This window comes from Ktedonobacter sp. SOSP1-85, from assembly GCF_016587415.1.
GTDB lineage: Bacteria > Chloroflexota > Ktedonobacteria > Ktedonobacterales > Ktedonobacteraceae > Ktedonobacter.
In genome coordinates this window covers 171,007-285,389 of the sequence record NZ_BNJI01000003.1, presented here as the reverse complement: position 1 = coordinate 285,389, position 114,383 = coordinate 171,007, and the positions used below count along the sequence as shown (strand labels likewise).

Sequence of the window (114,383 nt, the reverse complement as noted above, 5' to 3'; positions counted from 1 at the left end):
CTGTGATAGGCGACTCCATAGGGATCAAAGTCTCGTTCCGTTACCTCCGAACGCGGCGAGCGATAGTGCAGGTGTACCCGTCGCCCTTCCTGAATCGCCGAACTGAGGATCATTACCGCCAGGCCCGAGGGTGCCTCCGATGTGGACCCGCTCTCGAAAGCTACCGTCTGCGCGACTGCCTGGATGCGTGAGCGGGTCTCGCTCGGCAGGACGCGCTCAACCTTGGCCAGCACCCCCTCAAAAGAGGGAACACTCCTTGATAGCCCCGATTGACGAGCCACCAGCAGCGAGAGCGTCAACGCCAGGGCCTCATCCTCTGTAAAGATCAGCGGTGGGAGCTTGTAGCCAGCGCGCAGGCGGTAGGCTCCATAGCGACCCCGTTCAGCCTCTACGGGAATGCCCAGGTCAACCAGGGTTTCGATATAGTTGCGAACCGTGCGGACATCCACCTCCAGTCGACGCGCCAGCTCCGCGCCGGTCATGCGTCCATGCGCCTGGAGAAGTTCTAAGACCGTCAGCACGCGGGCCGTTGGGCGATAGACCAATTTCCTGCTCCTATCTCAAAGTGCTTTTAATTAGGAACGATTCTATCAGCTTATCAGGCTACAATCAAGCACGTAGAGGATAAATGCTGTATCAGAAAGGAACAGGAAGATATATATGTATGCTGTGATGCGAAAAATCAAGGTCCAGCCACATTTGATAGATATGCTGACGCAAAAGACAAAGGATGTCTTTGTGCCAGTTCTCAAGAATGAGCCAGGGTTTATCGAGTTTATTGTGGTGCAGATTGCAGAAGGTGAGGCGGTGAGTATCAGCATCTTTGAGACACAGGAGGCAGCCGAAGAAGGCAATAGAAAGGCCTTCGCATGGGCCGGGGAGCATCTCTTCCCCCTGGCTGAGGGACCAGCTGAGATTGTAGGTCTGGGCAAGCTTCTACTCTATCAGCAAAAAGAAGTTGCAGGAGAAAAGAGTATCTCATGAAAAGCTATCATATAAACATGGGGGCAGGCCTTGAGGGGCTTGTAGTGAGGGAACAAGATGTACCAGTACCTGGCTCGCGCGAAGTACTGGTGAGAGTGCGAGCCTGCTCGCTTAATTCACGAGAACTGCTGATCCTACTCCTTGGCTACTATCCCTTGCCTGTGCGACCGGACGTGATCCCGGTCTCCGATGGCGCTGGAGAGGTCGTAGCCATCGGTGAGGGTGTGAAGAGGGTCAAGGTGGGTGACCGCGTGGCTGGTGTTGTCTTCCCTCGCTGGATTGACGGTCCCTTTCAGGCGGAGGTCGCCGACCAGCTTGGTGGTTCGCTGGATGGCATGCTGACGGAATATGCCCTTTTGTCAGAGGATGGCGTCGTTCCCATCCCTGATCATCTCTCTTTTGAGGAAGCGGCGGCCCTTCCCTGCGCTGCGCTCACCGCCTGGAATGCCCTCACTGGCGGGATGGGACTTCAGGTTGGCGACAGCGTGCTCACCCTGGGATCAGGAGGAGTCTCGCTCTTTGCCCTCCAGCTCGCCAAAATCGCTGGCGCACGGGTCATCGCGACCACTTCGCGTGCTGAGAAGGCCGAGCGGCTCAAGGCGCTCGGGGCGGATCACGTAATCAACTACCACACGACGCCTGATTGGCATCTCGCGGTGCGCGAATTAACGGGTGGGCGAGGCGTCGATCACGTGGTCGAGGTAGGCGGACCTGGTACAATTGTCAAGTCGATCAACGCGACCAGGATCTCGGGAGAGATTGCCGTGATCGGATCGGTGGCGCGCGACAACACGGACGATAGAGGAATTCACCGCGCCGTCTTCATGGGGACCGCTACACTGCGAGGCATCTCCCTTGGCAGCCGTGCGCAGTTTCTCGCCATGAACCGCGCCATCGCCGCCAATGGCATGAGGCCAGTCATCGACCGCATGTTTCCCTTCGCGGAGGCGAAAGCCGCCTATCAGTATTACAGCGAAGTCCAGCCCTTCGGCAAAGTAATTATCAGCCTGGGTTAAGGCTTGAGCTGTGCTGGCGTACCTACCAGGGTAGGTACGCCAATACCTGATTATGTGAGAGACCAGAAAGAGGAGGTAAAGCCAAGCTCGTTCCAGAGTTCGTCTATTTCTTCACTGGTCTTGCGCCGCCACTCAAATTCCAGGCGGTCTTCATACCAGGCCTAGGCCAGTCGCCACATTGTTTAATAAGACTGCAATCTTTTTAATACGTAAAAACACAAAATATTGTTGAACTTATACATGGCAATATGTCATCATGTTGATGAGTTTATGCTCGCTAAGCCGCTATATGTTTTTTAACAGCAAATGTACTATCTGTATCTTCTCATTGTGTTCTTTATAAATTAGCAGGAAGGACCTTTTCACTAGAGCGTGAAGAAATTGAAGCGGCTTAGGCTCTTTCTTTGTTTTAGTGACAAATTTAAACGCTTAAGATCCAGAAAGGATGGGATCATTCTACATGAGTAAAGACCTTGTCTACCGAGTGCCTCTCAAGGTTTCTTGTTATTTTGCTACTGCATTGCTTCTTTTATTTATTTTTTCAACGTTGTCACCTGCTACTGCATTAGCTCATACTCATAGTATCGACGAATCACAACCTGTATGCTTGCAAGCGCCAAACAGTCTTGATCCATCAACGCTTTCTAATAGCCAACTGCAAATGTATGGCTTGCCATTGCGTCCATCAAATGCTCAATCACAAGAAAAATGGCTAAAAAATGCGAATCGGATTAAGCACGACAAGCATGTCTGCGATCCTCAAAAAGTGGTTGGTACTTTAGCTCATCACGCATCTTATAAGTACTCCAAGGCTATTACTCCTTATGTGACACAACATAGTACAGCAGCATTTGCTGGCAACTATGCCATCGGATCACGAGGCTACTATACAACCTCGAATGCCAACTGGAATTTACCTTGCATGAATACCAGTGTGCGAGATTCACGTGCAAGTATTTGGGTAGGATTGGGAGGTTTTGTTTCACCTAATCCTCTTGTTCAAGCGGGAACGGACGTTCTTGTAGACGGTAATGGTAGTGTAACTTATTACGCCTGGATCGAAGATACGGGGAGTGGATTTGATTTTGGCGAGACATTTCCATTATCTAATGGTTGTGGTACGACCATGTACGTTGAAGTTGATTCTAATTACCAAGGGTCAGATAATAATTATTACATCATTGACACAAACGGCTTAAATATTTCCAGAACTGAAAGATGGCCGCTTAGTGCAGGAGATGCAGGTGAATGTATAGTTGAACGTTCCCATGATGGAACTGGAGCTTTGATTACATTAGCTAATTTCAATTACGTTGCCTTTTCCAATTGTTATATGAACGATTCAGGCATTGGAAATTGGAATCATGACTATGATATTATGACCAATGGTGCTGGTCAGGTTATGGCAGATGTTGGACCTATTAGTAATGGTATCAACTACCACATTAATTGGCATAGACCTAATTAGAGAAAAAACTGTAAGTAGTAGCAAAAGAAGAGCTAGCTCTTCTTTTGCTGGAAAGGCTAGGCACGGTCGTGAATCTATTCTTAGGTGAGTATATCTTTGGAGATTTACGTAACTGGTCTATTTTAACGGGCATCAGTGCTGGTGTGCTTTGTGTTTGTGCAGTTATCTTTCTGTTTGTCAACCTGATACTTAAAAGATATGCTCAGTGGCAGAATATTGGCTTCTTACTTGGAGTGGCTATCAGTGCCTGGTCGCTGTTTGTTGCATATGGCGCGTATCAGCAATGGGGCGCGATGGTCCAACAAACCCCTCCACATGCCTACGCCGTTACGTCCGTCGCTTTCGCGGATGCCTATCGAGCTGGTATCGCAAGGTGCCAGATACAATGCGCTGTAAATCTTATAGCCACTATACTGATTCTGCTCGTTGCTTGCTGGTCTGCATGGTCCTCTCGCAGGCCTAGAACTGTTTCACAGTCAGCTTGATACAAAAGATAAGGTACTGATGTACGCGTCTATGCCGCCCAGGCAGCATAGACGCGTACATCAGTAGCGCATCTCCTCACTCTCTGAGTAGCTAACCAGTTTGTGGGCATGCTGGCGCAATACCTCGCATAACTCAGTTGGGCGCTGGATGGTGAAGGACATGTCCAGGCTCGCCAGTAAGCGGGCCATCCAGGGCAGATCCTCGACCTCGACGCGCAAGAGAACTCCGCCTGCTACCTCCGTAAAGAAGGCTTTTGGGATGTGTGTCTGCCGTTGGGCCTCATCTAGGGTTGCCTCCAGTCTTACCTCGATCTGCCATACCCTCGGCACTGAGGCAAGTGCCTGTTGCACCGCTTCTAGAGCGAGAAAGTTGATCCGTGGGGGAAAGGTTTCAGTAGTCATCTCGATATGCTCGATCCGGTCCAGGCGGAAGAGGCGCTCTCCCTCGCGCAAGTGGCAGTAGCCGATGGTGTACCAGAAGCCTCTGTGATAGGCGACTCCATAGGGATCAAAGTCTCGTTCCGTTACTTCCGAACGCGGCGAGCGATAGTGCAGGTGTACCCGTCGCCCTTCCTGGATCGCTGAACTGAGGACCATTACCGCCAGGCCCGAGGGTGCCTCCGATGTGGTCCCGCTCTCGAAGGCCACCGTCTGCGCGACTGCCTGGATGCGTGAGCGGGTCTCGCTCGGCAGGACGCGCTCAATCTTGGCCAGCACCCCCTCAAAAGAGGGAATACTTTTCGATAGCCCCGATTGGCGAGCCACCAGCAGCGAGAGCGTCAATGCCAGGGCTTCATCCTCAGTAAATATCAATGGGGGAAGCTTATAGCCAGCGCGCAGGCGGTAGGCTCCATAGCGACCCCGTTCAGCCTCCACAGGAATGCCCAGGTCAACCAGGGTCTCGATATAGTTGCGAACCGTGCGGATATCCACCTCCAGCCGACGCGCCAGCTCCGCGCCAGTCATGCGTCTATGCGCCTGGAGAAGTTCTAAGACCGTCAGCACGCGGGCTGTTGGGCGATAGACCAATTTCCTGCTCCTATCTCAACGCACCTTTAATTAGGAACGATTCTATCAGCTTATCAGGCTACAATCAAGCATGTAAAGGATAAATGCTATATCAGAAAGGAACAGGAAGATATATATGTATGCTGTGATGCGAAAAATCAAAGTCCAGCCACATTTGATAGACACACTGACGCAAAAGACAAAGGATATCTTTGTGCCAGTTCTCAAGAATGAGCCAGGGTTTATTGAGTTTATTGTGGTTCAGGTTGGAGAGGGTGAGGCGGTGAGTATCAGCATCTTTGAGACACAGGAGGCAGCCGAAGAAGGCAATAGAAAGGCCTTCGCATGGGCCGGGAAGCATCTCTTCCCCCTGGCTGAGGGACCAGCCGAGATAGTAGGTCTGGGCAAGCTTCTACTCTATCAGCAAAAAGAAGTTGCAGGAGAAAAGAGTGTCTCATGAAAAGCTATCATCTTGATATATGAGGATGCGGGTTGGTCGCTCTAGAGCGACCAACCCGCATCCTCATATATCAAGATGATAGCATCATTGTCCTGCTTCTGCTCATTGTTGGCTGGTCTGCATGGACTTCCCGAGCCTCAACAATGCTCAAACAAGTGCGGCGATAAACTCCTCCTCACGCTCCGCCAGGCGTTCCAGCAATTCAGGCAAGGCAGCTCGTTTGTTGGCTACGGATGCGTGCTGGAGCTGGCCATAGATCTGGCACTCTTCCCAACGGATGGCTGCGGCTGTGGGAAGCTTTTCACGAAGGAAGAAGGCGCTATCCAGGCAGCGCTGTGCCGATACTTGCCAGCTAAAGTATGGCAATGGCCCCAGGCCAATCTCTGGCCACGCCTGGAGATCGCCTGCCAGGGTACGCATAGCGGTAGGACCATAGAAGGCCGTGGGTCCACCGGGAAACAGTTCTCCTGCCTCCCACGCAACGTTCTCGCGGGCGTGGGCCAGCGTCTTTTCCCAGATCTCTTCCTCAGTTGGCGGCTTCCCCTGTGCTCCGATCTGCCATAAACCGTAGGGTTTGCCCGTGTAGATATCGCGCTGCCAGGCAGCCAGAAAGTCGCTCAACGGGAGAGGTGTAGCCACATAGCCTGCTGGATCGTGGACAATCACCGCGTCGGGCTGCAAAGCCAGCACCACAATGGCATGGTCGCTGCCATAGAGTTGGGTATGATTAGGTATGTACGTGAGATATCCCATATCGAGCATGCCAGCCACGACCGGGCCCAACTTCAGCGCGTCCTCCAGGCTGGCCAGCGCGGCAGCGTCATTCTGGGAACTCGTATAGGTGTAGCTATAATTCAAAGTACGCAGCAGGTGTTCGCCTGCGCGATGATATACATAGCCATCGACGGCAAAAAAGCTCTGCTTATCGCGAATATACACAAAACCGAATGGTTCGCCACTCACACATTCCAACCACTCAACAGGATACGTATGCCCCTGATGGGCCAGAACCATCTGTAAACTTTTTATCAGACAATAGCTCATTCGTCCCTCAAAGGGAACCAGTGGAAGTGTCATCGTAATCTCTCCTGTTTCTGGAATACGTTAGCTCACATCGCAAGCGGGCAGCAGAGGATACTGGATTTCGGTAATGTAGGACGCCGGATCGTCTGTGTGCGTTGGATTGAGGTGATAAATCTCGCGGCATGGTCCCGCTATGCGATAGCTGCTTGTCGAGAGCCAGCGATCCAGCGCGCTATAAGCGCTGCTGATGTTTCTATAATCACCGCGATAAATGACGCACGCGACCTGCTCCCCGCCCACAAGCCTTTCACAGCGGAGATCGGCCAGGGAAGGAGGCAAAGCAGTGACTGGCATGCCCACAAAAAGATCAAATCCTTCATCCAGTTGACTCTCATCATAATAGAGATGGATCAGAGGGCCACTTGAGGCTACCCCGTGTTGCTCGCAATGACGCATGACCATTTGCGCGAAAGGGCCGATCTCCGCTGTTGTCGCGACGCACTGGCGGAGACCAACCAGCGTAAGTGGCTCGGTCTGTTTGAGCGCGACATCGTACAGAGGAACACGGTCAGCGTCGGCCAGTTGCTGTGTGCGTGCAATCATGCGCTGGAGACGCGCCTGCTCATCCGCAACAAGTTGCTCCTGAGCCGCTATCCGCTGGTGCAGTAGTGCCTCAACCGTCTTCGTGTCGTAGGTTCGCAGCAACCGTGCGATCTCTTCCAGCGTAAAGCCGCAGTCTTTGAGCGCCAGAATACGCACCATATCGACCAGTTGTCCGATTTCATACAAGCGGTAGCCGCTCTCTGGATAGATCCGCGCTGGCCGCAGCACGTTCAGTGCGTCATAGTGTCGCAACGTTTTTATCGATACCTGGCTGAGACGCGCAAATTCTCCAATCTTGAGCATAATCTTCTCTTCCTCCGCTTCTAAAGAGAGCTTACATCCTCCCCTTAGGGGAGAGTCAAGGGAAAAGCGAGCCATCTTTGCGTCTTTCAGACGCGAACTGATATCTTCCTAGAAGTCATTTGTGCTCATAATATCCTATTACGCAATTTTTTGTTCATTTTATTGCTTGCTAATTTGCTCAACTAATGAAAAATCACATATGATGTGGTTAGAGAAATTACTTCAGAGTATATAGCGGGAAAGATTGATGTATGGGGACATTGTACCTGGTGTGTGGCCGCTCCCTTTTCGGGGAAGACCACCCTGGCTAAACACATTGCTGAACGCACACATAGCCACTATATTAGCCTCGATGACCTTATGAGAGAGCGCGGGCTTGATTTGTCTCAATTACAACCAGTTGAGGAATGGGAGAAGACCCATCATCAGTGTATCCAGTTGCTTCACGAGTTTATGAAGCAAGGGATAAATGTGGTGTTGGATGACACGCTTTTTCTCAAGTGGCTCCGGGATCGATATAGAAACGCGGCTCTTGAGCATCAGTATCAGGTGGAGACGGTCTATCTTGCGATTCCTCTTGCTGAACTAGAAAAGAGGAGACAACAGGTGCTGGCTACGCGGGAGAGAAATTATCTTGTTGATGAAAGTTTTTATCCAGTGATTGAGCAATTTGAGGTTCCTGATAGCGCCGAAAATACCGTTGTCTTTGATTTGAACTGTGAACTCTCAAACTGGCTGAACATGCACTTTTCTTAACCCATTATTTGCCTTTATAGGTTCACGCAAATATCTCTATGGTACGCGGCTATCTCCCCTGGAGAAGTAGCCGCGTACGCTAGTAGCGGGTTTATTTAGCGATAAACTCCTGCGCGAAGCGGTGAAGCGTTGTCAGGTCGGTCGCGCTGGGGAAATCGATAATGATTTCGTGAATGCCCAGCTCCTCCAGGGCCGCGATGCGCTGGCGAATGGTCTCGGGGCTACCCACGAGGGAGGTATCTCTGAGATTGCCCCTGGACTTTTCGGGGACCAGGGCCAGGGCCTCCTCGTCAGTATCGGCGATGGAGCAGAATGAGCCAGTCGTGTTATAGATGCTGCTATAATCGCGTCCCACCGTCTCGCAGTGCTGCTTGAGCACTCCAAGCTTGTGCTTGATGGTTGGCAGTTCGCCACTAACGTTGCAGGCGTCTCCATACTGGGCCACCAGCTTGAGCGTAACCTTCTCGCCGCCACCACCGACGAGGATGGGAGGATGTGGCTTCTGCACGCCTTTGGGTTGGTTGATCGCGCCACGCACCTGGTAAAACTTACCTTCGAAATGGGCCTCTTCCTGCTCCCACATGGCGTGAATAACCTGGAGAGCCTCACGTAGCATACGCAGGCGCTCAGGCGCGTCGGGATAGGGATAGCCATATGCCTTATACTCATGCTCATACCAGCCCGCGCCAATGCCGAAGTTCAAGCGGCCATGGCTCAGGACATCCAGCGTGCTCGCCATCTTGGCCAGCAGGGCGGGATTGCGGTAGCTATTGCAGGTCACGATCTGCCCAATGCGCACGCGCTTGGTATCGCGTGCGATAGCTGCCAGCGACATCCAACTCTCAAAGGTGACCTCCTGTGTTGGCGTAGGAACTGTGTGGAAGTGATCCACCATCCATACCGCCTCAAAGCCTGTCTCATCTGCGGCCTTCGCCACATTGGTCATTGTCTCATACGCCTCAACGGGATCTTTAATCCCTACCAGGCTCATGGTCCAACCATTGGGAAGCGAGATACCGTATTTCATGTATAGCCTCTTTCCATCGCAAAATATAGAAGTAAATCAATATAGCGGGGAGCTTCTACCTCACGTTCACCATGCCCCTCCCTCTCTGAAGCCAGCACATAACTGGCCCCTTTGATTATAGCCCAACATCAGGCCAGGGTTCAATGTCAGCAGTTATATACACAGTTTGCTTCGCTCAGCTACTTGCGTTGTCGCGAAGAGGGTGGAGGGGGCCGCGCCTCCTGTTGCGCCGTTTGCGTTGTGGGGCCAGGGATTGTGTCCTGTTACTTGTTTACGTCAGAAGAAATACAAAGTTAAAAAAGGTGTGGTGGCGGTCTGGCCCTGCCAGACCGCCACCACACCTTTTTCAGCGAGCCACGCAGTGGCGAGAATTTGCTTCCTATAGTCTAACTAAGGGCGACATCATCGACGTAGACGCTGCCCTGGGCGTACCAGCCGTGAACGTAGATGGTAGCGCTGCTCTGCGAAGCGCCGGTGGTGAAGGTCACGCTCAGGAGCGTATAGCTGCTACTGCTGGTCCAGTTGCTGGCGCCATTTTGTACCCCCAGGTAGGCATACGGCCCATCCACATAGGCACTCAGAGTGTAGGTGTGGTTGGGCTGGACGCTGATGGTCTGGTCACACTCACCTGTGGTCGAACTGCTCGGGACCATAGCCAGGGCATGTGAGCCACTGTGGACCGGGCTGCTCACCACGCTATCACCCGCCTGGCAGGTCCAGCTGGAGAGGCTGCCCGTCTCAAAGCCAGCGTTACTGACCAGGTTGCCGCCAGTTGGAGGCGTGGGAGTGGGAGTAGGCGTCTGGGTCTGGGTAGGCGTTGGCGTGGGCGTCTTTGTCTGGGTGGGAGTAGGTGTAGGTGTGCTACCGCCACCACTGCTACCGCTGGTGAAGGGCTTCCAGAGATTGGTGAAGGCGTAGGCGCTCTGTGAGATACCGCTACAGGTATCGGAGGCAGTCGTCGAACCGGCGCAGTTGCCGTTATCGCGTGGAACCTCCCAGAAGGCCAGCTCGCCAATCTTATTTGTCTGGGCGAATGAGAGCACCTGCGAGGCATTGCTCAGGCTAAAGACCTCGCCCCCAGAATCGTTCTGCCCGATCATGGGTGTGATGCCGACCATGGCCCAGAGCTGGCTGGAGCTCTTTGAGGGGAAGATGCTCTGTAGTTCGGAGTGGAGACCATTGGCCGCGTTAATGGATTCCTGCCCCATCTGACTATCGGGCGAGCCGTAGTCCATTGTCATAAGGTTGACAATGTTGAAGTTGACGCCATGCGAGACCGCGTTATTCAGCAAGCCCAGGCTATCGCTGAGCAGGCCAGTAGTCGCGGATGGGAGTGTGAACGAGATGGTCAGGCCAGGATTGGCGGCCTGTAATGCTGCCAGGGCCGTGTTGCGACGTGTATAGGTCGTTGAGTCGCCCTGCTCGCCGCCCTCGATATCGAAATCGAGATGCGTTGCATGATACTGGTTGATGACGGCCTGGTACTGTGCCTGCAAGGAACTGACCGTGCTACAGGTCTGCGCCAGTTCCTGCCCGGCCTCGCCGCCAAACGAGATGATGATATCGCCGCCCTGAGCGCGCAGGTAGCTGATATCGCTATCCAGGTTGGGCAAGTAGATACTGGTCTGATTCAGCGGGATCGTACCGGCCCAGTCAGCGTTGCAGCCATTGCCGGTAATAAAGGCCAGAGTGTAATACTTTTGTCCGGTTGCCTGGGCAACCGACTGTAGTGAGGCACCAATGGTGACATCCTGATAGGGAGCGAAATACGAAGTGGGAAAAGACGTGGCGGCATGGGCCTGACCGGCGTTGCCGGTCTGCATCAGCCCGGCTGTCACCGCGCTGGTGAGCAGTAAAAAGCCTGCCGCGAGCACAAAAAGCATCCTGCGTGAACGATTCATGCAGCTTTCCTCCTTGAAAACTTGGCAACAGCGAATGAAACAAAAGAAGGCGTTTCACGTGTTGCCCCTACAAAGGGGTTGGTGTACCAGGCGCCTGGAAGAGATCCTTTCTTCACAAAGCTGATACATACTTATAACTGTACTGTTGAAACGCGTTCTTGTCAAGACGTCTAGACCACTAGTTGTATTTTATGCCACTGGTTGGGGTAAGGATGGGAGGGCTTTCTTGGGATTAAACATCTTCCTGGGAAGAGAGCCAGAATTGCAGGCGGTCTTTCAGGCGTTGGACGTCGGCGGGGGTTAGACCGGCGCGTTGGCAGCGCTGGGCGAAGAGCTGATCATAGTCCTGGTGGGCTGCGAGAACCTGCTGGAAGGAGTCGAGCAGCACCTCTTCGTTCTGGGCGAAGGTCGCGTAGTAGCCCGCGTTGCCGCCAAGGTTGACCGCGAAACGGCGACATGCGGCCAGGATGCGCACACAGCGCTTCTCATCCTCGCGCAGGGCTGTGAGTTCTTTCATATCATCCGTATGCTCAGCCATGTTTGCTCCTCGTATTTGTGGTTTTTTATGTATTGTAACCTATGCCCGCTACTGGCGTAGCGAGCCAACTTGTATTCTTGCACTTCTAAAGGTAGAATACGAGAAATTGCTTAGTAGGGTTAAGGGGAAAATTCGGTTCTATGGCTACAAGCTACATTCAGATAGATCAATATGAAGAGGTGGCAAGAAAGACTGTTGATCCGGCCGCCTGGTGTTATGTAGAGAGTGGTAGCGGGCAGGAGCAGACGCTTCGAGGCAATCAGGTCGCGTTTGAGCATATCTGGTTGCGTCCTCGCATGCTCGTACCTATGCAGGCCCCCGATTTGAACACCACTGTGCTGGGAACTCCCATCAGTATGCCGATTGCGGCGGCTCCAGTTGGCTTTCAAAAGTTGCTGCATCCTGAAGGCGAGGCGACCTCGGCGAAGGGAGTCGGGGACGCCAGAACGCTCTATGTCGCCAGCTCCAGTGCGACCACCAGCCTGGAGGATATCGCGGTTGCTGCCAGTGGACCGCTCTGGTTTCAGCTCTACCTCTTTGAACCGCGCTCCCTCTCGGAAGAGCTTGTACGGCGCGCTGAGCAGGCAAGCTACCAGGCAATTGTAGTAACCGTCGATACGCCCTTCTATGGGAGGAAAGAGCGCTTCTGGCGCCAGGGCTATAGCATGCCAGGGCATATCCGGAAGGCCAACTTTGAGCCAGGAGTGGACCCGATGGTCAGTAGTACCTTCGATTGGGGCCTCTTCGATTGGCTTCGCTCGCTGACAGATCTCCCTCTGGTGGTCAAAGGGATACTCACAGCAGAGGACGCGCGCAGGGCTGTTGATTGTGGCGTTGCGGGCATCGTCGTCTCGAATCATGGAGGACGCCAGCTAGACGGCGCCCTCCCCAGCGTCATGGCGCTCCCAGAGGTGGTGGAGGCCGTTGCGGGTCGAGCCGAGGTCTACCTGGACGGTGGCATTCGCAGCGGAACAGATGCCTTTAAAGCCCTCGCTCTGGGAGCCAGAGCTGTCTTTGTGGGCCGCCCGATGCTGTGGGGCCTGGCCGTCGATGGTGCGCAGGGCGTGACGCAAGTCTTCGATATCCTACGCGAGGAGCTGGAGTATGCCATGGTCCTCTCCGGATGCCCAACGGTAGAACATATCGACACGTCGTTCGTAGAGTCCGCTACCGGCATACGCGGCTACTGAACCCACTAGCAGTAGCCGCGTATGCCGGTAGCGGACTCTTTTAGCGGAGGCCATAGAGGAGGTAGCCTACTCCCATTGCCAGAAGCAGGGTCAGGAACGACCCGATGCGGCGGTTCATACAGAGAGCGCAGGCTGCCAGACAAATCAGGACGCTTCCAATATCGATGGTCCGTCCATCCAGAATAGACCATGCTGCGCTCAGCAGGATGCCAATCGAGACCAGTGAGAGGCTGCGGATAACCGCCTGCGCCCAGGCCTGGTGTTCAATGCGGTGGTATGCCGCTTCCAATGGAAGAATGAGTAGCGGGGGAAGTAGCAGTGAGAGTAGCGCCAGACATGCTCCAGGGAGGCCATATGTCAGGTAGCCCAGGCTGACCGTCCAGAGACCATTGGAGCCGGGACTAAATTGTCCAATTGCCAGCGCCTCACCAAAGTCGGCTTCTCTCGCCCACCCCTTACTCAGCAGATCGCGATGCAAACTGGCAAGGTTGCCCACCGAGCCGAAAGAGAAGAGCGATGCTTTGAGGAAAAGCAGAAAATAAATGATAGGATTCATCTCTATTGCCTCCTTTGGGCTGCTGCTTGTCTTGGAGCAAGCCAGGCGCGCAGGGGAAGAAAAAATCCGACACTCAACAGGGCCGCGCCCAGCATAACCAGTACGACGTCTATATGCCAGAAGATCAATGCGCTGGTGCTGCTTAGAATGATGACCAGGCATTCAATGAGGCTCAAGCCATCGGTCTTATAGCTCTTCTTTACCAGTGGTTGGGCAAACTTAATCGATAAGGTAAGCATAATTCCAGCCGTAGCTGGAATAACCCCCTGAAGCATGGCCTGCACTGCTGGCAGGTTCTGTACAGACTTAAAACCGGCAGAAAAGAGCAGTGTAATGAGCGCGCTGGGTATAAGTAGCCCGGCGAATGCAGCGATGACATTCTTCCATCCGCCGATCTTGCGAAACATTAGAATCATTGTCGCGAACATGACGATACCCGGTGAAATCTGACTTAAGCTCCAGTAGCGACTATACTCCTCTTCCGTGGCCCATTTCATCTGCTCTACGCATTTGCGCTGAATCAATAACAACGTCGCCGATCCCCCACCAAACGACATGACACCAATTTTGAACCAGGTAGTGAATACAACCCAGAAGGATGGTTTATTAAGGGACTGCTTCAGAGTCGTCTGCTGCTCGCTTTCTAGAGCGCGTATAGATGCCTTCTCTTCTGTATCAGACATTTGTGGATGCATAAGACAATCTCCTATCACGTAGCTTGCCAGGTATAAAGAGCTGAATAGGAAAAACTTGCACGTATTTCATTTGTTCATGAGTATAGCTTGTGCCAGATGATATGTCTAATACTTATTTATTTAAATTTTGATAACAAAAAAGCATCACTACCGGAGAAAAAAGCTGGATAGCTGATGCCTTTAGATTATCAAGTTTTTACAAAATAAGTATTAGACATATCACTTGCTGATGGTTATACTGCTTGTAAAGGCTGACTTGCCTGTGTTACAGAATTCAGTAACACATATGTCTTGTCATCATGTTGTGAAAGGGACAGTTTCTATGCCACAAGCAACGAGAACACAAACGATGTTTGAGAAGATCTGGCAATCTCACGTGGTACGCGAAATTGAGGGTCAGGGATCGCTTCTGTATATTGATCGCCATCTTATCCACGAGGTTACATCACCACAGCCGTTCGCGGCTTTGAAAGTGGCGGGGCGTAGTGTGCGCCGACCCGATCTGACCTTTGGTATGATTGACCATAGTATTCCCACGACTCCTGTTCGCGCCTATGGTCGTCGTAGCCAGGTCCCCATTCTGGATAAGCAGGCGGCAGTCCAGGTCGAGATGATGGATCGTAACGCGCGCGCTGCTGGTGTGCAGTTCTTCTCGGTCGACGATCCGCGCAATGGTATTGTTCACGTGGCCGCACCAGAGCAGGGAGTGATACTACCAGGAACGACCGTTGTATGTGGCGATAGCCATACCGCGACGCTGGGAGCCTTCGGCCTGCTCGCCTTTGGTGTTGGAACGAGCGAGGTTGAACATGTACTGGTGAGCCAGTGCCTCTGGCAGGTCAAGCCAAAGACGATGGAGGTTCGCATCGAGGGAAGCCTGCCGTCTGGCTGCTCGGCGAAGGACCTGGCGCTCTTCATCATTGGCTCAATCGGCGCCAATGGTGGTACCGGGCATTGCATCGAATTTACTGGTTCGGTCATCCGCTCGCTCTCAATGGAGGGACGCATGACGTTGTGCAATATGGCGATTGAAGCTGGAGCCAGGACCGCCATAATCGCGCCAGATGAGACGACCTTTGCCTATCTGAACGGGCGCCCCTTTGCTCCCCCAGGGTGAGGCATGGGACCGGGCTGTGGCATCCTGGGAAGCACTGGCGACAGATGAGGGCGCGCATTTTGATCGCGTTGTGATTCTGCAAGCGGATGCGATCTCGCCGCAGGTGACATGGGGAACCTCGCCCATGATGGTCGCCCCTGTCACGGGTCAGGTTCCCGCGCCTGAAAACTTCGCTGACGAGCCTGCCGCGCGCCGCGCTCTAGCCTATATGGGACTGGAATCCGGAACGCCGATGAGTGAAATTCGCCTGGATCGTGTCTTCATCGGCAGTTGTACCAATAGCCGTATCGAGGATTTACGCCTGGCTGCCTCTTTCGTAAGAGGCAAGCATGTCGCGGCAGGCGTCAAAGCCATAGTTGTGCCAGGCAGCGGATTGATCAAACAGCAGGCGGAAGCAGAGGGCCTGGACCATATCTTTGTAGAATCCGGCTTCGATTGGCGTGAGCCGGGATGCAGCATGTGTGTGGGTATGAATGGTGATCGCCTTGCCGAGGGCGAGCGCTGTGCCAGCACCTCGAACCGCAACTTCGAGGGGCGGCAGGGAATGGGAGGCCGCACGCATCTCGTTAGTCCAGCGATGGCTGCCGCTGCCGCTATCGCCGGCCACTTTGTAGATATTCGTACCTGGGAGTAGAAAAGGAGTATCTGTATGGAGGCTTTTACACAGCATCAAGGTATTGTAATGCCGCTGGATCGGGAGAATGTGGATACCGATGGCATCATTCCGGCGAGCTATCTGAAAATGGTTACCCGGACAGGTTATGCTGAGGGGCTCTTTACCAACTGGCGCTATTTGGGCAAGACGAGGGAGCCTGATCCTACCTTTGTGTTAAATATGCCGCGTTACCGAGAGGCAACCGTTATTCTGTCGCGCACCAACTTTGGTTGTGGCTCGTCGCGTGAGCATGCGCCCTAGGCCTTGTATGAGTATGGTTTTCGGGCGATCATTGCTGTTGGTTTTGCTGATATCTTCTATAACAACTGCTTTAATGTTGGTATTTTGCCCGTAATTCTGCCAGAGAACGTGATTCAGTCGCTTTTTGACGCGGTTGAGGCTACGCCGGGCTATGCCCTGACCATTGATCTGCCTTTACAGCGTGTTGTCACACCAGATGAGCAGGTATACTCCTTCGACATCAATCCCTTTAGAAAAGATGTGCTCATGCAAGGGTTGGACGCTGTTGCGCGCACATTACGTTTTCAGGAAGACATCGCAGCCTTTGAGGCGAGTCGCAAAGAGAGCACGCCCTGGTACGAGACCACTATCGCAAGCATAGGGAGATAGCTCATGCATAAAAACACTATTACGTGGTTGGGACACGCAACGTTCCAGTTTATAACGGTGCGTTGAAGTCATCGAGATAGCACCCGGTCAAAACCATCACCATCAATGGCTGATGAGGCGACATTGGCCCGCTACAGGCGTACGCGGCTACTGACCTAGAGTAGCCGCATACGCCTGTAGCGGGCTTGTTATGCGAGCGAAGCTATATGTCTCGCCAAAACGCGCCAGAGGATAATCATCGCCAGAGTCAGAAGGATGATAAAGGGCATGAGCGTCCAGATACCCACAGCCTGGGCCAGCAGGCCAGCTAGCCAGGGGAAGACGCCCAGGCCGATAATGCTGACGCTAATCAGGAGGCTGATCGCGCTTGCCGCCAGATGGGCGGGAACCAACTTGGGCATGATGGCAACCGTGAGAGGATAGAGCGGTGCCACACCCAGCCCCATAAGGCAGAAGGCCAGAGCCGCGCTAATGCCCGAGGGCACAAGCCAGGCCAGGAGCGCGCTGAGCACGATACAGATCAGGCAGATATAAACAAGAACGGTTGAGCTAATCCCCATGCGTTCGGCCTGGCGCTGTAAGAAGAAGCGTCCTAGCGTCAAACCCAGCCAGTAGCCACTCACGATCCAGCCCGCGATAAGCGGACTCTGAGCGCGCTCATTGAGCAGGAAGGTGTAGCCCCAGCTGCCCGCGCAGGTCTCCACACCGACATAGACGAGCAGGAAGAGTGTCGCGATCCAGACCACAGGGAGTTTGAGCGTCGCGCCAAAAATGCCCTCTTTCCTGGCTGGCTCGTCTCTCTGAGTATCCTGAATGTTCGCAGGCACGCTAAAGAGTGGACCCAGGCCGAGCGCGAGGGGCAGGCAGAGTACGACGAGGAAGAGATACGCGATATTCCAGTCCCAGAGGAGCGTCAGGAGCGCGCTGACGAGCAGGGGACCAAGTAGTGATCCCACGCCAAAAAAAGCGTGCAGGTTGTTCAGGAGCGTCTCCTGCCTGGGCTGTGTACTGATATAGATATTAAAGCCTGTTTCGATGATGCCCGCGCCCAGGCCAATGCAGAGGCGAGCCGCGAAGAGCCAGAGAAAGGGCAGGCGCAGGCCAAAGCCTGCGAAACCGAGGATAAAGATGGCTGTCCCCATGAGCAAGAGCCAGCGCAGCCCAAACTTCTCAATGAGCAGGCCACTACTTAAGGACGAGAGGAAATAGGCGAATGGCGAGACGAGCAAGAGCAGGCCAATCGTGGCGTCTCCCACATGATAGTACGCGCCCAGGCTGGGCAGGATGGGACCGCTTACACCGCTACTGATGCCCACAAGCATAAAACCAAAGAAAGATAACCAGATCGAGAAGCGCCGAGAGGAGGGTACGGATACAGCGTTTTGCATGCTAAAGCTTTCTTTTGATTGCAATAAGAAATACCCTGGCTATGCGTTGGGCTGGAAGGAGTCGAGCACCGTATCGAAGAGGCCATCATACCCGCCTGAGCCCTCGCATACCACAAGTTTATAGAGGCTGGCCTGGTCCTGCCCATAGGCGATATCGTAGTAGAGTACCTTGCCATCCCTGGAGACCTGAACGCGCGTCGTCCACCAGGAGATGTTATTGAACGTCTGCTGCTTGATGGCGCCAGGGCTGGCCGCCTGTTTAACCAGTGTATCCTCTTGCAGACTATTTTTCAATGAGTCGCTGATGGGCATTCCCGCAAGCTTCTCCGCGTCAATCGTCGTTTCCTGGTTGTTGGTGGCCGTGAGCAGCACAGTGGCGTCGCTCTCCTGTGTTTTGTTCCAGTTGGCGGGATAATTGAAGGCGAAATAGCTGTTGTGATAATTCTGTGTACCACCATCGGCCAGCGCCTTACCCTGAGGCGTTGGGGTCGGCGTGGGCGCGCTGTTAGTGGTTGGTGTAGGGGTTAGGCTGATTGTAGCACTTGTGGGGACCAGTGTTGGTGTTGGTGTGGCCGTGGCTGAGATACTATTGTTCTCTCCACAGGCGACCAGCAGCAGGATAAGCAGGGAGAGAGCGAGACCGAATAGAAGATGCAAAGGCAAAGCTTTTTTCATAGTGATCATACTCCGAAATTAGCTGATTCAGGATTTTGTATTGTTTGGTAGTAAGAGATGCCAGCTAAATAGAGTAACGCACGTGAATGCGACAAAAGCACGCTTAGATCGGCCATATACTAAGAGATTTCAAAAAGAGCACAGCTCGACGCTGCTGAAGCACGCGTCTACATATAAAGGTCCTTTATATGTAGACGCGTGCTTCAGCAGCGTCGGGCCAACAGCCAGGAAGCGACAGTTTTACCCGCGCAGGCTTTCGTCTGATCCGGTGTTAGCGGCGGGACGGCGACGCAGCGCGACGACCGCTGTTCCCAATCCAATGATTCCTATCAGAGCGCCCAGTGAGCCAACGAGGACGCCAGTATTCTTCGCGCCCTGAATCTGAGCTTGCAGATCGTTATTGCCTTGCTGGGATGTTGTGTCCTGGCTGGCGGGATAGGAAGCGATATGCTCCACCTCGCTGAAAGTATTGGGGCCGCTGGTGAACTTCTCATCGATCTTCTGTCCATTGAGGGTCCCGGTGAAATGGAAAGTGTAATCGCCGGTCTTGGTCGGAATGAAATCGGCGGTATACTTGCCGGGCGCGCCATCGACCGGTGTCAGGGTAAGGGCCAGGGGGGCGGAGCCACCTGTACTTACCTCGGCCTTCAAGCTCTTATCCGCATCATTAAGCGGATTGGAGACGGGGCCGTCATCGCCGCCACCCGCGATTTGGCAAGTCTTGCCATTACAGAGGGTTAGCGAGATTGCGTTCTGGGTATTCGCATAGGCTGGCTCGTTGAGAAAGCCCACGATGAAGGTGTAGTTGCCCACATGGCGTACCTCGTGTGCCGAGGCCGAAGACAGGGGAATAAGTGCCAGCAGGAGCGCTGCCAGCACACCCAGACTGCTTATAATCAAGCGCTTGCGCATAAAATGTAGCTGCCTTTCACCGATCTACTCTTGCTATCTTGCCAACTGAATGGAAAGTATTATGCATCATCGGCGTAGAAAAAACATGCCGAATGCACCATATAGTGTAGAAGAGCCGCTCGCTCCTGTCTATTAGGAGAAATCCCTATTTTTTAGTCAGATGACCTTACATAATTTATTGGGTGGCTTGACGCAGGTAATGTATTGAAAACGTTCGCTCGATTAATAGACAGCTATAGACAAACAATGTCATGTATGCTAAAATAGCAGTATGAAATTGATCGAGTACGCGAGGCGCCAGGGCATCAGCTATCGTACCGCTTGGAGATGGTACAAAGCAGGCAAAATCCAGGGCCAACAAATGGATACCGGTACTATTCTGGTGACAGAAGCATTGCCAGAGAGAGAGAGAGAGACCTGCCTCTTCTAACGTCGCGGTGTACACGCGGGTGTCTTCCTCAGAAAACAAAACGAACCTGGACAGCCAGGCAGAGCGGCTGGTCGCCTACTGTACGATCCGTGGCTATCATGTCAGCAAGGTGGTCAAAGAAATTGGCTCCGGTGTCAATGATCATCGACCAAAGTTTCTGGCGCTCCTGGCTGATCCATCCATAGGCCGCATTGTCGTTGAACACAAAGATCGAGCCACACGCTTTGGCTTTCGCTACATCGAGACGTTGCTGCGTACCTACGGGCGAGAGATCGAGGTGGTCAATCAGGCAGAGAACACCACCGAAGACGTGCTTGCTGATCTGACTAGCATCGTCTACTCCTTCTGTGCCAGATTGTACGGTCAACGTCGAGCGAAACAGAAAACCGAGAAAATTGTTCAGGTATTGGAACAGGGAAGCCATGAAGAGGCGCAAGAAGCGAGCAAAACAAGGTGAGCCGCAGCGCGTCACCAAAGCGGTCACGCATATCCCCTTGCAAGCCACCAATGCGAGCAAGCTCAGCGCGCTCGACCACCTTGGGCAGGTCTATCTTGCGCTGTGTCAGCAGTATGTCACGCTCTTCTGTACGAACGAGTTTCCCGATAGCTTTCGCGCTCCTTGCTTCCCGACCCAGCTCTCTGAACGGTGGCAACGTGTTGCCATGCAACAAGCAGCAGGCATCGCCAAATCGTGGCGCAGCAATCGAGCCAATGCCTATCACGATTACCTTGATGCGCTGGCAGAATACCAGGAGCAGGAAGCTGAGGGCACCCTTCAAGCAGAAGCGAAGGAACCTCACTGGCGTGAGTGGAATGTCCCGATCCTTGAGCAAACCTGCATTCAAGCCAATGCGAATGTGGTCAAGCTCGAAGTCGCGCAGGACTCAACGTTTGATTATTGGCTTACGATAAGCACGCTTGCATTTCGGAAGCCACTGTTGGTTCCCGTCAAGTTGGCTGACTACCACCTTGAGACCCTCACCGATCCAAAAACAGGCAAGTGCCGCCCAATCAACGGGAGTGTGGTGCTCAATAAACGAGATGGAACCTGGTGGCTCACCCTCTCGTATGATGAGATGGTCATGATTTAGACGCCTCCCGATGGGCCCGTGGTTGGCATTGATGTAGGCATTGCGAACTTTCTTACGACCTCTGATGGCCGGCACTATGGCACCTTCAATGGCAAATTGCGCGAACGGCACAAGCGAGATCGAGAGAAACGCCGCCGCAAAGCCAAACTCAGAAAATGCCTGGAAAAGAAGGGGGTGCCAAAGGAGAAACTGCCTTCGACGTCAAGCGCGACGGGTCAACGCCTGATTCGTCATGTGCGACAAGAGATCAATCGAGCAGTGAATCTCTGCTTTGTGGAACACGAAGGCTGCCGGTTTGCCTATGAGCAGCTTTCTGTTGCTTCCATGCGTCACAAAGCACGCGCCATGAACGCCTACATGCGGGCATCCAACTTAGGCCATGTTCCCCATCAGATTGCCTGGAATGCCACCAAACGAGGCGTTGCCGCAACCAAGGTCAAGAGCGCGTACTCTTCACAGGAATGTTCTGTGTGCCACTTCGTGGACCGCAAAAATAGGCCCAATCAGCAGACGTTCTGCTGTCGGGTGTGTGGTCACACAGCACATGCTGATATAAATGCCTCTAGGAACCTTGCCTCGCGTCTGAATGACAAGGAATTACGTGCCTGCCAGAACCGGCAGGAAGTCAAAGCATTGCTCATGAGAAGACACGAGCAGTGGAAGCAGAAATGTAGGTTCCTCGTAGTGGAACCTCCCGTCCAGTTGGGTCTTTGGGCACGCTCAGAGACGTCAACGGACGTAGGTTAAAGCGAGTTTTGTAGGCATTGCAATACATGTCCATAAAATGAGCAACTATATATGAGTTAACTGTTCTCTGGACAAGCTTGTTGGATCTCTTGGGAAGGAATGAGACGGTAGAATGGCACAACCTATACAGTATATCGTCGATGGCGATCTATTTCGGGCGAGAGAGCAGGTCATTGTCAATCCCGTCAACTGCGGGGGTATCATGGGGGCGGGGCTGGCGTTGCTTTTCAAGCAGCGCTACTCTAAGATGTTCCGGGCTTATCAGCAGCAATGCGAGAGTGGAGAGCTGAAGATTGGCCAGCCGCGACTCTACACTGAGAGCCAGCCCTGGATCTTGAACTTTCCCACCAAGGATCACTATCGCCAGCCCTCGCGCCTCATCTATATCCAGCAAGGTCTCGATTATCTTATAGCCAATTATCAACATCAGGGTATTGAGAGCATTGCCTTCCCTAAACTTGGCTGCGGCAAGGGTGGTCTTTCCTGGGAGGAGGTTGGTCCCGTGATGGCGCAATCACTGGGTAGTTTGTCTATCCCCACTACGATCTACATTGATAAGGGAGATCAGGAGTATTAACAGTAGCCGCGTACGCCAGTAGCGGGCCCGCTACTGGCGTACGCGGCTACTACGCCCCCACCCCCTCGCAGAAAGAGTGGCACGTCCTGGCGTTTATGTCCGCCCAACGTTGAGCTTCGCTGCTTTATACATAGCTTTTGCGGTGTGTCAGACCGAGGTCACGGAAGCCGTAGCGGCGGTAGAAGCTGGCGGAGTGCTCGGTGGAGGAGACCTCCAGGCGCGCGCGTGGGTAGAGGGCGTGGCACGCGTCCAGCAGGCTGCTTCCCACACCGCGACCACGCCACTGCTCCGCGATGAGGAGTTCGAAAATATAGGTTGAGATGTGCTTATCGCTCCAGGCGCGCACGAAGCCGATTACCTCGCCGTCCGTTTCGGCGACGAGCGTGGGCCAGGAGTTGTGCCAGCCTGCCAGCGCGTCCTCTGGTCGCCGGTTTGGTGTTGGCCATCCCTCGGTCTCAGAGAGGCGTTGAATGTCCGCAAAATCCTGCTCCTGCCAGGCCCGAATCGCTATACCTTCTGGGAGGTTTAGCTGTTCGAGGGCGTGTTCCAGTTCGTTTATATGGTGCGATGTCATTATCTTTCCTCTTGAGGCATCTTTTGCATAGAAGTGTTTTTAATATAACATAGTCCGTGCTGTATGAGCGAGGCTTGCTTCTGGCAAGCCTCGCTCATACAGCCTACCCCTGACGTTTGCCGCCCAGGGGAAAGCGGTCCCAGGGATTCTGGTTAGCTGTAATGCGGTAACCATCGGGATCGGCGAAGACGAAGGTGCGCCCAAAGGGACCATCGAAGGGCGGCTTGATAATGGTGGTGCCCTCCGCGTGTAGCCTGCCCCAAAGCTCATCAACGTTGTCGCAGTCAATCCAGAGAGCAATTCCCAGTCCGGGCTGAGGCGTTTCGTCCAGGTTTGCCGTTGCCTGGCTTATGGCGAAGGGGATAGTGCTGGATTCGAAGAGGACCACACCAGGTGCGGTGAAGTTCGTATCTTCGGTTAGGCCCAGGAGCTCAAGATAGAATGTGCGTGAGATTGCGAGGTCGCGAACCTGTAAGTTGAGAAAGTCTGGTCCGAGTAGTTTGCCCATGAGTATACCTTTCCTTCAAAGCTATATGCGATGTATTAGCCAACATCTGCGATTTCTCTTCTTACAAGGAGTATAACCAATGAGCGTGACAACGGTATGTCAGCAGCAAAATAATTTTTTGCTAATGGCCAACGGGTTGTATAAACAGGGACGAAACAGGGACGACATCGCGTCTTCCCACTCTCTATCAGGCTTCGGTACTACTACTGCCCGTAGATCACGATGCCCAGTCCCTGCTGAGGTACATAGATCTTGCCTGTCGTAGGACTGGCGGTCACGGTATGCGATTTATCTGTGAGCGCGATCTGCTGTATCAACTGCCCATCCGCTTTGGTAATGGCCAGCGTGGCCGAGTCTGTGCTTAACTCATTGCTATTGGCGAAGAAGAAATGTTCATGGGTGTAGGCGACGAAATCACCGCTATCAGTATTGGGAACCAGGACGGTCTTCCCGGTCTTTAGATCCAGGATCTGAGAGTTGCCTGTGCTACAAGCCAGCCCAAGCTGCGCATGAGCGCCCATCGCCAGGCCATTGGGATTACAGACATAGGGAAGTGAATACTCGCGTCGACGCGTGGTCTTCTTCGTTGACGTATCATGTTGTAGCACGTAGACTGCGCCATAGGGATGCGTCGAAGCTCCCGTGACTGAGAGAAAGAAGCGCCCATCCGCGAACTCGATATCATCCAGGCCGCGTGTATCATCTGTGGTTGCGGCCTCAGGAAAGGTCAGGCGTGTCATGGGAAACTCCTTCTGGCTCACCTTACTGGTATCGATGAAGGAGACCACGGGAATCTCGTCATTGCCATTGACCACCGCCAGCAGGTGATCGTCCTCGTCGAAAGCCATCGCATCCGCGCGTAGCTCACCCAATTTGGGTGTAATACCCACGACCTGCTTCGTCTGTGTGCTGAGGAAAACCACTGTGCCATCACCATTGGAGGCCGCCAACAGGTCTGGAGCCACGCGAAGCACATGGTTGGGGCCATTCTTATTATGCTCCTCGCCTGTGAAGGGACCCGGAATACTGTAGAGAAAGGTATTCGTCTTTAGATCGAGCACATCGATGCTCTTATTGTCGCGGTCGGCGAGATAATAGCGCGACTCGGCCTCGTCGAGATAGGCCCCATCAAAGACCAGCGAAGATGCATTGGGGAGCGCAATTGAGCTTATCTGCTTGTAATTGCCTGCCCTATGCGCGACGACTTTGGGAAGGGTCGGCTGAACCGTGCTAATGGCCCGTGAGAGGATAAAGAAGTGCGAGAGACAGAGTAGAGCGAGTAGCCCAAGAATGGACAGGAATATAACCACGGTAAGGACCTTGCTGCCCTTTAAATACTGTGCTTGCATTAGTTGAAAGCTCTCTTTACTAAAGTAAAAGATATCTTGCTTTCAGCATAATGAGCCAGGCAATAAAGCGACATCAATAAGCTTTTGTAAGATTGTAGGGTCCATGCAAGCATGGACTGAGCGCGCTGGAGATACGATTGATCTGCGAGCATGAGTCCATGCTTGCATGGACCCTACAAAATATGATTAAGAGTGAGCAGATGTTGTCCAGCTGTTGTCGGCGGCGGCGTGGGGCGAGTCTGGGGCGATCTGCATGAGCTCGATGCGGTTGCCATCGGGATCGGTCAGCCAGTACTGCCAGTTATTGTCCATGCCACGGGTCGGCTCGCCGCTGATGGGAAGGCCGCGAGCCTCCAGCTCTTTGAGTGTTGTTGCCATATCCTCAACAAGGAGGCAGAAATGGTTGTAACCAACCTGGGAGGACTTGTTCTCGCCAGTCGCACCCGGAAAGAGTTCAATAAAGTGCCCAGGGGCGATCTGGAGGTAGACGATCCAGGGCGAGGGTGTCCCCTCGCGGTCCAGGCGGAAGGCCTCGCGTAGGCCCAGCTTATGGCAATAGAAGTCCAGTGAGCGTTCCAGGTTACTAATATTGAAGGCAATATGGCCTATTCCTTTAATCATGACACTCCTCATTTCTTTTCTGTATTGATTATCTTTAAAGTATGGCTTTGTGTGCTAAAGAATGTCAAGTAAATATAGGCGAAAATATGACCCGCCACAACCCCTTCTCTTCCTCACCCAATCCCGAGGGCGTGGCAGACGAAGCGGGCGGTCTCCTCGATGTAGTGCTCAGTGGGGATGGGCACGTTGTAGATGTAGCATTGCACAGCAGCATAGTAGACCGTGCCTACAATGAGGGTGGCCGTGATTGTGGGATCAATGCCTGAATTGATGGTGCCCTGGGACTGCTCGTAGCGTAGCAGGTCCGAGATCAGGCGATGATAGGGCGAGAAGACAAACTCGTGTTCCGAGGCGGACTCCACGAGGCGCGCCAGGGCAAGGACATCGCGATAGACACTTAGGATGTTGAAGGTGTCTGTAATGCTTTTCTCGATCTTCTGTTTCAATAGTCCAGGCTCGGCGAAGGCGCTGGTCAGCGCGGTCTGGACCTCGCTCTGCATCTCGATTGTGAGGGTCTTGACAATCGAGGCCTTGGATGGGAAATACCAGTAAAAGGTTCCCTGAGCCACGCCCGCCCTCGCCACGATCTCCGAGATTTTTGTCGCTTCATAGCCCTTCTCCGCCATGATCTCGCGCGAGACTTTAAGTAGTTCTGCGCGGCGGTCCACCCTGGTGTTTTTCGCGTTCTGGTGCATATCTTCTTAATCCCCTGGCTGCATAGAAATCTTGATGAGCGCTTTTTTAGCATAGCACACCATAGGCTTAAAAGTACATTATTTTTCTTTGTTAAATTTGAATAAAATTCAGAATTGAATTTAGTTCAAACTTATGTTATGCTCGTGACGAAGAAAGCTCTGCCTGATACCTGGATGCCCAGGAACAGAACTCCACTCTCTGGCCCGATTTCTCCTTCGTGTTCCATCTCAAGACACGCAAATTCGATCAGAGAGATTACAAATGCGTGTAAAAGAAGGGGATTGAGAAAAGAACATGAAGGGAATCAGCCTGGTGCCAAAGAGAGTTCCACGACGTCAGCGTCTGATTGAGATTGGGCTAGACCTATTTGGACATCGATCATATGAAGAGATCTCCATCGATGATATCGCGGCCGCCGCTGATATCTCGAAGGGGCTGCTCTACTACTACTTTCCTACCAAGCATGACTTTTACGTAGCGGTCGTAGAGCACGCGGCGCAGGGGATGCTGCAAGAGACGGAGCCTGATCTTGATCTGGAGCCAGCGCAGCGCCTACGTAGCAGCCTACACGCCTACTTTAGCTATGTTGATCGGCACGCCAAGGCCTATGTGGCCCTGCTCAGAGGTGGCGTTGGCGTCGACGTCAAGGTCGCAGCCATTACCGATAGTGTGCGCCAGTCCTACATCCAGCGCATTATGGAGAATATTATTAGCGAACGCCCGCTGACACCCAGGCAGCGCATCGCCATCAATGGTTGGGTCGGCTTTGTCGAGGCCACCAGCATCTCCTGGCTCAACCAGCGCGATATCGACCTGGACGAACTCTGCGACCTGGCCGTTGCCGCCTTCGCCACCATCTTTCAATGATTATTTGTATAAATCAATAGGGTAAGGAGGTATGAGACATTGAAGCTTGCAAGACATGTTATGACGCTCGATGAAGAGCGGATGCACTACTCAGTGGTGGGCCAGGGCGAGCCGCTGGTCCTGGTGCATGGCCTCTCTGGCTCGTGGCGCTGGTGGCTGCGCAATGTGCCTACTCTGGCGCAGCATTATCGTGTCTACCTCGTGGATCTCCCAGGCTTTGGGAGTATGCGGCATTTATCGAAGAAGTTTGATTTGTTGCGGTGTGCCGCGTGGCTGGATATGTGGATGAAGGAGCTTGGACTGGAGGAGGTGCGCCTGGTTGGGCATTCCATGGGCGGCTATATCTGCATGGAACTGGCGGCCCTGCGCCCGGAGAAGGTCAAGCACCTGGTGCTGGTTGACTCTATTGGCATCCCCTTTGGACCAATGGTAAGCCAGTTGGAGGCGATGGCCATGCGCTCTATTTACCGGACCACCCCGGCTTTCTGGCCCTATATGGCCTACGACTATTTACGCGCCGGGCGCGCCATGGTGCAGCGCGCGGCTGAGCAGATTATCTCCCTGGATGCCGCCTCCGTTATCTCTTCTGTCGCAGCCCCAACGCTCCTGGTCTGGGGCGACCAAGATGACTTGGTCCCGCTCTCGCTAGGTCAGCAGCTCCATGCTAACCTTACTGGCTCGCGCCTGTTGATCCTTGAAGGCTCCAATCACTTTAGCATGTTCGACCAACCACGGGTTTTTAATAGCGCGTTGCTGGCCTTCTTCCAAGGGGAGGAGATCGGAGACTTCTATCAAGGGCAGAGTGGGGACATCTCTCTATTATAGGCGCGCGATAAATCGGGTGCCTATGTGATTGAAGATAGAAAGGAGTAACAGCCATGGCACAAGACGTTATTAAAGCGCCTACAGAGCGCACAGTCCCGCGCTTGACGAGGCGCGAAGGTTTCTCTCTGATCATCAATAGCGATCCTCTCGGCATTCCATTGCGCCTGGCGCGCAAGTATGGGGATGTATTTTTTATGGAGGCGGGAGGCCAGAAGGTCTTTTTCCTCAATCATCCCGACGATGTCCGCGAACTCCTGGTTGTGCAGCACGAGAAGTTTTACAAGGGCGATGGCGTGATGCAGCTTGCGCGTATGCTTGGCCAGGGCCTGGTGACCAGCGAGGACCCTCTACACAAGCGACAGCGGCGCCTGGTGCAACCCGCGTTCCACCGCAAGCGCATCGCTGGCTATACCCAGGCTATGGTTGAGGCCGCGCAGGAGCAGGCGCGGAACTGGCGGGATGGCGCGACCGTGGATATGGTGGAAGAAATGATGGAGTTGACCCTCATCATTGTGGGTAAGACCCTATTTAATACCGACGTGGCGCGTGAGGCCGATACCGTACAGCAGGCCCTGGTGACCTCGATGGAGGCCTTTCGTAAACTGAGCATGTCGCCCCTTGGGGCGCTGGTGGAGCGCCTGCCACTTCCCATCAACGCTCGCTTGCGGCAGGCTCGCGAGCAGCTTGATGCGGTGGTCTATCGTATTATTGACGAGCATCGTAAGCAGGGGAACGACCAGGGAGACCTGCTCTCCATGCTGCTCCTGGCACAGGACGAAGATGGCTCGGTCATGACAGATCAGCAGTTGCGCGACGAGGTCATGACGCTCTTCCTGGCAGGCCACGAGACGACCTCCAACGCCCTGGCCTGGACCTGGTACCTCCTGGCGCAGCATCCCGAGTTTCTCGCCAGACTCCAGCAAGAAGTGGATAGCGTGCTGGCGGATCGGGCCGCAAGCATAGATGACCTTCCTCGCCTGCCTTATACAGAACAGGTCTTGATGGAATCGATGCGTATCTGCCCCCCCATCTGGGCCATCGACCGCAACGCCATCGAGGACGTCAACCTGCGCGGCATCTACATCCCCAAGGGCTCCAAGGTTGTGCTTAGCCAGTATGTTGTGCAGCATGACCCGCGCTTCTATCCCGAGCCAGAGCGATTTGATCCCGAGCGCTGGACGCCCGAGGCCAGGGCTGAGCGGCCCAAGTTTGCCTACTTCCCCTTTGGCGGAGGACCGCGCCTCTGCATCGGCGAATCCTTCGCCTGGACTGAGGGCATCCTGCTCCTCGCGACCCTGGCTCAGCGTTGGGAGGCCAGGCTCGCACCCGGCGCACACGTCGCCTTCCAGCCCGCCGTCACTCTGCGCCCCAAATACGGTCTTAAGATGACCCTCCATCGGCGGGCAGTATAACTATTACACAATAGAGAGATATCGCGATATTTCTCTTTAGGCGCTGATCTGTGTGATGACCCGCTGGAGCACGCGTAAGCCAAAGGTGACGTTTGCGACTGAGATACGCTCGTCATGTCCATGCGCCATCTGCTGTGGCGAGGGCCAGCCGGGCTCCGCCATCATTGGATCAAAGCCATAGGCGATGATCCCTCGTGGTACCAGGAAGCGTGAGTCCGTCATGGCTGGCAGCAGGTACGGTGAGACCAGAGCCTCTGGATCATGCATGCCGAGCGCATCACGAATAGCTGTGAACAGCTCCGTGTCTTGCTCGCATTCATGCCCATTGAAGGTGACGCCCTCAACCTCAACCGCGACATTGGGGTCGGCGATCCTCCGCCGTAGCTCTGCCACAAACATCTCTGGCGTCTGTCCCGGGAGTAAGCGCCCATCGAGGGTCGCCGTGGCCTCACCTGGAATAACATTAGAGGCATAGCCGGCCTGTAAGAGAGTTGGTGAAGCCGTATTATGCAACATGGCGCGTAGGGCATCGGCTATGTAGGTATCTAGTGTTCCTAGCAGTGACTCAGAGAGCAGCGGATTGAGTACCAGGGGGAGAAGGGATTGCTGTGGCTGTTTCTGCGTTTGGGCCAGGGTGGCGATTAAGGCGCGTGCCGTTGCGGTCACATGCAGTGGCAACGGAGCCAGCGAGACGCGGCGGACCGCGTTCGCCAGGCGCGAAATCGCGTTTCGCTGATGGGGAACAGAACCATGGCCAGGGTCGCCAGTAGCTCGCAAGTTAATAAGAGCACTGCCTTTTTCAGCGGTTGAGCAGACATAGATGCGCTTGCCACCAACCTCGACGGCAAAGCCACCTCCTTCATTGAGGGCATACTCGACATCTATAAGCTCGGGCGCATTTTTGACAATCCAGCCCATGCCGTATGTGCCGCCCTGCTCCTCATCTGCTACGGCCAGGAAAATCAGGTCGCGGCTGAGTGTCATCTCACCAGCCTTGGCCTGGCGGGTGGCGTGCAAAAAGAGCGTTAATTCCTTGGCCGTCAGGCTCTTCGTGTCCACGGTCCCGCGCCCGTAAATATACCCATTCTGGATGATACCCCCAAAGGGATCCACAGACCAGTGCTCGCGCTCAACAGGGACCACATCCACATGCGAGAGCAGCAGCAACGGGCGCTTTGTGCCATTTCCACGTATCCGCGCCCAGATATTTACCCGGCCAGGCGCGGCCTCGAGCACGTGGTACTCGACTCCTTCTGCTTCAAACTGGGAACGAATATATTCGATAGCCGTGCTCTCATTGCCGGGCGGATTCACCGTCTCGCAACGTAGCAATGCCTGTAGGTGTTTTACGGCTTCTGCAGCCAGCTTCTCTGTGCTATCAACAATATGTATGTCTCGCATATATACGCCCTTTCACTGTCAGCGGAGTCTCTAATAATACCAGCATGATCGCAAGCTAGCAGGCTCTTTAAAGGTGTTGGAGTTAGCAGTGTATCACAAAAGGATGACCTTTTCCTTTTTGGTCTCAGGGCAGGATGGCGACTTGTGCATTCTGCATACAGTAAACAGGCGAATACAGGCGAGCATCTTTTGTAGATGCTCGCCTGTATTCGCCTGTTGAAATGCTTTCGGTGATTTTATTTTATGCTTTCCTGGCTCGATTGTGGTAATCCAATGCCATGCGCCAGAGGATCTCCCTCAACGTCGTCGTAGTCGGTCGAGGTAATGAGGCGCTCCCAGCGCTCTGTCTCAGCGAGTTTAGCCTGGTCGACCAGGCGCGCTGTCTTAAAGGCGTCTCTTCCCAGGGGCAAACGAAGTGGTGGGTTAGCTTCATTCACAGTGGTAATGAGTGCCTGGGCAGCTTTGTCCGGGTCACCAGGCTCTTTGCCAGCGATTCCCGCCCTATAGGCCACCATTGGATCAAGGATACTCTTATAATCCTCGCTCGTCTCTATGAAGGTCATGGAAGCACCACCCCAATCTGTACGAAAACTGCCGGGCTCGACCAGGGTGACCTTAATCCCAAGGTGTTTGACCTCGCGCGAGAGGACTTCGGAGAAGCCTTCGACCGCCCATTTCGCGGTCTGGTAGGGACCCAGGCCTGCTGCGGTCGTGCGTCCTCCAATTGAGGAGACCTGGAGAAAGTGACCAGAGCGCTGCTGGCGCAGGACCGGGAGTGCGGCTCGCGTCACATTGATTACGCCCCACAAATTGGCTTCAAGTTGGGCGCGCCACTCTTCTTCGGAGGCATCCTCAATTGTTGTCACGTTAGCATATCCGGCATTGTTGACCACGACATCGAGCCGCCCAAAGGCTTCAATGGCGGTCGCGACCGCTGCGCGAGCCTGCTTGGGATTGGTGACGTCGAGAGCGATGGTACGCACCTGCTTACCATATTTTACTGCCAGGTTGCTGAGCTGCTCAGGCTTACGTGCGGTGGCAACCAGCTGGTCCCCGTGTTCCAACACAGCCTCAGCGAGGCTGCGGCCCAGGCCGCGTGAGCTCCCCGTAATCAACCAGACTTTTGACATATATAGTTCCTTTCTTGAAGAATCCGTGGAAGAAGCGAATGACCAATATCCCTTTGGATACTAAGCATTGTAGAGCCGAGGAATGATTGGAACCAGGAGCGTAGTTATCATATGTGTGAAAGTAACATGATATATTGTCTCTAGTACCAGCATCGTTTCTTAAAGAGTAAGGTGATGTGGTGTATAGCTGGGCTGGCAGAGCCAGCCCAGCTATACACCACATCACTAATCATGCGAGCCACGCAGTGGCGAGAAGTCACGAATAAGAGGGGTGAACCATATGAGAGACAATACAAAGAGGCGGGCCGAACTCGGCGATTTTCTACGCACACGGCGTGCGCGCTTGCAACCAGAGCATCTTGGACTACCGACGTTTGGCAGGCGCAGAACTCCGGGACTCAGGCGCGATGAAGTGGCCCAAATCGCTGGAGTTGGAGTCTCCTGGTATACCTGGCTGGAGCAAGGGCGAGATATCACCGTCTCTGAGCAGGTTGTTGAGCGACTCGCTGAAACGCTGCAACTTGAGAGTGAAGAGCGCCGGCATCTCTTTGTCCTCGCGCGTGGCATGGTTCCCGTCGTGGTCGAGCGGGCTGAAATTGTCCCCCCGCCACCCGGCACTCAAGCCGTACTTGATGCCCTGGGCATAACCCCCGCCATTCTGGTTGACCATCGTTTTAACCTGGTGGCCTGGAATGAAGGCGCCTGTCGCGTCTTTGGCGACTTCTCTGTGCTTGGGGAGAGAGAGCGAAATAGAATCTGGAACATGTTCACCAATCCCGCGACGCGCCAACTTTTTGTCGATTGGGAAGAGGCGGCTCAGCATGCCGTTATGCATTTGCGTTCTGCCTATGACCAGTACATTGGCGATGCCTGGTTTGAACAATTGTTGGCAGACTTACAGCGGGAAAGCCCTGAGTTCCGCACACTGTGGTCAAAGCATAATGTGCAAGCCTCTTGTGATCTTTATCACGAGAAGATTTTGAACCATCCGCAAGTTGGCCATCTCCACTTCTCAAGCAGCGTGTTTATAGTGCCGATTACTCCCCCACTCCACATGGTAACCTATACGCCATCCTCGCCAGAGACAGCAAGCAAGCTTGCGATAATGGGCGAAACCGGGCATGTTCACACGTTGGTGCGCTGAGTCGCATATGTACTTGCTTGATACAGGTAACGCCTGAGCCATCTGCATTTTTGGACGTTTGCTTTAGAGGCACCTTTACGCCAATTTTGTATCAGGCGCCAGATGAGCTATACCTTCCATTATGATTAGCAATACATCATCGGCTACTTTTTCCGCTGAGAGGCTGTTTTCCTCCTGATACCAGTGAACCGCCACTCCCAAAATCGTCCAGCTTACGACTCTGGCAATTGTCTCAGCTGGAACATGCCAGCGCGCCCCGGCATTCTTCTCTTGCTTTAACCATGTTAAGAGAAGGCTTGCTAATGCATCTTTGGTAGCACGTTCAATGAGTGGGTCAACAACCTCGGCTGGATCGCACTGACCATACTCGTCCTCGAAGTGTTCTAGCACGACTTTAACAAGGAGATGCAGTGTCTGTTTGTTCCAGTGCGGTTCTGGTGGAAGGCTATGCTGCAACAGCGCTTGAAACTGGTCATGGATAAGCTCTTCCAGTAAGGCATACTTGTCGGGGTAGTGAGCGTAAAAGGTTCCTCGGTTGACATTGGCCTGGTCAGCGATATTCTGAATGGTCATCGCCATAAAGCCCTTTTCCTTCATGATAGTAATGGCCGCCTGTCGTAATAGCTGATGTGTGCGCTGCACACGTCGTTCCATGCTCTTTGGTGGGGTAGCCATAGTCTATCCTCCTTTATCTGGGCGCATATGTAACTCAACAAGTCTCTCTGTTTGTTCCCTACCCGACAAAAACGCGAAATTGCTGATTGATTGTCGAGCTTTCAGGCTCTAGTATTATAGACAACTGTTACTCAGTAAACAACCGGTGATTAATGTTCAAAAGGGTAGAAAAAGGAGATAATGCAATGCAATACACGACTTTGGGGAGGACCGGGTTGGTCGTATCCAGGCTCACGTTAGGGACTATGACCTTTGGCGAAGGAGTTTCTCATGGCTTTGAGCATTCAGTGAATCAAGAGCGCGCAAACAGGATGGTCTCTCAGGCCATCGAAGCTGGTATTAACCTCTTCGATACCGCGAACAATTATGGCGGGGGGCGCGCCGAAGAGTTTCTTGGTCGTGCGCTTGGATCGCGGCGGAGCGACGTTATCATCGCTACGAAACTCGGGGCGCGTACCGGTCCAGCACTTACAGATGCAGGTCTGTCATATCGTCATGTTATCGCCTCGACAGAGGCCAGCCTCAAACGCCTGGGGACAGACTATATCGACCTTTTGCAACTTCACGTTCCTGATCCTCTGACGCCCTTTGAGGAGACAGCTCGTGCGCTAGATCACCTGATACAGCGCGGATTAGTACGCTATGTGGGGTATTCCAATCTCGGTGCTTGGCAGGCCGCGACCTTTCTGGCAACACAGCGCCAGCACGAGTATGCTCCCTTTGTTTCCGCACAGATGTACTACTCGCTTTTAGGGCGTGATATCGAGTATGGAGTGACGCCATTCTTACGCCATGAGGGCCTGGGCTTGTTAGTCTGGAGTCCGCTCGCTGGCGGGTTCCTGAGTGGGAAGTATACGAGAGAGCAGCCCAAAGTCAGCGATGGACGGCTGGCCTCATTTGACTATCTCTCTCTCCTCTCAATTGATCGTGAGAAGGGTTATACTGTTGTCGACAAACTACGTGACATCGCGGATTCTCATGGGGAAGCGACTCCTGCCCAGGTGGCCCTGGCTTGGTTGCTGGCAAAAATCTATGTCTCTTCGGTCATTATCGGCGCCAGCAAGCCAGAGCAATTTGCTGACAATCTGGCGGCGACCAACCTATCCCTTACAACAGAGGAAATAGAGTCTCTTGATAACCTTACCGAACCGAAGCCGCTCTACCCCTACAAATGGCAAGCAAGCGGAGGTGACCATATGGTGCGTCAGGCTTTGGATATGTGATAGGCGATGCTAAAGGATGTGGGGTGTATGTTGCGTGGCCCACATCCTGTACTCAGGGAGGTAGCTGGTAACCAAACACTTGAATAATTAGCCTGGACCATTTATCGAACCGGCCCGTAAAACCCCTGGCTTGAGCCCTGACACTTACACACAAATCATGAAGGATGGAGACGAGCGGCGAGATGAACGCCCTCCAAGACGTCCATGACCCGCATCCATCCTTTCCATAAGGTCTGCCATCCTGGTGGTCCATCACTCTTCCGGTCGAGGTAACCTCCCAGACGGGCAATCGCGCGCCACAAGTGCTCGGCCGTCACAATGTTGCGGTGACGGTGATCCAACAAGATCACGGCCTGGATAGCCTCTTGAGAAACCACATTCCCCGCAGGGATCTCGGTGGCTTGCTGTGCCGCTTGTCGTATCAGCAACAGGCGCAAGGCAATGGGAGTGAGGATGGCTAACAGGTTCCATTGGGCCTGCATGCTTTGCAGATTGTGCTGCTCCATCCGACAGCCAGTTTTGAGTGCCTTGTGGAAGTCCTCCAGTAGCCAACGCCAGCCATACCATTGCACCACCTCCCATGCCTCGCTTGGGCAAGTGATCGGCAGCGTGGTCAACACGATCCATTCTAACGGTTCTTGCCCTTCGGGTGGGGACGGTTCCCAAACCCGGACGACCCAGGCGACAATCTCCGTTTTGCGCAAACAGGCTCCGTTCACAGGTGGCTGGACTCGCACCTTTTGAAAATTCATCTGTAAGAGTGCTTCTCGCTTGGGCTGAGCATGCTGGGCAGGAATGTGCACCAGATGGGCATCTACGCCAGGGAGGGTACGAGCCAGGGCCTTGAGATGCCCTTCGTCGAGCCTTGCTTGCGCATCCCCTTGGGAAATCTCCACGTTACGATCCTGGGCCACTCGCAACACAAAATCATACTCTAGATCCTCACACGTCTGCCAAAACGTGTAGACATCGCTGCCGCTATCGCTTACATAGACCCATTGATGATGCTCAGGCACTCGCCCGATCTGCCGCACGCTCTCTTCCCAGACGTGGGATTCTCGCTCTCTCTTTTTGCGCTCCGCCTTGGTTTCCCCAACGGGAGCAAGCTGACGAATGAAGGGTGAGAGCGTCATACATCCTAAGATCTGCTGGTTGTGCGGATTCATTGCAAGCACGGTGTGTAAACTGAAGCCAATATCTTTTTTGCTGTTGCCCATCGGCCCTCGTCCTTTGAGTGCATGATGGGTCGAAAAGTCAAACTCGGTCGTGTCTGCCAGCAACAGGGTGCGCCAGTGTTGGGTTGCCTCGCCGTAGACCTGGCTCCAGTGGGGAGCCAGGATATCCTGATAGGTGATGGCGTCCAGATTCAGCAGGCGATAGGCCCCCTGCGTTTCGCCCCAGGTCTGCAACGCATGAGGCAAGGAACCCGATGGGGTTGTTGCCAACGCGCTGGAGACCTTGAGCAAACGATCTGTGCGTCGTGGATCCCCCAATTCTGCTGCTCCGAAGGTCTGGGCGGCCCATTCGTCGGCATGCTGCAAAGGTTCTTGTTCCATGAGCCTTCCTCCTTGGCTTTTTCACGCTTTTCTTTTCAGCACGCCAAAACTTGTGTGTAAGTGTCAGGCTTGAGCCATGGGGATACAAGGGCCGTTCCTTTTGGGAGTAGCCTGGGTGGAGGAGAAGCAGAGGAAAATGAAGGCTTGACAACAAAGCGAGGCTTCTGTATACTGCTTCTTGAAATCTTGTTCTATGTCTGTAAACATGTCTCAGCACTGAAATGAGCAGGAATGCCGTAAGAGGAGGGGACACATGGAAGGCGTGAATGACCCACCAAGACCGCACACCGACGAGGCGCCAGTGCGGATCAAAGCCTTTGTCTATCGCTTGTATCCCACTCGCAAACAAGAAAGCACTCTCCTGTGGACGCTTCGTCGCTGCAAAGAACTCTACAACGCCAGCCTCGAAGAACGCACTGCTGCCTACAGAATGGCTGGCGTCTCGGTCTCCTATGGCATGCAGGCCGACCAATTGCCTCAGGTCAAGCAAGAACGCCCCGAATACCAGGAGATTCATTCCCAGGTGCAGCAGGATGTGCTCCGACGCCTCGACAAAGCCATGAAGGCTTTCTTTCGTCGTGTCGCTGAGGATCAGACCCCAGGCTATCCTCGGTACAAATCCAATGCCCGCTATCGTTCCTTCACCTATCCGCAGAGTGGCTATACACTCATTGGTGCCCTCACCCCTCATGACAAAAAGGGCAAGAAAACCTCTCGATTGAAGCTTTCGAAGATTGGGTCTCTCAAGATGCTGATGCATCGATCCATCAAAGGGAGCATCAAAGTCTGCACGATCAAACGCGATGGAGATCGCTGGTATGCCGTCTTCAGCGTGGAGCAGGTCATCAGCAGCGCAACGCTGATGCATCCCTCCAACAAGGCGGTGGGGGTTGATGTGGGCATCACCTCCTATGCCACGCTCTCCACGGGGGAGCAGATCGCCAACCCTCGCATCTACCGTTGCACCGAGCAGCAGATCAAAGAGGCCCATCGTAGGCTCTCTCGGCGCAAGCGAGGCAGTCATCGACGCAGCCGGGCCAAGCGGGAATTGACACGACTCTATCGCAAGGTGCGCCACCGTCGGCAGGACTTCCTGCACCAAGCGTCTCGCCGCCTGGTCAATCAGTATGGGACCCTGGTGTTTGAGGCATTGCAGATCCCCAATATGACGGCAAGACCCAAGCCCAAGAAGGAGGAGGCCCCTGCAACGACAGAGGAAAGCGAAGGTGGCGCGACAGCAGCGACGGTGACGCACTATCTACCTAATGGAGCGGCTGCCAAGAGCGGCCTGAACAAAAGTATCCTTGACGCGGCCTGGGGCCGTTTCATCACGCTGTGTGCCTGCAAAGCGGAAGAGGCTGGCGGCCTGGTAGTGAAGGTGGCGCCCCAGCAGACGAGCCAGAAATGTAGTGGCTGCGGAGTTCTGGTCCCCAAAGATCTCTCGGTGCGATGGCATTCCTGCCCCACGTGTGGGACCGAGCTGGATCGCGATGAAAATGCCGCACGAAACATTCTGCGCCGCTATGAGACGCAAGGAGCCATTCCTGATCGCAAGAAAGGCAAACCCAGCAGGAAGGTGGGTCGGGGCGGGAAGCGTCCCACAGCGACTGGTATCCTCTGAGGAGGACGCTGGCCACTGTCGAAGCCCCCGCCGCAGAGGCGTGGGGTACTTCACACTAAAAAATGTTGTATATTGCTTTAAGTAGATGAAAGGTTTGTGCTCTGATGACCTGGACTTTAGCTTGCTAGTATCTCCACTAGCCCCATAGATTTCTCCATCTTCTCTTGCTCGCTTCCTTCGCGGGACCGGGTGTGTTGGCTGTTAGGCATGACGGTAACATTCCATGTGATCATTTGCGCCTGAACTGGCCAACGAACGAGCGCAGAAGGCTGATCGAGCCTGGAGGAAAGGCAGCTGGTGGTGGATGTTGAGCAAGAGATGCGGTTCAGGTTAGCGCGCATTGTGTCCTCCTTTCCTGTATACAGGCGCTTCCCCCTTTCTCACATCCCCTTACACGAAGTCCCCTTTGTATAATGTTGGATTCTTGCGCCTTTTTTTCCTCTGGGGAAGAGATGTACAGTGAAAAAGGAGATTTTTTATGTCCGATTTACGTCCAGTGGTCCCGACTGCACAGGTGCTCGCTCTTTTGAGCCAGCATTTTAGCGCGCCGATCCTTGATTTGACACCAGTCGAAGGCGGACAGGTGGCGCGTGTGTTCTCCTTCCGTGTGGAGAAGCAAGAGTATATCGTGCGCTTCAATCTGGACAATATGCTGGCCTCGAATTTTCCCAAAGAGGTGTATGTCGCACGCAAGCTGGCCGGGACTTCGCTGCCGATCGCGCCTATTCTGCACGTGGGGCGACTGGGTGATCTGCACTTCGCCATTTCGCGCAAGATGCCAGGGAAGATGCTACAAGAGCATACCCCTCAAGAGGTCCAGGCGCTCCTGCCGCAAATACTTGATCTTCTGGAGGCGGCGCACAGCGTCGACACCAGTGAGACACAAGGGTATGGCGGATTCGATTATAGAGGTAGAGGTTCAGATGCAAACTGGCACGCCAGTCTGTTGAAGGTTGCGGATGAAGAGGATGAGCGTGACTACTTTGGTAAATGGCACAGGCTATTCGACGAAACCTTTTTAGAGCGCGACCTCTTCGAGAAGCTCTACCAGCATATGCAAGAGTTGCTTGTCTTCTGCCCCGAGGAGCGCACTCTGCTTTTGGGAGCGTTCACCACGAGAAACCTGCTAGCGCAGGATGGTAAGATTACCGCCGTGCTGGATCTGCTCGATGCAAGTTATGGCGACAGGGTGTACGATATTGTCTCCCTAGATTTCTGGTGGCCTCCACTAGGAATCCGCGAAGCTTTTCTGGCATACCAGCGGCAGCGTGAGCGCGACTTGCCTTTCTATGCAGAACGCTTGCTTTGCTATGAATGCTATCAGGCCCTGATTGGCTTGCGCTTTTACGCCAAAGGCGGCAACGAAACAGGCTATCAGATGGCACGCGAGATCATTCAGAGAAAGCTTGCCGCGTCTGGCAGGTAACTGAAGGATTATCATGCAAAGCATAAGCTGAGAATCACGAAAGCGCTTGCGGTCTCCAGCAAAAGACGGATGTTGAAAAAGGTTCGATTTTTGCTGGAGACCTGTTTCTTCTGGTGTGGTTACAGAAAACCGGGCGAGAAAGCCCCGGTCATTGATGCCTGACACTTATACACAAATATGCGATCTTGAGAAAGAACACGGAAGCGATGCGCTGCAGGTGCCTCGTTTTTCCCCACACGAGAGGTGACACACTTTCGGTGAAAACGTCGCTTGTCTCGCCAAGCTGAAAGCACATCATTGTGCATCAAGGGGCGTTTTTTTCAACACCTTTCCCTCGCATCATGCTGAGGATCTTCTGCAAACTTTCAGATTTGTGTATAAGTGTCAGTCATTGATGCCGGGGATGAATCGCCCTTCATTTTTGGGAGGCTGGGATGGGAGGGAGCCGCTTATGATGCTCATTCTTCCTCATCGTTTCCCCTCTCCTCTTGACATACCGCTTTTTTGATATAGAATATGCTCATAGCATCAAAGGAAGGTCAATCAGCCCAGATGAAGCGAGCCAAGACGCCGACATTTCTCCTCGAATTGCCCCTCCAGGTTGATTGGAGCAGTGAACGACAGCTGCGTGCGCATCTGGAAGCCGCACGCTGTCTGTATAATGCGCTGCTCTCTGAAGGCAACACACGGCTCCAGCAGATGAGGAATGACCCCGCCTGGGCGCGTGCACGCGCCATCCCTCGCTCTAGGCGAGAGGAACGAGCACAGGCCTTCTCGCAGCTGCGCAAGAAGCATCACTTTTCCGAATACGAGCTGCATGCCTTCGCCAAAACGGCCCGCGTCTGTTGGCTTGCGGACCACATTGATGCCACCATGGCGCAAACCTTGGCCACGCGAGGCTATCAAGCCGTCAATCGCGTCTGTCTCGGCAAAGCCAAACGGGTACGTTTTCGAAGCAAAGGACGTGGCATCGATAGCGTGGAGGGCAAGCGCAACGACGTGGGGTTGCGCTTCGTCCTCCACCCCAACGCTGGGGATGGTGGGTTTCTCATCTGGAATCAGCAGGTCATTCCTGCCATCATCGACTGGTGTGACCCGGTGATCCAGCATGGGTTGCGTCACACGATCAAGTATGTGCGCTTGCTGCGTCGCAAAGCTCCCAGTCCACAGGCTCAGGGAGCCGACGCGTCAGGCAACCGCTATAGCGTGCAACTCATCTTAGAGGGGCACGCCTTCGTCAAGAAAACGCATGAGAAGATGGGCTCGGAGACCATTGGCCTCGATATCGGCCCCCAGACGCTCGCCATCGTCCCGTGTGAGGGGAACGCCCAGTTGGTGACCTTCTGTGAGCAACTCGCTCCCAATGCCCGCAAGAAGCGACGCCTCCAGCGCAAAATGGAGCGGCAACGCCGCGCGAACAATCCCGAGCACTATGATGAGTTGGGACGCATCAAGAAACATGGCAAGAAGCGCTTGCGGTGGAAAGAGAGTCAGCGGTACAAGAACACGCGCAGGCAGCATGCCACTGCGGAGAGAAACCTGGCCGCCCACCGCAAGAGCCTGCATAGCAAGCTTGCCCACGACATCGTCAAGGTGGGGAACACGATCACCCTAGAAAAAACCTCGTTTGCGGCCTGGCAGAAGCAGTATGGGAGAAGCATCGGACTTCGCGCTCCAGGGATGTTTGTAGCGCATCTGGCCCGCATAGTTGCAAAAACTGGCGGCACCCTGAGCGAAGTTTCTGCCTTCAAGACCAAATTGAGTCAATATTGTCATGGCTGTGGAGCCTACGTCAAGAAGCCCAGATCGCAGCGCTGGCACCGCTGCCCTTGCGGTTGTGGACCGGTGCAACGCGATCTGTACTCGGCCTTCTTGCTGGCTCACCTGCAACGCGAACAAACCATCCCCTCTGTCATCCAGTCGGACTGGGAAGGTGCGGAGCCGCGCCTGCAAGCCGTGATGGAGGGTCTGCAACAACGTGCGAATGAAGGGCATGTCTTGCCCGAAGCATGGGCGTGGTGGCTTCTGGCAAAGCTGCCCGTGCCAGAGCGCGTCGGCTCGAAAGTCCTGCCTATCCCCACCAAGAGCCGCTCTCCCTTTCGGGGGAGAACGGAAGCGTTGGGTGAGCAACAGGAACCCCCGCGCATTCATGCCGGGGAGGTCTCAGATTCGAGTGCTGGACAGCGGCGGCAGCGCTGGCGCGCGATACCAAACGCATTCGCATCGGCCAGATGGTAACATGCAATGGCTATCGCAATCCCGCATTGCTGGCCAAGATGGCCAGCACATTGGATGTGCTCTCACATGGGCGCCTAAACTTTGGCATTGGATCTGGCTGGTATGAGCATGAGTATCGCGCCTATGGCTATGAGTATCCCGATGCGCCCGAGCGGCTGCGCTATGTGCGCGAGGCGGTGCAGGTGATTCTTGCCATGTGGACCCAGGAAGAGGCGCATTTCGAAGGCAAATACTACCAGGTGCGTGGGGCCATCAATCAGCCCAAAGGTGTACAAAAGCCGCACATTCCATTGCTGATTGGCGGGGATGGCGAGAAGGTCACGCTGAAGATGGTGGCACAGTATGCAGATGCCTGCAATGTCGGCAACGATCTCGCGACGATTAGGCAGAAATTTGATGTGCTTAAAGCACACTGTGAAGCGGTTGGGCGCGACTATGAGAGTATCCGCCGTACCACTACCACCTTCTGCTCGATTGGCGCGACCGATGAAGAGGCGCTAGAGAAGATTCCACCTGTTGTGCGGGCCAACTTTGGCGACCGCATCGACGTTGCCCTGATCGGTAGCCCTGATACGATTCGCCAGCGTCTGAAGGCGTATGAGGATGCCGGAGTGCAGGAACTGGTGATACGCTTCTTTGATATGCCACAATTGGAGGGCATACGCATGTTTGCCAGGGCATTTATCGACTAATGGGGGATTCGTGTTTGTGCATGAATTCTAGGTGTGGACCGACGCTACTAAAGCACGCGTCGGCCACTTTCTGTATGTTCCTACAGTTCGGCCAAAATGGCTTCTAGGGCCGGGTCTCGGTTGGCGCGATAGTCGTGTGAGGTGAACTCGGCGCGGATATGGGGTGCGATCCACAGGCGCCCATCGAGGGCGAAGGTCCCCTGCCAGAAGCGATTAGAGACGTTCACCTCCAGGCCACTGTACGGAAGGCTGAACGGATTGCCTTCGCCCACGAACTGGGGGCGCGAGCCGCTGCATTCGCCAACAAAGGTGACCTCGGTATGTGTGTCGAGCTGGTTGATAAAGTGTTGGGCTGCGGAGAAGGTATGGCGACCGATAAGCGCGAAGAGGCTCCCCCGCCGGTTAACCTTGCGATTCTGAATGATACCGTGCAGGAGCGGTCGATAGGTGGTCAGGTCGCCACCCCCATTGCGGCGCAGATCGAGCACGAGCGCCCGCACCTCGTAGTCCTCGATAAAGGCGAAGAGGCGCTCGCTAAAGGCTGCCAGCGATTCTTCTTTCATATTCTGGACTCCGTTGTACTGACAGTACACGATCTGCTGATCCTCAAGATACTCAAACCAGTAGAGCTCGCTCTGCTTGAGCCATAATGGCCTGGGTAGCGCTCCATCACACATACTGACCCAATTCTCCGGCTCGACAGATAGCCATACAAACCAGGGCGGTATATCCGCATCCTTATGCAGGCGCACATTGAAAGGCTCTTTCATCTCCTGTTGTAACTGCACATCAAGATATCCTCGACTCTCAGAGATTCCGAGCGCGTGCGCGATGGCGGGACAGGATAGCAAGAGCGGACCCTGGCGTTTGATCTGCATGATGTTGTCATTGAAGACCAGGGGCTTGATACGCTCTAGCGCCTCTTCCGCCGTGACCGAGCCAATACGCAGCACACGCGCTCCCACAGTCTCTTTATATTCCTGCTTCGCCCCGCGTACAAAGAGGCCATCCTCGAACAGGTAAAACATGACTGGTGCATAGTCGAACAGACCCTTCTGCTCCGCCAGATATCCCTGCTCGACGCCAAAGGGAAAGAGATTGGTATGTCCATCACCTGCCAGGGCCACAATCCGCATCAACTCGACCACAATCTCGTGGTCCTCCAGCGTGGGGATACGTTGGTCCAGGTCCGCTATGGCTGCCTGCCATACTTCGCGTGAGAGCGGGGTTTCGCGTCCAAAGAGATCATAGTGACCCTGCTCCATGCGCCTGGCCATGTAGGCTAAATCAGCGCGCCAGCCGGTAATACGGTCAAGGGTAGAAGAAAGCCGGGGAGCGAAAAGCGAGGCAAAGCGCTCATTAGAGCGCAATGGCTCCCACAGGTTATCGCCCTCCAACTCTGGTAGCAAGCGGAATGAGATGCGCAAGGTCTTCTCTAACCAGGACACAGCCTCCTCGCCTCTTCCCTGGCGCATCAAGGTGGACGCGAGATGATACTCTGTGGCCCCCGACCAGCGGTTGCCACACTCAATCGCCTTTTGATACGCAGCTATGGCCTGCTCATACTCCTGAGCCTCTTCAGAGTATCTGCCCAATATATGCCACAGGTCGCCATGGAAGGGATTCTCTTCCATGTAGCTGGCGAGCAGGGCGATGGTTTCAGTCTCTTCTCCCCGCTGGATATGTTGCCTGACCCGTTCCAGTAACTGGGATGGCAACATAGGGCTGTAGATGGTCAGGGTCAAGAGTTGTAGCTCTGGTAACATGGGTTCTCCTTTTACGTGTAATTTTTGATCAAGTGTAGGATCTCGTAGGTATCGGCTGCCAGAATCACATCCAGCCGCGCTCTAGTGCCGAGGTTCTCAAAGCTGGCCACGATCGCTATACGTCCATCTATTTCAATCATGCGTTCAGGCAGCAGGTGAATGCGTTGCTGGGTCTTCCAGAGTTCGCGCGCCTCTGGCAGGCTGAGCGAGAGCGAGGCCACGGTTTCGCGTTGAAAAAAATGGCAAGCTGGGCAGCGCATGTAAAGGTAGTGATCATTGGGTTCGATGACGATAGGTGTCAGGCGCCCACAGCCGACACAGGGCGCGCTTTTTTGCGCCAGGCGCTGCTCATAGTAGCCATTAATAAACTGTAGTAGGCGTGTCATAGAGCGCGCATAGCTCTTGATGCCCTGGGGGAAGGTGTTAAAGATGGCGCTGCTAGGATCGGGATTACAGCGACTGCAAGTGAAGTAGAGCGCGTTCTCCGGGGCCGCCGCTTTCCAGTGCGAGGTACCACAGAAGGGACACCAGAGGCGCAACTCCTGCCAGGTGAATGTATGGGGGGTGACCAGGTAGGTCTCCAGTTCCTGACTCAGATGCGTGGTGAGCACCTGGCGAAAGGCATCTCGACCACGCTGCAAGCGCTTAAAGGCCGCGGGAACAGTGATGCTATGCTGGCCCGCAATCTCACTTATGGGCCGCTCCTCGACATAGTGTGCGACCAACAAGGCGCGTGTCTCGGCGGGGAGCAGGGCCAGTGCCTGGTCTAGAAGGTGGATCAGCTCCTTCTGCTCCAGGTCTTGCTCCAGATTGAAATCATCGGCCAGTTGCTCCTCCAGTTCGGGCTGTTCTTCGTCCTGCTCTGGATTGGCTGAAACCAATATATGCGCTCTATCGCGTTGCTGGGTCCTCAGCCAGCGCAGGCACATATTGCGTGCAATGCCAAAGAGCCACTGGCGCGCCCGGTTCTGATCACGTAGCTGCTGTTGTGAGCGCCACGCCTCCAAATAGGTCATCTGCGCCAGATCTTCAGCGGCATCTGGGCTGCCAGTGGTTCTGGCGCAGAAGCGCACAAGGCTCTCGCGCTCCTTATAAAGCAATGTGTAAACATCGGCTGCCATACTTTGCTCCCTTCAGTGTATCCTTCTACTAGTATGTCGCATATTGGCGAGCAAAGTGGACGCAAAAGTATGGGAACATGATGAGGAAACTTTACATCACTCGGAAGAACATGGAAATAGTTCTGATATTCCTCCTCCTTAGGGGAAGTGGCTCTTGTAAATTTGCAAAGAATGGCACTTTTGGAATAGTCATCCTTTGGCTATAGTATAGGGAGGCGGGATACGCAATATGCATAAATGGTAACGAAAGCGTTGTTATCTCTATTGTTGGTAAGTCGCATAATGTCTAATTTTATTAAGGATGTGGTTTGATAGCGCAACTAATGAGAAAGGACGCAGAATGAAAAACACATTCATCATCCTTTGGGGGCCTGGTCCTGCCTGGGTTCCGGGCAAGACCGTACGTGAACAGCCTTATTGGGACCAACATGCCGCCTTTATGGACCCGCTCTTTGGAAACGGAATGGTGGTACTGGGTGGTCCCTTCGCCGATGCAACGGGATCATTGGTGGTTGTTGAAGCAGAGAATGAGCACGAAGTGACTGCTTTGTTTGCGCAAGACCCATTTCTAGTGGGTCACCCGACAATTGAGTAGCCATGAACGACAGCTGCCCCAGAGCCGCCGAGTCGGCGCAGTCGTGCACGCTCACGTCGGCGACGGCGCTTGCCATTCCACACAAAGGGAGTTGGATGTTTATTCCAGCCAGCTACGGTTTGCTCCAACCAGTCAATGATGTGCTGGGCCGTCTGGGGATGCTGCCCAGCGAGAGCGCGGCGCACAATGATGCGTTGCAGCGACTCGGCCATGTTGAGCCAGGAACCACCAATGGGCGTGTAAAGGGGCAGAATACCGTGTTGTAGCAGCCAACGCACCATGTCATAGCTCAGATGCCCCTTGAGATTGTCCCAGATCAAGATGAGACGCAAGGCCGGAGCAGGTTTGGGACGTTCGTAGGACCACCACCAATGCTGCCAGGTCCGCATCAGCGGATGATCATCGGGCAAAGGATGACGCACCACAGGCGGATTCGTCTCTAGGTGCTCAAGCAGCGGTTGCAGGTGTTCTTTGAGCCAGGGATGCAGTACGGCATTGGGAGATGAGAGGACACCTGTGGCCTGCACCTCGCCGGTGCGAGGGCGAAAGAGGGTGAGCAGTTTGGCCGTGCCTCCGCGCACGTATTCGTGGGGCTGCAAGAGTGGCTTGCCCTCTGGATGCCAGTTCTCCCCTGGCTGGGGAATCGCTTGATACGGTCCTGCTTCATCCTGGCACCACAGGGGCAAGCCGGCAGCCTCCGCGTGCTCGTAGGCCAATTCGATCAAGGTTTTTTTTCTTGCGCCTTGGGGTCCTCGACCTTCACCGTTCCCGCTTTGCGTACCCGCAACGCCGTCCCCGTCGGACACCATGTGCGCGTCTTGCCAAAGGCATAGCCTGACTCATGGAGCACTTCCCCAATGGTGGTGGCACCGATTTGTGGCAGGGCGTCTTTGCGCAAGGCCCGCTCTAAGGTTTCCAAAGACCAGGTCGCCGTTCCGTCTTTCTCCCGATCAGGCTTTCGTTGGACCTCGGCCATGATGCGTGCGCGTTGTTCACTGGTATACGTCTGTTTGCGGCCTCGCCCCGGCGCAATCAGCAGGGCAGCCAACCCCTGCTGATTGAAACGCTTGACCAATTGGCTGATGCTATCTCCACTCTTGAATCCGACCTCCTGGGCTGCCTTGGTATACGGCCTGCCTGCTCTGACTGCCAGTAATGCTTTGGCCCGCTTTACCACATCCACCCGTTCACTCGTGGCTTTCGCGGTTCGCTGCAAGACTCGTCCCTCTTCTGCAGTGAAGGCTCGCAGTGGATCTACTCGTCTCATGCTCAGTTCCCCCTTGATCTTGAGTGTACCCCCTTTCCTTCTTGATGGCAAGCTAATTGCCGGGTGACCCACTAGTGGGTCAGCTAGCGATGAAGTAACAGTTAGGAACGCGGGAGTGGTAGAATAGGGGAGAGAAAGAAGGAACACGTCCATGGCCCAACTCCAGAAACATCCTCTGCGTGCTTTCAACACACAGGAAGAGCGTGAATTGCGTCGCATCGTCAAAGCGAGTAGTGAACGGATCGACGTGGCGCGACGAGCCAAAGCATTGCTGGCCGTAGCGGCCAAGCAGTCCTTTGCGCAGGCGGCAGGTGTGGCCGGTTTCAAGGAGGCGCGCAGCGTAGGGAAGCTGGTCAGACGCTTCAATGAGCACGGCCTGGCAGCGCTCTCGATTGCGGCAGGTCGAGGCGGCAAGCCGACCTACACGTGTGAGCAGCAGGCACGCATCCTGGCTGAGGTGCAGCGGGTGCCGGATCGGAAAGCCGACCAGACAGCGACGTGGTCGCTCTCACTGCTGCGCAAAGCGCTACGAGCCACCGATCTGCCCCACATTGCCAACGAAACCATTCGCCAGGTGCTTCATAATTCCGGCTACAGCTATCAACGCACGCGCACCTGGTGCCGCACCGGCTACGCGCTGCGCAAGCGCAAAAGCGGGACGGTGACCGTCTATGATATGGAAACGCCGGAAAAAAAAGACTGATTGACCTCGCCTACGAGCACGCTGAAGCGGCAGGGATTGCCCAGCTCAATGAAGATGAGGCCGGCCCGTATCAGGCGATCCCCCAGCCTGGGGCGTCGTGGCAACCGGAAGGCCACCCGGCCTTGCACCCCCATGAATACGAGCGTGGGGGCACCGCCAAACTGCTCACGCTCTTTCGGCCCGCTACTGGTCTTCTGCGCGCCAAAGGCGTCCTGTCAGCGCCCAATGCCGTGTTGCATCCCTGGCTGAAAGGGGAATTGACCGAAGTGCTCGCCGAGATTGAAAAGAAACAGCCCGCTGAGAGCCTGCCCCCGAAGCGGAGCGCCCGCTGTATGCGCAGTGGGAAACGTGGCTGGGTCATCCTTCCCGCAACCCCTCCCTGCCACCATTACGCATCGTGCTGGTCCTGGATAATCTGGCAGGGCACCTGTCCTGTGATCTGGTGCAGTGGTTCTTTGAGCATGGCGTGATGCCGCTCTACACACCCATCGGCGGCTCCTGGTTGAACATGGCGGAATCGGTGCAACGCATCATTGTCCCGCGCGCTCTGGCCGGGCAGCACCCCAAGAATGCACAAGAAGTGATCGGCTGGTTAGAACAGACGGTGGCAGGCTGGAATGCCGATCCCACTCCCTTTGTCTGGAATGGCAAGCGTCGCAGACGGCGCGAACGCGCTCGTCTGCGACGGTTAGCTGGATCGGGAGCTGCAGTAGCAAAAGGGTATTCAATTGGCAGTTGACCCACTAGTGGGTCAACTGACAAATGGCTGGCAAACCCGCATGGCCGCCCCAGAGCCAGCTAACCGGCGCAGGCGAGCGCGTTCACGACGCCTGCGTCGGTTGCCATTCCAGACAAAGGGTGTCGGATCAGCATTCCAGCCTGCCACCGTCTGCTCTAACCACTCAATGACTTGTTGCGCATCTTTGGGATGCTGCCCGCAGAGGGCGCGGCTCACAATGATGCGCTGCACCGACTCCGCCATGTTGAGCCAGGAACCACCAATGGGCGTGTAGAGCGGCATGACTCCGTGATCAAAGAACCAACGCACCAGATCATATGAGAGGTGTCCCGCCAGATTATCCAGCACCAGTACAATGCGTAAGGGCGGCTCAGGATTGCGTGGGGGATGGCCCAGCCAGGTCTCCCAGCGTGCGCAGACAGGGCGCTCCTCCTCCGGCAGCTGGCTTGCTGCTGGATGCTTCTTTTCGATGTCAGCTAAGATCTCGGTGAGTTGCTCGATCAGCCAGGGATGCAACACCGCGTTAGGAGCAGACAGCACGCCTTTGGCGCGCAGGTGGCCCGTGGCTGGACGGAACAGAGTCAGCAGTTTGGCGGTGCCCCCGCGCTCGTACTCATGTGGTTGCGTAGCAGGATGGCCTTCTGGTTCCCACGAAGCCCCTGGCTGGGGAATGGCCTGATAGGGTCCGGCTTCGTCTTCGTTCAACTGCACAATTCCGTCTGCTTCGGCTTGCTCGCAGGCCAGTTCGATCAGTCTTTTTTTTCCGGCGTCTCCAGGTCATACACCGTCACTGTCCCGCTTTTGCGCTTGCGCAGCGCGTAGCCGGTATGGCACCAGGTCCGCGTGCGCTGGTAGCTGTAGCCTGCTTCGTGGAGCACCTCCCGAATCGTTTCGGCGGCGACCTGGGGCAGGTCCGTCTTGCGCAGGGCATCGCGTAGCAGCATCAGCGACCAGGTGGCCGTCTGATCCTTTTTACGATCCGGTTCGCGTTGGACTTCTGCGAGGATAAGCGCCCGCTGCGCGCTCGTATACGTTGGTTTGCGACCACGCCCGGTTGCTGTTTCCAGAACCGCAAGCCCACACTGGTTAAAGCGGTGAACTATTTGAGCCACTGCCTCCCGGCTCAGACCCGCTTCCTGCCCCGCCACTGTCAGCGTCGCTCCCGCTGCCACTGCCAGCAGGGCTTTGGCTCGTTTCACGGCATCCAGACGCTCACTCGTCGCTTTCACTACTCGTGTCAGCTCTTTCTGCTCTTCTTTCTTCAGATCTCGGAGTTCTTCTTTTCTTGGTCTTCCCATCGCTGGCGGTAGAACCCCACTAACTGGTGAAATGGGGAGGGACTTGTAAAAATCGAGCTCCATTGACAAGATATGGATATGCAAAAGACCATATTTTCCTCAATGGAGCCGTCGAAACAATTCTGCCCCAATTCGACGTGTTGCGCAAGAGGGCACATCGGGGCAGGTAACATCGTCATTCATGATCGCAAACGAGAGCGTTACCGCTGTACGTGCTGTCGCAAGACGTTTAGTGCTCGCAGAGGAACCATGCTGGAGGGGCTGCGCAAGCCAACCGAGCTCATTGTGATCGTGGTGACGCTGCTGGCGTACGGCTGTCCAATTCAAGCTATTGTTCATGCCTTTGGTCTGGATGAACGCACGGTGGCAAGTTGGCGAGACCGAGCCGGAGCTCATTGCCAATTGGTACATCAAGATGTCATCGAAACCGGCCAGTTGGACTTGCAGCATGTGCAAGCAGATGAGCTTCGTGTCAAAGGCTCTAAAATGGTGGCATGGATGGGGCTAGCGATGATGGTCAAGACCCGCCTGTGGCTGGCTGGGACCGTCTCACTCACCCGTGATCGAGCCCTTGCTGATCGACTTCTCCAGCAGGTTCGTCGCTGTGCAGAGTCCTTGAAAGCGCTGCTGGTCTTGACCGATGGGTGGGCAGCCTATCCTGGGAGCATCAAGCGGGCCTTTCGCGAAAAAGTGAAAGAGAAGCCAGGAAGAGGACGAGCCTGCTTGTGCGTCTGGCCACAACTGCACATTGGGACGGTCATCAAACGGACGCAGAAGAAACGGGTGGTCGAGGTCACACGCACCATGTCCTACGGCTCGCAAGAGGAGGCTGAGCGGCTCTTGCAGCAGTCAGGGGGAGGCAGCGTCCTCAACACCGCCTTCATTGAACGCTTGAATGCCACCATGCGTCAGCGGCTTGCTCCCTTAACGCGCAAATGTCGTCAGAGCGCTCGCCGCCTGCGTCCGTTGGAGACGGGAATGTATCTGCTCGGCGCAACCTACAACTTGTGTTGGCCACACCACGAGCTCTGCAAGCCGACTCATGAGGGCAGAGCCTGTACACCTGCGATGGCGGCGGGGCTCACGGACCATATCTGGAGCGTGAGCGAACTCTTGCACTACAAGGTTGCTCCCCCGCCATGGGTTGAGTCCAAGGGGCGAGGACGGCGAAAGAAACAGGCTCAACCACCTGCGCCAGCAGCCCAGCCAGCTCGTCTTCGGCCTCTGGTTCGGTTGCATAAGGGGGTCTTGTGCTCAGCCACCAGTTAGTGGGGTTCTACCTCGCTGGCTCCTTCCTGCTTCTTTTTCCTGCAGTTTACCCCTTTCTTTCCTCTTTTGCAAACCAATTGCGAGTTGACCCACTAGTGCATGATGTTTTTGCCCTCAGAAGTATCAAACAGTGGTTGCTTTTTCTGGATGCGCGTCGCAATGATTGATGCGTATCAGAAAAAAGCCATCATATGATTAAAAGCAGGCAACCAAACTGCCTTCCTGAAACAACTCAGATGTGAGTACGCAAATGGAGTACTCTGGCCTTAGCCATGGCCTGGGTACGACTGCTGACATGTAGTTTGCTACAGATGTTGGAGACATGTTTCTTGACGGTGTTGGTACTCAGGACCAGGCGCTGCGCGATATCGCGGTTAGAGACACCATCTAGGAGCAATTGCAAAACCTCTTGTTCGCGAGCCGTGAGCGGCTGCTTCAGGGGCTGATCTTGTGGAAGTGATGTCTCTATGATATGGGGTGCCCCCTCGGCGTATAATCCTTGCTGCTCATACCAATGATTGGCGCGCGCGTGCAGTTTCGGTACCAAAGCGGGGGCGGTCTGCTGTAGTCGCTGGCGCAGGGCCTCGGCAAAGAGCCGGTGATAGCGATACCACTGGCCCTCGTCATCGAGTGCCAGCAGAAATAAGTTATTGCGCTCTAATAGTTCGAGCAGGGCCTGGCTCCCCTCTTTCTGGCGTACAGCATCACAGAGCGGTGCGCTCAGGCGTTCCAGGACGCAGGTTTGCAATAGAAACTCTTGCACAACCTCGCTCTGCTGATGCAGCACCTCTTCTAAAAGATAATCTACGACATAGTGATGACTGCCGCTGAAGGCTGCGATAAAGGTTTCAGTGTCAGTGCGTCCCTGGAGGGAGACGGCGGCGAGTTGTAGCCCTGTAATCCAGCCTTCAGTACGTGTATGCAGGAGTAAACTCTCTTCCCTAGTAAGCGAAAGCTCAGCTACATCTGCCAGGAATGTGGCGGCCTCCTCGGACGTAAAACGCAGGTCGGTAGCACGCAATTCCAGCAGGTTGCCCTGCCCACGCAGGTGTGCCAATGGGAGAGGTGGATCTTCACGTGTAGCGAGAACCAGGTGTACCTGGGATGGCATATGTTTGAGCAAGAAGGAGAGGGCATAATGAATTGAGGGATCGGTGATGACCTGGTAGTTATCCAGAACAAGCACGATATGCTCTCGTGTATTGGCGCGACGCATCAGCAAATCATTGATCAGCAGTGTCAACAGCGTCTCCATTGGGGGCAGATTTGGCTGCATCTGCCTGAATGTATCCAGGTGAGGATCGTTGGGTTGCAAGGCTGCTAACAGGTAGGAGACAAAGCGTACAGGCTCATTGTCCTGTGGCTCAAGCGAGAGCCAGGCGACAGAGGAGGGATGGGTGTGTAGCCAGTTGGCGAGCAGGGTGGTCTTACCGAAGCCAACCGGCGCTGAGATAAGGGTCAGCGTGCGTTGCAAACCCTGTTCGAGCCGATTAATCAATCGCGGTCTATGCACCAGGTGTGGGCGTGGGCGTGGCATATGAAATTTCGTGGCGAGCAGAGGATGGCTCTGCGCTGATGAGGGTGTCAGGCTCGTCTGTGACTCAATTGAGGCTCTATTCCTGGTATGTTTTTCTTCCGCTTTATCGAGTCCCAGGACTTGAGCCACCTCCTCCAGGTGAGGGATGCTCAGGTTGGTTTCTCTCCCAAGGTAGCGCTTAGTTATCTTGCCCTTGATACGCGCATAGGCGTACCAGTAGCCATCACCACGCTGTCTTCGTTCTTTGCACGCTGTATATGAGCCATGTCTCCCATGAAACGCGAACGACGAGACCTGGCTTATCCATGCCAACCATAAATGTTTCTCGTTGGCGATATCGCGAACTTCATTGTTCTGGTATTCATGCAGCTCATATGCATGACGCAATGACGACCAGAAGATGGTGTAGCGTGCCTTCTTTGGCATTGCATCCCCTTTAGCCTTTCATGGGTTGTCACCCAACAGCAACATTGCTGGGAGTAGTGGATCTTTCGTGATTAATTGTTGGGTGACATATATTTACCCGTTTGGCAATGAACACGTGTAACATTCGTTTGTATGAATACTACCATCTTACTTTTTCGCTGTCAAGGAATGGATGTGTGTCTCTTTTGAAGCCCTCTCGCTTGTGGGTATGTAGCGAGCCGAGATAGAGGTAAGGAGAGAATTGGAAGGATCAACCTATCAGGCAATAAACCATTGACAATTGCCTGTCCTACATGAGATAGTGCTTGTAATAATATGAACACACGTTACTCATAGGCAGGGATTTAATGTTATGGTCACAAGCGAGCAGGTTGCTCGATTAGCAGGTGTCTCACGGGCGACGGTTTCGCGTGCGCTGAATGGATCGGCACACGTGAGCGAAGAGACAAGAGAGCGCATCCAGGCGGCTATCGCCGCGCTTGGCTATGAGCCGGATGTGGTGGCTCAAAGCCTGGTGCGCCAGCGTTCCTACGTTCTGGCTATAAGCCTCTTCCCCGAGGATGACAACGAAAAGTTCTTAGCGCACCTTGGACAAACCTCGCAGTATATCTACCTGGATATCCTGAAGAATATTGAGCGCGAGGCCAGGTCTGTAGGCTATGATCTGCTTGTACCTTCGCGCCCCCTGGGGCATTCTCCAAAGCATTATATTCGGAGCTTGCAGACACGGCGCGTGGCAGGCGTCATTATGCTGCATGCGACAGAGGAGCGTATCCAGGCCTTGATTGATTCGAATCTTCCCACGGTCTTTGTTGATCGCATCGCCCAGGGGAGGCGCGCAACCTATGTGAAGTCGGATAACTTAGATGGGGAACGCCAGGCGACCGCGTACTTGCTATCCCTGGGCCATAGACACATCGCTATGTTGACCGGAAGGACGGCCGATCTGGCAGGGAGGGAGCGCCTCCAGGGCTTTCAGCAGGCCCTGACTCACGCTGGGATCAAGCCCGATCCCGGCCTGGTGCGCCACTCAGGCTGGAACATCTCTGAGGCATATGAGGCCGCGAAGATCCTGTTGGCCGAACGACGCGACTTTACAGCGATTGTAGCCGCCAGCGATATGATCGCCATGGGGGTTCTTCGCGCCCTCAACGAACAGGGGATGCGTGTTCCAGAGGATATATCGCTCATTGGCTTCGATGATGTTGAATTCAGCCAGTATACCTATCCACCCCTCACGACTATGCGTCAGGACAACGCCACTATCGGGCAAGGGGCAGTGCAGCGCCTCATATGCCTGCTAGACGGGACGGAAGATGTTATTCCCTTAAATATCTCCACCCAACTTGTCATACGCCAATCCACGGCCCCCGCTCCTGCGTAGAAGAGGCGTCCCATTCTCAGCACCTGTGGTGCTTTGTATAGGGTAAGGGTGTGTGGTGGCGCGCTGGAAGAGCCAGCGCGCCACCACACACCCTTACCAGGCGAGCCACTACGTGGCGAGAAGTCATTTCCTCTTACGCCTTTAAGCCTGTCATCGCGATGCCGCGAATGATGTGGCGCTGGGCCAGGATGTAAACGATCAGGACAGGCACGACTGCGATCACTGAGCCCGCCATGACCAGCGTCCACTCCGTGGCATACTGTCCACGGAACTGGTTAAGCATCAGGGGTACGGTAAAGTTCTCCGGCGAGTTGAGCATGATCAGGGGGCGGAGAAAGTCATTCCATTGGCCCAGGAAGGCGAAGATTCCCCACGCGGCAAGGGGGGCCTTGAGCAAGGGCAGAATGACTTGCCAGAAAATTTTCCAGCGGTTGGCGCCGTCGACGATTGCCGCTTCCTCCAGTTCAATCGGTATTCCGAGAATAAACTGACGCATCATAAAGACGCCAAGGGCGCTGAAGAGCGCGGGCGGCAGGATAAGCGAGAGTAGGGTATCAAGCAGGTTCAGCTCTTTCATGGTGAGGAAGATCGGAATGATGGTGAGCTGGAAGGGAATCATCATTGTTGCCAGGAAGGCAATGAAGATAATATTGCGTCCGGGAAACTCGATACGCGCAAAAGCATAGCCAGCCATCGAGCAGGTAATTAACTGGAAGAAGGTGACGCTGACAGCGACGATGATGCTATTCATGTAGGCCAGATTGAAGGGAAGGGCATTGAGCGATTGTGGATAATTTCCCCACAGAAAGGGATTGGGAATCCAGGTGGGCGGAACGCTAAAGGCCTGGCTTGTGCTCTCTAGCGACGTGATAAGCATCCAGATAAATGGGGCCGCCATAAAGATAGCGCCAATAATAAGGATAAAGTGGAGAACCACGTCAAAGACTATACTTGAAGGTTTTCTACCTGTCTTCCTCGTGGCTCGCGCTAATGTCTTCTCACTAACTTCGCTTGTTCCCGGGTTTAGAGTTTCTTGTAACATATGCTCGCTCCTCCTACTTCTTTACGCGCGTTACACATCGTAGTTTACCCAGCGTCTTTGCAGCCGGAACTGGATCAAGGTCACGACCAGCAGGATCACAAACAGGATGACCGCGACAGCGCTGGCCTGGCCAAACTGAGCTGATTCAAAGCCCAGGTGATATAGGTCATACACCATTGTGTAACTGTCTTTGCCTGGCCCACCACCCGTGAGGACGAAGGTGAGGTCGAAGACCTGGAAAGAATTGATGATAGAGATCACCGTCGTAAAGAAGAGGCTTGGTGTCAGCATAGGCAGGGTGACGTTCCAGAAGACCTGGAACCGATTCGCGCCATCGATGCGTGCAGCCTCGGTGTATGAGACGGGAATACCCTGGAGCGCCGCCAGGAGGATGACCATATTAAAGCCCAGTCCCTGCCAGGTGCCGACCATGGCCAGCGAAGGAATGACATAGTTCGAGTCTGTCAGCCAGCCTACACCACTGGCATGGAACCAGGAACGCAAGAGTGTATTGATCAGGCCGAAGTCGCTGTTGAGCAACCAAGCCCACATCACGCCGACAGCCACTGAGCCCGTGATATAGGGCATAAAGTAGAGTACGCGATAGGCGCTTTTGCCGCGTACATTATTGAGACCAAGCGCGATGAGCAGGGCCAGAATCAGCCCACCGGGCACTGCGAGGACCGTGTAATAAATGGTGTGTAGGAGTGAGATGCGTAGATCATCACCTGTAAACTGGTCGATGTAGTTCTGTATGCCTACAAAATTGACTGCTCCCAGGCCATCCCAGCTTGCCAGGCTGAGATAGAAGACTGAGACAAGGGGAATTAAGGAGAACACGAGCAGCCCTATCAACTGTGGCAGGATAAAGACGTAGCCCCAGCCTCTATCTCTCCTGGCTCGCTCACTTGGCCTGCCTTTTTTAGGAATAGCCGGAATAGCCCCAGGTATGTCCAGTGATTGCACTTGAAAATCCATAGCTATGACCCCTCCTCTGTTACGTTTGTTTTCATGATGAGAAGGTAATGTGGGAAGGCTTTCGGCCTGGTGCCTGAAGCTTTCCCACAATTCCAAACAAAACTCGCTACATATGCAAGCGTTTACTGCGCGTTCTGCTGGGCCTTCTGAATACGAGGATTGGCCATAGTGGCGATCCCACTTAAGGCGGTTTTGACGTCTTTCCCCTGCAACCAGACAGGGTCAAGCGCCGTCTTGATGTCATCGGTCAAACCGGGGACATTGCCTTCCGCCGGGAAGAGACCATAGCCAGAGTTGCGGGCATCAATCAGGTAGTGAGCGTGGACGGGATCATTGCCAGCCGTGACCACCGTCTCCGTATCGGCCGACTGAATGGACGGTACGGCGTTGCCACCACCTTGCAGGCGGAACTTCTGGCCCTCGGCCGAGACATAATTGGTCAGGAAGTCGAAGGCCTGATCTTTTAGCTGGGTCTTCTTATTGATGACCATGTATGCAAGGGCTACGGGCGTGGGTCCGCCCTTGCCACCGGGCGCGGGGTAGGGGACACAGTCATATTTCATCCCGGCGGCGGCATGGAACTCGGGGAGGTCCCAGCGACCAACGGAGATGAAGCCAGTCTGGCCACTAATCAGCGCGAGGTCAGAGCCCTGGCCCTTGGGCAGGGTGCCAGCGTAGACAATGGTTTTCTTCTTCGTATTATCAGCCAGCCAGGTGAAGGCATCGATTGACTTGGGATCTTCATGCGCAATGAAATCGCCATAGCCATCCTTGTCATAGACTTTGCCGCCATTGGAGGTGACCCAGGCATAGTACTCCATATCCCAGGCGTCCAGCACAAAGCCATACTTTCCATTAGCCTTGATCTTGTCCATCATCTCCTGGAAAGCATCACGCGTCCACTTCCCCTGCTCATACATATCGGCTGGCATGGTGGTGATACCCGCGTCCTGTAGCACCTTCTCGTTGTACCAGAGCAGGAGAGGATTACAGTCGACGGGTACGCCAAAGATCTTGCCGCTCTGCGTCTTGGAGGCACCCCAGAGGCCCGGCAGATAATCACTGGCCTTCTCTTTGCTCTTGGAGCTGTCCAACAGATCGTTCAACTGCATGACGGTCTGGTTGGCGACCAGCTTGCCGATATCGCCATCACCGACGTAGAAGCAATCGGGGGCCACGCCTCCATTGAGCTCGGTCAATATTTTGGAAAAATAGTTGTTATTGGCCGAGGGGATGAAGCTATACTGGACATTTGTGTTATGGGTCTTGTTGTAGTTCGCGGTAAAATCCTTAAAGCGCTGGATCTCACCGGTGTTGGCCCAGTTCGACCACTTGATGGAGCTGCCAGAGCCGCTGCCGCCGCCAGAGCCACCGGTTGTACAGGCTGCCACGATGGCCTCAACGCCAGCAAGAGAAATACCAAGTGCCGTCGCTCGGCGAATAAAAGAACGGCGATCTATCCTTCCGGCCTGAAACGCATTTACCAGATTGTTCTGAGAAGTGCTCATACTACCTTTTTTCTCCTTGTCTTGGGACAGATAAGTGAGCTGAGGGTCAGAGTATCACTATTGAGATAATGACTGTTAGAGTCGTTCTCAAAGACTCTAAAGACTACGATGTCTACTACTTTTCAGCAAAGCATGATGCAACACACACTTGAGGAAAAAGGGCGCAAGTACATTTCAAGTACGTTTTCAAGGGGAAGAGGTGTTTTGGGATGTCTCATGGGGAATCCTCCTTTGCATCTTTTTTGGCTGGAGCATCCACCTCTAGAGGAGAGATAGAGATCAAGGTTAAATGGAGGTCGCGCACTTTACTGAGCAATCCATGTAGCGCGGCCTGATCGACCACTTCCCCTGTAAGCACTGTTTCCCCGTTCGCCTCATGTATCATCTTCAGTCCACCCAACCAGGACGACCAGCGCTGGTCGAGTTGCTCCTTGAGACGAATCCGGTAGGCTGGCATGGCTCCTCCTTCCGCGAATGACTTACTGCTCCCAGCGGCATGCGATGGGAATGCACATAGCAAGCATAGCCTATCCCTTCTGCATAGTGGGGGACCCAAAAGGAGTATTTTAAGGATTACTTGTTGGGGGAAAATGAGTAAGGTTGGTGGAGTGCACGCTTGCCAAGCTTACTCATTCCCCCCATTCATCATGATTGACAGATCTGCTCAGGTTGATACTTACTTTATATGCAGTATAAAAAGGGAAAGAGGGAGAAAGCAAAATGAGTCGCCAAAACACGGTCCTGGCGCTGGTAAGAAGCCAGGGAAAGTTCTTGTTGGTGAAGCATCATGGGCCGGAGGAGCGTGCCTGGTGGTTGCCCGGTGGGGTTGTCGAGCCAGGGGAGACGCTGTTAGAGGCCTTGCGACGGGAAGTGCTTGAGGAGACTGGCCTGCACATCACAGGCCAGCCATACCTAGCCTTCGTCGTTGAACTCCAGCGTAAGACGGAACAAGGCCTGCAAGAGGTTGGCTTTGGCTTCCATTTTGTCTGCGAGGTCAGCGGCCAGTTTCAGTTTGCTGACCCGGATGGCCTGGTGCAGTCCGCGCACTGGGTCGATGAAGTGGAGGTCGTGCCGCTCCTCAGTGCGCAGACCTGGTACGATTGTGGGCCCCTGCGCCGCTGGCTCTCGGGCGAGGCGGGCGCAGGGGCTGTTTATATAACAAGAATCAAGTGACATATGTATGGCTAATGATGTGTGCGCGCTGTCACCTGAGATGATTGTTGGGGACTGGTAGTAAGCGTGAAGAGTGGTTCTTAACACATTCTCGGTGAAGCTCGCCTGGTCACAGGGCATGCAGAATTCTCTGGCGCAGCAACTCAAATCCAGCGCAGCCATATCCCATCCTTTTGATGCGCTTGAGCTTGTTGACATGATCCTCAACCAATCCGTTCTGGTTTCCCATCGTTCGCGAAGATAGGAGAGGTGGGGATCAACTCCCATCTTGCACCGAATGGGTTGTCGCTCGGGAAATGCACCATGCCTCAGCCAGCGAAATGGGCCCTGACTGAAACCGTTGCCTGGGCCCCCTTGCCTGTATATGCCTTGACGTGTATATGCTCTGTGGAGTATACTAAGTGTGTGGAACCTGTGTTCGAAATCATTGCGGAGCCGAAGCGCCGCGCGATAAGGAAGATAAGGAGAAAAGACGCGGCCTAAACCGCGAACGTGACAAAGGAGTAACGAAATGAAAATCAAAGTGACCAGCGTATACGTGGACGACCAGGACAAGGCTCTGCGCTTCTATACGGAGGTACTGGGCTTTGCCAAGAAGGCCGATTTCAGTCAGGGCCCATTTCGCTGGCTGACCGTGGCCTCGCCTGAGGAGCCGGACGGCACTGAGCTGCAGCTGGCGCTGAACGACAACCCCGCGGCCAAAGCGTATCAGCAGGCGATCTTTCAACAAGGCCAGCCCGCGGCCATGTTCTTCACTGACGACGTCAAGGGCGACTACGAGCGGATCAAGGCCCGCGGCGCCGAGTTTACGATGCCACCCACCGATGTGACCGGCTCGACCATTGCAATGTTGAACGACACCTGCGGCAACCTCATTCAACTTACCCAGCTGGCACGCTATTAAGGGCGGCCGTTCAACAGGCTCCAGGGCGTGACGCGACAGCTGCCCTTCGGCGGCATGCAGCAGCGGGGGCAGCCCTTGTCCCTGCCTCAACGCTGAAGCGGCCGGAGCGGGCAGCGCTCTGAATAGCACCCGCCAAAAACGCATCGGTTGGTGCATCCCGCACGCTGATTGAAACCGTTGCCTGGGCCCCCTGCCTGTATATACCTTGGCAAGCATATGCTCTGTGGAGTATACCAAGATAATGGAATCTGTGTTCGAAATCATTGCGGAGCCGAACCGCCGCGCGATATTGAGCCTCCTGGCCTCGTCACAACAGTCGGTTGGAGAGATCGCGCGTCAGCTTCGTATGCCGCAGCCAACCGTGTCAAAGCACCTGCGAGTGCTGCGCGAGGCTGGTTTTGTGGAATCCACGGTGGACGCACAGCGCCGTCTCTACCGGCTGAGGCCAGAACCGCTCCAGGAGGTGGATGCCTGGCTGGCTCCGTTCCGCCGGTTCTGGTCCGCTCACGTGGATGCTCTCGAACGCCACCTCGACCACATGGATCAATCAACACCAACGAAAAGGAAGATAAGGAGAAGAAGATGACTGATCGCGAGCAGTACACACCGGGTCCGGCCAGCGGGGCGCAGATAAGAAAGAACGGAGAGAAGTGGACGCTCATTCTCGTCAGAGAACTGCGCCACTCGCCGGAAAAAGTCTGGCAGGCGCTTACCGATCCGGCGCATCTGCGCGAGTGGGCTCCCTTTGAAGCCGATGGAAGCCTGGGTACGGTTGGAACCACGGTGAAGCTCACCACCGTGGGAGCGCCCACGCCGCAGATTTCCGAAACAAGAGTGACGCGAGCCGACGCTCCCAAGGTGCTTGAGTACAACTGGGGTGGCAACGATATCCGGTGGGAACTCAAAGCCTTTGGTGGCGGCACGCGCCTGATGTTGTGGCACAGCATCGATCGCCGCTTCATCTCAATGGGTGCTGCCGGGTGGCACATTTGTTTCGATGTTCTGGATCACCTTCTCAGCGGAACTCCCATCGGCCGCATCGTTGCTGGCGAGGCGATGAAATTCGGTTGGCCTCGGCTCAATTCGGAGTACGCCCAGCAATTCGGTATCGAAGTTCCGAGCTAGCCCCCAAAGTCGCCCAATCTTGAGGCTGCCTGCCATTGTGTTGTCCAGCACTGCTAGCTGCCTGTGGAAATCATTCCGGCGAAGCCGAACACCTTTCCGGATCGGCCTGAAACTGTTCGGCTTCATCTGACTTCTAAAGGGTAAGACCACACAGTATGTGCGATGGTTCCCAACTTGCTCTCATTTTCAAGGTGTTGATGGAAGAAGCAAGATGAGGAGCAGCTTCTCAAGCATTCAATGGTTGAACTGCTCACTTGTCGCCCTAAAATCTGCCTACTCTTCGGGTCTTATTACCAGTCAATGATCCCCACGCATGAATGCGGGGGCTTGTCCCCCGGGTTCATGCCGTTTTCGTTGTCCAGCCGAGGTGCCAGAGCCCGCAGGCAAGGCGCTGATTGGCACCAGCGTTACGCTCGTCATGACACCCAGCCGTGCTTCCTCAGCGGCTGGCGCTGTCGCTCAGCGTTAAAAGCACCCGTCGGGGTACGGGGCGGTGCGCTGAGCCGAACAAGCGAGTGCAACACCGGCGAGGGGAGCGTCCTGAGTCAGCCTGCTCGGGACCGTCAAACAGCCCGGTAACGGGACCCTCACACGAGGGAAACGAAAGACCCTCTATGTCAAGAGCCAAAAAACGAGAAAGGAAAAAGCAAGGTGAGCAGAGGTGAAACTGCCTCCCGTGTGGGGTTACAAGTCTCCCACCTCGGTCAAGGCCAAGACGAGCGCGCCCACCCCCGACTCTTTCCCCTCCTGCGCGGCCTTGACTCGAGGTGGTCTGCAGCGAGTAACCCACACCGGGAGTCGGGAACGCGGTGGTGGGCTGCGGCAGACGTTGGAGCGAGGGGCGGGGATGAAGGAATGGCTCACGCTCAGCGGAAAGAGCGCGGCGGGAACCGTTTGGGCGGCTCCGTTGGAGCACACAGTCTGAGCACTGACAACAGACGTTGCAGTGCTCAGTGGACCCAACCAGCCATGACGCCAAGGGACAGCCTGGGTTTAGGCGACACGTTGACGAGGCGCGTGAGCCAGCTTCGCCGCTTCAAACGTTGCGGCCTGATAGAGGTCCTTCCTCACCCACATGCGATAGATGATGCGTACCCAGACATTTGCCAGGCAGCGGACGGCCATACTATGGGTCTTGCCTTCCATCCGCTTGCGCTGGTAATACGCTCGTGCCCAGCCATCTTGTCGTGTCGTCTGCCAGGCGAACTGATAGAGCCCATTACGCAGCGGCTTGAGGCAGGCAAAGCGTTTATGGGCTTTGGAAAAATTGCCGCTTTGGAACGGCACAGGAGCCGTACCCGCCAGTTCCTGCACGCTTTGGGCATCTCGGTAACGCGCTCGGTCATCACCCCATTCGGCAAGCAGTCGCGGAGCCAGACGCTGAGCGGCCCGAGGCAGCGATTGCCACAGGTCATGGTCGGGATGCTTCAAAAAAAGGGTCGCAATCTCCTTATCGTAGCCTTTGATGTCCTCAAGCAGTGGCAGCAACTGTCTGACCAGCGAGAGCATCAGGCGCGATTTGGCACGCACGATGACCTCATTGGCCGTCAACTCTTGGTGATGCAGTTGCTCTACCATCTCAAGGGCTGCCCGCCGCGCATTGGGATACTTGCAGCTTTTGAGCAGTGCCTCAATCTCTTCAAGGGAAGCGGCGGCCGCTGCGGTTGGAGTCGGATACGCCTGCAAAAACAGCAGCGTCGAGGGCTGATGCAGTTTTCCAAACAGCTTCAAGCTGACCGGGTAATACTCTTTGAGGCAGGCGGTGAGTTGGTTGACCAGTCGCGTTTGACTTTGAATCAGAGCATCCTGATCGCGTGTGCGCGTCTTCAATTCAGCAATGATCGGGCTATCAGGAGAGAGGCGACGCAGATCGGCCAGGTCGAAGCGTCCGGTTTTCGCCAGCAGATAGGCATCAATGCGGTCTGTCTTCGCGCCTGCTGTTTTACGCAGTGTATTCGCGGTCTTCGGGTTGACCGGATACACCGGAATGCCTGCTTCCAACAGGAAGGTAATGAGCAGGCCGTGATTCGTTTCGACGATACAGGCCAGATCCTCCGGCCTAGAGGCGATGCCCAGCAAAAAGTCTTTCAAGTGGTGCAAACCTTGATGGCTGTGGGTAAAACGCTGCGTTCCCACCCGATGTCCGGCTTCATCGAGGACAACCACATCATGATGGGTATCGCTCCAATCCAATCCAATATACCACATCTTCGAACTTCCTTTCGCCAACACTTCCTGGGAGCGGTCGGGTCCTTCTATAACGGGTGCTCGAAGCAACTACCCTCCAATCATCGATTGGCCCAGGAAAAACTGCTGGGAAAGAGCGATCTTTCGTTGCCGGTCAAGCCGTGTGGAGTCATTAGCCTTTCCCCAGCAGGACGAATCGAGCAGGGAGCGACCCTGCTAGCCCTTGGTCAAGAGGGCTTGAAAACATATTAACATATAAGGAGTCACCCATGGCGTTTGTGCTCGACAGACACAAAAATCCGCTCATGCCGTGTACCCCCAGGCGCGCCCGCCTCCTGCTTGCGCGCAAGCGGGCCGTGGTCCACCGGCTCAGCCCCTTCACGATTCGGCTCAAGGACCGCAGCGTCCAGCAGAGCGCGCTGCAACCGGTGGTGCTCAAGATCGATCCCGGTTCGAAAACGACTGGCCTGGCTCTGGCGCGGGTGGAAGAGACTGGCGAGGGAGAGGTTCACCATGCGCTGCACCTGGCCGAACTCTCCCACCGTGGGGAGGAGATCCGCGACCGGCTGCGCAAACGAGCGGGGTATCGGCGAGGCAGGCGTTCGAGCAACCTGCGCTACCGGCCAGCGCGCTTCCTCAACCGCCGCCGAGCGCCTGGCTGGCTCCCGCCGTCCCTGCGCTCACGCATCGACCATGTCCTGTCCTGGGGCAGGCGCTACCAGCGTTGGGTCCCGCTGGTGCGCATCGCAGTGGAGCGCGTGACGTTCGACACCCAGCTCTTGCAGCAACCAGAGATCTCCGGGATCGAGTACCAACGCGGGGAACTGGCCGGTTGGGAGGTGCGCGCCTATCTCCTGGAGAAATTCGGGCGCAGGTGCGTGTACTGCGGGCGCACGGACACGCCCTTCGAGTTGGACCATATCCAGCCGCGCAGTCGGGGTGGCTCCAACCGCGTGTCGAATCTGGCGCTCAGTTGCCACGCGTGCAATGCGGCCAAGGGGGAGCGCACCGCCGCGGCGTTCGGCCATCCCGAAGTGGCCGCCCAGGCGAAGCAGCCGCTACGGGACGCGGCTGCGGTCAACGCCACCCGCTACGCGCTCTGTGACGAACTGCGCGCGCTGGGACTGCCGCTCACCACCTGGAGCGGCGGGCGCACGAGGTGGAACCGTGCTCGCTTCTCGATCCCTAAGACGCACGCGCTGGACGCGTTGTGTGTGGGGGAGCTGGCAGGGGTTGCGGTGGGTGGGCAGAACCCCCTTGCGATCACCGCCACCGGTCGTGGGCGCTACAGCCGGACTAATGTCGATGAACATGGTTTCCCCGTTGGCTATCTGATGCGCCGCAAGCAGGTCCTGGACATCAAGACCGGTGATCGGGTGCGGGCGGTGGTCCCAGAGGGGTTTGCGGCGCAGGGGACGCATACCGGGCGCATCGCCGTGCGCGCGAACAAGCAGTTTCGCATGGGCAAGGTGCAGGGGATACCTGCGCGCTTTTGCCGGGTCCTCCAACTGGCGGACGGCTACGACTATGCTGTGGTGGCGACAGCCTTGCAGGGATGACGGACCGAGGAGCCCCCTCTCCTGCCACCAGGAAAGGAACGCCTGCTTCCTCCCCATGGGTGAACCCAGGGGCTTCCGCAGGCCGAATGAGGTGACAGCGCGTACATCTTCTATTGCACTCCCTGCGGAGACGACTGCGTCGCGGGTGCGTCCTTCAGAAAGAAGCTGGTTAGGAGAAGCAGCACGCTGAGTGCTAACACTACCAGGAAGCCGTTCTGGAGGACTCCGGAGAGCGCCGGTATGGCGGAGGTGTTTGCAAGGCTTGTGCCAGTTTCTCCCGCGAGAGCCCCATTGACAACGATTCCCATCAGGGCCGCTCCCAGCGTCATACCCAGTTGAGCGAGGTAACGAATAACGCTGGTTCCAGTGCCTAGCTGCGTTTGCGGAACAGCGTTTTGTGCCACGACCATCTGGATGGTAAAGAAGGAACCTGCGCCGAGTCCGACCAGGACCAGGGCAAATCCGATCAACACAAGACTACTCTGCTGTGTTGTGCGTGTGAGGAGGAAAAGTCCTATCGTCATGATGGTCGCTCCCACAATGGCTGTCAGTTGGTAACGTTTGCGTAGAGAAATGCTTATTCCGGCGAGCGCCGCCCCAAGGGTCAGGCTGATCGAGAGCGCGGTAATCAGGGCGCCTGCATTGGTTGGTGGAAGCGCCAGTACATCTTGCAACAACAACGAGAGCGGGATAAAAACTCCTATCAGGATCATGCCCTGAACAAACGTCTGGAACGCGTCAATGGCAAAGATCGGCTTACGAAACAATTCGAGAGGAAGAACGGGTTCGGCGGCCTTGCGCTCGACTACCAGCAAGACTGTGTAGAGCACTATTGAGGCCACCAACAGTGTGAGCACCGGGAGCGAGGTCCAGGTGTGCTGCTCGCTGCCAAAGTTCAGGCCGAGCAACAGGCTACAGGTTGCAGTCATAAGTAGCGCCGCTCCCAACCAGTCAAGGCGTGCCGGCACAATACGTTCGCTCTTCTGCCTGGCTGACTGTGCAGGCAGGAAGATCACGAGTATGAGTAGAGCGAGCAGGCCAATGGGCAGGTTGAGGTAAAACAGCCAGCGCCAGCGTGTGGCATCGGCGACAAAACCGAAGAGGAGTGGGCCATGATCCGTGATCCAGCCACCCAGCGTTGGACCACATAATTGAGAAATGCCAAAGACGATGCCGATCAATCCTTGCTTGCTGGCACGCTGTTCAGGAGGAAAGAGGTCTCCAATTACGGCGGCGACGAGCCCGATGCCAATCCCGGTGCCAAGTCCCTGAATGGCTCGAAAGAGGATCAGTTGGTTCATTGTCTGGGAGGCGCCAGCCAGTCCTGAACCTAGCAGAAAGATGGCTATCCCGCCGAACAAGAATAGTTTGCGCCCTAACTGGTCCGAGAGCTTGCCTGCCAGAGGCACCACCGCCGTCGTAGCCAGCAAATACGCGGTCACGACCCAGGTATAGCGATCGAAGCCATGTAAGCCGCTGGCAATGCGTGGCAGGGCAGGCGTCACGATCAGATTATCTAGCGCTTCCAGGAACGCGGTCAGCAGTAAGGCAACCATGATGCTTATAAGTATGGGGCGAGGCATACGATGGGTCGTATATTCTGGTGCTAATGAAGATGGAATGGTAGCTGTATCCAATGTATTTTCCCTTTATTACAAAGAGTGCATACGCAACAGCATGATCTGTTGTCAGCATATATTTTTAAAGATAGTATAAAAGTCAATCGGTGCTACTAACGTACGTGCCTCGCCTCCGGGCAGATATTAGCATCCAGCGGAGACGCGTACATCAGTAGCGCTAACCTACGCTTTGGCGAAGAACTGGCGCAGTTCTTGCGCGACCAGCTCTGGCTTGCTGCCACGATTGGTCTGGGTGGGATTATTTGAGCCACCATGCTCAAGGCCGGGGAACTCTACGCGTTTGGCGACGTGTGGCAAGGTCTTTTCCAGGGCGTCGAGGGAAGGCTTCAAGAAGGGCAGACCCTTGCTTCCACCTAGCAGCAGCACCTCGGCGTTCACCGCACGGAAGCTCTCCAGTTTCCCGCTCATCTCAGCGAGCAGTAGCCCATCGTAGTGAAGCGTTGGCGCGAGCTTCCTCATGGTGATATCTTCGGGCTTCCCTTTCTTGTCCTCGCTTTTTATCGTCGCGTTCGTCAGTGACTCAAGCAGCCAGTTGGGCATGGCGTTCATGACTGGTCCCCCCAGTTCCAGTCCTTTCATGCAAGTGACGAGCGCGGCGGCTACTTTACCCTCGGCCATTTCCTGGTCAAAGCGTGTCAACCAGGCTGTGTGGGTTGTGCCGTCTGTCAATATGGCTGGCTCATAGAGGGCTATTTTCTCAATGCCGGCCAGGCTGAGTGCTGCCTGGAGACTGATAAGGCCTCCCGCGCTGACGCCATATAGCAGGTGCGCCCCTGTTTTGTTGACCAGCGCCGTCAGGTCTTCAATCTCTTCCTGAATGCTGTAATTCTTGCTGAATGGACCACTCAGACCACGCCCACGGCGGTCGGGCAGGTAGATGGTGAAGCTATCAGCAAGCGCCTCGGCGAGTTGGGTAAAGTCTAAACCTGATACGTTGGCACCGTGCAGCATGATCAGACCTGGACCATGACCGATCTGGCGATAACCGATGGTGGTGCCGTCTTTTGAGATGACAGAGCTGATGGTGTAGGCTGCCTGTGTACTGCTGGTGTTGATGTTAGTAATTGAATTCATTGATGATGCCCCTTCTTTTGTCGCTCAATCTTTGAATATGATTGTGAAAATCTTCCAGAAAATGTTGTGCCGTTCATAAGAGAGAAGTTGCTTGCGATCTGTTGCCAGGCCCTGCTCACCCCTCCGATGGCTCTTGGGGAGTGCTGGCTTCGAGTGAGAGCAGCGTTAGACCCAGATCGCACATTCTGAGCAGGACGCCGTAGAGCGCCGCCTGGTCAGGGATGGGGCCTGCTAGCCGGGTTATGCCATTGTTCTCGTGCGTGATCGAGAGAGGCTCAAACCACTCTTGCCAGAAGAGGTCCAGGTGTCCTTTGGCCCGAATGACGTATCTCATCTGCGTGTGCTCCGTTCGCATAACGTGTTTGCTATGGAAGAAGCATACCGTATTGCGACGTGGAAGAGAGGAGCCAAAAGTACACTATTGAGTACCATACGTGCATGCTATCGGAAGGGGGCAAAAGGACACCCGGTGATGTGGGAGATGCGCTACTGACGTACGTGCCTACGCGATTGTTGCCTGGTAAAGGTAAGGGGCGCATGTCTGTTCAGGAAACGAGGAGGTGCCTACCAGCTTAGGCGCGTACGTCAGTAGCGTATCTAAAGCAGCGATAGCTCCCGCGCCCGTGCCACGGCGTGGGTTCTATTATCTGCGGCCAGCTTGAGGAAGAGGCTGCCCACATGTTTCTTGACTGTGGTGAGAGAAACCACCAGGCGTTCGGCAATTACCTGATTGCTTGCTCCTTCAGCAAGTAGATAGAGCACCTCCTGCTCACGCGGCGTGAGAGGCTCAATCAGAGGAGAAGCGGGGCAAACTGATGCTGTAAAGGACAGGGGAGTACCTGACTGCACCACGGTCTCGCCTGGCATTCTGGCAAAGGCGGTAAAGATGTCATGGGCGTAGGTCGCCAGGACTGGAGAAGCAAGCTCCTGCTCTGTAGCGAGCCAGGCCTGGAGCGCCTGATACATTGGTTCCCCAGCGTCGAGGAAGACGCGGGTGTATCTCTCTGGTTCTGCCAGGGTGAGCAGGCGCGAGAGTACGCGCTTCGCCTCTCGTCTGGCACCAGACGCCTGAAGCGCAGCCACTTGCAACGCCAGAATAGAGATGATACTCCCTACCCGCGAAACTTTCTCGGCGCTGCTCAAAAGTGCGGCGAGCAGTTGTAAGGCCTGTGGATAGTTTCGCTGCGCGAGGGAGATGCGTGCCAGTGTCAGGTAGGTGTGTTCGCGGCTGTAGACGCTATAGGTAAGAGCTTCCTGGCCATAGGGTGTGTGCTCGGCCCAGTCTATCGCCTGAGCCAGGTTATCCTGGACCAGCCAGAGATGAGCTTTCAGACCCTCGATCCAGGGACGGAAAAGCGGGATGCCAGCGGCTTGATTGGCCTGCTCCATCTCGCTCAACGCCTGCTCCGCACCGGTCAGATCGCCCTGGGCCAGACAGACACGCACCAGCACCTCATAAGCTCCCATGAGGATATCCATGTACTGTAAAGGGAGTGTCCTGTCAATGGCCTGCCGTGCGGCTCTATGCGCAACATCAAGTTGATTCCACGCATAGGCTAGCTGGGCCTGAAATAAAGTAGGATAGGCCGCCAGGGGGAGAGGTATCTTTAGACTATTGATGAGTTGTTGTAAGTCCTGACAGCAATCTTGTGCCTCTCGCAACTGCCCCAGCGCGATCTGCGCGGCGATCAGCCCCCAGAGGATGTGGACCTCCTGAGAGCGATCCTGTGCCATCCAGGCTCGGTGTCGGATCTTTTGAATCGTAGCTACCATGGGTGAAAAATTTCCCGCCATGCGCCAGGACATAGCGAATGGCGCCAGCCCATGCAACTGCCAGAGAGCGTCATCATCGAGTTCCGGATGCTGCATCTCTTCGGCAACCTTGCTCAGCTGCTCCATATTGCCAGAAGAGAGCGCCTTCTTTGCCTGTTTCCATGTGTCTAGAATCAGTAACCGCTTGCGCAGCCGGTCCTGCTCGCTGGCAGGGAGCGAGGTATGATTACCGCTCTGTAAGAGCCACTCCACGCCCTCTTGAAGTTGCTGAAGATAGGCCTTCTCCTCTTGCTCTTGCTGAGAGAAAGGGAAGAGCAGGTTAAAGATTAACAGATATGACGTAGCAAGGCGCGGATACTCGCGCAAAACCTCAGTGGGAAGCTGTTTGATCCAGGTCAGCAACGTTTTCAGCTCTCCCTGGAGTGATAGCCGCTCGACACAGTCCCCCAACAACTCCGCCACAAATACATAATTACGTGTGGCCAGGGCATGGGGGATGGCCTCATGCGCCCAGCCCTGGCGTTGGTACCAGAGAGCCGCCTCCCGGTGCAGGCGCAAGAACTGCTCAGGCTGGCTGGTTTGTAGGCGTGCCAGTAGCACCTCTCGAAAGAGCGTGTGAAAGCGATACCAACGTCGCTCTTCATCGAGTGATAACAGAAAGAGGTTCTCTCGCTCCAGTCCCTCTAGCGCCTGTTGACTGGCTGCTTCTCCGGTAAGTGCCTGGCAGATCTCGGCGTTGATCCTGGTCGGCACCGAGACATACAACAGGAAGCGCTGCTGATCCTCCGGCAAAAGCTCAAGGATCTCTCCCTGCACATAATCCAGAATAAAGCGATGGCTACCAGTAAAGGCCTGGATAAAGGCCGACGCGTCAGTATGCCTACGCAGAGAGAGTGCAGCCAGTTGGAGCCCGGTAATCCATCCCTCTGTGCGCGTCTCCAGAAGAGCGATCTCTTCCTCTGTGAGCGTCAGGCCCATCACCTGGCGTAGAAATTGGCCGGTCTCTTCAGCGTGCAAACGTAGATCTGTCTCGCGGATCTCCAGCATCTGTCCACGCGCCCGCAAACGAGCCAGCGGAAGCGTAGGATCAACGCGACTGGCTAGCAAAAGATGCAAATTAGGTGGGAGATGCTCAAGCATAAATTGGAGCGAGGCGTGAAGCGCCTGCTCGCGAATCACATGATAGTCATCCAGAATCAGAGCGATATCCTGCTCCAGAGCGGCCAGTTCATTGATAAGTGAAGTGAGCGCACCCGTCAGGAGGGCGGATTGAGAGGAATGCAGAAGCGCTTCCGCGGGCGCGCCTACCGGGGCGCCCGCCTTCCTGAGGGCGGCAATCACATAGGCCCAGAAGCGCATTGGATCGTTATCCTGTTCCTCAATCGCGAGCCATGCTACCTGCCCCTTATACTGGCTCTGGCTCGCCCAGGCTGAGAGCAGCGTCGTCTTCCCGAAGCCAGCGGAGGCTGAGAGAAGGGTCAAAGGGACCTGGCGGCTCTGCTCGAGGAGCGTAAGCAAGCGTGAACGTTGAAGCAACCCTGAACGAACAGGTGGAACCGTAAACTTTGTCACCAGCAAGTCAGGCTCAAGCATCAAAAAGTTTTCTCCCGTTCTCAATCTTTCGTTAATTAATACTGATGAGCATAACATGTAAAGTGCCTGTGAGGCAAGATAGGAAGAAGCGTCGCGGCAATTCTCTCTATCCAAAAGCGAGCTTATAAAGCAGGCAAGAAGAGACTAAGTTACTTTTAAATTTTATAACTATACATAGTTATATTTGACGTTTAAATGAGTGAATGGTTATACTGAAAGCAAAAGTATAACTTTGATTCCCTTTGTATGCTTTTGAATGGAGGGAAACCCATGGCTACAACGTCTGATAGCTTAATGCCTGGAGAACAACCGGCTTCGTCCTGGCTTAGCCAGTCGCCTCTGAATGGTGCTCCTTTGTCCCCTACTACAATGTTCCTGTTGCTCTTGAGCCTATTAGGTTCGCTCCTGTTTACGATTACCTATCTGATCGAGGGAATAACGCGCCCTGGCTATGATGCATTGCGTGAATCCGTTAGTGCGCTCAGCCTGGGCTCTGGAGGATGGGTGCAGCAAGCTAATTTTATCATCTTCGGTTTGATTGGCCTCTGTACGGTCCCAGCCACGCGAAGCGTCCTTAGAGGAGGCCTGGGGGTAACGTGGTATCCCGTTTTCCGCGCTATTAGCGGTTTGAGCTTTATCATGCTGGGAATATTCTCACAGGATCCAGCGTACGGCTATCCCCCAGGAGCGGTAGTCCTTACAACCCCTACCACCTCGGGGATGATTCATATTATCTTCTCGTTTGTGAGCTTTCTCGCCTCAGCGACCGGCTGCTTCATCATTGCCAGGCGTTTCGCCAGGGAACCGCGTTGGCGTGGTTGGGCTACGTATACCGTGATTACTGGCGTATTAATGATCGTTTTTGTCGCCGTTTATGGTACTCTAAACGCGCAACACAGCCCCATTGCCGGAGTTTTCGAACGCCTATCTGGTGGCGTCGATTCGCTCTGGGGAGTTATCCTCATCACACGGCTATTCATTATCCAACGGGAAGCCAATGCGGGTATTGAAACCGATCATTGAAGATATAGCGAATCGTTGACAATCACTGAGAATCCTGGTACACTTTTCCTATGAAACTCAGTGATTACGCAAAACAACAAGGGGTCCGCTATGAGACCTCAAAGTGTGTGAGACTATCCGCGTTAGCCATGGGTCGCTAGTATGACTCACCGCTAACGTAGATAGACGCAGACATCCTCGTCAGCTTGTCGCGCTGGTATAGCGGCGCAGACCCGCCTGCCACACCAGCGTGACGCAAAGGTAAGCTATGCCGCTAATGGTCAGGCCAGTTAGTGGCAGGAAAGGATCGGCGTGACTGGTCAGCGCGCTGACAGGGAAGGTCGCCAGAAAGGCCAGCTCACGGCGTAACGAGAGCGAGAAGTTCATTTCCAGCAACTGTAGAAACTTCATAGATCTTTACCCTCCAATGGCGCTATAACGTTGTAAGCCTGCGCGCCAGGTAGCCTTAACCGCCAGTAGAAAGACGAGTATCCAGAACACCAGCCAGACATAGCCTCCCAAAATTTGCTTATAGTCTAGGCTGGAACTCATGATTTCGGCCGGAAAACCGAGTAAGGCGTGAAAGGGAAGAGCCCCCACAAGCGGGCGCAGGCTGGAAGGAAAGCGTGTGATGGGTACAGCCAACCCACCCAGCAGAAAGATCAGGGACTCGCTCAGGCCTACAATACCATGCGCCTGCTCAGTCCAGAAGGCTGAGAGCGCGAACAGGTAGGTAAAGAGAAAACGCAGTATCGCCGCCAGAAGTAGGGCGGACAGTGCCAGGAGAAGCATGCGTACATCCCAGGTGGTGTGAGTAATCACGCCCACAAGGATGATGATTGGCAGGCCGAACAGCAGGTGCCAGAGGCGCATCGCGATATTCGTACCGAGCTGTCCCAGCACCGTAGGCTGAGGTTTCAGCAACTCCTGGCTGAATGTCCCATCATAGATAGCATTAGAGAATGTATGGTTTTCATATATTGGCAATTAAGGATTTTGCATTAGTAAATGGAACCTTTGGGCTCACGGTGTCTCGTCCCCAGCGTCGTGCCAGCCCATAATACCGCAGGAGGAGGCGTGAATAAATACTTTATTGAAGCGTAGTAATAGTATGACTTGTTACTGTTGGCGCAGCAATAATCGCGATCTTGATAAGATGTTATCTATGAAAGGTCTTATCTGTTGGATATTCGTAAGCTTTTAGGACTGCCGGATTTGTTAGATGTGCGCTCTGTCGTGTGCGTACAGCCACATCCCGACGATAACGAGGTTGGAGCGGCAGGAACGCTGCTGGCGCTCGCGGAACGTGGTTGCAAGATCGTCTTTGTGACCGTCACTGATGGTGGCGCTGGTGTGCCAAATCTCACCATGTCCCGTGAGGAGATCGTCGAGATCAGGCGTGAGGAGAGGCTCAATTCCGGAAGGCTGCTTGGTGTCTCTGAGCAGTTGGAACTGGGCTTTCCGGACGCGGGCCAGTATATGGAGGAGGAGGTCGTTCAGCGCCTGATTCCTATCCTGCGCGAGCATCGTCCTGAGCTGGTCATGACCGTAGACCCCTGGATGCCCTACGAGGCCCACCCTGATCATATCAAGACTGGCCACGCGGTCGCTCAGGCCATGCTCTTCTCTGGAAACCAGGCGACGCAGCGCGAGGCAGGCCAGCCATATACCGTGCCTCAGATCGCCTTTTACGCGAGCAGTCACCCCAACACCTATATCGATGTGACCCCTTACTGGGAGCGCAAGCTCTCCGCCATTCTGGCGCACAAGAGCCAGTTTGAGAACGCGGAATGGCCCCTCTTAAGCAATTTCTTTGCCTACCAGGCCCAACAACTCTACCAGGCTGGTCATACGGAGGCCAGGACAGACGAGGCACGCTACGCCGAAGCCTTTAAGCTGCTCTCCGTCCGACAACTGCACTTCTTCCCCACCGCACTTTATAGCTAAGAAGTTTAATGAGGTTCGATGATGAACGAGATAACGACTCTCGCTCAGCCGGTGCCTGTGCGTAAGCGCATCGCCTATAGCACGCACCAGCTTGGTTCCAACCTGCTTTGGAACGCCTTCAATACGGTTGCCGTCTATTATTATGTGACGGAGCTGCACGTTTCGGGCGTGATCCTCTCCGCCAGCTTGATTGCCTATGGCCTCATCAACGCGGCCTTGAACCTGCTGGCTGGTCATATTAGCGACCGTACCAATACGCGCTGGGGGCGGCGCCTTCCTTTTATTATTGGTGGCGCGCTTCCTTTTTGCGTGACCTTTTATTTTATCTTTGCTCCGCCTGCCCTGGGTCCCCAGGGGCTATTGATCTATTTCCTGGTCCTGACCTTCATTTTTGATCTTTGCTTTACGGTTACTGCGCTCAATTTCGGTAGTCTCTTTCCTGAAATGTATCAGGAAAAGCGGACGCGGCTGTATGTTGGCGCGCTCTTGCAGCTATTTGCCATTCTTGGCCTGATGGTGGGTGTGGCTCTCTCGAAGTCCCTGGGTCAGACCCTGGGATGGCAGACTATGGCCCTGGTTTTTGCTGGGATTGGTGTGGTCTCGCTCTATGTCTCGGTTTATGGCAGCTTTGAGAATCCCGCCTACCGTGAGCAGTCCTTCAGCTTCCGTGAGGCCGTCACCTCCACGTTTCGCAATCCGCGCTTTATCCCCTATGTTGTGGCGAACTTCTTGATTCAGTTCTCCACAACCCTCTTTACGACCGTTTCTGCCTTTTATACCAAATATGTGGTCTCGTTGAATGCCTTGGAGAACACGCTATTCCTGGGCAGCATCTTTATTGTTGCTATCCCTATGTCGTTTCTCTGGGCCAGGATCGCAACCCGCATCTCAACGATTCGTGCGGCCATGATCAGTACGCTGCTCTACCTGCTGATTACGCTGGCCTTTCTCTTTGAGACGAATTCCACCAGCGTCATTATCACCGGCGCGTTCCTGGGCATCCCCATCGCTGGCTTCCTGGTGCTGCTCAATATTCTGCTCGCCGACGTAATTGATTATGACGCCGAGCTAACTGGCCGCAGGCGCGAGGGCATGTACCTGGGCATGAATGGCTTTATTGTTCGCCTCGGCCTGTCTCTGCAATATGCCGTTATGGCCATCTTCTTTGTCGTAAGCGGTTATGACGAGCATCTCAAAGAGCAACATGCGAACACCATTCTCGGCTTCCGAATTCTACTAGGTGGCCTGCCAATAGGCTTCTTGCTGATAGCTATCGTCATGCTGAGAAGCTATCAGAGCCGCCTCAAGCCAACACAGATCATGATCGAACCGGCAATAATGCCAGCTGATTGAGGCTAATCACGGCCCCTGGTGCTCACATACCAGGGGATATGAGATATGATACTAACAAGCGAACATTTACTATTAAGGGTCCAGGCCGATCTGAGCCCTTTTCCCATTGCAAGGAGGAATGACATATGCGCACGGCTCGTGAGCTGCCCCCTGCGGAAGCGAATGCCCTGATCGATCCAGATGGCGGGTAAACTCTGTCGCAAAGAAGATGCGGGCTAGCGTCGGCGCTGGAAGGGTACGCGCTAGTACACCATGCGGCACAGTCCCAGGATGTGCCGCCCGTCCTTGACGGCAACCCGGTACTCATGCAGTACGCCTCTCCCTATCAAACGCACGAGCGGTTCGGTGCTGGCCGAGCCGCTCGGATTGCTGTGGGATCGTGCTCGTACAGCTACGAGAGAGGGCTGAGAGTGCAGGGTGTTGGAGCGTTGCCCCACTTTGGCTCTCAAACTCAATTTTTTTAATCAGTAACTTTGCCTAGTATTTCTTCTCGCGAAGGGGATGCACCGCTCAATTGACCTGAAACACGTGTGAAAGTGTCGGGGCGGCGTGTCTCATAATGCTGACAGACACGAAGAAGCGTATCCAGGTAGTCTTCAAGCATCATTGGAATCAGGAAATGTTGCTGAACAAAGGCATGGGCTCGTTCGCCCATGCTCGCTTTGTCCTCTGGATGGCGTAGCAGATGAAGCGCATAATAGGCAGAAGTTTCAGTATCATCGGCGATGTAGCCATTCTGCTCATGGATGATCTGTGTGCGTAGGCCAGTGGAAGACGTGCCAATCACGGGTTGATACTTCCACATAGCCTCAGTTGTTGTGAGCCCAAACCCTTCACGCTGCGAGCGCTGGAGAATCACACTTGAGTAGCGCTGGAAGGCGTTGACTTCTAGGTGCCCAATACTCGCCGGATTGTGGAGCAGATGCACATCGGGATCGTCACCTACATATTGCTCTACCTCGTGCATAACCTTGATCGCCTCCATATCGTCGCTTGCCTCCATCGCCCCCACAAGAGCAAGTTGCACATCGGGAATTTGTTGTTTCACCAGGCGATAGATATCCACGGCCTGCCAGGGATTCTTCCAACGGGCAAAACGCGCCACCTGGGTAATGATGGGACGTTGAGGGTCGACACCACAACGGTGTATGCGCTCTCTGCCTTCCTGGTATGAGAGTGGTCGGTTTTTATCTCGAAAAGGGTCGATACCCAGATTGATCACCTGCGTTTTTTCTAGGGGAAGATCGCGCAAGACAGAGGCCGGTGTATTGAAAATGATCAATTTATATTCAGTCAAAAAACGGCGTATGTAGTGATCGGCATGGGGATTTGGCCGGGCCGTATCCACATGGCAAAACCAGGATGCCGGGCGGAGCCAGGAAAAGAGTTGTGCCAAAGGAACGAGTTGGAAATCGTGGACTACGTAAACATCAGCCTCTAACTCAGGTGTGTACGAGAGCGCATGACTCAGTTTATCGAGGAAGACACGCGCATCATCCGGTGAGAGATTGCCTGGCTCCTCGTAGTTCTGGAGCAAGTCCACCAGGTGAGTGGTAAATCGGCCTGATATCTCGTCTAACGGAACAACTTTTCGCGTATGGATAATACCCAGCGTATCCGTAATAGGTGTGAGCGCGGAGAGTATTTCGGCTACCCCCCCACCGGTGGCCGTTGTATTCAAATGTAAGACGCGCAAACCTCGCAAGGATGCGGCTTTCTCATAGAGACGCGTAATGCGTTCGTTGCCAACATATGCTCTAAAATTTTCTAACAAAGGTGACGCTCGCATAGAATAGCTCCTTTATTTATTGAGATGCATAGAGTAGAACTGCATGATAGTGAGTTTCTATTGCTACTGGCACGTAATGAACACCAGAGAAGGATACTCAGCAATAACAAAGAAGCGGTACGCGCCCGAACTGGAGAAGCGTTGCCGACCGCATCTCAAAGGGGCGACTGATTCATGGCGCGTCGACGAAACGTATGTGAAGAGGAAAGGGGTCTGGATGTGCCTTTACCGTGCAGTGGACTCTCAAGGCAACACCCTGGAGTTTCTGTTAAGCGCTCCTCGTGACGCCCAAGCTGCGAAGCGCTTTTTCGCGAAAGCGCTCGGAGCCTTCCATGCAGTGACTCCGCGTGTTATCACCGTTGACAAAAATGCGGCGTACCCCAAAGCGCTCAAGGAGCTCAAAGCAGAGAGATACCTCCCCCAGGCGTGTGAACTCCGGCAGAGCAAATACCTCAACAACCTGGTTGAACAGGACCACCGCTTTATCAAAAGGCTGGTGAAACCAGGAATGGGCTTCTTTTCGTTGAGACTGCCTAGCGAACATTGTAGGGATATGAAGTAATACACATGATAAGAAAAGGACAGATGCAAAGCGCGAGCAAAGGAGACGGCTTGAGACAGGCGACGTTCATCTGAGCAAGAAAGGCTAAACCATCCATCTGGGGAAGGTGATAGTCCAACAAAATGAGATCGGGGAGCACAAGGCGAATCATTTTGAGCGCCTGCAAAGCATCCGTGGCAAAAATCACTTTGCAGGAAAACTCCTCTTTGAGCGCCTGGGCGAGCATATAGCCTACGTGAAGATCATCCTCAATAACTAAAATAGTTGTGGCTGCCTGCATCTTCGCCTGTTTTTCAACCATGGAAAGATGGTGCATCTGAAGTCCGCCTATCGTCCGCTCAGGCTTCTCTTGTTCAGGAGTGAAACCACTGCTCGCAATGTAATAAACATATCCATCTGGCCATCGCAACCCTTTCAGAAGCACCCGGTGGCAATCCATTACCTGACGGATCACGTTCACCAGTTGCTGGGCAATGAAGACGACTGGAGGCGAGAGAAGCAGAGATCCTTGCAGATATCACATCGGGTCTCCGCTTCTTTTGCATACCATGTTGCCGGCTTTTACCCATCGTGTTCTTCCTTATGAAACTAAGGAATGCGTCATTGAGGACGGAGTGCTAGCCCGATAGGTGTAGAGAGGATACCACCGACATCTTCCCTTGACTCCAAACAGACGAGCGATTGCACCGGCAACCCGCTAGTAGAGCTTGCTTATTGCTCGAATATCGCACATCATGTGAGTATCCTTGCTTTCGGTCCGAACAGAAAGGGGTCTTTGTTCTCAGGGATGGGGGTACGTGAAAGGGAGAACTACCGCTCTATGCCGAATACTAAACAGCCCAAACGTGTCACTCCTGCATCGAGTGAGACGCTCCTTACGCTTCTTGAGACACTTCCTGGTGCCTTGTTTGTCATCGATGACGACGCGACGATTGTGCATGCTAATGCGAGCGCGCAGGTCATGCTCGGCGCCACACGAGAGGATATCTGTGGCAATTCCTTGTGGTGCTGCGCTCCCCAACTGGTTAGCACGTCGCTCTACCAGGCAGTGCTCAGGGCCAGGCAGACCCGGAAACTGACCGAAGTGGAATATTGTTCTCCGGTCACTCAGACCTGGCTGCAGGCACAGATCTCGCTCACCAGCGCAGGTATCGCTGTCCTTTTCCAAGAAAACGCGGAGCCAACGCTGTTGCAGGATGCCCTTCGCCAAAGTGAACAGCGATATCGGGATTTGCTGGAGAGCATTTCTGACCGGGTGGCGGTCTTGACTCCTGAGGGACTGGTCCTGGAAATCAGTCAGCGTCCCTTAGCGGACGCACGCCACCGGCGAGAGGAGGTGGTCGGCAAACCGTTTACCGAAACCCCTTGGTGGTCGTATACCCCAGCTGTCCAGCAGCAATTACGCGCCGCGATTGAGCAAGCTAGCCAGGGAGAAATCGCGCGCTTTGAGGCCAGGATACGCCCACAAGAGGAGTGGTATCTGGACCTTGCAGTGACGATGACCCCGCATCTGGATGCTAACAGGTACGTCGAGTACCTCATCTATGCAGGCCTGGATATCACTGCGCGCAAGCGCGCCGAAGCAGAAACCCATGCCCTGATTGATGCTCTCCCCCAGTTGGTCTGGACTGGGCAGCCAGATGGGTATATCGACTCGTATAGTCAAAGCTGGTGTGACTATACAGGCATGACCACCCAACAGGCACAGGGGGATGGGTGGTTGCAGTGTACGCATCCCGATGACCGGCAACGTGTCCTGGCGGTGTGGCAACACGCGATCCAGACAGGCAGGCCGTATGAAACAGAACAGCGCTTGCGCCATGGCACAACTGGAGCCTATCGCTGGTTCCTGATGCAAGCAATGCCGCTGAAAGATGCGCAAAGCACGGTCCTGAAATATGCTGGCACCTGCACTGACATCGAGGACCGGAAACAGACGGAGCAGCGCCTCAAAGAAAGCAAGGAGCACTGGCATGCGCTGGCCGAAACCATGCCACAAATCGTGTGGATAGGGGAACCGGGCGGTTCGAAAGAGTACTTCAATCAGCGTTGGTTTGACTATACACATGCCACGTTTGAGCAAATGCGGGGCGCTGGATGGCTTCAGTTCTTGCACCCCGATGATCATGAGCGAACGCTGGCTCTTGGGCGTCATGCGCTTGAAACAGGTGAACCCTATGAGATCGAAAATCGTTTCAAAGAGGGCAAAACAGGAATGTATCGCTGGTTTTTAAGCCGCGCGCTTCCGGTGCGCGATGAAACCGGTCAGGTCGTCAAGTGGTTTGGCACCTGCACCGATATTGAGGATCAGAAACGCACCGAGGAAGCCTTGTGCCAGAGTCAGGAACGGGTGCAGGCACTCTGGAATTCCCCGATTATTGGGATCTTCCTTGGCCAGGGAGAAAAAGTAGTGGAAGCCAATGACACCTTTCTCCGTATGACTGGTTACAGCCGGGATGACCTGTGCAACGGGCTGATCGACTGGGGGCGCATGACTCCTCAGGTCACGCGAGGGGAAGATTCTCACCTCTATTCCTGGTATTGGACCGCAAGCCGCTGCGACGCTCATTCGTAAAGGTGCGCTGTTCTTTTGACATGATGCCCTCCTGCATCAACGTGTGCTTCATGCACTTTAGAGCGAGAGGACATGGACTCAGACGAGCAGCGCTGAAACCTGTTGGCAAAATGGCTCATCAATGATGAGTTGCATATCATGGCGGTGAAGCCCAGCACCATAGCCATCAACAGTGAAGGCAAGAGTGCGAAATCCTAGCCTCTCATAAAAGCCAACGCTTTCCTGGCTGGTATGTAACGTAATACGCTTCACTGAAGAAAGAGCACAGAGTTGAGCCAAACGAGCCAATGTGAGACGGCGTCCCCATCCTTGCCGATGTCTCATCGCATGAATCATCCCCCAGGTCAGAATGCCATCCTCACCCTGATGACGTGTAGCAATTCCTCCACATCCGATGATGGTCCCCTCATGGTCTTCCAATACGTTATAGACCCCCGATGGGGACTCAAGAAAGAGACGGAAATCTTCACGGTCTTGAGGCAGAAAATAGCGGGGAATATTGCTTTCTAGAATGTTCATACAAGCAGAATAATCTATCTTGGTATACCGACGTAACATGCTCTATGCCTCTCTTTGCTCAATTGACCTGCTTCCTCCGCTTTCCATTGTATCGAGGGCGAATGATGCAAACAAGCAAGCAACCTGAATCACCAAGAGTGAGCCAGATCCCCATGAGGTTCCAGCTTTTCCTCGACGCTTCACACATAGGTGATCGGGAAGCAATGGAGCAAATCGAGCTTCCCAATCCCTCACTGCTTTATGAGTGAAGGCAAAGCCACGCACCGAAAACACCTCTGCCACGTCTCGCAGGCTCAGTTTGTAGCGCAATTGCCAGATAACAACCAGGAGAACTGTATCTGTAGGATATTCCAGAAAGTTGAAGGCTGTACCCGTTCGTTCATTAAAAAGCCGTTTGCAGGCAGAGCAGCGAAAGGTTCGATAGCCAAGAGAGGTTCTGTTGCATTGTTCTCTGGTAGCCGAGGATGTACAGTATGGGCAGTTCATTGATTATCCTTCACCATGATTATCCTTCACCATATGTTCGTTTCCTATAAACATACTCCATGAGCGCTTACCCTGCCAAATGTTCTTCTGAGTTCTGGCAGAACCGGAGTGGGAGCCTGGCCGGGATATGATCCCGGATAGTTGCACGTTTTGCGAAGAAAGAGGAGCAGCAGCGGTGGAGGGAGGGGCAGAGCGATCTACCTTTCTTCCTGCATCCCAGAAGCACATTCACCGGTCTGTGGCGTCGAGGGAGATCGGCTCCTGCTGAGAGGGATAGGGGAGGAGTGTGGAAAGGAGGTTTCCAGCACTCCAGTGGGAGGGAAGGGGAAGGAAGCGAGAGGGGGCGGCTCGACGGTCGTGTGACCTGCCCTTGTGGCAGGGTGGGCCGAGGGACGAGGCTGATCTGGGGGCGATCTGCTTTTGATCAGTTGTTGGTCAGCAGATCATCTGCTGCATATCTGCCGATGATATCGCTCGAGATAGGCAGGTATGTCGCAGCCTGCGCCGCATTTTTGGTATGAGAGGAAGAAGAACCCATTGGAGAGGGGAAGCGAACCAGGGTTGCCATGTCGTCAGTATGTGGGGGCCTGGAAGCTTCACGTGAGATTGTAGTATATGCGGGCAAGGAGTGTTGCTTGTGTGTCTTGACGTCAGCGCTTGTACCTGTAGCAATCCTCATATTCCACACGTCATCATCATCTGCTGGTAAACAGGGTGACTTCTCGGATCTGATCGAGGGAGAGTTGCCAGAAGGTTGCCTGGATCGCTTTTTCATCTCGGGTTTGGTTGCCGAGCCAGTCGGGGTGTCCAACGCCATCCAGATCGAAGATGCGTTGCCAGCTCTCGAGGATCCTCTGATGGAACACCGGATCGGAGAGGGGTCCTAATGGCATGTATGTGAGGCCATCCGCCGCTAATTCGGCCTCAAAAGCTTCCTCTTCTGCTTGGCTGAGGGAGAGATATCCATAGTTGAGTGCATGATGCCAGAGCAGAAAATCGGAGAGCAGCATCTGATCGTCGGGGATCTCGCAGGCGAGACGAACTCCCTTTGTGCCTGGAGCAAGATGGCCGGAACTGCGAAGATCTGGCTTGCGATGGGTGACATCTCTCCACTGAAACCAAGCCCACAACGGAGAGATGTTTGGTTTGGGTCTCTTACCAATACATCTCTCCATCTGCTCGGCCATCCATTGGTAGGCAGTTTGCCATTGCCAAGACTCAGTCACTCGATTGATGAGATCTGGTCCAGGCCCATATATGAAGCCATCTTGTTGGAGTTTTTCCCATACCTGAAGAGATTGAATCGTCCAAATCAGCATTAATGCATTCCCTTTCTTTAGCAGTTTCTTCATAGACTCCAGGCTACCATGAAGGCCATTGCTGACGCAAGTGAGTGACCCAACCTGGGCGTCTCGCTTTGAGATTGGCAGAGTAGATGGCGGAAGGGGGGATCAACTGGGAAGCGTGGATGTGCCAGAACGGGAGAGAGGGTGGGAGTAGGTGGCTGCCTGAGGGACATCTCTTCTCTGGCCTCCCGTGTTCGTGGTTGACTCGATCCTTGAGCATGAGAAAAGAGGTAATGTAGAATAGTACTGGCTAAATGTCCATGATTACTCTCATAAGTTCGTGAAAGGAAGAGACGATGGCCACAGCCCTCGCAAAGCAAGTCGCGGCCTGCAACCAGCGATCTCGGGAGAGAGGACTGGCAGGCACCCTGACAACACTCGATTGGCAACGGACACTAAATTTTTTTGATCAACGGTGTGCATATTGCGTTATCGCTGTGGCATGGACCATTGACCACTTCCAAGCCTTGGCTTACGGGGAGGGTCTAAACACAGCAATGTAGTGCCTGCGTGTGTTTCTTGCAATGCCTCAAAGGCGTCTTTCCCCTTTCATGAGCTTACTCCTTCCTTGGTCAGTCCAGAATGGCTCGTCGCTATTCAGGCCTATCTCGAGGCTATTGGGAAGCGAAACCAGGAGTCATGTTTTCTCTTCCTGAAGAGGAATCTTTGCTAAAAAGCAGAGGAAAGAAAGGAATCTCATATGGATCAGCCAGCAAGAAGCAAAAGAAAACTTGAGGATGAAAATCTAGATCCCGTGAAAAATCAAAAAGGAGAGATGACTCCTCACTCTTCCGATCTGAGCTCTGGTCTCGTACGAAGTACCGACGCCCAACAAAAAGACGCCAATGCCTTGGTAGACAAGTTGGGACCTTACGAAGGCGATAATATACCCGCCCTCCTCAATTTCATTGCCGACCAACTGGATCAACTCCGACCCTTTTTTGCTCCCGAGGGGGAGGGGGGCGGACAGGCAATGTGGGATGAGAATGATCCCATGCTTGACATTATGATTAAGGGGCTTACCCTGATCTATACTCATATTGAAGGCCGGGCCGCCGCATTCCCCTCGCCTTCAGGCAGGGGTTAGGCGGCCCCTCTCGCTCTATTCTAGCATGGTATGCCATACCATGCTAGAATAGAGCGTATGAGAGAACAACATACGAAGCATGCCATATATAAAATAGCATACCATTTTGTATGGTGTACCAAGTATCGCAAGACTATTCTGGTGGGGAATATCGCCACGTTTATTGAGGAAGAAATCAGGCGATTATGTGAGGCGAATACTTGGGAGATCGGCGCACTCAATGCACAGGAAGACCACGTTCACCTCTTTTTGAGTGCGCCACCCGCTATTGCGCCCTCTCTCATTGTTAATACCCTCAAAGGGATTACTGCGAGACAAGTCTTTAAGCAGCATCCCGAAGTCAAAAAACAACTGTGGGGTGGGAATTTCTGGTCTCGCAGTTACTACGTTGGCACCGTCGGAGGCATGACCGAGGAAACCGTCAAAAAATATATCGAGTTGGGACAAGGGACATGAGAAAAACGTACAAGTACCGTTTAGCTCCCAATAAGACGGTGGAGAACAAACTCCATTGGGTTCTGGCACGTTGTCGAGAACTCTACAATGCGGGTCTTTCCGAGAGGAAGGATGCTTACCGTATGGCGGGCAAATCGATCACCTACTATGATCAACAAAATGTCCTTCCAGAGATCAAGGCAAAGATCAGAGAAGAGTATCAGGATATCGCTGCTCATGTCCTGCAAGATGTGTTAAAACGACTGGACAAGGCATTTCAACGGTTTTTTGATCGCTGTGCCAAAGGCCAGAAACCAGGATACCCGCGTTTTCAGGGTCGTAACCGCTATAACTCGTTTACCTACCCGGACGGCGCTGGCTGGAAATTGGATCAACAAACACGCCCGCCTGATAAGAAGGGCATGGTCAGAGTCAATCTGAAATTGACGAAGATTGGAACAGTGAAACTGCACCTGCATCGAGACATGATAGGCAAAGTCAAAACCTTGACCATCAAGCGCGAGGGAGAGCATTGGTATGCCTGTTTTAGCTGCGAAGTGGACAAGCCGGAAGCCTTGCCTAGCAGCTATGAGGATGTAGGGATAGACCTGGGTGTGACTCACTTTGCCGCCTTGTCCAATGGTGAATTCCTTGAGAACCCGCGCCATTATCGGAGAGCAGAGAACAAGCTCAAGAAGCTACAAGAGTCCTTGTCTCGCAAGAAGCGCGGCAGTCATCGCAGAGCGAAGGCAGTGAAGCGCGTGGCAAAGGCCCATCGTAAGGTCCGCAATCAGCGTGCCGACTTCGCTCACAAAGCCTCAAGAAAGCTCGTCAATCGCTATCAAGTGATCGTGCTTGAGGATCTCACCATGGCCAATCTGGTGAAACAGCCCAAGCCGAAGCAGGACGAAGAGACAGGACAGTATTTGCCTAATGGGGCGGCGGCCAAAGCGGGATTAAACAAATCAATAGCCGACGCTGGTTGGAGTCAATTTGTGGGAATGTGTACGTACAAGGCAGCATGGGCCGGGCGTACTCTCGTACAAGTTGATCCTAAGTACACCAGCCAGATTTGCCCGAATTGCGGGAATGTACGCAAGAAGACGTTAGAAGAGCGGTGGCATTCTTGTACGTGTGGGTGTGAACTGGATCGGGATACGGCCTCAGCGAAGGTCATCCTCGGTATCGGACGAAAACAGCTTTCGGTCGGGACGCGGCCAACGCGGGCAACTGCGTAGAAGCCTCTCCATTCTATGGGGAGGTACGTTCACGCCGACGTGCGTGTACGCGGACGGAGTATTGTGCGTCTTGGGCTGGATGGCGCCCATTGGGGATTGCCTCTGCCGCTGCTTCAGCGCCGCAAGGCGCGGGAGGCTGTGGCTCGCGTGCAGGAAGCCATTGAGCTTGTTGGTGCGAGCGCATACGCAGATCGGCCCATTGGTGAGCTTTCTGGCGGAGAACAGCAGCGCTTGCTGATCGCGCAGGCCCTGGTCAAGCGTCCTCGTATCCTGGCCCTGGATGAACCTCTCGACAGTCTGGACCTGCGTAACCAGCAAGGTGTGGCGGGAGTGATCCGGCAGGTTAGCCGGGAAACGGGGGCAGCGGTGCTGCTGGTGGCGCATGATGTCAATCCCATCCTCTCGGCGGTTGATCGCGTGGTGTATGTCGCACATGGGCAGATTGCCGTCGGGAGACCAGAAGAGGTGATCACGACGGAGACGCTTTCGCGCCTCTACAATACGCCCATTGAAGTCCTGCGCGCCAGCGATGGGCGCATCGTCGTGGTTGGGCAACCTGAAGAGGAGGTGAGCTATCATGCACATCGTCTTCGCTGATGCAAACCCTTTCTCCTGGGACCTCATCGCGGATCTCCAGCTTCTCCTGCACTATCACTTCATGCAAAACGCGTATCTCGCGGGGACGCTTGTCGCCGTCGCGGCAGGAGTGATGGGCTATTTTATGGTGTTGCGCGACCAGAGCTTCGCGGGTCATAGCCTGGCGAACGTCGGCTTTGCCGGAGCGACGGGGGCCGCGCTCTTGCGGTGGGTATCCAGACGTTGAACAGTGCAGCTCGTCAGAATCGCCAGAGCGATATCGCGGTGGGGGCTGTTTTCACCGTCTCGCTAGCGCTGGGCTTCCTCTTTATTCACCTCTCCACAGCCGAGTACGCGGGCAGTGTCTATACGGTTCTGTTTGGCAATGTGCTCGGCATTAGCGACACGGATGTGACCATCATTGCCTGCTCAACGCTGCTCCTGCTTGCCATTATGTTCTGCATCGCGCGCCCCCTCTTTTTTGCCTCTCTTGATCCCAATGTGGCGGCGGCGCTCCGGGTTCCTGTTCGTGCTCTCTCCCTTGGGTTCCTTGTGATCCTGGCCCTGGAGGTTGCCGTCGCTGTACAGGTCGTTGGGGTCTTGCTCATCTTTGCTCTGCTGGTGACGCCAGCGGCGATTGCGCACGCTATCACGACGCGCCCCGCTGTGGCTGTGCTTGTCGCGGTGACCCTGGCGCTGCTCTTTACCTGGGTCGGACTCGCCATTGGCTACGCCACACCCTATCCAGTCGGCTTTTTCATCACGACCTTTGCCTTTGGCACTTACGTCCTGGTACGCGGCACGCGCTTCGCCCAAACGACTCTTCTCCGCCGAGGTGCTCGTTTACAGAGGGAAAGAACTATATGAGTATGACCATAGCAGCAGCGCTGCCCCCGTTCACGCTCAATCTCTGGCAGGATCTCCAGGTGATGCTGAGCTACGACTTTATGCGCCAGGCCCTCCTTGCTGGAACGCTCTTGAGTATCGTTGCCGGGCTGGTTGGCTATTTTGTCGTATTACGCCACCAGGCATTCGCTGGCGAATCACTTTCGGATGTCGCCTTTACCGGAGCACTGGGTGGCGCGGCATTGGGTATCAACCCGTTTATAAGCCTCATAGTCACAACTGTTGTCGTGGCGCTCGCGATGGGGGGATTTGGTGAGCGCTTGCGAGGACGGGATGTGGCCATTGGCACGGTCCTGTCCTGGGTGCTTGGATTAGGGGTTTTCTTTCTGAGCTTGTTCACGGCGCATGTGAGTGGGACAGGAACGGGCTTTTCAGGGGTGACCGTGCTCTTCGGCAATATCCTGGGAGTATCGGCAGATCAGATGCAAACGATTGCCCTGGTGAGTGGAGGGACTGTACTTGTTCTCTTACTACTTGCGAGGCCCCTGCTCTTCGCATCCCTTGACCCCGATGTCGCAGCCGCTCATGGCGTACCGGTGCGCGCACTTGGTCTGGGTTTTATGGTGCTGCTGGCCATCACCGTCAGTGAAGCGACTCTTGCTGTGGGAGCATTACTGGTGTTCGCGCTGCTGCTTTTGCCAGCGGCCATCGCATATCAGGTAGTCAGCCGCCCCCTGGCAGCCCTTGGTCTTGCCGCTGTCCTTGCCGTCGTATGTACCTGGATTGGCATAGCCATTGGCTTCTACACAGGATATCCAAGTAGTGTCTGTATCAGCCTGCTCGCTTTTGTAAGTTACGTTCCCACGCGATGCGCAACGAAGTCGTAGAAAGGGAGGGGAAAGAGGCAAAAATGTGCACCGTCTCGCAGCTCAACATGCGCGAGGAGGCAACAATATTTGCTCTTGTGCCCAGGCCAATGCTGTTTGGACAAACAACGTTGCTCCTCTGGAGGCCATTTCCTGCGACCTGACAGCAAGTCCGATTTGTAATGGTTGAGGGGGATCAAGTGGCAGAGCCACTACCCCCTCAAGCTTTTTCGGGAGCATCATACGCGGAATGAGCGTGATGCCGAGTCCCTCACGAACCATTGCCAGGATCGTGGCGCTATCGCTGGCCTGATAGCGCAGAGGTGGCCTGCTACGGCAACGCTCCAGACCAGCCCTTTCCATCATCTGAAATGAGCATTCGGTCTTTGCCATGATCAATCCTTCGTCACGCAGGTCACCAGCAGACACGGCAGTCTTCGCGTGTAGACGATGCCCAGGCGGAACGAGCACACACAGCTCGTCTGTCGTAATCAGCGTACTCTCGATCCCAGATGCTGGTAGGAGCACGAATCCGACATCAATGATGTCGCTCTCAATCCACTTGTAGACTTCTTGCAACATCCCTTCAAAGAGCACAACTTCCATGTGAGGATACGAGGCGCGAAAACGAGTTAGGACGCTGGCGAGCACATCTGGGCAGAGGGAGAGTGTCGTGCCTAGTCGCAGTTTTCCCGACGTTTCACCGCGTGCAGCCTTTGCTTCTTGTTCGATGGCTTCGGCTTGTGCCAGGAGTGCACGTGTATGGAGAAGGATCTTTTGTCCGGGGTTGGTCAGTGCCACCACGCCTTTGTGGTTGCGCTCAAGCAGGGTCACGCCTAATTCGTGTTCAAGGGCCGAGAGGGCATGACTGACCGTTGATTGGGTCAGGCCATGTAGGCCGCTTCGGTTTTCTGAAGCAGCTTCCGTCATCTATGGACCCCCACAGTGGGCCCGCCAATCGTACACGAAAGGATTTGCCGGAGCCGATTTCTCTTTACAGCCCGATGGGACACTGCGCTGTCCCGGTGGGCAGCCCCTGTATGCACAAGAGCGTAGACCAGAGCGCAATAGCTCGTTACGGGTACTCTATGCCGCACGGATCGGCCCTTGTCGAGCGTGTTCGCTGCGCGAGCAGTGTCAAGAAGCAGCGACAGCCATCAAAGCACGGCGGGTCAGTGCCGTCTATTGGCCTCTTCCTTCACATTCCTCGGTCTCAAGTGAGTCCTCTCCTGCACCAGAGGAAGCATCCCTCCATCGGCTTCTCATCCGATACTTTGGGGAGACTGGCAGCGATGCTTTCATCGGCGAGAGGTAGTGAAGCTCCTGCGCCACCAACGCGTCGATGTGGAACTCACTGAAACGGCTCCAATGACTCAACCTCCGCCAGTTCGACTGCTTTCCCGTGCCGAGCAAGCCCACTATCGTCTCTCCTGGGAGCAGCGTTTGGCACGCAACGCTCGCAGATCAGCCGCTCCAGATGTCTCGATCAAGCTCTTCGGGATACCAGACGCCTTTGCCGGTGCTCTCGGCCTCCGCATCGCTTGAGTGTAGCTCGATCTCGCTTTCGTGAAACAAAGCCCTCGTCCTCGATTGCTCTCACCTATCTCTCACGCTATGACCTCTTTGCTACTCTGTGAGTCCTCTCCTGACGATTTCTGGTGGGCGAGAGTAAAGCTTCTTCAAACTGCATGACAGGCCGTCTTTTTTGCCTTCCATAGCTCGTTGCGCATCGCGTGGGTTGAGAGTGTCCAAGGACAATGTTCAACGGAAACGCGAGAGGCGCGTCTGAGCACCTCTCGTTTGCTCTGCAAGGCCTCTTCTGGGCCTTAACTTGACGCTAATGAGACATCGCGTTTCACCTCTCTTCTCTATGATCGGGAAATTCCCCACCTATCAAGGAGAATAGCATTAGGCCGCTTTCCGTATAAACGGACCGGAAGACAACACGAAGCGCTTCGCATCGTCTTCCGGCCCGTTCATACTCATGACAATGGCCCTCAGCCTCACATCAGTTGTTGAAGTAGTGCTCTTCGAGGTCTGGGATCAGTGCGGGGTGCACGGGTCGCCAGCCCAGAAGCTCCTGGGTCTGTGCACTCGATCTCGGGGCGTCGAGCGCCGCCACGACGGCGAGAAAAGGGCCGAAGTGGGCGTCTGCCTCTTCACGGGAGATGCTGACCACCGGTAGGTTCAGGTGGCGACCGATAACGCCGGCGATGTCGCGGAATGGCACACCCTCGTCGCCGACCCCGTCAAGCCGTGATCCCGCCGGGGCGACTTCCAGTGCCAAGCGGAACAAGCGCGCCGCATCGAGGCGATGGATGGCCGGCCAGCGGTTGGACCCGTCGCCGATGTAGGCAGAGACGCCCTTCGTGCGGGCGATGGTGATCAGGCTCGGCACTAAGCCGTGCTTGTCGCCCTCGCCGTGCACGGACGGTGAGAGCGTGGCGACCGATGAGCGCACGCCAGCCAGTGAGAGCACAGCGTTATCCGATGCCTCCCCATGTAAGTGAGCGGTGGTCACAAACGGCTTGCCAGAGTTACCGAGCGCTGCTCCCATCGTCTCGACGGCGCGCAGATCGGTTGCCAGCGCGGCTGCGAAGTCCGTGAAGGTGTACTGAAACGCCAGGTGAATGACGCCGTCGGCAGCGGCGGCACCGCTGCGAAGGCTGTCGAGGTCGTCAAGGGCACCGTGGTGCACCTCGGCCCCAGCTTCCTTCAGTATCGCGGCACCATTGTCTGAACGGGTCAGACCAACGACCTGATGACCAGCACTGATGAGTTCATGAACGACGGCAGTACCAATGAAACCTGTTGATCCTGTGACGAAAACACGCATAAGAAAGTTCTCCTTTTAGTTGTAAAATCAAGAGTGGGTGTGTTAAAATGAGGATACCTCCATATATTAACGGAGGGACCCTCATTTTGTCAAGGGTCAATATTACGAGGAGGAAGGACTAGCATGAAATGAACGAGCCAACACACGCCAACCGCCCCATGCGAGCTGATGCACAGCGCAACTACGCCAGCCTGCTGAGCACAGCGCGAGTCGCGGTCTCGGAACGCGGCGCTGACATCGTCCTCGAGGACGTTGCCAGGTCGGCTGGGGTCGCAATAGGAACGCTATACCGCCACTTCCCCACGCGTCAGGATCTCCTTGAAGCCGTGTTCCTGGATGAGACCAATGAATTGAGGGTGCGCGCTGAAGAACTCGCAAGCGCTCCGGTTCCTTTCGACGCCCTGATCAGCTGGCTTCGTCTCCAGATGGACTTCTCGGCTCGAGGGAGGAGCATGGGAGCAGCCATCATGGCAGCCAAGCACGTTCCGGGAACGAGAATCCATGCCGCGAACATGGCTATGTTCAAGGCGGGGGAAGTCCTGTTGCTCCGGGCCCAGGCCGCAGAACAGATCCGAACGGATGTCAATATTATCGATGTGATACGACTCGTCTACGGAATCGTCCTGGTGAACGAACATGCGTCCGATCCTGATGGGATCGACCGAATGTTTGATCTCGTCATCGCTGGAATCAGAACAAAGCCGAGCCGGGACTGAAAGATGGTGTGTCACCTCTCGGCTCTCAGCGATCCTCTTGACGACGGCGTGCGCCATCCGAGTTCTCATGGCGAAGGAAGCCTTCTGCCATCTGGGAACGGGCTGAGTTATGGGTACAAAGAAAGAGAATACGTTGCTTCATCTCTTGCTCCTCATGTGGAACTTCCTGAAACTTGATCTCCAACCTTGTCGCGCTTCGGCTTGCGTATGCCCGGGCGTGTGCTTGTCCGTCGAGTGCTGGGCGGCTTCGCTTCTCCATCACTTGTCGGAGCGTGGTCTGCCTGACACACCTAGCCACTTGATGCTTTCCATATATGTGCGGTATCCATTGCAAAAAAACTTGCCAGCGAGAACTGAGCAAGAAATGGAAGAGAAGAAAAAATCTATTCAGCCAAAGCTGCTCTTAGTTCAGAGACATACTTTGCGTACTCATGTGAAGGAAGAATGCGCTCTGCCATATGCCCTGGAGCTGCATCACCATACTAGCGAGCTTTGAGACGACAATAGAGATGTGGATACCCACTACTTCCCATATCTACGCTCATTTTTAGTGGAGCAAAAACCTTCTCTATCGCTTTGGCTGAGCGAGCGAGATCCTCAATAAACAAATAACGATCCTCTTGGGAAAGATCATAGAATTCTTTGATATGGCGCTTAGAGGTAAGAATACATTCTCCGTGAATATATTGGTTCTTGGTGAGCTTGAGGCGTGTCATACTGAGGTCTGCTACAATGAATCCGTAGCCATCGAAATCGCCATTCTTTTCGAGTTGCGCACAAAAAGCACAATTCTCGCCTCGAACTAACGCGTCCCAATGTATCTTGTACATGTTTTTTAATACTGCGAAAGGAGATGCTATACTTTAAGATATGAGCCAACAGGAACAAGAAATAGACCAATGGACAAAAAAGTTAGAAGCCTTACTGCTGATGATTGCTCATATTGCACAAGAAGCAGGGAAGCATTATTATATTGGTGGGGGCTTCGCAGTAGACCTTGCCTTTGGCGGCCTTTCACGCTCACATGAAGATATCGACTTTCACCCAATGGAAGAGGATACGCAGTGGTGGAAAGACTGGTTTGCTTCACAGGGCTACATCATCTCCAAAGATCCTAATATGGAAGACTACCCCCACGCCTTTCTTTTGACCAATGCGAAACGGGAATACATTGCTGATGTCTACCCTGTAAAGGTTGACAAGAATGGAACCATCTCTGTAACTCATACAGTGACGTATCAGGGGAGACCCTGGTGGAGAGGAAAATCTTGGAAGGAAGTCAAGCAGATCATCTATAAAGGCAGGGCTTTCCAATTCTCAAAAGGGTGATGAAAAAGAAGAGTTTTCCTTGTAGAATACGAAAACCAAATCATCTCTCAAGGAAAACTCTGCATGGACTATACCACATTGACGCTTTCAACACGAGCGAAACATCCCCCAGAAATGGTTCCCGCAGCTTCGCTGTACCACACCTTGCAAGCCCTCTCAGACAAGAGACGCAAACAAGGAAAACGCTACGAATTGGCTCTGGTCCTTTCTCTGCTTGTGCTCGCCAAGCTCGCAGGGCAACAGACACTCAGTGGAGCTACCGATTGGATTCGTCATCATGGCGTGCCTTTAGCACAGCGCTTTGGGCTTCGTCGCCAGCAAATGCCATGCCAGATGACCTATTGCAATGTCCTGGCGATGGTAGACAGCAAGCATCTCGACGAGCTTCTTTCGGCATTTTTCATCCGTTGGGAAGCTCAGGCTCGATGTGGGGAGCAATCCAGTCGCCTCCTCATTGCAAGCCTACAGACCAATCACGCTCATGTCGCTGTTGATGGCAAAGCTCTACGGGCGACGAGCAACGAGGTCCATCCGGTTCACCAACTCAGTTGCTATGAAGTGGCGACTGGCATCGTGCTTTGGCATTGCAATGTGCAGGAGAAGGAAAATGAGATCAGTGCCCTCAAGCCCTTGTTGGCGCCATCATGGGTCAGTGGACGCATTTTGACCCTCGATGCTCTGCATACGCAACGCGACCTCTGTGCGCAGATCCATCGCTTGAGAGGAGACTATCTCCTCATTGCCAAGGACAATCAGCCCACCCTCCAAGAGGATATTGCTGATTTGTTTGAGGACGCTTTCCCTGATCGGCGGCGCTGGAAGCAGGCAGAGACCTGGGACAAAGGACATGGACGATTGGAACATCGCCAGCTTCTCTCTAGCCCTGATCTCAACGATTGGTTTCGCAAGGACTGGGAAGGCATCGAGCAAGTCTTTCGCCTCGAACGAACGACGCGCATCCTGAAAACGGGAAAGCTTCGCCACGAAGTGGTCTATGGGCTCAGCAGTCTCTCGATGAGCAAGGCTCCTCCCCAACGCATGCTCCAACTCGCCAGAGACCACTGGGCCATCGAAAATCGGCTGCATCATCGGCGAGATGTCACTTTGGGGGAAGATCGCTGTCAAACCCGTACAGGATCCGTTCCCAGTTTGCTCGCTCAGCTCAATAGCGCCGTATTGTGTCTGATGGATCGCCTTGGCGTTCGCAATGTTGCTCGCCAGATGCGCTACTTGAACGCCCATGTTGATCAGGCTCTTGATCTTATCCTCCTTGGTCAATGTTCTGTTTATTAGAATTGGAAAGCCCTGTCTATAAAGGACAAAAGATAGAGATTGAGAATCACCAATCTGTGTTACAGCAAAAAATGGAGCATTATCGATGGCATGGGGGAACGCCGCAAGGGAAACACCTTCATGACTTTCACCGAGCTGGAATAGAACCAAAGATGTAAGAATATCCCTAAAATGTGCAGTTAGACGATTCGCTCGTTTCCACCGTTTCCGTTGTGGACTGTTGCTCGTTTTCCTGGGTCGTTTCCTGCTCTCGCACTGTTTCGTCGATATGTGCTGATGCTGCTCCATTCCTTTCAGGAACCAGAGCATCAGGACCTGCTCCGTCAATGACCCGAAACGTATCGCGGCGGAGCACAAGCAGCTCCGCGATATCCCTACATGTGGAAAACATTCTTCACTCTGGCTGTTCCTGACGTAAAATGCTATATAATACCAAGTCATGCCAAGCCCCATTACGCCATTGAGCTTGGCGCATTACTCCCTCACGTGTGAAGTTGCTTTTTTCCAATGCCCTCTGCTCAGCTTTATTCTCGATATCTGTGAGTGTCTCTATACGTACGATAGGATGGGTTGCAAAAAGATAGCGTACGAGGAGTTTATGAGCCTCGGTTCCATAGCCCAGACCACGATGCTCCTCCGCTAATTCAATGCCAAAAAAGTAGACGATATTTCCCTGACTTGGACCATGCCTCACTGGTCGATAATCAATCATTCCCACTATTTGCTCATTGTGCGTCACAACAGCAAGTCGATTAAACGTATCACTGAGAAAACCGTTTTTGTTAAATTCTTGTTCAAGACCCTCAGAATTCTGGAAACCGAAGAAGTTAAACTCACTCGTTACTTCAGGATTGCCAAAGTGCGTCTGAAGATATGTGATATCAGTGCGTTTGAAAGGGCGTAAATAGATTTTTTCTCCTCGTATCATTTTTCACAATTTCCTTATTATCTGAAGATGTACATGCACAATTTACATTCTTGAGAAGAAGAATACCAGATGAGAAGCGGCTTTTCCAGGGACATCTGTACCATTGATCACTCTTCGCACCGCTTGATCACTCTTCGCACCGCTTGTATGACTTTGCGTCATCGTCACCCCACCCAAGTCGCCTCATCGAAGCCACGTCAGGAAAGAGAAGCAACAGACCTGAACATGATATGTCCCGGTCAAAGGTCATCATTGGCGGTCGGCCATGCTCACGCAAAAAGCTGATGACGGTCTGCATGGCCGTTTGCGCATGGAAATCCTCCCGGGCTTGAGCATGGAGTAGGACGGAGGTGCCTGCATCCACAAAATTGCGCACCTCCACAATGTGTTGCCGCTTGCCTTCCTGACTTTCAGTGGCCGGAACCGTGCTGATATCTTTGAAGTCCATCTGGATCTCTTCGAGAGGAGCTCTCGGCTCCAGGGGCTCTTTCTTGGGCCTGGGATGCTCCAAGATGCAGCCATGTTTGTGCAGGATCTTCCACACCGTCCGACTGGAGCGTGGGAGGGGCACCTGCAAGGCTTGTAACTGCGGGTCGCGCGGCAAGTAGTACAAGAGCGCGCGGTCCTGGCACCCGCTTGAGTTGCTCGGGGGGAGAGAGACGCATCTCGACAATGCGCTCCTCCACACGCGGGTCCCAGGACGGATACGGAGTGTGATGGGCACGTGAGCGGGACAAGAGGATGTGGACATCATGGGGATCAGCCTCTTGCAAGCGTTTGCGCCATTTCTTCACCCAACTGATCGACCGTCCGACGGCCTGGGCATAGTCCTGTTGCCCCCAGTCGGGATGGTGCAAGAGCAACTCACGCAAGCGGGCGCGATCACGCATCCATTCTTCTTCCATTGTTCTCTTCCTCCTCTCCAAGGAATGTCACAATCGTTTTCTGCGCCGATTCTATCCCATCTTCCATGCCTTGTGCTGGCTTTTCTCTGGCTGAGGTGCAGACACGAAGTGGCTACCTCGGGAGGGAGACGATGACGCTAAATCATACACGTTGTCAATGAGCTCGTCATCGCAACCGCCCTGAAAAAGGCTTGACACTCCCTTCTCTTTCTGTTACTCTATTAGTAACCATTGGTAACTAAAAATAACAAAGGTGAATTTATGGGAAGGAAAGAACGACGACTGCGAGATCAGCAAGAGCTCAAGCAGAGTATGTTGGAGGCGGCGCGCGCAATCGCTCTGGCCGAAGGGTGGAGTAATGTGACGATGCGCAAGATCGCTGATCGCATTGAGTACAGTCATGCCGCCATTTATGACTATTTTGAAAACAAAGATGTGCTTCTCTTAGAGCTTGTGCATGAGGGTTTTCGCCTGCTGGAGGCAGACCTGAAGCTCGCCCGAGCACAAGCTCATGATCCAGAGGAGGCGATGCGGCTCATTGCTTATGGCTATCTCGGATTCGCCTGGCGCTATCCTGAACTCTACCGCCTGATGTATGGCCTTGACGGCGTCACTTTCAGCATCTCTGAACCCGAGAAGGAGGGACTCCAGATAGAGGATGTGGTGGCACTGACCGTCAAAGATGTGCTTGATTCTCATGGCTGGTCAACCGAGCACCTGGCTGATCAGGTGAATATCCTCTGGGCAACCGGTCATGGGCTGGTCACGCTCACGCTGGCAGGTCGCATTGGCGGTGGGCAGGCGCAGGCAACACAATTATTCGAACGAGCATTTCAAGACATGTTGCTGGCCTGGGAACAGGAGGCGAGTACCGCCCGTCAGGCTCCCCTTCCAAACATGTAGCCTCTCTCTAGGCTTGCTACAGATATGATGAGTTGGGGAAATAGACATTTTACTTACCAAAGGTTAGAAATCAAACAAAGGTAAATAGCATCACTACGCTAGGAGATATAGACAGTATGACACTCTATCCTGCTACACTTTTGCTCCACATTGTGGGCGTGATTGGCCTCTTTATCGCTCTCAGCCTAGAGGTCGCCGTCGTGTCTCGCTTACGGGTGGCGAAGACGACGACTCAGGTCCATGAATGGCTCACACTCAGCCGCGTGATTGACGTGGTGTTGCCAGTCTCCGCTGTCTTCATTCTCATCAGTGGCCTCGTGCTGACATTTTCGGTATGGGGATGGGGGCACGCCTGGATCGAGCTTTCGCTGGGCTTGCTCGTTCTCCTGGGTATCCTGGGACCCGTGATCAACGGACCTCGCATGAAGGCGATTCATGTGGCAGCACAAGCCGCACCCGTGGGCGAGATCTCTCCCGCTCTAAGACAGGCCATCTCTAACCCTGTGCTGCGGGTTTACGTTCCCATCCCGGGCCTAGTTGCGTTGGGCGCGGTTATCATGATGGTCTTGAAACTGGATTGGCTTGGTTCGGGGATGGTGATTGCTCTGGTCCTCATCGTAGGTCTCATCATTGCCTTCGTGCGTAAAGGGTAGAGCATCCATTTTGCGCGCAGACCTTTGTCAAGAACTCTTCATAGAGAAACATTGAGAGAAAGAGGAAACAGATGTTTTCAGAACAAGAGCTCGCGTTTTTGCGTACACAACCACTCGCCAGGCTGGCAACGGTAGCCGTCACTGGTCAGCCTGATGCGGATGCGGTCGGCTTCGCTTTTGAGAACGGGCGCTTCTCTATTGGCGGGTATTTTCTCGAACGCACACGCAAGTATAAACATATCGCCGCCGGACAGAGCAAGGTGTCGTTACTTATTGATGAACTACGCTCACTCGATCCCCTGGAGCCACGCTCGATCAAGCTTCATGGAGAGGCCGAGATTCTGCAACTTGAGGAGGGATTTCGGGGGCCTGGCACCTATATTGTGATTACGCCGAAGGTTTCCTGGAGTAGCGGTATTGAAGGGCCGGCCTTTCAGGATGGCAAGCCAGTCATCAAGAAAATCACCTGGGAAGAATGATCTGGTTTTAAAGAATCGGTAAATGCCCTGAAGAGTGGCTCATGCCCAGGTTTGGTGAAGCGGTGAACTGATGAGGTTGGAGGGGGAGGGCGAAGAGATGATACACTGCACATCACAAGAACTCGTGCAACAGTTCTGAGCGAAATGAGGTTGTGATGGAAGAGAATCCCTTGCTCCCCCTTCCTGAAGGGATACAGATCGACCGGATCCAAGCCAGCGAAAACGAAGTGAGGATTACGGCCATAGCGACGCATCCTACTTCCTGCTGTCCTGTGTGCCGTCAGCCGTCATGCACCATTCATAGCCGGTACCGTCGAATGGTGCGAGATGTCCCTTGTGGTGGTCGCCGTGTTCAGCTGACACTCTGTGTGCGCAAATTCTTCTGTCGCAATCCACTGTGTGAGCGCAAAGTCTTCACGGAAAGGCTTCCCGAGCTGGTTTGTCCTTGGGCACAGGTGACGATCCGCTACAGCCAACAGCTCACGTCCATCGGACTGGCCACCTGTGGCAAAGAGGGGACCCGGTTGGCAGCATGTTTAGGGATACAAACCTCTCGCCAAACGATCCTGCGCCGCATCATGGACCTGCCTGATCTCCCGCTTTGTACCGTTCTTTATCTTGGAATAGACGATTTTGTGTTTCCGCGTGGCTGCCGGTTCGGTACCATCCTCGTCAACTTGGAAAGCAGGCGGGTCGTGGATCTCTTACCCGATCGGGAGGCCGAAACCTCAGCAGCCTGGATGCGCCAACAACCTGATCTGATGGTGGTGAGTCTGGATCGTGGAGGAGAATATGCATCTGCTGCGCGAGAAGGCGCTCCCCAGGCCATTCAGTGTGCGGACCGCTTCCATCTTAAAAAAAATCTCAAGGAGGCTGTAGAAGGCTTTCTGGCGCGTCATTTTGCGGCTCATCGAACTCGCGTCGTGCAGGAGTCAAGAGTTCCCCCTTTGCCTGCTGCTCAGGGAAAGGGACCTCCGAAATGGAGCCCAAAGCAAGCCGCGGTGAGCCAGACGAAGCGAGAAGAGCGCCTGGCTCAATACGAGCACGTCGCGGCCTTACGCAAGCAAGGCTTCTCGCAAACGGCCATTGCCTCTCAGGTGGGCATCGGTCATGCCACTGTCTCGCGCTGGTTGGCTCAGAACGCGTTTCCTGAACGACAACCGAGCTCGCGAAAAACCCGCCTTGATCCCTATCTTAAAGAGGTTGCCCAACGGTGGGAAGCAGGCTGTCATAACATCGCGCAGTTGCATCGGGAGTTCGTCGCTCATGGCGCCCCCTTGATCTACAAGGTTGTGTACAAACAACTGGTTCGTTCCCTTCCAGAAGGGCGGAAGACTGCAGCTGCTCCTGATCAGCTTCCACGCCCTCCTGTGCTGGCACGGCAAGCCGTGTTTCTGTTTCTTCGCCGTCCCGAAGAGCTCTCAGCTGAAGAAGAAGAAACACTTGCCCTGCTTCGCTCTCTGCACACTGAGATGGATCAGGCATATGAGCTGGTCCAGCAGTTCACCCAGATGCTCCCAGAGCGTCGAGGTATGCATCTCGATACCTGGTTGGCCCAGGTGAACCAGAGCAACATCCCCGAACTTCGCTCCTTTGCCGCGGGAGTCGAAAAAGACAAAGAGGCGGTGGGGGCTGGGCTGACTTGGTGGATCAATAACGGTATAGTGGAGGGCCATGTGACCACATTAAAACTCATCAAACGGAGCATGTACGGCAGAGCAGGCTTTCCTCTGCTGCGCCAACGAGTCTTACATGCCGTGTAACAATGAAGTGAGTGCGGCCAAGTTCGTCCTCAGAAGCAGGACAGGCTCCCAGCTCTTTTTTTGCTGCATAAGCTCTTCAATGTATCGGAGAAGCTTTTCCCTGCCCAAGCTCTCGCGCTTCTGTTGCGCTTCACGAAAGGACACGAATGTGCTCTTGCAACAGAACAACCTCATCTCTCTTGTATTATCGCAGAGTCTATCACCAAACCTGGGCATGAGCCAAATGGTCGGGCAAATCTGGCTCATATCGAGGAACTGTCCCAATTTTGGTGAAAGCACATCAGTAACAAGGATTTTTGCCCTTCTTCTGTGCTCGAAGAAAAGGCCAGAGATGTCTAGTAAACTCATCAATCACCAAAACTGGGATAGACCCGTTTCATTTCAAAATGTACAGCCGAGCACGATGGCGGATGCACCTTGACGTATACCGCTATCCACGGTATTGTCAACTTGCGGTGAAGCAGAAATCTCTGCTAAACTCATAGGGATGAAAACAGAAAAACTTGCCTCTCTTTATCGAGGATACCGCTTTCCAGCCGAGATTATCAGTCACTGCGTGTGGCTGTATTTTCGCTTCCCTTTAAGCTTCCGTGATATTGAAGAGATGATGGCAGAGCGTGGGGTCGTGCTGACCTACGAAACCATCAGGCAATGGTGTTTGAAATGTGGCCAGACATACGCCAATGGGTTGAAACGTCGTCGTCCGAAAACGGGAGATACGTGGCACCTGGATGAAGTGTACCTGAAAATCAATGGTAAAACCTCCTATTTGTGGAGAGCTGTTGATCAGGACGGCAACATTCTGGATATCCTGGTACAGAGTCGGCGCAACAAGCACGCGGCCAAGAAATTCTTTCGTAAGCTGCTCAAAGGCTTGCAATACGTCCCACGAGTGATTATTACCGACAAACTGGCCAGCTACGCCGCTGCAAAAAGAGAGATCATGCCAAGCGTCGAGCATCGGCAACACAAAGGCTTGAACAATCGGACTGAAAACTCCCATCAACCTACCCGACAACGAGAGCGAACCATGCGGCGGTTTACATCATCTGGCCAGGCCCAACGCTTCCTCGCAGCATTTGGGCCGATCCTGGATCACTTTCGGCCCAAACGGCACCGTTTCACCGCAGAAGATGACCATGCTCTCATGCAGGATCGGTTTCTGGGATGGAACGAAGTAACCAGCGGGAAAACTGCCGCCTAACCCCAACCACCCTCTCTAAACCTCGGCTTCTTTTCTGCTCTGCTCCTTTCTCCCCCCAGAAACTCTTCTATTTCTTCGTCAAGTTAACAACACCGCACGGGCTCGCCGCTGGCGAACGCACCAGCGGTCCAGGTTTCGGGGCATTCCTCAGTTGTTCACTTCTACCTTTACACAAAATTCGGCATGGTGTCACGAACACTGAACAATGCCGAAAAAATGCGCAAGCCAAATCTCAGCAAAAGCGTCAGACCGCCCTGGCTGCCATTCAAGCGCTTCAGCAAGAAAAACATCCAGTCACGAGATCGGCGGTGGCCAGACGAGCCGGTGTTTCCGTGGTCTTTCTCCGCAACCATCCAGATCTGCTTCAAGCTATTGAGGAAGCAGAACAACGGCATCGGCTTGCTCCTCCAGAAAGTGCAGCCTCATCTGCGAAAGACCAGGTGATCGCCGCTTTACGTCGGCGGCTTGAAGAACTGAAACAAACCGTAGCCGCCAAAGATGAAGAGTTGAGGCTTAAGCAGCGGGAGATCGACGTCCTTTACGGAAAACTGGCAGCGCCCAGAGCGCAGTGAAATGCTTCCCTCACTTGGCAGGAGCAGGAGCAAGGCCCACGATGCGGCAGACTGGGGTGAACCCACGCTTGGTCAAGATGGGGGAAGAGGTCTTCGTTTGAGCTTGAAGGACGGCGATGGTACACCCCGAGGCTCGTGCGATGGCGAGACGATGAGCCACCAGCGACAGGTATACCCCTCGATTGCGGAATGCTGGCACGGTCATGGCATTGCGCAAGTAAGCGACCTTGTTTGGCCCAATGCGCAACACGGCGTAGCCTGCAATTTCGCCCTGCAATCGAGCGACAACAATCTGGACCTCTTGTCGAGGCATGTGAAGGAAGCGGGACGCATTGGCCAGCAGCGCAGAACGGTAGGGGGAATCAGGGGACCCTGCAATGGCAGTTGCGTATGCCTGAGCATTGTCCCAGGAAAGCGGCTCGATCACCAAACCCGCAGTAGTCGGGATGGAGGTCGAGAGATCGTCGAGCACAAGCCCATCCCACTCCATTCTGGCCGTAAATCCCCGCTCAATGAGCCGCGGCCTCAGATCAGCGGGAGATGAACTTGGGCCGATGACCCACAAACCAGGGAGCGAGCCTCTCTACCTGTCCAATGGCCCGGTCAAGCTGCTCTTCCACGGTTGCGGGATCAAAACGTAATGGCATGGCAGCCGCAAATCCCGGCTGAATGCGGAGAGTGACCTCTCCAACACCCAGGGGGATCTCTTGCGCATCGATCCCTTCCCAGGCCGATGAGGCTTCGTAGAGGGCTCGTTCAACCTCCTGGGCGTAGATGAGAGAGGGCTTCTGCATGCTCATGGGCTCCTTCGTTCTTGCTTCTCCAAGTATCCATTCTCTTTGAAGAAAAGTCAATGCTGACGTTCTTTCTCAATGGAAAGAACCATCCATGTTCTTCCAGAGAGCCAGGAACGTTCTTCTCTCCAAAGAAAGATTTTGCCACAATGTGCTGCAAAATCACACCTTGTCACAGTTAAACTGTGACGGAGGGATGTTAATCTTAATAAAAGTGGCAAGCGATTTAGCAAATCACAGCTTAAAATTGTCAAAAAGGCCATAAACTCACCACTTCCGGCGCATAAATAGGAACTCCGTCAACTTTGATGAATACCGTCTGCTTGTTTAGAGATGGCTTTTTGCTGAGAGGAAAGAAGAAAAACTGAAGAATTTCTACACTGCTTGGGAGAGAAGCCGTTGGCGGAGGAGGGGGAAGGAGGCTCGGCCATAGCTCTGACGTTTGATGAGTTTGAGCCGATGGGCATGACCCTCGACGAGGCCATTTAAACGAACTGTCAACTACACCCAATAACACGAATGGTGAGCATTGCTTTACCGTTACCCATCCTTTCCATCCTCTCTGCGGCCACAGTTTTCCCCTGCTCTCGCAGAGCCGGGCCTGGGGAGAGGAGCGCGTCTTCTTTGCTGATCCGCAGACTCATCAGATCCGCTCGCTGCCCCTGGCCTGGACATCTCTCGCTCCTCCTGATCCCTTTCTGGTTGTTGCAGCTGGAAAAACGGTGCTTCGTTTTGAAGACATAGGACCTCTCAACCAGATGCTCAACGTTCTCCCGGCTCACCAGAAGGAGGATCAGTAAGATGAGGCAGCAGGTCACCGCTCACCACCTTCGTCGTCTAGCATGTCTGTATGTGCGGCAAAGTACACTCCAACACGTCTTTGAGAATACTGAAAGTACTGCTCGCCAGTATGCGCTCCGTGAACGTGCACTGGCACTCGGTTGGAGCGAGGAGCGGATCATGGTGATCGATCAAGATCTGGGTTATTCAGGTGCCTCAACCGTTGATCGCCTGGGGTTCCAGCGCCTGGTAGCTGAAGTCGGCCTCGGACAAGTCGGGCTGGTCTTGGGGCTGGAGGTCTCTCGGCTCGCGCGCAACTCCAGCGATTGGCATCATCTGTTAGAAATTTGCGCGCTTACCCAGACCTTGATCTTGGATGAAGAGGGTCTCTACGATCCCTCTACCTTCAATGATCGGCTTTTGCTCGGACTCAAGGGGACGATGAGTGAAGCAGAACTCTTTGTGCTGCGCGCCCGCCTACAAGGCGGCATTCTCAACAAAGCGAGGCGAGGTGCGCTCAAACTAACCTTACCCATTGGGTTTACCTACACCGAAACGGACGCTGTGGTGCTTGATCCCGACCTGCAAGTGCAGGCGAGCATTCGCGAGGTCTTTCGCAGTTTTGCGCACACCGGCTCCGCTTTTACGACGGTCCGTCACTTTCGCCAACAGCATTTGCTTTTCCCGCGCCGTCTGCGTCGTGGGGCGCATCGCGGAGAACTCGTCTGGGCAGAGATTGAGCACCATGATGTGTTGCGGCTCTTACATCATCCAGCCTATGCAGGAGCCTATGTCTACGGACGTACCCGCACCACCAAGACTGCCGATGGCAAGCTCCATATCCAGGATGTTCCCCGTGCCGACTGGATCGTCCTTGTGCATGACGCTCATGTGGGGTACATTAGGTGGGAAGACTTTGAGAGAAACGAGGCGCAACTTGCTTTGAACAGTCAAGCCTATTCACCCCAACGCTTCTCCCCACCACGGGAGGGGCCAGCACTCTTGCAGGGCCTTCTCCTCTGTGGGGGCTGCGGTGAGCGGATGACAGTGCGCTATCATCAGCGAGGAGGTCAGCGCATCATACCAGACTATCTCTGCCAGAGCCAAAGCATTGCTCAGGGCCGTGCCCCCTGCCAACGCATTCCTGGGCGAGATCTGGACAGGGCGATTGGGGCAGTGCTCCTGGAGCGCGTGACTCCTGAGGCGCTGGCCTTGACCCTGGCAGTGCAAGAGGAAGTCATCCAGCGCGCGGATGAAGCACGTCGCCTGCGACATTTGCAAGTGGAGCGTGCGCAATATGAAGCGGAGCTCGCCCAACGCCGCTATCTCAAAGTCGATCCTGACAACCGCCTGGTCGCAAGTGTCTTAGAAGCGGAATGGAACGCAAAACTGCGTGCGCTAGAGGAAGCACGGGCTATTGAAGAGCGCTACAACCAGAGTGATCAGCAGCGAGTGAGCGAGGAAGAACGTGCGGACATCGAGGAGGTACCCGAACGGTTTCACCAGTTCTGGAATGATCCCAAGACCACGGCGCGCCAACGCAAACGTGTAGTTCGCCTGCTGATTGAAGATGTCACTGTTCACAAAGCCGAGCAGATTGTCGCGCACATTCGCTTCAAAGGGGGAGCGACCCAGACCATCATGGTACCCCTGCCTCCTCCCTTTGCGCAATCCCGCTTGACACCACCAGAGACGCTGGCTGCCATGGATCGCCTGTTGGAGGAGTACACGGATGCAGAAGTCGCAGAGCAGCTCAATCAGCAAGGCTATCGCACATTCGATGGCCTCCTCTTTCAGAGGACGCATGTCTATCAGCTTCGTCGGCATCATGGTCTTTCTGATCGATACGCACGCTTGCAAGCACAGGGCTTGCTCACCGCAGAGGAACTAGCGCACTCCTACGGCGTCACAGCTCAAACAATCTGGCGCTGGTATCGCCAGGGGCGCATTGCTGGCGCACGATACAATGATCGGGGATCGTGCCTCTTTCTTCCCAAGGCTCGTCAACCACTCCTGACTGACGACTCAAAATGATACTGATCCAAGAGACGAGGTGCATTATGCAACGTGATCGTTACTGTAAGGGAGCGTAAGAGCGGCCTGAACAGGAGCTAGATCTCGTTCAATTCCTTTGCCAAATTGGATGAGTTCAGCAATTATCGCTCTTGCGTACTTGCTCTAGCCAGACTTCTAGATGCGTTCCTGTGCGTTCTCTTACCATCTTCACAAACGCCTGAACCAATTGATAGGCTGTTTCAAGGGCAGGGTGAACCTGTCGAATGAAGGCAACTTGAGATTGCCCCGATTTGAAAGAGTCCCTAAAGCTGAGATATACTCGAAGCAGATCAGAAAGGGGCTTATCAATGGGAAAGATTCAAAAGGTCTCTACAAAAGAATTCAAAGAGGAAGCCGTGCGACTGGTGCAAACATCGGGCAAGCCAATTGCGCAGATCGCTCGCGAGCTGGGTGTCTCCGACAGCGCGATTCATGGCTGGCGCAAGGAATTAGCAGAACACGGGGGAGAAGCATTTCCAGGCAAAGGGCATCAAAGCTCGCTTGAAGAAGAAAATCGTCGCTTGAAACGCGAAGTCGAGAGACTTCAGCAGGAGCGTGACATACTAAAAAAAGCAGTGAGCATCTTCTCGCGGGAATCCAAATGAAATATCAGTTTATTGAACAGCACAAGCATGAATTCCCCGTTCTTGTCATGTGCAATGTGCTTGATGTCTCGGAAAGCGGCTTTTCTGCCTGGCGCAAACGTTCAGCCTGCCTGCGCGAACGAGAAGATGCTCATTTAACGCAGAAGATACGGCAGGTGTTTGTAACGCATCAAGGATGATATGGGAGCCCACGCATTTTGAGAGAGCTGCGTGACGAAGGGATCACCTGCTCACGCAAACGGATCGCCAGACTCATGCGGCAGGAGAACCTTTCTGCCAGGCGCAAACGACGTCGGGTAGTGACCACAAAAAGAGATATGACTCATCCAGTCGCTCCTCACCTTTTACATCGGGAATTTCGTGCTGAAGCGCCGAACAGAAAATGGGCAACGGATATCACGTACATACCAACTCGACAAGGATGGCTCTCTCTCGCAGTAATTTTGGATCTGTATTCACGAATGGTTGTAGGATGGTCAATGTCGAGCAATTGTGATGAGAAATTAATAGAACAGGCACTCAAGCAAGCTCTAGCCCGCCGTCGTCCCAAAGCCGGGTTGCTGCATCACAGTGATAGAGGAAGTCAATACACTTCAAGAGCGTATCAGGCGTGTTTAGAACGAGCTGGAATACAGTCAAGTATGTCACGTAAAGGAAATTGTTGGGACAATGCCGCGATGGAGAGTTTCTTTGGAACATGAAAAGATGAGTGTGTAGGGGAATGCATATATTCATCACATGATGAAGCGCGATTAGCACTCTTTACCTACATGGAAGTATATTACAATCGTGTTCGTCGGCATTCTACACTTGGATACGTGAGTCCACTGAATTATGAACAGATGGAGATTCAACGAACGTAACGTCACGTTTGACGTAATACAACTTTTCTACTATAATAGAAATGCTAACGTCACGTTACGTTAAAACGTTTTTTACCCTCCTCATCTCAAACCTCTAGAGACTCTACGAAAACGGGGCAAGGTCATCTAAACGATCAGCATGAGAATGGAGTGTTGAAGGAAAAATATGAACGAACATCACGATCAACCTGTTTCGCTACAAGCGTGCTGGCTACAACTCCTCCACATACAGGAAGAACTTCTCACAACACAGACCGAAGCCATTCAGCAAGCGGCGCAGGTCTGTGCCGAATGCATTGAATATGGAGGTGTCATTCACACCTTTGGATCAGGGCACTCACGCGCCTTCGCTGCCGAACTGGTCCATCGTGCCGGTGGTCTCGCGCCGATTAATCGCATCGATTTTGAAGATCTCGCACTTTATGGTGACTGGTCATTGAAACGTGTTCGTAGCCTGGAATGTGAGCGTGACCTGGCGGCGGGAACTGCATTACTCTCCTACCACCGGATCGAACCGCACGATGTCTTTTTGATTGCCTCGCAATCGGGGTTAATACTGCTGTTGTTGAATATGCTCTTCAGATAAAACAGCGCCAGCACCAGCTCATTGTCCTCACATCGCTGAAGCATACAAGGGAGACCCCTTCACGCCATCCTGGCGGTCAGAAGCTCTATGAACTTGCTGACATTGTGATCGATAATCGAACAAGCTGTGGCGATACGCTGCTGGCGTTGTCTTCATCTGAGCAGATCTGTTCGGCTTCGTCGTTGATAGGTGTCCTGGTTGCTCAGCTTTTGAATAGCGAAATAGTCAACGCATTGCAATCGCGTGGCAAAGATGTTCCGGCCTTTGTTTCAGACAATATTGAAGGGGGGATCGAGCGTAACCTTTCACTCCAACGGCGCTATGAAAAGCGTGTACGCTACAAAGGCTAACAGCTGCTCCTGTTTTATGATACTGTCAACTTATTCGCTGGGATAAAATATATTGATGAGCTATAACAAGATGAGGTATTGAAGGATGAGGAGAGGTGGGGATGTCTCTGTAGTTATGCGGCCAGTTTCACCCCAGTTACCTCGTTCCATTGCTGGAATCGGTCTTGTAAAAGGGTACGATATTCTCCAGCACGCAAACGGTGGCGTCGCGGCTGGAAATGCCCAGCAATAGGGCCGAAGGCGGAGAGAAAGCGTTGGGCCTGTTTGGCTGATTTGAACCGCCGCATCTTCTTTTCACGCAGTCGTGTGGCCTGATTCGAATTCTCTGCTCGATTGTTGAGGTACTTGTGCTGGCGATGCTCCACGCCAGGCAGGAGCTCGCGTTTCGCCGCTCCATAACTTCTCAGTTTATCAGTGATGATCACGCGCGGAACATATTGTAATCCTTTGAGAAGTTTGCGGAAAAATCGTTTCGCGGCCTTCTTGTTGCGGCGGCTTTGCACGAGGATGTCGAGCACATTGCCGTTCTGGTCCACTGCTCGCCATAAGTAATGTCTCTCGCCATGGATCGTAAGGAAGACCTCGTCCATATGCCATTTGTCACCACAACGCGGACGACGACGACGGAGTTCATTGGCGTACGTTTGCCCGAACGCGCAAACACCATTGGCGCACGGTTTCATAGCTCACAACCACTCCTCGTTGTGCCAGCAACTCTTCGACATCGCGAAAACTGAGCGAGAAGCGAAAATACAACCAAACGGTGTGGCTTACAATTTCAGGCGGGAAGCGGAAACCTTTGTAGTTAGGAGGAGTGGCGTGTGTTTTCATGAGGCTATTCTAACATATTGTTCAGCTGTGTTGCCAAGTTGACAATACCTACTGAATAGTTACTATTTTCGCTAGGATCTTAGTCCATCCTCACACTGATACCGGAGGCAGCTCGGACCATGTGTTTGCCCTTACTGCCTTGCTCGGTTTCAAGTTTGCGCCACGCATCAGTTCCTCTCTGGACAAAAACCTCTACAGCTATCAATCGCTTGGGGATTATGGACCCCTTAACGCGCTTCTGGCAGGCCCTGTTCGGTCAAAATATATCCTGGAGAACTGGGAAGAAATGCAGAGACTTGCTTCTTCTATTCGTCATGGATCAGTTTCGGCTTCGCTCCTCATGCGCAGACTCTCAGCCTACAGTCGCCAAAATCGCTTGGACACAGCCCTTTCAGAGATGGGAAAGCTTGAACGCACCTCGTTTTTACTCGATTACTTCCAAGACGAATCGCTCCGTCGCCGCATTCTCATCGGGCTGAACAAAGGGGAAGCACTTCATGCATTAGCCCGTCAGCTCTTCTCTGGCAAACATGGGGAACTGTGGGATCGAGCATTTGAAGATCAGATGCATCGTGCTAGCTGTCTACACCTGATTATGGCCGCGATTGCGGCCTGGAATGCGGTCTACTTGTCCCAAGCGGTCGAAGAACTGAAAAAGCGGGGCGAAGTAGTACCTGAAGAGTATCTCCCCCATATCACACCGCTGGGATGGGAACATATCAATCTGATCGGGCAATACAGTTTTAGCCATCAAACTGCCTGTTCCCTCGACAATCTCCGACCGTTGCGGCTTCCAGAGCAGGAAGGGCAAGAGACACGGGAGGTCTCCACGGAAGATCGCGGCGTTTCTTCTCCTTCCTAAGAGAGATCCTTCTCGATCTGCTACGATACTCAGCGGTTTTCTTGTGATCATTGAACTGCTGAGTGTCAAAACCGTTCGTTTGCTGAGAGTATACACGTGTTTCTCATATCGGTGTCCTGGCAACAGAAGAACATCTCTTCTGTTGCCAGGACACCGATATGAAGCACATTTGGAGGATTGGCTTTCCTGACCTGGGCAGGCTTGCTCCCATGCTGCTTGACTGTCCTGAGTAGACGCGTCCCATCCACTCCTCTTCCTGTTGTCGCAGAAAACTTTCCCAGGCAAGGCTGAAGACCTGGGCAGAGGGCTTGCCATCGTCGGCGGCAGGGTCCAGATTCCCTCCTGGTTCAAGAAATTGAGAAATCCCTTCTGCCCGGCTGTCTGGCAAGCCCTCTGAGGAGACACAGTCTCCTCAGAGGGCTTCCTTCGACTCCTCCGGTCTCTATAGCATGGAAGTAGAAACAAGAAGAACCTGGGAGACTGTATGGAGAGGCAGGGCTTGCCTCCGTCTTAGCCCGTTGTACTCATCATACCTCGCTATAATTCCCTCTTCAAAAAGTAGGCACTGACTGCCCCAGCCACTTCTCGTGGACTCCCTTCATTGATACCGAAGTGATCGAGTGCTGGAAATTTCCTCACTTCAGCTCGTGAGAAGACCGCTGTAAGCCGATGCATATTCCTCTCTGCCAGTGTAGCCTGGTCTTTGCCGCCATACATGAGCAGAACGCACGCAGTAATTTCCCGATAATTTTCGTAGCTGTTATTCAGGCGAGCCACTTCCTTATGTTCGCGCAGGTTTTCCTGGAGAAGACTCAGCTTCCGCTTCAACTCATGAGAGCCCATGAATAACGGCAACAGCCGCTTCAGAAGCCAGGCTGGTGCCTTCCCCGAAGATTGAGGATTGAGGGCTCTGATAAATCCAACAAAAGCATCCAGTTTCTTCCCCTCCGCCAGTTTTTTCTCGTAGCCGGGTATCCAGCCCGCTGGGATAGAGCCGTCAATAGAGACGCCAGGCTCGTAGACAGCTACCTTGGTGAGGGCGCTGTTGTTGCGGGCAACTTCCAAGGCGACGAGCCCACCAAAACTGTGACCGACAATTAGGGACGCACCAGTCTCACGCTGCAGAGCCAGTACATCCTCGCTCTCTTTCGTAATGCTGTAATCGTTGCCCTGCGGCCCGCTCAGGCCGCGTCCGCGCCGCTCGATGGTATATACAGTGAAATGCTCAGCCAGTGCGCGAACAAAGGCAGTATAGTCACTGGCGAACGAAAGGGCTCCGGGCACCACAATCACTGCTGGCCCACTGCCAACACTCAGATAACTAATCCTAGTCCCGTCCTGGGAAAGCACAATATGGGTAGTTTCTGCAGCAGTGTTTATATGGTTCTTGATCATAATAATCGCTCCTTCTTTTATTGAGGGAGGGCTAGGATCTCTGCAAAAATCTATTGCAGGCTTATAGGCCTGCTTTACAAGCCAATCGAGGCAATAACAACAGAAGCAAAACTGGTATGAGAAATGGGTGAAAGGCACGGTAGCACTGATTTTATGCTACGCCTTGACTGATTTGATGAGCTCTGTTTGGGAATATGTGTACGCTATGAGCTCTTTTTGCAGAGATCCTGGCACTCCCTCTCTAGGTGTGCATCAATGTTTTCCTTTTCTTTTGTGTGTGATCTCACAGAGCAAAGAGAGGATGTTTTCATTGTTGGTCTTGGTGTTGCGCGAAAGCATGTGTGGTTTGCCATGATTATTGTCCTCGATTGATAGCATATGGTTCACAATCTGTCAGTACAAAACGCTCTTGCCATTAGCTCTTGTTGGACCGGTTGCAACCTTTTCGCAGTTTTAAACCATATCCTGTCCGGTTTGAACCAATTCATTGTCCTCATAGTCCGTGTAGAAACGGGCCAAGAGACAAACTTCTGCACGAATGGACCAACGGACACGATCTCTGTCAAAAGTTGCGCCACAGTAGCAGATATGTGTCAAAAGCCGGACAATACTGCTTTCAGACGCGGCTCCCAAACGGCTTGTAAAGCCAAGCGCTGGACAGGATATGTGTCACTAGCGAGGAAAATCGATTGTCAAATCACAGCATGTGATGCGCAATACCATCATTGCTTTTCCTTGACTGGTGGAAGCTTGTCTCTCTCAAGGGAGATGAGAACGAGTCCAAGGCTGTGAATTTGAGGAGAACGCGATAGAGCGCTGCTTGATCAACCAGTGATCCGTACAGCAGTGTTCTGCCAGATGCTTCGGGGAGCAGTTGGAGATCCTCAAACCACTCTTGCCAGGATGGGTCCGGGTGCTCTTTGATCCAGATGCGACATAGTATACTCAGTGTCTTCCTCCTTTCGTTGAGGCTGTTTGGAGTATACTGTGGCAGTGGATGAGTTGACATCATCCAGGTGGATGGTTGTGAGTGGATGAGGAAAAAGAGCGGTCGTTAGAGCAATGACAAGCGCCGCGCTATCTCACTGGCCTCGACGCGACGGTGGACGTTGAGTTTGTGATAGAGGCTTTGCACATGTGTTCTCACGGTATTGACCGAGATGGTCAATTCACGGGCAATCTCTGGATTGGAGTGCCCGGCGACGAGCAGACGCAAGACCCGCCGCTCTTGCTCACTCAGCGCTTCTAGGAGCCACGGCTTCCCCTCTACATCTGGTGTCTTCTTCGTATGCTGCCTTCCAGCTTCTTGCGCAAATGCATGCAGCAGGGCTCGCACATAGGAGTTCAGCGATGCCTCGCGTAGTTCTGGTAGCAGCGTTTTGAGCAGGGTTTCCATCGTCGGGCCTTCATCCAAAAAGACGCGTTGGTAGTTCTCCGGGTGGGCCAGTCGCAACGCCTCTCGCAGAGAGAATGGAACCTGGCGGTGCTCCTGGCAGGCAACGTGGGCCAGGGCCTCCAGAATCTGGATTTCCAGAACGCTGCGCTTGCGCCCCTGAGCCTGGGCCTTCTCTTTCCAGGGGACCAATGCTTTCAAGGCGGTTTCCCCTCTCTGTTGCGCGATATGCAAACGCACGAGGAGCAGCGCTTCTTCCTGCTGAAGCATGAGTGGAAGCGCATCCTCCTGTTCAGGTGCCTGGGACTGATCAGCCTGTTGCTTTTCCTGCGCCCATTGTTCGACCGCAGAGAGATCTCCATCGGCCAGGTGCAGTCGTGCTCGGCAAGTGCGTATCACTCGCAAAGGCCAGGGGAAGCGCGTCTGCCTCTCCCAGCGCGAGAGCACATCTTGAGCCTTTTCCGTCTGCCCGCAGGCATGCAGTAGACGAGCCTGGATGAGCATGCCTGATGTCAGCACATGGACCCCTTCCGCAGGCGTTTCTCGCAAAGCCTGTGCCTCAGAGAGAGCACGCTGCGCATCAGCTAACTCATTGCGCTCATACGCAAGCTGAGCAAGACAATGATAGGCCCATGAGACGAAGAACGGCTCTGCGCTTCCGGTGGAGAGCCGTAGTTGCTCTCGCATCAACTCCTGATCCTCATGTATGTGGGCAAGGGCTTGCTGGTAGTAATGGGAAGCCCTGCGCAACTCGCCTTTTTCCAGGCAGACCTCTCCCAAACAGAGGGACGCCCCCAATGATCCGGCATGATCGTTGAGATTTTTTTCTCTCAGGTATCCTTCGAGAAAGTACTGCCAGGCCCTGTTTACCTCGCCTGCCAGCAGCTCCGCAACTCCCCTCAACAAAAGCGCATCAGGATACATAAAACTGTCGTCTGGAAGCCTCGGTTGAACCTGCTGGCCTAACGCAAACATGCGGGGCAAATCTTCTTGAAAGTACGCAAGGTCGGCATGGAGTTGGAGCGCTTCCCCAAGGTGTTCCCATTGCGCTGTTGCCTCAAAGCCCTGCTTCGCCCACTGAAGAAGCCGCTCGACCTGTTCCCAGGTAGCAGGTGAACGTCGGTCGGTCGTAAACGTTAATGCGAGGCTAGACTGAAAACACAGCTCTGGCCGCGTTCGCATGATCTCCTCAGGCAATTGTCTCAGCCAACGAGACAGGGTATGGTACGCGTTGCGAAAGCTCTGCGGGGTGACAAAGCGCTCAACAAGCCTTGCAACACGACCATAATCTTCCCCAGCCAGCGCGGCTTCAATCGCTTCCGGGAGCAGATGGTGTTGCTCATACCATTGACTGGCTTGACGACTCAGTACATGCATGGTAGCCACCCCCAGGCGACGCCGGGCTTCGTGCTGTAATGCTTGCGCCCACAACGCGTGATAGCGATACCACGGTTGGTCTCCCGGTAGAGCTTGCAGAAAGAGATTGGCACGCATCACCTGTTCCAGCACGAACTCACTATCATTTCTCCCCGTGACCGCGTCACAAAGTGAGGCACTCAAGCGGCTCAGCCCGCTGGTTTGCAGCAAGAAGTCTTGCAGTGCTTGGGGCAGATCCACCAGAATCTCGTCCCGCATATAATCCAACAAGAAGCGGTCGCTCCCGCTCAAGGTGGACACATAGGCGGAGGGGTCCGCCTGTTTTTGGAGCACGAGGGCCGCGAGTTGGAGACCGGCGATCCAGCCCTCAATGCGCGTTTGCAGCAAGGCAATATTCGCTTTTGAGAGGACGAGTCCCATGCTCTGAGTGAGAAAACGTTGCGTCTCTTCCAGGGTAAAGCGCAGATCGCTATCACGAATTTCGCTCACCTGGCCGCGTACACGAAGACGGGCGAGGGGAAGGTCTGGATCAACGCGACTGGCGAGCAAGAGATGCACACGAGGAGGCAGATGCTCCAGGAAGAAGGTAAGGGAGGCGTGGATGGTGGGCATGTTGATCACATGATAATCATCCAGGATCAGCAGGATGGGTGAGGTCTGCGCACTCCTGTCAGTCAACTCGTTGAGGAGCGTCGTGATACCAAGAGAAAGAGACTCCTGTTGCAGCAGGGTGAGCGCACCCTCCCCGATCTCTGGCCACCATCTGCGCAGGGCTGCGGTCAGCGAGATCCAAAAGCGTGTTGGGTCGTTATCCAGTGCTTCGAGAGAGAGCCAGGCGACAGGCTCTTGCTGTCGTTGTACCCAGGCTGTGAGCAGAGTCGTCTTGCCCCAGCCCGCAGATGCCGAGAGCAAGGTCAATGGACGAGACAAAGCGGCATCCAGAGCCGAGAGGAGGTGCTGCCGGACAACGAGCGAGGTGGGCAGATGTGGAGGGGAGAGCCTAGTCATCACCATCATGTCGGGATTCTTGAACTCAGCAGCAGAGAAGACCATGCTGGAAGGGCCTGCGAAGCCTGCCTGCGTTGTGTGCCTGGAAACGGGGGGAGGAGCCAGGTGCAGAGAACTCACCGCCTGCTCCCGCTTGTCACGTTTTACGCTCTGTGCAATCTCCTCTAAACGGGCGAGGGAGACGCGTGCACCAGGTCCGAGATAGCACTTCCTGGTCTGACCGGAGCTGGTGTGGTACGCATACCAGTAGCCCTGCCCGCGAGGCCGGTCCTCTTTGAACACATTGAGACGCCCCTGTTGCTCTTGAAAGGAAAAAGAGGAATGGGTCATCAACCAGGCCTGCCAGGCTCCTTCGTCTCCTGAGAGGATCGATTGTGGAGGATGGTCAAGGGTCTGCAGAAGATAGCACTGGTGTTCGGCAG

Annotated in this window: 102 protein-coding genes and 13 pseudogenes (2 of these 115 only partly in view); 60 read left to right on the top strand and 55 right to left on the bottom strand. The window is 54.3% G+C overall.

Annotated features, from left to right (window positions below; translation table 11 throughout):
• Positions 1–545: the 5' portion of a YafY family protein gene (locus tag KTE_RS39295; protein ID WP_201391583.1), read on the bottom strand. Its footprint begins 406 nt before the window's first position; the window shows 545 of its 951 coding nt (coding positions 1–545); it begins with the start codon at positions 543–545; its stop codon lies beyond the left edge, outside the window.
• Between the two features lie 115 nt (positions 546–660).
• Between KTE_RS39295 and KTE_RS39290 the strand changes: the two genes are divergently transcribed.
• From KTE_RS39290 to KTE_RS39280, 3 genes are all read left to right on the top strand, one after another.
• The gene (locus KTE_RS39290) at positions 661–984 is read left to right on the top strand and encodes an antibiotic biosynthesis monooxygenase (RefSeq protein ID WP_007913787.1); all 324 of its coding nucleotides are present in this window, start codon (positions 661–663) and stop codon (positions 982–984) included.
• Positions 981–2,000, top strand: coding sequence for an NAD(P)-dependent alcohol dehydrogenase (locus KTE_RS39285; RefSeq protein ID WP_201391582.1), 1,020 nt, complete (start codon positions 981–983; stop codon positions 1,998–2,000). Before KTE_RS39290 ends, KTE_RS39285 begins: the two co-directional genes overlap by 4 nt.
• Before the next feature lie 460 nt (positions 2,001–2,460).
• A complete protein-coding gene (locus KTE_RS39280) occupies positions 2,461–3,468 on the top strand; it encodes a G1 family glutamic endopeptidase (protein ID WP_201391580.1) in 1,008 nt (335 codons plus the stop codon).
• A 545-nt stretch (positions 3,469–4,013) separates the two neighbouring features.
• On the opposite strand, the gene KTE_RS39275 is transcribed toward KTE_RS39280, so the two are convergent.
• Entirely contained in the window at positions 4,014–4,982 is a 969-nt protein-coding gene (locus KTE_RS39275) for a YafY family protein (RefSeq protein ID WP_201391578.1), read from the bottom strand.
• A 115-nt stretch (positions 4,983–5,097) separates the two neighbouring features.
• Between KTE_RS39275 and KTE_RS39270 the strand changes: the two genes are divergently transcribed.
• Complete coding sequence (locus KTE_RS39270; protein ID WP_201391576.1) at positions 5,098–5,421, top strand: antibiotic biosynthesis monooxygenase; 324 nt, start codon at positions 5,098–5,100, stop codon at positions 5,419–5,421.
• 147 nt (positions 5,422–5,568) lie between these two features.
• Here KTE_RS39270 and KTE_RS39265 read toward each other — a convergent pair whose 3' ends face one another.
• Entirely contained in the window at positions 5,569–6,498 is a 930-nt protein-coding gene (locus KTE_RS39265) for a BtrH N-terminal domain-containing protein (RefSeq protein ID WP_201391574.1), read from the bottom strand.
• Between the two features lie 27 nt (positions 6,499–6,525).
• The gene (locus tag KTE_RS39260) at positions 6,526–7,350 is read right to left on the bottom strand and encodes a GyrI-like domain-containing protein (RefSeq protein WP_201391572.1); all 825 of its coding nucleotides are present in this window, start codon (positions 7,348–7,350) and stop codon (positions 6,526–6,528) included.
• Between the two features lie 204 nt (positions 7,351–7,554).
• Between KTE_RS39260 and KTE_RS39255 the strand changes: the two genes are divergently transcribed.
• On the top strand, positions 7,555–8,106 hold the full coding sequence (locus KTE_RS39255; protein ID WP_201391570.1) for an ATP-binding protein: 552 nt from the start codon (positions 7,555–7,557) through the stop codon (positions 8,104–8,106).
• Positions 8,107–8,197: 91 nt separating this feature from the next.
• On the opposite strand, the gene KTE_RS39250 is transcribed toward KTE_RS39255, so the two are convergent.
• The 3 genes from KTE_RS39250 to KTE_RS39240 all read right to left on the bottom strand — a co-directional run bounded on the left by KTE_RS39250 (position 8,198) and on the right by KTE_RS39240 (position 11,572).
• Complete coding sequence (locus KTE_RS39250) at positions 8,198–9,133, bottom strand: LLM class F420-dependent oxidoreductase (RefSeq protein ID WP_201391568.1); 936 nt, start codon at positions 9,131–9,133, stop codon at positions 8,198–8,200.
• A gap of 386 nt (positions 9,134–9,519) precedes the next feature.
• Entirely contained in the window at positions 9,520–11,034 is a 1,515-nt protein-coding gene (locus KTE_RS48395) for a carbohydrate binding domain-containing protein (protein ID WP_236600934.1), read from the bottom strand.
• 232 nt (positions 11,035–11,266) lie between these two features.
• Complete coding sequence (locus KTE_RS39240; protein WP_201391566.1) at positions 11,267–11,572, bottom strand: hypothetical protein; 306 nt, start codon at positions 11,570–11,572, stop codon at positions 11,267–11,269.
• 140 nt (positions 11,573–11,712) lie between these two features.
• Here KTE_RS39240 and KTE_RS39235 point away from each other — a divergent pair, with 140 nt between their 5' ends.
• Positions 11,713–12,762 (top strand): alpha-hydroxy acid oxidase, encoded by a 1,050-nt coding sequence (locus KTE_RS39235; protein ID WP_201391564.1) that lies wholly within the window; start codon positions 11,713–11,715, stop codon positions 12,760–12,762.
• 40 nt (positions 12,763–12,802) lie between these two features.
• Here KTE_RS39235 and KTE_RS39230 read toward each other — a convergent pair whose 3' ends face one another.
• Together KTE_RS39230 and KTE_RS39225 are read right to left on the bottom strand one after the other, a co-directional pair.
• Complete coding sequence (locus KTE_RS39230; protein WP_201391562.1) at positions 12,803–13,318, bottom strand: chromate transporter; 516 nt, start codon at positions 13,316–13,318, stop codon at positions 12,803–12,805.
• A 2-nt stretch (positions 13,319–13,320) separates the two neighbouring features.
• Positions 13,321–14,013 carry a chromate transporter gene (locus KTE_RS39225; protein WP_201391561.1) on the bottom strand — a complete coding sequence of 231 codons (693 nt, stop codon included), beginning with the start codon at positions 14,011–14,013 and terminating at the stop codon, positions 13,321–13,323.
• 322 nt (positions 14,014–14,335) lie between these two features.
• Here KTE_RS39225 and leuC point away from each other — a divergent pair.
• Positions 14,336–15,764, top strand: a pseudogene (leuC, locus tag KTE_RS50215) (3-isopropylmalate dehydratase large subunit).
• Between the two features lie 15 nt (positions 15,765–15,779).
• Positions 15,780–16,415: pseudogene (leuD, locus tag KTE_RS39215) on the top strand (3-isopropylmalate dehydratase small subunit).
• 188 nt (positions 16,416–16,603) lie between these two features.
• On the opposite strand, the gene KTE_RS39210 reads toward leuD, so the two are convergent.
• From KTE_RS39210 to KTE_RS39200, 3 genes are all read right to left on the bottom strand, one after another.
• Positions 16,604–17,803, bottom strand: coding sequence for a sugar MFS transporter (locus tag KTE_RS39210; RefSeq protein WP_201391559.1), 1,200 nt, complete (start codon positions 17,801–17,803; stop codon positions 16,604–16,606).
• Between the two features lie 39 nt (positions 17,804–17,842).
• Positions 17,843–18,460 (bottom strand): hypothetical protein, encoded by a 618-nt coding sequence (locus KTE_RS39205; protein ID WP_201391557.1) that lies wholly within the window; start codon positions 18,458–18,460, stop codon positions 17,843–17,845.
• Between the two features lie 258 nt (positions 18,461–18,718).
• Complete coding sequence (locus KTE_RS39200; protein ID WP_201391555.1) at positions 18,719–19,390, bottom strand: hypothetical protein; 672 nt, start codon at positions 19,388–19,390, stop codon at positions 18,719–18,721.
• A 271-nt stretch (positions 19,391–19,661) separates the two neighbouring features.
• Here KTE_RS39200 and KTE_RS39195 point away from each other — a divergent pair.
• The 4 genes and pseudogenes from KTE_RS39195 (at position 19,662) to KTE_RS39185 (ending at position 22,235) form a co-directional block, all read left to right on the top strand.
• A pseudogene (locus tag KTE_RS39195) lies at positions 19,662–20,277 on the top strand (IS607 family transposase).
• A complete protein-coding gene (locus KTE_RS48390) occupies positions 20,243–20,911 on the top strand; it encodes a hypothetical protein (RefSeq protein WP_236600933.1) in 669 nt (222 codons plus the stop codon). The pseudogene KTE_RS39195 and the gene KTE_RS48390 overlap by 35 nt, the downstream one beginning before the upstream one ends.
• Before the next feature lie 18 nt (positions 20,912–20,929).
• Positions 20,930–21,658, top strand: coding sequence for a transposase (locus KTE_RS48385; RefSeq protein ID WP_236600932.1), 729 nt, complete (start codon positions 20,930–20,932; stop codon positions 21,656–21,658).
• A 112-nt stretch (positions 21,659–21,770) separates the two neighbouring features.
• Positions 21,771–22,235 carry a macro domain-containing protein gene (locus KTE_RS39185; RefSeq protein WP_201391552.1) on the top strand — a complete coding sequence of 155 codons (465 nt, stop codon included), beginning with the start codon at positions 21,771–21,773 and terminating at the stop codon, positions 22,233–22,235.
• 124 nt (positions 22,236–22,359) lie between these two features.
• Here KTE_RS39185 and KTE_RS39180 read toward each other — a convergent pair whose 3' ends face one another.
• From KTE_RS39180 to KTE_RS39160, 5 genes are all read right to left on the bottom strand, one after another.
• Positions 22,360–22,809 carry a GNAT family N-acetyltransferase gene (locus KTE_RS39180; protein ID WP_201391550.1) on the bottom strand — a complete coding sequence of 150 codons (450 nt, stop codon included), beginning with the start codon at positions 22,807–22,809 and terminating at the stop codon, positions 22,360–22,362.
• A gap of 103 nt (positions 22,810–22,912) precedes the next feature.
• Positions 22,913–23,317 carry a VOC family protein gene (locus KTE_RS39175; RefSeq protein ID WP_201391548.1) on the bottom strand — a complete coding sequence of 135 codons (405 nt, stop codon included), beginning with the start codon at positions 23,315–23,317 and terminating at the stop codon, positions 22,913–22,915.
• 203 nt (positions 23,318–23,520) lie between these two features.
• Complete coding sequence (locus tag KTE_RS39170) at positions 23,521–24,666, bottom strand: YncE family protein (RefSeq protein WP_201391546.1); 1,146 nt, start codon at positions 24,664–24,666, stop codon at positions 23,521–23,523.
• Between the two features lie 186 nt (positions 24,667–24,852).
• Positions 24,853–25,287 carry a VOC family protein gene (locus KTE_RS39165; protein ID WP_201391544.1) on the bottom strand — a complete coding sequence of 145 codons (435 nt, stop codon included), beginning with the start codon at positions 25,285–25,287 and terminating at the stop codon, positions 24,853–24,855.
• Between the two features lie 113 nt (positions 25,288–25,400).
• On the bottom strand, positions 25,401–25,982 hold the full coding sequence (locus tag KTE_RS39160) for a TetR/AcrR family transcriptional regulator (RefSeq protein ID WP_201391542.1): 582 nt from the start codon (positions 25,980–25,982) through the stop codon (positions 25,401–25,403).
• 313 nt (positions 25,983–26,295) lie between these two features.
• Here KTE_RS39160 and KTE_RS39155 point away from each other — a divergent pair, with 313 nt between their 5' ends.
• From KTE_RS39155 to KTE_RS39145, 3 genes are read left to right on the top strand one after another with little or no spacing between them, the layout of a single operon-like run.
• Positions 26,296–26,850 (top strand): TetR/AcrR family transcriptional regulator, encoded by a 555-nt coding sequence (locus tag KTE_RS39155; protein ID WP_201391540.1) that lies wholly within the window; start codon positions 26,296–26,298, stop codon positions 26,848–26,850.
• A gap of 39 nt (positions 26,851–26,889) precedes the next feature.
• Complete coding sequence (locus KTE_RS39150; protein ID WP_201391538.1) at positions 26,890–27,675, top strand: alpha/beta fold hydrolase; 786 nt, start codon at positions 26,890–26,892, stop codon at positions 27,673–27,675.
• Between the two features lie 53 nt (positions 27,676–27,728).
• Positions 27,729–29,087 (top strand): cytochrome P450, encoded by a 1,359-nt coding sequence (locus KTE_RS39145; RefSeq protein ID WP_201391536.1) that lies wholly within the window; start codon positions 27,729–27,731, stop codon positions 29,085–29,087.
• 36 nt (positions 29,088–29,123) lie between these two features.
• On the opposite strand, the gene KTE_RS39140 is transcribed toward KTE_RS39145, so the two are convergent.
• The gene (locus tag KTE_RS39140) at positions 29,124–30,488 is read right to left on the bottom strand and encodes a M20/M25/M40 family metallo-hydrolase (RefSeq protein ID WP_201391534.1); all 1,365 of its coding nucleotides are present in this window, start codon (positions 30,486–30,488) and stop codon (positions 29,124–29,126) included.
• A gap of 236 nt (positions 30,489–30,724) precedes the next feature.
• Positions 30,725–31,618, bottom strand: a complete 894-nt coding sequence (locus tag KTE_RS39135; RefSeq protein ID WP_201391532.1) for an oxidoreductase — start codon at positions 31,616–31,618, stop codon at positions 30,725–30,727.
• Between the two features lie 280 nt (positions 31,619–31,898).
• On the opposite strand from KTE_RS39135, the gene KTE_RS39130 reads away from it, so the two are divergent.
• Positions 31,899–32,762, top strand: coding sequence for a helix-turn-helix transcriptional regulator (locus KTE_RS39130; protein WP_201391530.1), 864 nt, complete (start codon positions 31,899–31,901; stop codon positions 32,760–32,762).
• A 75-nt stretch (positions 32,763–32,837) separates the two neighbouring features.
• On the opposite strand, the gene KTE_RS39125 is transcribed toward KTE_RS39130, so the two are convergent.
• Complete coding sequence (locus KTE_RS39125) at positions 32,838–33,437, bottom strand: TetR/AcrR family transcriptional regulator (RefSeq protein WP_201391528.1); 600 nt, start codon at positions 33,435–33,437, stop codon at positions 32,838–32,840.
• A gap of 185 nt (positions 33,438–33,622) precedes the next feature.
• On the opposite strand from KTE_RS39125, the gene KTE_RS39120 reads away from it, so the two are divergent.
• Positions 33,623–34,660, top strand: a complete 1,038-nt coding sequence (locus tag KTE_RS39120; RefSeq protein ID WP_201391527.1) for an aldo/keto reductase — start codon at positions 33,623–33,625, stop codon at positions 34,658–34,660.
• A gap of 155 nt (positions 34,661–34,815) precedes the next feature.
• Here KTE_RS39120 and KTE_RS39115 read toward each other — a convergent pair whose 3' ends face one another.
• On the bottom strand, positions 34,816–36,216 hold the full coding sequence (locus tag KTE_RS39115) for an IS4 family transposase (RefSeq protein ID WP_201391525.1): 1,401 nt from the start codon (positions 36,214–36,216) through the stop codon (positions 34,816–34,818).
• A 253-nt stretch (positions 36,217–36,469) separates the two neighbouring features.
• Between KTE_RS39115 and KTE_RS39110 the strand changes: the two genes are divergently transcribed.
• The 4 genes and pseudogenes from KTE_RS39110 to KTE_RS39090 all read left to right on the top strand — a co-directional run.
• On the top strand, positions 36,470–37,837 hold the full coding sequence (locus tag KTE_RS39110) for a transposase (RefSeq protein ID WP_236600931.1): 1,368 nt from the start codon (positions 36,470–36,472) through the stop codon (positions 37,835–37,837).
• 478 nt (positions 37,838–38,315) lie between these two features.
• Positions 38,316–39,263 carry a phosphotransferase family protein gene (locus tag KTE_RS39105; RefSeq protein ID WP_201391523.1) on the top strand — a complete coding sequence of 316 codons (948 nt, stop codon included), beginning with the start codon at positions 38,316–38,318 and terminating at the stop codon, positions 39,261–39,263.
• Positions 39,264–39,815: 552 nt separating this feature from the next.
• A pseudogene (locus tag KTE_RS39100) lies at positions 39,816–41,389 on the top strand (transposase).
• A 42-nt stretch (positions 41,390–41,431) separates the two neighbouring features.
• Positions 41,432–42,193: pseudogene (locus KTE_RS39090) on the top strand (TIGR03560 family F420-dependent LLM class oxidoreductase); the annotation flags it as partial.
• An 80-nt stretch (positions 42,194–42,273) separates the two neighbouring features.
• On the opposite strand, the gene KTE_RS39085 reads toward KTE_RS39090, so the two are convergent.
• Positions 42,274–43,959 (bottom strand): tetratricopeptide repeat protein, encoded by a 1,686-nt coding sequence (locus KTE_RS39085; RefSeq protein ID WP_201391521.1) that lies wholly within the window; start codon positions 43,957–43,959, stop codon positions 42,274–42,276.
• Positions 43,960–43,970: 11 nt separating this feature from the next.
• On the bottom strand, positions 43,971–45,080 hold the full coding sequence (locus KTE_RS39080) for an RNA polymerase sigma factor (RefSeq protein ID WP_201391520.1): 1,110 nt from the start codon (positions 45,078–45,080) through the stop codon (positions 43,971–43,973).
• Positions 45,081–45,420: 340 nt separating this feature from the next.
• On the opposite strand from KTE_RS39080, the gene KTE_RS39075 reads away from it, so the two are divergent.
• Positions 45,421–45,675 carry a YciI family protein gene (locus KTE_RS39075; protein WP_201391518.1) on the top strand — a complete coding sequence of 85 codons (255 nt, stop codon included), beginning with the start codon at positions 45,421–45,423 and terminating at the stop codon, positions 45,673–45,675.
• On the opposite strand, the gene KTE_RS39070 is transcribed toward KTE_RS39075, so the two are convergent.
• Positions 45,657–46,400 (bottom strand): transposase, encoded by a 744-nt coding sequence (locus KTE_RS39070; RefSeq protein ID WP_236600929.1) that lies wholly within the window; start codon positions 46,398–46,400, stop codon positions 45,657–45,659. The two genes, KTE_RS39075 and KTE_RS39070, sit on opposite strands and share 19 nt — an antisense overlap.
• Entirely contained in the window at positions 46,397–46,942 is a 546-nt protein-coding gene (locus tag KTE_RS39065) for a helix-turn-helix domain-containing protein (protein WP_236600928.1), read from the bottom strand. Before KTE_RS39065 ends, KTE_RS39070 begins: the two co-directional genes overlap by 4 nt.
• A 151-nt stretch (positions 46,943–47,093) precedes the next feature.
• Between KTE_RS39065 and KTE_RS39060 the strand changes: the two genes are divergently transcribed.
• The 3 genes from KTE_RS39060 to KTE_RS48375 all read left to right on the top strand — a co-directional run bounded on the left by KTE_RS39060 (position 47,094) and on the right by KTE_RS48375 (position 48,384).
• Entirely contained in the window at positions 47,094–47,645 is a 552-nt protein-coding gene (locus KTE_RS39060; RefSeq protein ID WP_201378361.1) for a helix-turn-helix domain-containing protein, read from the top strand.
• A 122-nt stretch (positions 47,646–47,767) separates the two neighbouring features.
• Positions 47,768–48,115 (top strand): hypothetical protein, encoded by a 348-nt coding sequence (locus tag KTE_RS48380; protein ID WP_236600927.1) that lies wholly within the window; start codon positions 47,768–47,770, stop codon positions 48,113–48,115.
• Positions 48,043–48,384 carry a hypothetical protein gene (locus KTE_RS48375; RefSeq protein WP_307812056.1) on the top strand — a complete coding sequence of 114 codons (342 nt, stop codon included), beginning with the start codon at positions 48,043–48,045 and terminating at the stop codon, positions 48,382–48,384. Before KTE_RS48380 ends, KTE_RS48375 begins: the two co-directional genes overlap by 73 nt.
• Before the next feature lie 12 nt (positions 48,385–48,396).
• Here KTE_RS48375 and KTE_RS39050 read toward each other — a convergent pair whose 3' ends face one another.
• Together KTE_RS39050 and KTE_RS39045 are read right to left on the bottom strand one after the other, a co-directional pair.
• A complete protein-coding gene (locus KTE_RS39050; protein WP_236600254.1) occupies positions 48,397–49,095 on the bottom strand; it encodes a transposase in 699 nt (232 codons plus the stop codon).
• Between the two features lie 38 nt (positions 49,096–49,133).
• A complete protein-coding gene (locus KTE_RS39045) occupies positions 49,134–49,613 on the bottom strand; it encodes a helix-turn-helix domain-containing protein (RefSeq protein ID WP_236600925.1) in 480 nt (159 codons plus the stop codon).
• Positions 49,614–49,760: 147 nt separating this feature from the next.
• On the opposite strand from KTE_RS39045, the gene KTE_RS39040 reads away from it, so the two are divergent.
• Complete coding sequence (locus KTE_RS39040) at positions 49,761–50,951, top strand: hypothetical protein (protein ID WP_236600924.1); 1,191 nt, start codon at positions 49,761–49,763, stop codon at positions 50,949–50,951.
• Between the two features lie 232 nt (positions 50,952–51,183).
• On the opposite strand, the gene KTE_RS39035 is transcribed toward KTE_RS39040, so the two are convergent.
• On the bottom strand, positions 51,184–52,914 hold the full coding sequence (locus tag KTE_RS39035) for a LuxR C-terminal-related transcriptional regulator (protein ID WP_201391513.1): 1,731 nt from the start codon (positions 52,912–52,914) through the stop codon (positions 51,184–51,186).
• A gap of 352 nt (positions 52,915–53,266) precedes the next feature.
• On the opposite strand from KTE_RS39035, the gene KTE_RS39030 reads away from it, so the two are divergent.
• The gene (locus tag KTE_RS39030) at positions 53,267–54,298 is read left to right on the top strand and encodes a LacI family DNA-binding transcriptional regulator (RefSeq protein ID WP_201391511.1); all 1,032 of its coding nucleotides are present in this window, start codon (positions 53,267–53,269) and stop codon (positions 54,296–54,298) included.
• 133 nt (positions 54,299–54,431) lie between these two features.
• On the opposite strand, the gene KTE_RS39025 is transcribed toward KTE_RS39030, so the two are convergent.
• The 4 genes from KTE_RS39025 to KTE_RS39010 form a co-directional block, all read right to left on the bottom strand.
• The gene (locus KTE_RS39025; protein WP_201391509.1) at positions 54,432–55,340 is read right to left on the bottom strand and encodes a carbohydrate ABC transporter permease; all 909 of its coding nucleotides are present in this window, start codon (positions 55,338–55,340) and stop codon (positions 54,432–54,434) included.
• A gap of 30 nt (positions 55,341–55,370) precedes the next feature.
• Entirely contained in the window at positions 55,371–56,318 is a 948-nt protein-coding gene (locus KTE_RS39020; RefSeq protein ID WP_201391507.1) for a carbohydrate ABC transporter permease, read from the bottom strand.
• A 122-nt stretch (positions 56,319–56,440) separates the two neighbouring features.
• Positions 56,441–57,826: a sugar ABC transporter substrate-binding protein gene (locus tag KTE_RS39015; protein WP_201391505.1), complete on the bottom strand. Its 1,386-nt coding sequence runs from the start codon at positions 57,824–57,826 to the stop codon at positions 56,441–56,443.
• A gap of 214 nt (positions 57,827–58,040) precedes the next feature.
• Positions 58,041–58,283 (bottom strand): hypothetical protein, encoded by a 243-nt coding sequence (locus KTE_RS39010; protein WP_201374400.1) that lies wholly within the window; start codon positions 58,281–58,283, stop codon positions 58,041–58,043.
• 263 nt (positions 58,284–58,546) lie between these two features.
• Here KTE_RS39010 and KTE_RS39005 point away from each other — a divergent pair, with 263 nt between their 5' ends.
• From KTE_RS39005 to KTE_RS38985, 5 genes are all read left to right on the top strand, one after another.
• The gene (locus tag KTE_RS39005) at positions 58,547–58,999 is read left to right on the top strand and encodes an NUDIX hydrolase (protein WP_201391503.1); all 453 of its coding nucleotides are present in this window, start codon (positions 58,547–58,549) and stop codon (positions 58,997–58,999) included.
• A 511-nt stretch (positions 59,000–59,510) separates the two neighbouring features.
• On the top strand, positions 59,511–59,903 hold the full coding sequence (locus KTE_RS39000; protein WP_201391501.1) for a VOC family protein: 393 nt from the start codon (positions 59,511–59,513) through the stop codon (positions 59,901–59,903).
• Between the two features lie 241 nt (positions 59,904–60,144).
• Positions 60,145–60,489, top strand: coding sequence for a helix-turn-helix transcriptional regulator (locus KTE_RS38995; RefSeq protein WP_201391499.1), 345 nt, complete (start codon positions 60,145–60,147; stop codon positions 60,487–60,489).
• The gene (locus KTE_RS38990; RefSeq protein WP_201391497.1) at positions 60,486–61,028 is read left to right on the top strand and encodes an SRPBCC family protein; all 543 of its coding nucleotides are present in this window, start codon (positions 60,486–60,488) and stop codon (positions 61,026–61,028) included. Before KTE_RS38995 ends, KTE_RS38990 begins: the two co-directional genes overlap by 4 nt.
• Before the next feature lie 661 nt (positions 61,029–61,689).
• Positions 61,690–61,953: a hypothetical protein gene (locus KTE_RS38985; protein WP_201391495.1), complete on the top strand. Its 264-nt coding sequence runs from the start codon at positions 61,690–61,692 to the stop codon at positions 61,951–61,953.
• A gap of 68 nt (positions 61,954–62,021) precedes the next feature.
• Here KTE_RS38985 and KTE_RS38980 read toward each other — a convergent pair whose 3' ends face one another.
• Positions 62,022–63,236 (bottom strand): IS110 family transposase, encoded by a 1,215-nt coding sequence (locus KTE_RS38980; protein ID WP_201391493.1) that lies wholly within the window; start codon positions 63,234–63,236, stop codon positions 62,022–62,024.
• Between the two features lie 248 nt (positions 63,237–63,484).
• Here KTE_RS38980 and iscB point away from each other — a divergent pair, with 248 nt between their 5' ends.
• Positions 63,485–64,774 carry an RNA-guided endonuclease IscB gene (gene iscB / locus KTE_RS38975; RefSeq protein WP_201391491.1) on the top strand — a complete coding sequence of 430 codons (1,290 nt, stop codon included), beginning with the start codon at positions 63,485–63,487 and terminating at the stop codon, positions 64,772–64,774.
• A gap of 110 nt (positions 64,775–64,884) precedes the next feature.
• On the opposite strand, the gene KTE_RS38970 is transcribed toward iscB, so the two are convergent.
• From KTE_RS38970 to KTE_RS38955, 4 genes are all read right to left on the bottom strand, one after another.
• Positions 64,885–66,411: an MFS transporter gene (locus KTE_RS38970; protein WP_201391490.1), complete on the bottom strand. Its 1,527-nt coding sequence runs from the start codon at positions 66,409–66,411 to the stop codon at positions 64,885–64,887.
• Positions 66,412–66,576: 165 nt separating this feature from the next.
• The gene (locus KTE_RS38965; protein WP_201391487.1) at positions 66,577–67,488 is read right to left on the bottom strand and encodes an alpha/beta fold hydrolase; all 912 of its coding nucleotides are present in this window, start codon (positions 67,486–67,488) and stop codon (positions 66,577–66,579) included.
• A 115-nt stretch (positions 67,489–67,603) separates the two neighbouring features.
• Positions 67,604–67,822, bottom strand: a complete 219-nt coding sequence (locus tag KTE_RS38960; RefSeq protein ID WP_201391485.1) for a hypothetical protein — start codon at positions 67,820–67,822, stop codon at positions 67,604–67,606.
• A gap of 263 nt (positions 67,823–68,085) precedes the next feature.
• Positions 68,086–70,854, bottom strand: coding sequence for a LuxR C-terminal-related transcriptional regulator (locus tag KTE_RS38955; RefSeq protein WP_201391483.1), 2,769 nt, complete (start codon positions 70,852–70,854; stop codon positions 68,086–68,088).
• Between the two features lie 270 nt (positions 70,855–71,124).
• On the opposite strand from KTE_RS38955, the gene KTE_RS38950 reads away from it, so the two are divergent.
• Positions 71,125–71,877 (top strand): DUF998 domain-containing protein, encoded by a 753-nt coding sequence (locus KTE_RS38950; protein ID WP_201391481.1) that lies wholly within the window; start codon positions 71,125–71,127, stop codon positions 71,875–71,877.
• A gap of 180 nt (positions 71,878–72,057) precedes the next feature.
• On the opposite strand, the gene KTE_RS38945 is transcribed toward KTE_RS38950, so the two are convergent.
• Positions 72,058–72,267 carry an ABC-2 family transporter protein gene (locus KTE_RS38945; RefSeq protein WP_236600923.1) on the bottom strand — a complete coding sequence of 70 codons (210 nt, stop codon included), beginning with the start codon at positions 72,265–72,267 and terminating at the stop codon, positions 72,058–72,060.
• Positions 72,268–72,273: 6 nt separating this feature from the next.
• The gene (locus KTE_RS38940) at positions 72,274–72,843 is read right to left on the bottom strand and encodes an ABC-2 family transporter protein (protein ID WP_236600922.1); all 570 of its coding nucleotides are present in this window, start codon (positions 72,841–72,843) and stop codon (positions 72,274–72,276) included.
• Between the two features lie 195 nt (positions 72,844–73,038).
• Here KTE_RS38940 and KTE_RS38935 point away from each other — a divergent pair, with 195 nt between their 5' ends.
• Positions 73,039–73,803 (top strand): PIG-L deacetylase family protein, encoded by a 765-nt coding sequence (locus tag KTE_RS38935; protein ID WP_201391479.1) that lies wholly within the window; start codon positions 73,039–73,041, stop codon positions 73,801–73,803.
• A gap of 18 nt (positions 73,804–73,821) precedes the next feature.
• Positions 73,822–75,156, top strand: coding sequence for an MFS transporter (locus tag KTE_RS38930; RefSeq protein ID WP_236600921.1), 1,335 nt, complete (start codon positions 73,822–73,824; stop codon positions 75,154–75,156).
• A 460-nt stretch (positions 75,157–75,616) separates the two neighbouring features.
• Here KTE_RS38930 and KTE_RS38925 read toward each other — a convergent pair whose 3' ends face one another.
• Entirely contained in the window at positions 75,617–76,945 is a 1,329-nt protein-coding gene (locus KTE_RS38925) for a glycosyltransferase (protein ID WP_201391477.1), read from the bottom strand.
• A 115-nt stretch (positions 76,946–77,060) separates the two neighbouring features.
• Here KTE_RS38925 and KTE_RS38920 point away from each other — a divergent pair.
• Positions 77,061–77,581 (top strand): annotated as a pseudogene (locus tag KTE_RS38920) (IS6 family transposase); the annotation flags it as partial.
• 50 nt (positions 77,582–77,631) lie between these two features.
• On the opposite strand, the pseudogene KTE_RS50210 reads toward KTE_RS38920, so the two are convergent.
• Positions 77,632–77,733: pseudogene (locus KTE_RS50210) on the bottom strand (hypothetical protein); the annotation flags it as partial.
• 594 nt (positions 77,734–78,327) lie between these two features.
• Between KTE_RS50210 and KTE_RS38910 the strand changes: the two are divergent.
• On the top strand, positions 78,328–80,082 hold the full coding sequence (locus tag KTE_RS38910; protein ID WP_201391473.1) for a PAS domain S-box protein: 1,755 nt from the start codon (positions 78,328–78,330) through the stop codon (positions 80,080–80,082).
• 78 nt (positions 80,083–80,160) lie between these two features.
• Here KTE_RS38910 and KTE_RS38905 read toward each other — a convergent pair whose 3' ends face one another.
• From KTE_RS38905 to KTE_RS38900, 3 genes and pseudogenes are all read right to left on the bottom strand, one after another.
• Complete coding sequence (locus tag KTE_RS38905; RefSeq protein ID WP_201391471.1) at positions 80,161–80,601, bottom strand: GNAT family N-acetyltransferase; 441 nt, start codon at positions 80,599–80,601, stop codon at positions 80,161–80,163.
• A 150-nt stretch (positions 80,602–80,751) separates the two neighbouring features.
• Positions 80,752–81,087, bottom strand: a pseudogene (locus KTE_RS48365) (IS6 family transposase); the annotation flags it as partial.
• 695 nt (positions 81,088–81,782) lie between these two features.
• Positions 81,783–82,406, bottom strand: a complete 624-nt coding sequence (locus tag KTE_RS38900; RefSeq protein WP_201391469.1) for a DUF3841 domain-containing protein — start codon at positions 82,404–82,406, stop codon at positions 81,783–81,785.
• 727 nt (positions 82,407–83,133) lie between these two features.
• On the opposite strand from KTE_RS38900, the gene KTE_RS38895 reads away from it, so the two are divergent.
• From KTE_RS38895 to KTE_RS38870, 6 genes and pseudogenes are all read left to right on the top strand, one after another.
• Positions 83,134–83,520, top strand: a complete 387-nt coding sequence (locus KTE_RS38895; protein ID WP_201391467.1) for a hypothetical protein — start codon at positions 83,134–83,136, stop codon at positions 83,518–83,520.
• Between the two features lie 57 nt (positions 83,521–83,577).
• Positions 83,578–83,976, top strand: coding sequence for an IS200/IS605 family transposase (tnpA, locus tag KTE_RS38890; protein ID WP_201391465.1), 399 nt, complete (start codon positions 83,578–83,580; stop codon positions 83,974–83,976).
• Positions 83,973–85,193 (top strand): transposase, encoded by a 1,221-nt coding sequence (locus KTE_RS38885; RefSeq protein ID WP_236600480.1) that lies wholly within the window; start codon positions 83,973–83,975, stop codon positions 85,191–85,193. Before tnpA ends, KTE_RS38885 begins: the two co-directional genes overlap by 4 nt.
• Before the next feature lie 21 nt (positions 85,194–85,214).
• A pseudogene (locus KTE_RS38880) lies at positions 85,215–85,790 on the top strand (ATP-binding cassette domain-containing protein); the annotation flags it as partial.
• Positions 85,771–86,636: pseudogene (locus KTE_RS38875) on the top strand (metal ABC transporter permease). The pseudogenes KTE_RS38880 and KTE_RS38875, both read left to right, overlap by 20 nt.
• Complete coding sequence (locus KTE_RS38870; protein ID WP_201391463.1) at positions 86,633–87,502, top strand: metal ABC transporter permease; 870 nt, start codon at positions 86,633–86,635, stop codon at positions 87,500–87,502. Before KTE_RS38875 ends, KTE_RS38870 begins: the two are co-directional and overlap by 4 nt.
• A 42-nt stretch (positions 87,503–87,544) precedes the next feature.
• Here KTE_RS38870 and KTE_RS38865 read toward each other — a convergent pair whose 3' ends face one another.
• Positions 87,545–88,411 carry a LysR family transcriptional regulator gene (locus KTE_RS38865; RefSeq protein ID WP_201391461.1) on the bottom strand — a complete coding sequence of 289 codons (867 nt, stop codon included), beginning with the start codon at positions 88,409–88,411 and terminating at the stop codon, positions 87,545–87,547.
• Between the two features lie 438 nt (positions 88,412–88,849).
• Here KTE_RS38865 and KTE_RS38860 point away from each other — a divergent pair, with 438 nt between their 5' ends.
• Positions 88,850–89,026 carry a hypothetical protein gene (locus KTE_RS38860; protein WP_201391459.1) on the top strand — a complete coding sequence of 59 codons (177 nt, stop codon included), beginning with the start codon at positions 88,850–88,852 and terminating at the stop codon, positions 89,024–89,026.
• 463 nt (positions 89,027–89,489) lie between these two features.
• On the opposite strand, the gene KTE_RS38855 is transcribed toward KTE_RS38860, so the two are convergent.
• Positions 89,490–90,317, bottom strand: coding sequence for an SDR family oxidoreductase (locus KTE_RS38855; RefSeq protein ID WP_201391457.1), 828 nt, complete (start codon positions 90,315–90,317; stop codon positions 89,490–89,492).
• A 128-nt stretch (positions 90,318–90,445) separates the two neighbouring features.
• On the opposite strand from KTE_RS38855, the gene KTE_RS38850 reads away from it, so the two are divergent.
• A complete protein-coding gene (locus KTE_RS38850) occupies positions 90,446–91,033 on the top strand; it encodes a TetR/AcrR family transcriptional regulator (protein WP_201391455.1) in 588 nt (195 codons plus the stop codon).
• A 55-nt stretch (positions 91,034–91,088) separates the two neighbouring features.
• On the opposite strand, the pseudogene KTE_RS48360 reads toward KTE_RS38850, so the two are convergent.
• A pseudogene (locus KTE_RS48360) lies at positions 91,089–91,175 on the bottom strand (arsenate reductase ArsC); the annotation flags it as partial.
• Positions 91,176–91,903: 728 nt separating this feature from the next.
• Between KTE_RS48360 and KTE_RS38840 the strand changes: the two are divergent.
• Positions 91,904–92,362 carry a nucleotidyltransferase domain-containing protein gene (locus KTE_RS38840; protein WP_201391452.1) on the top strand — a complete coding sequence of 153 codons (459 nt, stop codon included), beginning with the start codon at positions 91,904–91,906 and terminating at the stop codon, positions 92,360–92,362.
• 63 nt (positions 92,363–92,425) lie between these two features.
• Positions 92,426–93,655, top strand: coding sequence for an ISAs1 family transposase (locus KTE_RS38835; protein ID WP_201391450.1), 1,230 nt, complete (start codon positions 92,426–92,428; stop codon positions 93,653–93,655).
• Between the two features lie 394 nt (positions 93,656–94,049).
• Here the strand turns inward: KTE_RS38835 and KTE_RS38830 are convergent, their stop codons facing one another.
• The 3 genes from KTE_RS38830 to KTE_RS38825 all read right to left on the bottom strand — a co-directional run bounded on the left by KTE_RS38830 (position 94,050) and on the right by KTE_RS38825 (position 95,488).
• Positions 94,050–94,583: a GNAT family N-acetyltransferase gene (locus KTE_RS38830; RefSeq protein ID WP_201391448.1), complete on the bottom strand. Its 534-nt coding sequence runs from the start codon at positions 94,581–94,583 to the stop codon at positions 94,050–94,052.
• Between the two features lie 127 nt (positions 94,584–94,710).
• Positions 94,711–95,031 (bottom strand): hypothetical protein, encoded by a 321-nt coding sequence (locus KTE_RS48355; RefSeq protein ID WP_236600918.1) that lies wholly within the window; start codon positions 95,029–95,031, stop codon positions 94,711–94,713.
• A complete protein-coding gene (locus KTE_RS38825) occupies positions 94,994–95,488 on the bottom strand; it encodes a hypothetical protein (RefSeq protein ID WP_236600917.1) in 495 nt (164 codons plus the stop codon). The genes KTE_RS48355 and KTE_RS38825 overlap by 38 nt, the downstream gene beginning before the upstream one ends.
• A 261-nt stretch (positions 95,489–95,749) precedes the next feature.
• Between KTE_RS38825 and KTE_RS38820 the strand changes: the two genes are divergently transcribed.
• From KTE_RS38820 to KTE_RS38795, 6 genes are all read left to right on the top strand, one after another.
• Complete coding sequence (locus KTE_RS38820) at positions 95,750–96,391, top strand: TetR/AcrR family transcriptional regulator (protein ID WP_201391446.1); 642 nt, start codon at positions 95,750–95,752, stop codon at positions 96,389–96,391.
• Positions 96,392–96,507: 116 nt separating this feature from the next.
• Complete coding sequence (locus KTE_RS38815; RefSeq protein ID WP_201391444.1) at positions 96,508–97,044, top strand: hypothetical protein; 537 nt, start codon at positions 96,508–96,510, stop codon at positions 97,042–97,044.
• 71 nt (positions 97,045–97,115) lie between these two features.
• On the top strand, positions 97,116–97,523 hold the full coding sequence (locus KTE_RS38810; RefSeq protein ID WP_201391442.1) for a PPOX class F420-dependent oxidoreductase: 408 nt from the start codon (positions 97,116–97,118) through the stop codon (positions 97,521–97,523).
• A 155-nt stretch (positions 97,524–97,678) separates the two neighbouring features.
• Positions 97,679–99,286 (top strand): ISL3 family transposase, encoded by a 1,608-nt coding sequence (locus KTE_RS38805; protein WP_201391440.1) that lies wholly within the window; start codon positions 97,679–97,681, stop codon positions 99,284–99,286.
• A gap of 487 nt (positions 99,287–99,773) precedes the next feature.
• Positions 99,774–100,490: an IS6 family transposase gene (locus tag KTE_RS38800; RefSeq protein ID WP_201391438.1), complete on the top strand. Its 717-nt coding sequence runs from the start codon at positions 99,774–99,776 to the stop codon at positions 100,488–100,490.
• On the top strand, positions 100,454–101,062 hold the full coding sequence (locus KTE_RS38795; RefSeq protein ID WP_201391435.1) for a DUF6262 family protein: 609 nt from the start codon (positions 100,454–100,456) through the stop codon (positions 101,060–101,062). The genes KTE_RS38800 and KTE_RS38795 overlap by 37 nt, the downstream gene beginning before the upstream one ends.
• Positions 101,063–101,072: 10 nt before the next feature.
• Here KTE_RS38795 and KTE_RS38790 read toward each other — a convergent pair whose 3' ends face one another.
• Complete coding sequence (locus KTE_RS38790; RefSeq protein ID WP_201391433.1) at positions 101,073–101,552, bottom strand: GNAT family N-acetyltransferase; 480 nt, start codon at positions 101,550–101,552, stop codon at positions 101,073–101,075.
• Positions 101,553–101,592: 40 nt separating this feature from the next.
• Entirely contained in the window at positions 101,593–101,856 is a 264-nt protein-coding gene (locus KTE_RS38785; RefSeq protein ID WP_201391432.1) for a hypothetical protein, read from the bottom strand.
• Between the two features lie 494 nt (positions 101,857–102,350).
• On the opposite strand from KTE_RS38785, the gene KTE_RS50205 reads away from it, so the two are divergent.
• The 5 genes and pseudogenes from KTE_RS50205 to KTE_RS38745 all read left to right on the top strand — a co-directional run bounded on the left by KTE_RS50205 (position 102,351) and on the right by KTE_RS38745 (position 107,095).
• Complete coding sequence (locus KTE_RS50205; RefSeq protein ID WP_201394523.1) at positions 102,351–102,656, top strand: DUF5372 family protein; 306 nt, start codon at positions 102,351–102,353, stop codon at positions 102,654–102,656.
• 1 nt (position 102,657) lies between these two features.
• Entirely contained in the window at positions 102,658–104,670 is a 2,013-nt protein-coding gene (locus KTE_RS38775) for a recombinase family protein (RefSeq protein WP_201391430.1), read from the top strand.
• 329 nt (positions 104,671–104,999) lie between these two features.
• Positions 105,000–106,159: pseudogene (locus KTE_RS50200) on the top strand (IS3 family transposase).
• Between the two features lie 166 nt (positions 106,160–106,325).
• The gene (locus KTE_RS38750) at positions 106,326–106,745 is read left to right on the top strand and encodes an SIS domain-containing protein (protein WP_201391422.1); all 420 of its coding nucleotides are present in this window, start codon (positions 106,326–106,328) and stop codon (positions 106,743–106,745) included.
• A gap of 104 nt (positions 106,746–106,849) precedes the next feature.
• The gene (locus tag KTE_RS38745) at positions 106,850–107,095 is read left to right on the top strand and encodes a hypothetical protein (protein ID WP_201391420.1); all 246 of its coding nucleotides are present in this window, start codon (positions 106,850–106,852) and stop codon (positions 107,093–107,095) included.
• A gap of 113 nt (positions 107,096–107,208) precedes the next feature.
• On the opposite strand, the pseudogene KTE_RS38740 reads toward KTE_RS38745, so the two are convergent.
• Positions 107,209–107,926: pseudogene (locus tag KTE_RS38740) on the bottom strand (IS6 family transposase).
• A 55-nt stretch (positions 107,927–107,981) separates the two neighbouring features.
• Here KTE_RS38740 and KTE_RS38735 point away from each other — a divergent pair.
• A complete protein-coding gene (locus KTE_RS38735; RefSeq protein ID WP_307812089.1) occupies positions 107,982–108,788 on the top strand; it encodes a Tn3 family transposase in 807 nt (268 codons plus the stop codon).
• A 537-nt stretch (positions 108,789–109,325) separates the two neighbouring features.
• Here the strand turns inward: KTE_RS38735 and KTE_RS38730 are convergent.
• Positions 109,326–110,183, bottom strand: a complete 858-nt coding sequence (locus KTE_RS38730) for an alpha/beta fold hydrolase (RefSeq protein ID WP_236600916.1) — start codon at positions 110,181–110,183, stop codon at positions 109,326–109,328.
• Between the two features lie 1,054 nt (positions 110,184–111,237).
• On the bottom strand, positions 111,238–114,383 hold the 3' portion of the coding sequence (locus tag KTE_RS38725) for a LuxR C-terminal-related transcriptional regulator (RefSeq protein ID WP_201391416.1). 34 nt of this gene lie beyond the right edge of the window; only the last 3,146 of its 3,180 coding nucleotides appear in the window; its start codon lies off the right edge, out of view; its stop codon occupies positions 111,238–111,240.

What these genes read in the sequence shown, in the direction of transcription:
- KTE_RS39290 (WP_007913787.1), top strand. Translation starts at nt 661, where the DNA reads ATGTATGCTGTGATGCGAAAAATCAAGGTCCAGCCACATTTGATAGAT.
- KTE_RS39285 (WP_201391582.1), top strand. Translation starts at nt 981, where the DNA reads ATGAAAAGCTATCATATAAACATGGGGGCAGGCCTTGAGGGGCTTGTA.
- KTE_RS39280 (WP_201391580.1), top strand. Translation starts at nt 2,461, where the DNA reads ATGAGTAAAGACCTTGTCTACCGAGTGCCTCTCAAGGTTTCTTGTTAT.
- KTE_RS39270 (WP_201391576.1), top strand. Translation starts at nt 5,098, where the DNA reads ATGTATGCTGTGATGCGAAAAATCAAAGTCCAGCCACATTTGATAGAC.
- KTE_RS39265 (WP_201391574.1), bottom strand. Translation starts at nt 6,498, where the DNA reads ATGACACTTCCACTGGTTCCCTTTGAGGGACGAATGAGCTATTGTCTG.
- KTE_RS39260 (WP_201391572.1), bottom strand. Translation starts at nt 7,350, where the DNA reads ATGCTCAAGATTGGAGAATTTGCGCGTCTCAGCCAGGTATCGATAAAA.
- KTE_RS39250 (WP_201391568.1), bottom strand. Translation starts at nt 9,133, where the DNA reads ATGAAATACGGTATCTCGCTTCCCAATGGTTGGACCATGAGCCTGGTA.
- KTE_RS48395 (WP_236600934.1), bottom strand. Translation starts at nt 11,034, where the DNA reads ATGAATCGTTCACGCAGGATGCTTTTTGTGCTCGCGGCAGGCTTTTTA.
- KTE_RS39240 (WP_201391566.1), bottom strand. Translation starts at nt 11,572, where the DNA reads ATGGCTGAGCATACGGATGATATGAAAGAACTCACAGCCCTGCGCGAG.
- KTE_RS39235 (WP_201391564.1), top strand. Translation starts at nt 11,713, where the DNA reads ATGGCTACAAGCTACATTCAGATAGATCAATATGAAGAGGTGGCAAGA.
- KTE_RS39230 (WP_201391562.1), bottom strand. Translation starts at nt 13,318, where the DNA reads ATGAATCCTATCATTTATTTTCTGCTTTTCCTCAAAGCATCGCTCTTC.
- KTE_RS39225 (WP_201391561.1), bottom strand. Translation starts at nt 14,013, where the DNA reads ATGCATCCACAAATGTCTGATACAGAAGAGAAGGCATCTATACGCGCT.
- KTE_RS39210 (WP_201391559.1), bottom strand. Translation starts at nt 17,803, where the DNA reads ATGCAAAACGCTGTATCCGTACCCTCCTCTCGGCGCTTCTCGATCTGG.
- KTE_RS39200 (WP_201391555.1), bottom strand. Translation starts at nt 19,390, where the DNA reads ATGCGCAAGCGCTTGATTATAAGCAGTCTGGGTGTGCTGGCAGCGCTC.
- KTE_RS48390 (WP_236600933.1), top strand. Translation starts at nt 20,243, where the DNA reads ATGAAGAGGCGCAAGAAGCGAGCAAAACAAGGTGAGCCGCAGCGCGTC.
- KTE_RS39185 (WP_201391552.1), top strand. Translation starts at nt 21,771, where the DNA reads ATGGCACAACCTATACAGTATATCGTCGATGGCGATCTATTTCGGGCG.
- KTE_RS39180 (WP_201391550.1), bottom strand. Translation starts at nt 22,809, where the DNA reads ATGACATCGCACCATATAAACGAACTGGAACACGCCCTCGAACAGCTA.
- KTE_RS39175 (WP_201391548.1), bottom strand. Translation starts at nt 23,317, where the DNA reads ATGGGCAAACTACTCGGACCAGACTTTCTCAACTTACAGGTTCGCGAC.
- KTE_RS39170 (WP_201391546.1), bottom strand. Translation starts at nt 24,666, where the DNA reads ATGCAAGCACAGTATTTAAAGGGCAGCAAGGTCCTTACCGTGGTTATA.
- KTE_RS39165 (WP_201391544.1), bottom strand. Translation starts at nt 25,287, where the DNA reads ATGATTAAAGGAATAGGCCATATTGCCTTCAATATTAGTAACCTGGAA.
- KTE_RS39160 (WP_201391542.1), bottom strand. Translation starts at nt 25,982, where the DNA reads ATGCACCAGAACGCGAAAAACACCAGGGTGGACCGCCGCGCAGAACTA.
- KTE_RS39145 (WP_201391536.1), top strand. Translation starts at nt 27,729, where the DNA reads ATGGCACAAGACGTTATTAAAGCGCCTACAGAGCGCACAGTCCCGCGC.
- KTE_RS39140 (WP_201391534.1), bottom strand. Translation starts at nt 30,488, where the DNA reads ATGCGAGACATACATATTGTTGATAGCACAGAGAAGCTGGCTGCAGAA.
- KTE_RS39135 (WP_201391532.1), bottom strand. Translation starts at nt 31,618, where the DNA reads ATGTCAAAAGTCTGGTTGATTACGGGGAGCTCACGCGGCCTGGGCCGC.
- KTE_RS39130 (WP_201391530.1), top strand. Translation starts at nt 31,899, where the DNA reads ATGAGAGACAATACAAAGAGGCGGGCCGAACTCGGCGATTTTCTACGC.
- KTE_RS39125 (WP_201391528.1), bottom strand. Translation starts at nt 33,437, where the DNA reads ATGGCTACCCCACCAAAGAGCATGGAACGACGTGTGCAGCGCACACAT.
- KTE_RS39120 (WP_201391527.1), top strand. Translation starts at nt 33,623, where the DNA reads ATGCAATACACGACTTTGGGGAGGACCGGGTTGGTCGTATCCAGGCTC.
- KTE_RS39115 (WP_201391525.1), bottom strand. Translation starts at nt 36,216, where the DNA reads ATGGAACAAGAACCTTTGCAGCATGCCGACGAATGGGCCGCCCAGACC.
- KTE_RS39110 (WP_236600931.1), top strand. Translation starts at nt 36,470, where the DNA reads ATGGAAGGCGTGAATGACCCACCAAGACCGCACACCGACGAGGCGCCA.
- KTE_RS39105 (WP_201391523.1), top strand. Translation starts at nt 38,316, where the DNA reads ATGTCCGATTTACGTCCAGTGGTCCCGACTGCACAGGTGCTCGCTCTT.
- KTE_RS39085 (WP_201391521.1), bottom strand. Translation starts at nt 43,959, where the DNA reads ATGTTACCAGAGCTACAACTCTTGACCCTGACCATCTACAGCCCTATG.
- KTE_RS39080 (WP_201391520.1), bottom strand. Translation starts at nt 45,080, where the DNA reads ATGGCAGCCGATGTTTACACATTGCTTTATAAGGAGCGCGAGAGCCTT.
- KTE_RS39075 (WP_201391518.1), top strand. Translation starts at nt 45,421, where the DNA reads ATGAAAAACACATTCATCATCCTTTGGGGGCCTGGTCCTGCCTGGGTT.
- KTE_RS39065 (WP_236600928.1), bottom strand. Translation starts at nt 46,942, where the DNA reads ATGAGACGAGTAGATCCACTGCGAGCCTTCACTGCAGAAGAGGGACGA.
- KTE_RS39060 (WP_201378361.1), top strand. Translation starts at nt 47,094, where the DNA reads ATGGCCCAACTCCAGAAACATCCTCTGCGTGCTTTCAACACACAGGAA.
- KTE_RS39040 (WP_236600924.1), top strand. Translation starts at nt 49,761, where the DNA reads ATGCAAAAGACCATATTTTCCTCAATGGAGCCGTCGAAACAATTCTGC.
- KTE_RS39035 (WP_201391513.1), bottom strand. Translation starts at nt 52,914, where the DNA reads ATGCCAAAGAAGGCACGCTACACCATCTTCTGGTCGTCATTGCGTCAT.
- KTE_RS39030 (WP_201391511.1), top strand. Translation starts at nt 53,267, where the DNA reads ATGGTCACAAGCGAGCAGGTTGCTCGATTAGCAGGTGTCTCACGGGCG.
- KTE_RS39025 (WP_201391509.1), bottom strand. Translation starts at nt 55,340, where the DNA reads ATGTTACAAGAAACTCTAAACCCGGGAACAAGCGAAGTTAGTGAGAAG.
- KTE_RS39020 (WP_201391507.1), bottom strand. Translation starts at nt 56,318, where the DNA reads ATGGATTTTCAAGTGCAATCACTGGACATACCTGGGGCTATTCCGGCT.
- KTE_RS39015 (WP_201391505.1), bottom strand. Translation starts at nt 57,826, where the DNA reads ATGAGCACTTCTCAGAACAATCTGGTAAATGCGTTTCAGGCCGGAAGG.
- KTE_RS39010 (WP_201374400.1), bottom strand. Translation starts at nt 58,283, where the DNA reads ATGCCAGCCTACCGGATTCGTCTCAAGGAGCAACTCGACCAGCGCTGG.
- KTE_RS39005 (WP_201391503.1), top strand. Translation starts at nt 58,547, where the DNA reads ATGAGTCGCCAAAACACGGTCCTGGCGCTGGTAAGAAGCCAGGGAAAG.
- KTE_RS39000 (WP_201391501.1), top strand. Translation starts at nt 59,511, where the DNA reads ATGAAAATCAAAGTGACCAGCGTATACGTGGACGACCAGGACAAGGCT.
- KTE_RS38995 (WP_201391499.1), top strand. Translation starts at nt 60,145, where the DNA reads ATGGAATCTGTGTTCGAAATCATTGCGGAGCCGAACCGCCGCGCGATA.
- KTE_RS38990 (WP_201391497.1), top strand. Translation starts at nt 60,486, where the DNA reads ATGACTGATCGCGAGCAGTACACACCGGGTCCGGCCAGCGGGGCGCAG.
- KTE_RS38980 (WP_201391493.1), bottom strand. Translation starts at nt 63,236, where the DNA reads ATGTGGTATATTGGATTGGATTGGAGCGATACCCATCATGATGTGGTT.
- iscB (WP_201391491.1), top strand. Translation starts at nt 63,485, where the DNA reads ATGGCGTTTGTGCTCGACAGACACAAAAATCCGCTCATGCCGTGTACC.
- KTE_RS38965 (WP_201391487.1), bottom strand. Translation starts at nt 67,488, where the DNA reads ATGAATTCAATTACTAACATCAACACCAGCAGTACACAGGCAGCCTAC.
- KTE_RS38960 (WP_201391485.1), bottom strand. Translation starts at nt 67,822, where the DNA reads ATGAGATACGTCATTCGGGCCAAAGGACACCTGGACCTCTTCTGGCAA.
- KTE_RS38955 (WP_201391483.1), bottom strand. Translation starts at nt 70,854, where the DNA reads ATGCTTGAGCCTGACTTGCTGGTGACAAAGTTTACGGTTCCACCTGTT.
- KTE_RS38950 (WP_201391481.1), top strand. Translation starts at nt 71,125, where the DNA reads ATGGCTACAACGTCTGATAGCTTAATGCCTGGAGAACAACCGGCTTCG.
- KTE_RS38945 (WP_236600923.1), bottom strand. Translation starts at nt 72,267, where the DNA reads ATGAAGTTTCTACAGTTGCTGGAAATGAACTTCTCGCTCTCGTTACGC.
- KTE_RS38930 (WP_236600921.1), top strand. Translation starts at nt 73,822, where the DNA reads ATGATGAACGAGATAACGACTCTCGCTCAGCCGGTGCCTGTGCGTAAG.
- KTE_RS38925 (WP_201391477.1), bottom strand. Translation starts at nt 76,945, where the DNA reads ATGCGAGCGTCACCTTTGTTAGAAAATTTTAGAGCATATGTTGGCAAC.
- KTE_RS38910 (WP_201391473.1), top strand. Translation starts at nt 78,328, where the DNA reads ATGCCGAATACTAAACAGCCCAAACGTGTCACTCCTGCATCGAGTGAG.
- KTE_RS38905 (WP_201391471.1), bottom strand. Translation starts at nt 80,601, where the DNA reads ATGAACATTCTAGAAAGCAATATTCCCCGCTATTTTCTGCCTCAAGAC.
- KTE_RS38900 (WP_201391469.1), bottom strand. Translation starts at nt 82,406, where the DNA reads ATGCTGATTTGGACGATTCAATCTCTTCAGGTATGGGAAAAACTCCAA.
- KTE_RS38895 (WP_201391467.1), top strand. Translation starts at nt 83,134, where the DNA reads ATGGATCAGCCAGCAAGAAGCAAAAGAAAACTTGAGGATGAAAATCTA.
- tnpA (WP_201391465.1), top strand. Translation starts at nt 83,578, where the DNA reads ATGAGAGAACAACATACGAAGCATGCCATATATAAAATAGCATACCAT.
- KTE_RS38885 (WP_236600480.1), top strand. Translation starts at nt 83,973, where the DNA reads ATGAGAAAAACGTACAAGTACCGTTTAGCTCCCAATAAGACGGTGGAG.
- KTE_RS38870 (WP_201391463.1), top strand. Translation starts at nt 86,633, where the DNA reads ATGAGTATGACCATAGCAGCAGCGCTGCCCCCGTTCACGCTCAATCTC.
- KTE_RS38865 (WP_201391461.1), bottom strand. Translation starts at nt 88,411, where the DNA reads ATGACGGAAGCTGCTTCAGAAAACCGAAGCGGCCTACATGGCCTGACC.
- KTE_RS38860 (WP_201391459.1), top strand. Translation starts at nt 88,850, where the DNA reads ATGACTCAACCTCCGCCAGTTCGACTGCTTTCCCGTGCCGAGCAAGCC.
- KTE_RS38855 (WP_201391457.1), bottom strand. Translation starts at nt 90,317, where the DNA reads ATGCGTGTTTTCGTCACAGGATCAACAGGTTTCATTGGTACTGCCGTC.
- KTE_RS38850 (WP_201391455.1), top strand. Translation starts at nt 90,446, where the DNA reads ATGAACGAGCCAACACACGCCAACCGCCCCATGCGAGCTGATGCACAG.
- KTE_RS38840 (WP_201391452.1), top strand. Translation starts at nt 91,904, where the DNA reads ATGAGCCAACAGGAACAAGAAATAGACCAATGGACAAAAAAGTTAGAA.
- KTE_RS38835 (WP_201391450.1), top strand. Translation starts at nt 92,426, where the DNA reads ATGGACTATACCACATTGACGCTTTCAACACGAGCGAAACATCCCCCA.
- KTE_RS38830 (WP_201391448.1), bottom strand. Translation starts at nt 94,583, where the DNA reads ATGATACGAGGAGAAAAAATCTATTTACGCCCTTTCAAACGCACTGAT.
- KTE_RS48355 (WP_236600918.1), bottom strand. Translation starts at nt 95,031, where the DNA reads ATGGACTTCAAAGATATCAGCACGGTTCCGGCCACTGAAAGTCAGGAA.
- KTE_RS38825 (WP_236600917.1), bottom strand. Translation starts at nt 95,488, where the DNA reads ATGGAAGAAGAATGGATGCGTGATCGCGCCCGCTTGCGTGAGTTGCTC.
- KTE_RS38820 (WP_201391446.1), top strand. Translation starts at nt 95,750, where the DNA reads ATGGGAAGGAAAGAACGACGACTGCGAGATCAGCAAGAGCTCAAGCAG.
- KTE_RS38815 (WP_201391444.1), top strand. Translation starts at nt 96,508, where the DNA reads ATGACACTCTATCCTGCTACACTTTTGCTCCACATTGTGGGCGTGATT.
- KTE_RS38810 (WP_201391442.1), top strand. Translation starts at nt 97,116, where the DNA reads ATGTTTTCAGAACAAGAGCTCGCGTTTTTGCGTACACAACCACTCGCC.
- KTE_RS38805 (WP_201391440.1), top strand. Translation starts at nt 97,679, where the DNA reads ATGGAAGAGAATCCCTTGCTCCCCCTTCCTGAAGGGATACAGATCGAC.
- KTE_RS38800 (WP_201391438.1), top strand. Translation starts at nt 99,774, where the DNA reads ATGAAAACAGAAAAACTTGCCTCTCTTTATCGAGGATACCGCTTTCCA.
- KTE_RS38795 (WP_201391435.1), top strand. Translation starts at nt 100,454, where the DNA reads ATGGAACGAAGTAACCAGCGGGAAAACTGCCGCCTAACCCCAACCACC.
- KTE_RS38790 (WP_201391433.1), bottom strand. Translation starts at nt 101,552, where the DNA reads ATGGAGTGGGATGGGCTTGTGCTCGACGATCTCTCGACCTCCATCCCG.
- KTE_RS38785 (WP_201391432.1), bottom strand. Translation starts at nt 101,856, where the DNA reads ATGCAGAAGCCCTCTCTCATCTACGCCCAGGAGGTTGAACGAGCCCTC.
- KTE_RS38775 (WP_201391430.1), top strand. Translation starts at nt 102,658, where the DNA reads ATGAGGCAGCAGGTCACCGCTCACCACCTTCGTCGTCTAGCATGTCTG.
- KTE_RS38750 (WP_201391422.1), top strand. Translation starts at nt 106,326, where the DNA reads ATGAACGAACATCACGATCAACCTGTTTCGCTACAAGCGTGCTGGCTA.
- KTE_RS38730 (WP_236600916.1), bottom strand. Translation starts at nt 110,183, where the DNA reads ATGATCAAGAACCATATAAACACTGCTGCAGAAACTACCCATATTGTG.